This is a genomic window from Trichodesmium erythraeum IMS101 (assembly GCF_000014265.1).
In the GTDB taxonomy this organism is placed as follows: domain Bacteria; phylum Cyanobacteriota; class Cyanobacteriia; order Cyanobacteriales; family Microcoleaceae; genus Trichodesmium; species Trichodesmium erythraeum.
On sequence record NC_008312.1, the window covers coordinates 7,195,219 to 7,310,561 of the forward strand.

A 115,343-nucleotide genomic window follows, 5' to 3' on the forward strand; every position below is an offset into this window, starting at 1 on the left:
TGAAGCCATTCCAGAATTAAAAGCTTTGGGGTGGTTAGTGCCCAATATACTTTCAGAACCATAATTTGCTTGGAGTCAAATCATTTACTTGTGGATAGGTTCTGAGGTAGTTCGTCAGTATAACTACCTTCTTGAATAAAATTCAGTTCTTATCGCAAAGTATCACCAAATTCTTGAGCTACAGAAAGAATATCATAACTTTTTTCAAATTTTGTAAATGAGACTAACTCACCTAGACCTTTGAGCAAAGCAATATCTTTATCAACTATTTTATCAATGCCTGGACGTTTAACTTTGAGAGCTACTTCCCTGCAGTCTTTTAAAGTGGCTTTATAAGATTGAGCAATAGAACCTCCTGCTACACATTAAGTATTAATGTAGCTAAATATTTCTTCTAGAGTTTGGGAGAGTTATTGACGAATTAAGGTTTCGACTTCAGACCAAGATATTGGTGGTACATCTGCCTGTAAACTTGACAATGTATTGATGTACTTTGTTGGCAATAGGCCTGGACAGGTGCTCAGTAGCTGACCAAGTTTTACATGTATTGGGCCTAAATCTACAAATATATTGCGCAGAACTGCTAGTGTTGGTAAGTCTGGTTGACCAGTTTGGCCTCCTGTAACGAGAGTTTTTATGTAGTCCCAACCATTGCGGAGGAAATTTTCCACTATTTCTGCTTGACTAGAGCTATGCAAGGCTAGGTAATACTTGGCCTCCCTCTAGTGGTGTTGATATTTAATTCAGGTTTAAAGAAAATTTAATTATTTTTATATGTATAGGATAGTTTTGACAAAAAAACTGATATTTTTTTAATTTTTAAGATATGTATTATACCACTTTTTTTATGATTTGTCAATGATTTTTGATATTTTTGATAGTAGTTATAGGTTTAACTATGTGGGATGGGAAGCTGGAACTATAAAGGTTATGTGGTGCTAGGGAACACTCAGATGTATGAAGTTAAAAGGGTAGTCTTCCTCGTGTCAGGGTAGATGTATGTAAACAATGCTACTTCGGGTATATACCTTTTCTCCTTGACCAAAATAATTACAATAGACTACCATGAAAATTAACTACCACCACCCATAAGGTTTGAGGGTAGTCTGTACTAATTGATTAATAACTGAGATGACTTTTAACTTGATGAATAGTATTCATTGTCACAAAAATCAAATTAGAAATTAAGAATCTAGACAGATTTATCCTTTACATAATACTCAAAGTTTTTTACATTAACTTTAGAATCAGTTTAAGATTAAAATGAATAACATAGAATCTATAGTAATTGAGCGGTTTCAATCTTTAAGTCCTATTAACTTAGACAGTTGTCAAGTAAAGCGGGAGTTAGTTGGCTCCAGAGTAGCAATGGTAATTGACTGCCCATCCACAGAAAAGTGTCATGAATTGTGGCGCGATCGCTACTTATTAATGCGTCGTTGTTTAGATCTATGGTTAGCTAATCAAATTGTAATTAGTTATAAAGGTCATCCTTACGGTCGTACTCCAATACAACATCCTTTGGTATAGAATAAATTTTGATTTTTGGCACGATAATTCTATTTAATTAGCAAAACTTAAGTTTTATAGTGCTACGCGCAAGTTAAAAGTCAACTCCCCCAAGGGGGTAAGTCAAAAGTAAAGGATAATCTTTAGGTGAGTTTTCCCATCTGATAAAAAGTTAAAAGTTAGAATTTAAAAGTTGTCTTGGAGCCAAAAAAAATTAGCTCTCCAGTCTCTTTTAAGGAGATAAAAAAAATATTCGTATCAGTATTTTAATCCTTTGACTTTAGGAGTTTGTACTAAAAAGTATTTTTTATAACAAAATTGATGGGTTAGATAATATGTTAGATATTACGATAAATTAAAAATATTAGCACTTATCTCCCGTCTGAGTAAGTCTGAAATTATAGACTATTGTAAAATTCATCGCTATTTAGATTTCGGGAAAAGTATATTGGGGATGAATATATTTTATTTAGGTAAACTTATTATCCATCAATTATTGATACTTTACGGGATACTTTAGAAATAATTGATAAATATACGGTTTTAAAAGATATAGATTATTTATATTTTTATTGTGCAATTGATAATTTTTTATTTGGAGAATTAGATAACACAAAAGATGGCAAAATTGGGAATTTAATAATTTTCATAGTGTTTGGGAGAGAACATGTTTAACTGATTTACTCAAGCACACAGATTTATGTTTTGTTTCTTATCTAAATAGTAAGTATATTGCCTCATAAATAATTGCTAATTTGAAATACAAACACACAATAATCGATCTGAGGAATATTTTTCATGTCAATGGTAAAGATATTTTTCCTGATGCTGTAATTATTTTATTTAAGGTTAAATATAACTTCTTAAACTCGCGGCTTTCAGATTTAGTTTTACCTAAAACTTTATATCAAATTGAAAAGTTAAAAAATGATGACTTAGTCGACTAAACTAGCTTCAAATATAATAAATATAAATTAAAAATTGCTGTTATTAACCAAGAACATAAACTAGACCAAGAGGATAGGCTGGTAAATAATACTTTTATGAGTTAGCTAAATCATCGAAAATTGAGGGAGATATACTAAGAGTTTGTTATTTACTAGAGTGATTTTATTCTTACTGGGAAATATTGGATGATTTTAATACTGAAGAATTACAAATGATGAAAAATTTTAATTATTGATTTTATCTAGACGTGAAGTTTGGTCTCTTGTTATCGGACAGTTTTTTTCAACGTTTCATTCATTATGTATTGGGGTCAGAATCTCTAGTGAAAGATAATATATTTTATTTGTCATTATTTTGGGTTTAAGATAGACTCTGCTCTCTTAAAAAAATTAATCAAAGCTTTAATAATTTCCTCAAAAAAATTATGGGCAAAATTTATATCCAAATTATTAATATTAAATCTGCAAATTTTGACTATGATCTGAACCCAGGAAACAGAGAGGAAAATAAGAATAGAAGTATTAGAAAACAGTTTTTCTATGAATATCTGATTCAAAATTATCTGGTAAATTTTCAAAATATTGTCAGAAGTTGAAGTATTAATAGTGAGTTTTGGTTACCTATTTATATAAAAAATTTGCTACTGTTTACTTCTGGTGCTAAATATATAGATAATTATGTGAAGTTAACAGGAGTTAATATTATGAAAGTTATTGATAGTTATATTGATGGTTAAAAACTTCATAAATTCAAAGTTAGAGTTACAGCAATTTCGATTTTTATAAGGCAGAGCTACGGGGAAAAATGCTTGCACTAAATAATTTTCATTATTTACTTTGTACCTCATTTGCCCGAAATCTGCTGTATTCTTTTCAGGCAAATAAATAATTTTAATATAACTTACACAAGGGAATTAATTATAGTATTTGTAGGTTGGGTTGAGGCAAATAAACGAAAGATATTTAGTATTTATTGAGGGATCTTGTGAATTTCCTTAAAGGTAATTGTATTTTACTTGTATAAAAAACTGAGATTTTGATTATTAATAATGAATATCTTTACACAAATATTCTTTTTAAGAGACTAAATTAACTGAGTTAAGGGAATAGCGATCGCTTAAATAAATAATAACTCGACAATATGTTTAACCATGATAATTTTCTAATCATTCAACCTATTGTTTGAAACTGTTAGTCTTATAAAGATTTAGCTTTGATAAATTTTGGGCTGAAATTATCTAAAAAAAAAGACTGTTAACTGGATAAAATTCTCTATAGCTTCTTAAGTTAAAAGATATCCTAAAAATTAATCAAAACATTAGTTATATTTCTCAAGCAAGGTTAGGAAATCACATTAAAGATAGCATTCGTAAGTTGGGTTGAGGTAACGAAACCCAACATAAGACTGATTTCGGGCAAATGATGTACGGCTGTATTTAGTAATAATTATTTAATGCGAAGAATTTAGTTTTTTAAGTATACTTTATAAATCTAAAAGATGCTGTATATATCACTACGGATAAAAGTTAAAACATCCTAATGTTAATACTCAGATATAGCAGTCCTAAATTATATTTAAAGAAAGTATGATATGTAGTCAAATCAGCTATGCTAAACAATTGTACTTTTTCACGATATCTCATTTATATTCAAAATCATTGAGGATTAGTATATTTTTTCTTTTCAAATTTATTATATTACAGCGCTTTTAAAATTCATGACTTTACATCAAAAGCAAAATCTGGTATCGAAATTGCATAGAATGCTTTGATTACTGTGGCCAATGAGTATGAAAACTGCTGTCGCTAAAAAATGTACTCCAAAATTTTTATTGGGTTCCCCTATCTCTCAACCAAAGCTACAGCTAAAAAACGGACTCTAAAATTTTTGTTGAGTTGCCCTATCCCTTAGCCAAAGTTACAACTGTTCCCTATTCCTTAGTCTTGAAAAACATGAGCGATAAAAAACCAAACCTAGAAAAAGACATTTTCAAATATCTCAAAAAAAAAGGTACAAAATTTGTTCGTATCCTCTTTTGTGACAATGCTAACATTATCCGCTCCAAAGCATTCCATATTGACCAATTACCAGAACACTTCGATACAGGAGTTAGCATTACAGTCGCTCAACAAGCATTTACAGTTATGTCTGATGTGGTAATACCTGAAACAGGTCTGGCTCCGGTGGGAGAAGCTTGGTTAGTTCCTGACTGGTCTACCCTCCATATATTACCCTATGCTCCTACTCATGCTAGTGTAGTTAGTGATATGTTTAAAGATGGCTCCCCTTGGTCTTTGTGTCCTCGTAGATTTCTCAAACAAGCGATCGCTACTGCGGAAAAAGTAGGTTTACAAATAAAAGCTGCTTTTGAAAATGAATTCTATCTGTTGAAATCTACTTCTGATGGTATTGCCCCCACAGATAATACAGTTTTTGCCTCTACCTTCGGAATGGATATTAACCGTCTAGTCATTGATGACATTGCTGAGTCTCTCATTGCTCAAAAAATTCAAGTGGAAAAGTATTATCCAGAGTCAGGTCCTGGTCAACAGGAAATTTCTATCCGCTATACCGATGCTTTACAAGCTGCTGATAGACAAATAAGTTTTCGGGAAACAGTGCGAGGAGTAGCTCTCAAATATGGACTTACTGCTTCTTTTCTGCCGAAAATTTTTGCTAACAAAGCAGGTAGCGGTTGCCACTTACATCTAAGTCTCTGGGAAGGAGAGCAAAATATTGTTCCTGACTCAGATGAAATAGGGAAAATTTCCAAAACTGCTCGTTGTTTCATTGCTGGTATTCTCAAACATTTACCTGCTTTAATGGCACTGACAACTCCGAGTGTTAATTCTTATCGTCGCATTCGCCCTCATTTTTGGAGTGGTGCTTTTCGTACTTGGGGGTTGGATAACCGGGAAGCTGCTGTGAGGGTGCCGAGTAATTTTGCTCCCCCTTCTCCTACTCATTTTGAATTGAAAACTGTTGATGCTTCTGCTAATCCTTATTTGGCTTTGGGTAGTGTTATTGTAGCTGGTTTGGATGGTATTAACTGTGGTCTTGATGTGGGAGAACCTGTGTCGGTTGACCCTGGTAATATGATGCAGGCAGAAAGGGAGGCGCGGGGAATAGATGCTTTGCCTAGTTCGTTGGCAGAGGCGATCGCTCATCTGAATAATAATGATGTGCTGAAAAATGCTTTGGGGTCTGAGTTGGCTCAAGCGTTTATTGCTGTTCGGCAAGCTGAGTGGGAGGAAATGAAGAATATGGAAATAGAAGAGGAGGTTAAAATTTTGTTGTCTAGATATTGAGTTTTTGTCGGGGAAGATCCCTGATCACAGAAGTTTTATTATCAGTGCTTTTGAGATCATAGACCTCTGGGACTAAATCTTAATTCTGAACCTCTTGAGCGATCGCTCTACTTAATTTATTGCTGTGGATGTCTATAGTTATTTTAAATAAGAATGAGACACTATTTGGCATAATAATTACGCATAATTTCCAAATCAAGAGGTATTGATAGGTGAATACATTCTAGCTCTTTTTAATACACTAAAATCATGTTCTATATCATTTAAATCAGGAGAGTATTTTCGCAAAAATAGTAATTGATGACCCCCTGCTTCTACTAATTCTCTAATAACCTTTTTTCTATGAATTGGTTAATTCTCCATAATTAGTACACTGGGAATTTTTAATCATGGTAATAAATGTTGAGCTAACCATTGTTCAAATACCACGGCATTTAGGGTTCCTTTAAATATAATTGGTGCTATTAAATTTTTATTCCTTGTTTATGATAATATTTTTTCTTTCTTCTCTATTTCTTTCCCTATAACGAAGTTTTTTTTCAAGGAAATTTCATTTTTTTCAAAGCATAAAATATAGCTGGTTGATTAACTCCAAATTTTTTAGCTCTGTCTGCTAATTTAAACTCTGGATTTGGTTTTACATCTTTTTCTAATTCTTTCCAATCTAATTTTATTCGACGACGTTTTACCTTAGTTGCTTCCAATTTTGTGCGAGATAACCATCTATATATCGAAGCTATTCCTATCCGAAATACATGAGCTGCTTCGGTAAGCCTACCACCATTTTCTACAAAATTTATGACTTTTTATCTGAAGTATAAACTGTAAGGTATGGTTAAAAATAGTTTCTAGTTGACTTAAAATTATTCTACTCAATTTTTTTATCAATCTTAATTTAAACAACTATAACTCGAAAATAGACGAAAATAAAGCTCAATTTTCTAGTTAATTTAGAGTCTAAAAATTAGTTGAATCTAATTTTTATTTATAATTAAATACTTGTGTATTTGTGTCTCATTCTATATGAGTAAGTTTTGTTTTATTTAACCTATTTGGGATTGCTATATTTTCTGATAATAAGCATTTCAAAAAACAATGTCAGTATTATTTATCTGCCAAAAACTCAACTTTTGATTTTTCTCTGCTACTACTACGGCAGCTATATAATTGGGTTGAGGAATAAATTGATATAAATACCAATGAGATGCTGCCTCAATATCTCCATTAATACTAAAAAATTCTACTGGTTTTTCTGGGGTTAAACAAATTTCTACTTTTTCTAGATGACCTGCTAGTCCATCTCCTGTTGCTTTTAAATAAGCTTCTTTGCAAGTCCATATTTTAAAAAATGTTTCTTGTTGTTTTTGAGGAGGAAGTTGACTAATAAGCTTGTATTCTTGAAGAGAAAAAAAACGTTTTGCTAAATTTACAGCATCATTCATTGGGCGGATATATTCTAAGTCAATTCCTATTAAGTTAATTTTGGTAATGCCATATAAGGCTAAGTCTTGAGAGTGGGATAGGTTAAATAATATTGAAGTATTTTTTAAGTAGGGTTTGCCGCGATCGCTATAAGTAAATTGTAGTTTTTTTGGTTCAATGTTTAAGTAACGGCTGAGAATTGTTCTGAGTGTTCCTCTGGCAATTATAAAGCGATTTTTGTCTTTTTCAAAATAAAATTTGTTGGCTCTATTTTTTTCATCTGGCGATAATATTGTTGATAATTCCTCAATTTTATCAGATGATAATTTTAGGTTTGTACTCCATATATGAACGTTATTTTCTGATAGCTCGAATTTTTTTTCTGCCTGATCAAGTAACATTTATTTTTGGAATGTATTTTTTTTAGTTGAATAAAAAATCATGTATATAGACGAACGCCCCCTTATATCTAGACTACTACAACTGATTGCTAAATGCAACCCTCTTTTTTGATTCGGCACGGGGAGCTTCATAGAATGTTGAGGCAAATTCTGCATTGAGTGCAACTGCGAAAATACTTTTTACTTGTTCTGTCAAGTTTTCTGTGGCGACTATTTTTCTGGAGCTTAAGAAAATGGTATTTAGCTTTTTCTCAGTAATTTCTGGGTTTATGGTGAATTAGAAAAAAAAAGCGCTTAAATCTTAGCCAGATCGGGAATTCTAGAAAAAAATCTCACCGACAGCTTTAGCTGTATCAAACTATTAGAGTTACTTTTTTGGCGTTGAATAAAAAATCATACATATGTACAATAAGCCTCTACAACTAATAATACTACAAGTGATTGCTAAATGCAACCCTCTTTTTTTGATTCGGCACTGGGAGCTTCATAGAATGTTAAAGCAAATTCTGCATTGAGTGCAACTGCGAAAATAATTTTTACTTATTCTGTTAAGTTTTCTGCTGCGGCTATATCTTTTAGAGCTTAAGAAAATGATGGATAACTTTTTTTTCAGTGATTCAGCCTAGAGCCAAGATTTTTTTAAGTTGAACAATAAGTCATACAAATTGGCGAGAAAACCCTGATGTATTTTTACAATACTACAGGCGATCACCAAATGCAACCCCATTTTTCGGCGCAACTATTTTGTTGTGGTGCTTGATAAAATGTTAAAGATTTTGCTTTGAGAATAGTTGAGAGCAAAAAAATATCAGTAGTTAGCAAACCTTCTGCTTCCCTACCTACCTTCCTAGTTCTTGCTTATTCCGGCACTGCCTTCATTCTTCAAAAATCTACTCCAGGTTTTAATTCCACTCCATGATTAGCATAATGCTTATGGCAAAAGACTTCTGAATGAACACTAGCTAAATCAAAATAATCAGGCGGGTTAAGACAACGACCAGTAATAATGACCTCTGTATCTTTTGGTTTGCGTAATAAAGCTTCAACTATTGGCTTGACAGGCAATAACTCTAAATCTACAGTAGGATTAAGCTCATCTAAAATAATAGTCTTATACAAACCAGATGCAATAGCAGCCCTAGCTATTTCCCAACCTCTTTCTGCTTCAACAAAATCTATTTCTTTTTGTTGCCCACGCCAAACAATGGCATCTCCACCACAACGTTGATGATCTACTAAATTCGGATAACTTTGGCGCAAAGCAGCGATCGCTGCATCTTCTGTATAACCAATACCTCCTTTAAGCCATTGTATAATTAAGACCCTATGAGACTGGTCTTGACTAATACCCCGACCTATTGCCTGTAATGCTTTTCCCAAAGCACTAGTAGATTTGCCCTTACCAGCACCAGTATAAATCTCAATCCCAGTTATACCATGACTTTGAGCAGTGGAATTTTGATGGGGTTTCATTTCTGAATGTAAGTCAGCTATGTCCAACAAACCTTGAGGAGCTGCACGACCTGTAGCGATAATTTCTAATTGTTCTGGTTTGTTCTTGATAGTATTAATTACTTCATCCACTGGTAATAAACCTAAGTCCAAAACAGGGTTTAATTCATCTAATACGACCACTGAGTAGAGGTCAGAAGCGATCGCTCCTTTAACCACATCCCAACCACGTTGTGCTTCTTGATGGTCAAATTGAGTGATTTGTTCAGGCCCAAAGTACTCAGAACGACCTGTGCGTACTTGGTCTATCAGATGAGGAAAGCCTTTTTGTAGTGCTTCTATCGCAGCATCTTCATCATAGGAGCGGTCAGGACCTTTGAGAAATCTCAGTAATAATACTCTAGTAGGAGAGTCAGAATGTATGCCAAGGCCAATAGAACGTAAAACTACTCCCAAAGCTGCCTGAGATTTACCTTTACTTGCTCCATCGTAAACATGAATTTGCCCCACAATTCTTTCTGACATGAGTTGTGCAGTGCGTATACCAATGCCGTTTCTTCTCATAAGGGTTATTTGAGGTTTGTGATTTTTGATTTTGGTTATCTAGTTAATATAGCGCTTCTCAATGGGAATGAGCTAGAAAGGAAGGAGGATGAATGAATGAAAAATGAGTAAACTTTGAAAAAAGGGAAAAATTATTAAGATGTACCTTGTAGCATCTGACTAGATAGTTTTTACTTAATTCTAACATTTTTATTTAACAATGGCCTTAATAATTTTTACTCATATCTTATTATAAATGTTTTATAAAGTTAAAGATTCACCTGTAGAAGTAATCTATCATGGCTTGAAAGCTAAGATTTAAAGTTATATGCAGTCTGACTTGAAGAAATTGGTATTAAACTTTTTATCAGCAGTTATGCAAAATTAATTAAACACTTATACATATAAATATAGCGGTGTAAAAATTAATCAAGTACAGTCATATAATGTTCTAAAAGTACTCTGAATGCGGCTGCTCATGAACTTTACTCATGATTATCTACCTCAGCACATGGTCAACATTTATAAACAGGGAGATACTTGCTTGTGCTGATTACCTACATATGTAAAAATCACAGGGAAGCAATAATGGTAATTAAATTTGCCTAGACAAAATTTAAGTTTAACTTCATGGATAAATAGTATCATCAGTATAATAATTATTATATCTAATATGAAATACCCCACTATGTTTGCTACCAAAAATTGATAAAAACATACAGAGGATGGGGAAATTGTTTGCTCATCAGTAAAATTATTATAAATAATGTTTAAAAATAGATAATTATATGGACATATATAACAGATGAGCAAGCAAATAATTTACAGGGTAAATGGTGAAAATATTTTATTGCAGGGCATCATACTCTCAATTAAAGTAACTCATAGGTAACACCAAGCCTCTGTATCTGTAATAAACATTTAGCCTTGGAAAGAATAAAGCATAAATTAATTTATATAATTTAATTTATAATTTTCAATTCTTCTGAAGACTAGTTCCTCCTGAAATGTGAGAATAAGTTAATAACTGATAGCTAAACTACTATCTGTTCTTTTTTATTACTTAATGCTAATTTCTGAAATATTAGATTTACTAAATAGGTGGTAACAAGAATTATTAACTATATTCAATTTTGTCAAGTAACTTCTAGCTTAAGACGAAAATTGATTTAAAATAAAACTGACATTTTGTTACATAGCTGCAAATTTAAACACTTACTTAATTCAAGTAAATTTTAGTTCCTTGATCTAGGAAAATTAACTATGAGCTTAACTATTTTGCCTTTAAGGGCAATTCTTTCTGAATCTTTAATATTATTAGTAGCAATTGCCATTGAATCATGGTTTTTTCAACTAAAACTTAATTTTACACCAAAAGCTAGTGTTGAATATGCAACTGTAATGAATTTAATTTCTAGTTGTATAAAATGGGTTTTATTTTTTTCTGCTGTAAGTATGCTAACAAATACCTTAGAACAAAAAATAGTGGCTTATATTTTATTTGGTAAGATTGGTCCTATTTATCCTATATTTATACTTTTTATATTTTTGTTTTTTTTAATTTCTCTAATTATCAAGTTAGTCAGCTTTAATTTGTGTGATTCATTATGGGGTGCTGGTATGAAAATATCTCAAGCTTGGAGAAAGTTAAGAACACCAAATTCTATTGTAATTATAGTAGCTCACATTTGTAGCTATTTAGTAATATGTTTAATTTTACTTTTACAGAGGTATGAACTAACATGAAAGAAATTTGGAAAAGTATGACTGGTTTGTTTGGGGGCATTTTTGGTTTTCTGAAGGATGCACTAAATTTAATTTTACCACCTAAGTTTTGGCACTGGCAGACATTTTCTGTATTGACGATAATTTTATGGTTACTGTCAATGATTATTAGCGAAGTTGATAGTGACAAGCAAGAAGAAATTAATTTTATTTCTAGTTTAAGTTGGCTATCTTTAACGATTGCTGTGGGATGGCGTACTAATCAAAAACCATTTGTTTTTGGTGAATTAAGTTTGTCTCCTTGGATGACTGGAGGATTAATTTGCTTTCTTTTATCTGAAAATTTGGCAACTAATATTCAGCATATTGCTATTGTTATTTGGCCAATAATTTCTATATGTATAGCAGGGGTAATTTTAGTATTAACTTCTTCTGAAGCAGAAAAAACAGCTAAGTTTTCTCAATTATTAAAGCCAAATTTTGTAATTTTAATTTTGGTAAACTTTTTGCTTAGTTGTTGGTTAGGATTACATTTTATGATTCAGATGATGGTGGAACAATACCCAACAATGGGAGAAAAAAATTTAAGTAAAAGTACTTTTGTTTATAGATTAAAAAACCCTTCAATAAATGATTATCGAGGTGCAAAAATTTTGAACTTAATGGAGCAAAAGTTAAAAAATGATTTGGGTAGTCAAAAGTTGGGGTTATCAGTACCTAAGATGAAGTTGAGATTGGAAAATATTAAAGATGAAGTGACTAAGGAAATATCTGTAGTTAAAGAAGATGATTTATGGAAGTTACAAACACCAATAGTTGCTAACCAGTCTGGATATCAGTTGGAGTTACAATTATTTTGGATAGGACCTACAGTAAAAGATGAAAGTTATTATCTGAGTAAAAGTTGTAAAATAGGGGAAAAAGTTACTCAAAGAAATTCTGGTTCTACAACACAAAATGAGGCTGTACCAATTAGGGTTGGTAATGTTGAATGTGGTGTTGTAGAGAAAAAAAATGTTACATTAGAAAGCCAACAAGAAAATATGAAAAAGATTTAAATCTGAATGAAAAAAAAATGAAGTGAGAGGTGAGAAAATATTCTATGAATATGGGGAGAATTGTTAAAATTGCGAAGAATGTATTTGGGGAAGCAATTCGCGATCGAATTCTTTATATAATCGGTTTATTTGCTTTATTAATGGTAGCTGCTGTGAGGTTAATTCCAGAATTATCTGTAGGTACAGATGATAAAATAATTTTAGACTTTGGGTTGGCAGCTATTAGTATTTTAGGTTTAATTGTGACAGTTTTTATTGGCACAAATTTAGTAAATAAGGAAATTGAAAAACGTACTGTTTATATTTTGGTTGCTAAACCTTTGAGTCGTTCAGAATTAATTGTTGGTAAACATATTGGTTTATCGGCAGTTTTAGCTGTTTTATTGATAGTTATGACTGTAATATATGGATTGATTCTTAGTTTAAGTGGAATTTCTTATCCTATAGGTAGCATTTTAGTAACTGTAATATTTATATTTATTCAGTTGTCATTACTTACGGCGGTGGCAATTTTATTTGGTGTATTTACCAGTTCTTTATTAGCAACATTATTTACATTTGGTATCTATTTGATGGGAAATTTAAGTAGAGATTTGGTGAAGTTGGGCGATTTAAGTGATAACCCTGGAATTAAAAAGTTAATGATGGGATTATATGTTATATTGCCAGATTTAAGCAGATTAAATTTGAAAAATGATGCAGTTTATGGTTTACTGCCAAGTATGGCTAATTTAGTTAGTAATTTTGGTTATGCTTTGCTCTATATAATATTGCTTTTATCAATTACTATTGCTATATTTGCTAGGCGAGAATTTTGATATAGTAATTCCATTTTTTTTAGGGATTAGGGATTAGAAGAGATGGTGGTTTAGTAAGACTTTTGAGAAAAAACTTTTCTAAATTTATCAAGAGTGGGAGGGTAGGGATGTTCCATATAATATCCGTAATTTTAGAACAACAATTAATCTGCTAATAGCTATTGATTATCAAAAAGTTATTAGGATTATATTTATCATAAATAAGGAGTATAATATTAACATGTAATAATTAATATAAATTGGTAAAGAGGATAGAGATAAACTAGAAAAAAAATTATTACTTAGTAATTTTAAAAATGCTATTTATTTGATAATAAAAAAGATAATGTTAACAAAAAAATTAGAAGAGCTGAAAAATATATTTGCTGAAATGGAGAAAGCTTTAATTGCTTACTCTGGTGGAATAGATAGCACTTTAGTGGCAAAAGTTGCTTATGATATTTTGGGAGATAAGGCTTTAGCTATCACTGCTGTTTCTCCTTCCTTATTACCTGAAGATTTGGAAGATGCTCGCATTCAAGCAGCAGTTATTGGTATTTCTCATGAAGAGGTAAAAACTAATGAAATGGAGAATAAAAATTATACTTCTAATCCCATAAACCGTTGCTATTTTTGCAAAAGTGAATTGCATGATACTCTCAAACCTTTGGCTTTAAAAAGAGGTTATTTTTATGTATTAGATGGAGTTAATGCTGACGATCTACGAGATTACCGTCCTGGCATTCAAGCAGCAAAAGAAAGAGGTGCAAGATCGCCTTTAGCAGAAGTAGGAATTAGTAAGTTTGAAGTTAGACAACTTGCGAAAGATTTAGATTTACCTTGGTGGGATAAACCTTCTCAACCTTGTTTAAGTTCCCGGTTTCCTTATGGAGAAGAAATTACTTTAGAAAAGTTACAAAGGGTGGGGCGCGGAGAAAGATATTTGCGAAATTTGGGATTAAAAAGTTTACGGGTACGTTCAGAAAAAGATACTGCTCGAATTGAAATTTTGCCAGAAAAAATTAAGGAATTCGTGTTGACAATAGATTTGCCTAAATTAGTAAAAAAGTTTCAAGAGTTTGGCTTTATTTATGTGACTTTAGATTTAGAAGGATATCGGAGTGGAAAGTTAAATCAGGTTTTGTCGCCGGAGGTATTGGGAGCAGGGTTGTTTCAAAGTATTAGAAGTTAACTAACTAATAGTCAGTTAAGCAAATGCTTACTTCATTGATGAAAAATATAAGAGCTGATGGCTAATAGCTGAAAGCTACAAAAAGGAAATAAAAAACTTGTCTCTATAATCAACTATTCTCCAATACCAAATATTATTTATATTTTTTTATTCTTCTTTATGAAAAGTAGCGATCGCTCTGATATAACTATGACAATTAAACTCAAAAAAAGTAATTCCTTGGGGTAGGAATATTAAGGAATATATTTTCAGATATATTCTATCTATTACCTGTTAATACTGACTTTTTAGATAACTGCATAATTAGCTTTTAATAACTGAGTTTGGTATTATTTATTGTAGTTTAATTTTCTGAATAATCCCGTAAAGTCTATAGTAAATGATATACTCTAATTAACCAGCAGAAATTATTTAATTAAACTATGTTTACTTTTATTCGTTCAAACCTTAATAACCTTAAAGCTTATACTCCTCATTCTGCTGGTAGTTCAGAAATACTTCTGGATAGATTAGATACGAATGAATGTCCTTATGATTTGCCAGATAATTTGAAACAAAAGTTAGCAGAAAATTATCAACAGTTAATTGAAACAAACCGTTATCCTGATGGGAGTCATTTAAAACTTAAGGAAGCAATAGCCAAATATGTCAATGAGGTAACTCCCTCAGCTAATATTTCTGCTAATAATATTTCTGTTGGTAACGGTTCAGATGAATTAATTCGCTCTCTATTAATTGTTACCTGTGTAGGTGGCGAGGGTTCTATTTTGACAGCAACTCCTACTTTCTCTATGTATTCTATTCTGGCTCAAACTTTAGGTATTCCTGTGGTAAATGTGGGGAGAAAAGAATCGAATTTTGAAATAGATATTACTGCTGCTGAAGATGCTATTAATCACACAAAAAATCCCTCTATTAAAGCGATATTTGTTGTTCATCCAAATTCTCCAACTGCCAATGCTTTAAATTCTCAAGAATTAGTATGGCTACGAAGTTTGCCTGATGATATTTTAGTAGTAATTGATGAGGCTTATTTTGAGTTTAGTCAGACTTCTTTGGCTGAAGAATTAAATCAACATCCTAATTGGGTAATTTTAAGAACTTTTTCTAAAGCTTTTAGGTTGGCTTCATTACGGGTAGGATATGCGATCGCTCACCCAGAAATTATTATTAATTTGGAAAAAGTTCGCCTTCCTTATAACTTACCAAGTTTTTCTCAAGCTGCTGCTCAATTAGTACTTAATCATAGTCAACATTTACTATCTTTTATCCCAGAAATTTTGAGGGAAAGAAGTAAATTATTTGCTACTTTTGGGGAAATTCCTGCTTTAAAAGTTTGGAAAAGTGCGGCTAATTTTTTATATATGAGACTGACAGATGAAGGATTAAAGTTAATGGGTAAAAGTTCCCAAGATCAGAGTTTAAGTAGTTTAATGCAACGACTTAAAACTCAGGGAACTCTAATTCGTCATACTGGTGGAGGATTAAGAATTACCATAGGAACTTCTGAAGAAAATCAACGGACAGTTGAAAGAATTAAAGGAATTTTCTGAAATTTCAGTAGTCGGGTAAAACTAGTATAAATTTTATTTATAAATACGAGGTTTTTACTATGATTTTTTTTTATTTGTTTCATAAATATATGACAAAATTCAAGAAAAATTTTCCCAACTTTCTCAGGAAATTTCAATATTTTTGGAATTTTGCCTCACTTATATGATATTATTAAGAGTAGTATGATTTATGCTACTAATATTCCCGAAAAAAAATTTGAACCTAAAAATGCTTATAATTTAGTTATTTTGAGAGGCGATCGCTTTTAACTTGCTTTTAGATGAACAACTAATTGTTCTATTCTCATTTTTCATAATTGTGGATAAATTGACTATTTTGTGGTAAGCAAATTTTTAAATTCAAATATGTCAAAAGCTCCAGTATTTATTTATGTCTCTCTAAACTATCTAAATGTTCAACTTATTAAGCAAAAAATAGAGTAATTTTTTTGATATTTTACTCTTCTTGATTTTGATAAAAAAATTGTTTAATCACAAAAAAACTTTCAGGATTTAAACTAATCCAGAGCTTAAAAAACATCTATAGTTATAAACAAAAAATAATGCGTTGTAGTAGTTTTAAAAATACAAAAGAGCCCCAATATAATTCTCGAATTTTTTAGAAAACTAACAGATTTTTTTTCAAAAAAAATAACATATTTATTGAAATAATTAACGAAAAAATTACCCAATTATGCATGGGAAATACTTTAAACCCAATTGTTCTGTTAGATAATTTTGTGGTGAGGAAAATTTAAGTGCAAGTTCAACAAGTTATTGAGAGACTAAAATTAGATTTACCAACTTTGTTTGAAAAAGATATTTCTTACGATATTTATACTAAAGATATTTTCTTTAAAGACCCAGTAAATACTTTTAAATGGAAGTTTAATTACCGAATAATTTTTTGGACTTTGCGCTTTCATGGAAAGCTATTTTTTACGGAACTTTATTTTGATTTACATGATCTTCAGCAAACAGCAGAAGATATAATTGTGGCAAATTGGACTGTGCGTGGTATCTTAAGAGTTCCTTGGAAAGCTAAGATTTTTTTTAATGGTTATTCCACTTATAAGTTGAATCAAGATGGATTAATTTATGAGCATATTGATACATGGGATAGGAAACCAAGTGAAATACTAAAGCAGTTTTTTCAGCAGAAGTAATATACTCAAATACAAAGTTAAAAATTAAAAGTTTAAAATTAAAAGTTTAAAATTAAAAGTTTAAAAGTCATCGTATAAATTTTAGTAGTGGGAGAGCAGTCTGTTTTGAGGACTAAGAGAAAACGATATGATGAGCTTTAATTAATAGTTAGTTTGAAATTATCAGAAATTATCGTTGTAATTATATTATGAGCCCAAAAACTAATTATGTATCTTACTCAAAAGAACAAAAAATTTAACTTCACAAAGAGAAGGTATCTATAAAAATAAATCTTACACCACTTTTATTTAAGTAGATCACAAAAGTAGGGACGTTCCACCCCAAGTCCCTACAAAGTTATTATTTTTTTATTTAGTCTCTAATTGGAAATTGGAGAAATTTCAGCCATATCTAATATTTGGGGAATTAAGTCTTCTCTCTTGACTGCCATAAGATGAACTCCATGACAAATTTTGCTTGAAATTTTAACTTGTTCGGCAGCAATTTTTATTCCTTCTTGTAAAGGTTTTTCTGCATTTGCTAAACGATTAATAATATGTTCTGGTATATCAATTCCGGGTACATATTTATTAATAAATGCAGCATTTTTGGCAGATTTTAGCAAAAATATTCCAGCTAAAATTGGCTTATTACTATCAACTGCAATTTGATTCATAAATTTTTCTAGTTTATCAAAATCAGAAATTAATTGACTTTGAAAAAATTGAGATCCTGCTAATAATTTAAGTTCAAACCGTCTTTTTAATCCTGACCAACTAGGAGACTGAGGGTCTACCGCAGCACCTACAAATAAATCTGTTGATCCATCTGGTAAAGCTTTTTCATTCCAGTCTATGCCTTGGTTTAACTTAGCAATCATTTGTAATAGACGAATGGACTCCATGTCAAATACACTTCTGGCTTTTTCATGGTCTCCTACTTTGACAGGGTCTCCAGTCAAGGCCAAAATATTGTGAAGTCCTAAAGCTGAAGCTCCCATGAGGTCAGCTTGTAAAGCTATACGGTTACGATCGCGACAAGCTACTTGACATATTGGTTCTATGCCCACATTCTTCAAAATCATAGAAGCTGCTAATGAGGACATTCTTAATACGGCACGACTACCATCAGTAATATTAACTGCATGAACTCTACCTTTGAGAGTTTCAGCCATTTGAATCATGTGAGTTGGGTCAGCTCCTTTGGGTGGTGCTACTTCAGCAGTGATTAAAAATTCTCCTGATTTAACCGCATTGCGAAATCTATTCATATATTCGTATTTATTTATTTAGTTATGGTTAAGTTGGTAATTTTTGTTATGACTATTGGATAAATTAACTCTGATAAAAATTGCTGTTAGTTATTAATCAATAGTAAGCATTTAGCCTTAAGTTATCAGCCATGAATTATTAACAAATAATTTTTTTTATATGCCCTATTCCTTATTGCCTATTAACACAGAATAACCTAAAGCTTTTTTAACTTTTTCTAGAGTTTGATTAGCGATCGCTTCTGCTTTTTGTTTTCCTTGAGCTAAAACAGATTTGAGATAACCTTGATCATCCATTACTGCTTTATATTTTGTTTGAATTGGTGTTAAAGCTTCAATAGTTGCCTCAGTTAATAAAGGCTTAAACTTACCCCATCCTAGGTCTTGACATTCTGTGATTACCTCTTCCTTTGTTTTAGCTGAAAATAATTCATAAAGAGTCAATAAATTATTACATTCAGGTCGTTCAGGATTATCAAATTCCAGGCCTTTAATTACATCTGTTTTGCAACGTTTAATTTTTTTAGTAATTACATCTGGAGGGTCTAATAGATTAATTCTACTCAATTCTGAAGGGTCAGATTTAGACATTTTGCTAGTACCATCTGTCAAACTCATTACCCGCGCACCCTCTTTTCTAATCAAAGGATCTGGTAATTTTAATATAGTTCTTCCCTGACCAAATTGATGATTAAACCTAACTGCTATATCGCGGGTAAGTTCTAAATGTTGTTTTTGGTCTTCTCCAACAGGAACTTTATCTGCATCATAAAGTAGAATATCTGCAGCCATTAAAACTGGATAATCTAATAAACCTGTACCTACATTCTCTCCTTGTTTAATTGCTTTTTCCTTAAATTGAATCATATCTGTCAACCAATTTAGGGGAGTAATACAGTTGAGAAACCATGTTAATTCACTATGAGCAGGAATATGAGATTGAACGAATATGGTAGAATAGTTCAGGTCTATACCGCAGGCCAGATATAAAGCGGCAATAGTATAGGTATCTGTAGCTAGAGTAACAGGATTATGGGGTACTGTGATAGCGTGCAAATCTACTACACAGAAAAAATTATCGTATTCTTTTTGCCCTTCTACCCAGTTGCGAATTGCACCTAAATAGTTACCAATATGAAGGTTTCCAGTTGGTTGAACTCCAGAGAGTACTCGCTGTTTACCCATTATTTTTTTAACTTTAAATTGTTCAAAATTAATTAATAATTAACAATAACATATTTAGTACCTCATTAAATATTCTCTGCACTGAAGTCAAAAAACAAAAGCCAAAAGTTATTTAACTTATCAGTTATTAGTACCTCCGGCTTCACTGGAAGGCAAGAAATGCTGATAAAATCAAATTTTTATGGTAATTATTTGGATGAGAGTAGATTCTGTGGATATGAGGTAAAAATATTAACCTTAAAGTTTTCATAGGGTGTGCTTCGTGCCATCTTTAGAATCTACCTGACGCTAGATAAGATTCTCTATAACAGTTAATAATTAAATAAAAAATTAGGTCAATAGACCTCTCTTTTAAGGTTTGGTAAAAAATCTTCGCCATTACTATTTCAGTTCCGGATAAATATGCTTTATTTTTAAATCAAAATACTGCCTTAAATTTACTATAAATTGCAAATAATTATTTCCAAATTAAGATCAGAATATTTATAAATAAAAAAAATGAGGCCAAAAATTAATAATATTATAGCCTGGGAACAAGCAGAACTACTAATGCAGCCTGCTTTTATTAGAATACTAGATCATATTCGGAAAAAACTCGAAAATTCTACTTGGAAAGGTACTTATGAAGAAGTAAAAACACCAATTCCAGGTTATAGATTAGATTTAGAACATCAAGACCAAAAAATTAGTATTAATCTCTGGGAACTTTGCTATCAAGTTTGTTTTAGTAACTATTTTTCTACTCATTCTGCTGATGAAATAGTAGAAGTTGATATTGACATTAACCTACTTAATCAAGAAGGAAATGTTAATTGGGAGCTTCTTGATGAAAAGGCTCTGAAAGTAGTAGAAAATATGATAGCAGATTTACCGTCATAAGTCATAATTTATAAGTTAATAGTTATAGTATGATAAAAATATGTAAGAGACAATTTTTAAATACTGCATCTATTTTTATCTCACTGTTTCAAACTCTGAAAATCTTGGTTTAATCGATATTTTTTATGGCTGCCCACTAATTTTCTATTTTATTATTTTCAGGTGAATAGGGAGGTAAATAATATATAGAATATTCTCCTAATTCCACCACTTATTCTATGCTTTTACCATGATAAAAATGTATCCGCTTAGTAAATCGGGGTAAGAAAATAAAAGGTACAGCTAGCATTATAAAATATGATATATGAAACAAAAACTATTATCAGATAAATTAGTGGAATATGATACAATTAATTGACCTAGAACAGATTGCAGATGAAAAAGTGCGTCAAATAGTAGAACTATTACTCCAACTATAAAAAGAAAACCAAAAGCTACGGGGAGAATTATTTACTTTTGAAGTGTTTAGAAGTAAATAATTCTGGCAGTATTATTAATCGTAACAAGAAAAGCGCTAGACAAAAAATATAAGACTTGGGCAATGGAATTAAATTGGCAATGATTTATATTCCTGGGGGAAGCTTCATTATGGGATTACCTCAAAATGAAGCATTCGAAGGGGATAGGAAAGCTCTGCAACATGAAGTAACTCTCCCACCTTTTTATATGAGTAAATACCCTATAACTCAAGACCAATATCAAGCAATTACAGGTAGTAATCCTTCACATTTTAGAGGAAGAAACCGTCCTGTAGAATTTCAGATTTCTACATCTTTCCCATTTAATAAAATAATTCGGGATAATGCCACAAAATTTTGTCAAAAGTTATCTGTAAAAACAGGTAAAAAATATAGTTTACCTAGTGAGAGTCAGTGGGAATATGCTTGTCGCGCAGGAACAACTACACCTTTCTATTTTGGAGAAACTATAATATCTGAATTAGTTAACTTTGATGGCTACGGGTGTCCTTACGGCAATGCTCCTAAAGAAAAATATAGAAGAGAAACAACAGATGTGGGTATTTTTCCAGCCAATGCCTTTGGTCTATATGATATGCACGGTAATATCTGGGACTCGCAATTTAATTATCAAAAAAGTTATTTAGCCCATGTTCATTATTTAATAAGGTAATATACTTAAGTATAATATTAATTTAAAATAAAAGGTATAACTAAATATCCAACAAAAATTCTCTCTGAGCCACTCTTAGCCTCCAAGATTGGAAGTCATGTATTAAGACTTTAAAAATTCAAAAATTTGACCTGCTTAGTAATTTCAGAAAATTATTTCACATTTCAATATAAGATAAGTAGCATAGTTCAAGTTAATAACATTGGTATAACTTAGCTAAATTTATTTGATTTCTAGAGAAATTATTTGAGAAAAAACAAATATTTGTACAAAAAAAATCCAGATTAAATTAAAACGATGAACCAGAAATTACAAAATATTCAAATATCTCATGGAGCAACTTTGGAAAACTCCATTCCCATTAGTTTTGGTAACGATACTCAAGCAATAAAAGCGACAAAAGAGGGAGTAGCTCTATGCGATCGCTCACATTGGGGACTAATACAAATTTCTGACGATGAGCGTCTACGGTTTCTCCATAACCAAAGCACCAATAACTTCAATATTTTGCAACCAGGACAAAGTTGTGAGACAGTTTTTGTCACACCTACTGCTCGCACCATTGACTTGGCAACAGCTTACGTTACCGAAAGTTTGGTTTTTTTGCTGGTTTCTCCCAGCCGTTGTCAAAAGTTAGTCGAATGGTTTGACCGTTATCTCTTTCCAATGGATAAGGTAGAAGTCAAAGATGTCAGCAGTGAATATGCCATATTTAGTCTTATCGGAATAGAAGGCAAAAACTTGATAGCAAAATTAGGAGCTACAACTCCCTCAGATATAACCCATGCTAGTCATCAGTTAATAAGTCTGAAAAATTTAGAAGTTAGAGTCGCTGTTGGTAGTGGGTTAACAAAAGAGGGGTACACCTTGATAGTACCTGTAAATAATGCTGCTGAAGTTTGGCAAATGTTGGTAGAAGCAGGAGCAACACCAATGGGCGATCGCCTTTGGCAACAACTGAGAATAGAACAAGGTCGTCCCGCACCAGACTATGAACTTACAGATGACTACAACCCTCTCGAAGCAGGTTTATGGAATACTATTTCTTTTGAAAAAGGTTGTTATATTGGTCAAGAAACCATTGCGCGTTTAAACACATATAAAGGTGTTAAACAAAGACTTTGGGGAGTGCGTTTAAATGGAAAAGTAGAATTAGGAAATGTTGTACAAATTGGGGATAAAAAAGTAGGAAAACTCACAAGTTTTACGGAAACTAATGAAGGTTATTTTGGTTTAGCTTATATTAAAACAAAAGCGGGTGGAGTTGGTTTAAAAGTACAAGTAGGAGACGTAGAAGGGGAAATAGTTGAAGTGCCTTTTCTAACACATCAATATCTTGATAGTTAGGAAATTTTTGGCACAAATTAATATTATTTATTACTTTTTAGGAGGTACAGGATCATAACCACCTGGGTGAAAGGGATGACAACGTAAAATTCGCATAACTGCCATTGCAGTACCTTTAAAAATGCCAAATCTTTCTATCGCTTCCATCGCATATTCTGAACAAGTTGGTTGAAAACGACATGATGGGGGTAATATTGGCGAAATAAAAATTTTGTAACCTTTAATTAATCTAACTAATAATACTTTCATATTCACATAAAAAGTCAAAAATCTTTGTTAATTATCTATGATATCAAATTTCAAAAGTCTTGCTAGATTTTGTTGATAATTATGTAGAGAGGTTGTCTGCAACGTTCGTAAGGCCTAGGATTATTAGAAATAAGTTATCTCTACTTAGTCGCCAGAATCATTAAAAAAATTACTCTTACTTAGTAACTGAAACCTTAAGGAACTATACCATGATTTTGAGGAATAATAAAAGATAGCATTTTTTTGAGAAAATTGCTATAATTTAAGACTAATTATTTAAACTCTGATGCTCTCTTTTTTCGTCAAACACATAGCAATTCCTTTTTCATAATAAGCTGCCTCATTAATAAAAACTGGCCAGACAGGACTTTCTTCTTGATAATAAATTGTTTGATTATCAAAAGTCAAAAACATGGGCTCACCTGGACTTAATTTTTGATAATCTCTTCCTTGTAATTGAGGATGAATCATTGCTACTATTTCTCCATCCTTAGTTTTAGGATAATCCACAACTTTTAAATGTTTATAAATAACAATATCCCTATTGATATGATCTAGCTTACCTTCATTAAAATGTTCAATAAAATCTAAACTTATCTGAACTAATTTTTCAGTTTTATAAAATAAATCTGCCTGCAAAATACCTTGAGCGATCGGACCAACCTCAATCGCGAAACCACGCTCACAAATAGAATTTATAAAAGTATTTTCTACTTCTGGATTAAAACAAGTATAAATTTTCAAATTCGGCTCAACTGAACTTAAATAAGTAGCAATTTTTAAGTTAAAGGGATGATAATTTACCAAAATAATTGTTAACCCCATATTAGCAGTAGTAGTATGCAAATCCAAGATAAAATCGAATTTAGGGTTACCTTTTGGTCCAAGCATTTGATTAATAAATTTTGCTCTACTTTCTTCGTAGTTAAGGCTTGTATTATTTTCTAAATCCTCAACTTTAAAACAACGATTTAAATCTGTATCAATGTATCTTTTAACTAATTCAAATCCTTGAGGATTAGCTAATAATGTTTGAGTATCAAAATTTCTTCTGCTAATCAATTCTGGAAACTCTTCAAACTTTTTTACAAGGTATATGCCTGTAAATTCATTTCCATGTGTTCCCCCGACAATTGCTAACTTATTAATTTTTTTCATTCTCTTAAATTATAATTATTTACCCCTATTTAATCAGGAATTTTATCGCACTAAACTCTAATTATTTAGAGATGTATTAGGTAGATTTTTATAAAAAGTTTCTAAACTATCGCGATTGCCTACATAACGCCAATGCCAAGGTTCATAACCAACATCTTTTTCATAATCAACAGGCATCATTTCAAAACTAAAGTAAGCAGCATTATTTTTTAGCCACTGAAAAGCTCCTGTCTTTTCAAAAGCTAAATTTTGGTGAGTTTCAGGTGCATTTTTATCCCCAATATCAACAGCATAACCTGTTATATATTCTCCAGAACTTAGAGGTGAAAATTTGTCCGTATAATTTTCCTGAATAGTATTAATATTGCTGATCAAAGCTTCTAAATCTGATTTAGACTGAAATCCTTTCAAAGCCACTAAATTAATACCATCATTTCTAGCAGCATAAAGCATTTCTTGAAACTTTTTTGCTGCATTAAATTGCAATCTAACATCACTATCAACAGCTATATATGCTAATTCTGTTTCTACTATTTGTGAATAAGGCAAATCTGCAAAAGGACTTTTCTCTATTTCAATTATAGGAGATTCTTCCATAGAAGAATTAGGCGCCTTAATACTATCAGTTTCAGTTTGAAGTAATGAAGCATTGACTTGCTTAAGATTAGATTGAATTCGTAACCCTAGATTAACTACTCCCACCAAAAAAATCACTCCCACCCAACTCCAAATCCATTTTTTGTTGTTAGTTTGATTTGGGATAATTTCTTCATCCTTTTGAGGATCTCGCACTGCTTCTGGAACTTCATCCGTAACAGTTTCCTGAACTAATAATAAATTTTTTGACAGACCTTTATTTTTCAAAGCTTCACTCCTGCTTCAGATTTTGTCATTATTTTTTTGACAAACTATTGATGTTATGAAGATTTTTTATCCAGCTTTAAAGTTACTGATAATCCTGCTAAATCTCCTGTAATTAAATTCGCTTATTCCAAGAATAATTTAGGTAAATATTCACATGCTATTAATAGCTTTTTCATTCGGTTTAAGTTGAATATATTTACCTTGCTTTAACCAAAACCAATCAAATTATCCATCATAAACTCCCTAAACTAAATATTCTTAAGCTTGATTACTTCGATCAGCTTTTAACTTATCATGTATATCAAATTAGGCGGTACTAGCTAACATTTCTACAATTAACTCTGGGGTATCTTATACATAGCCATCTTTGCTAATTTATAGATTATCCATTCTTAGTGATTTTCAATAAAGCATTAAGTTTAGGTTTATTGTCAGCATTAAGACACACTGTACAATTATCTACTACTTTAACTCCAAGTGTAGCTAACCAATATTTACTATACCTCGCCATAATTTAGATCATGAGGTTCTCTATCTTGGCTAAATCTTAAAGATAATGCCATATAAACAATTCATTCAATTAATTCAATTGATTTGGCTTTTTTAACATAAAACATTTGCTCATAACAGACTGTTTGTCAAAAAAAGCTAAAGATGGCCATGAAGAAGTATTGAAGTTAGGAAAAATGGAAACAATGAGCACTATCAAATAAATGTCCCGAAAATTTTTAGTTAGGGCTCTAAACTCTCACCAGTGGTAACTACTCCAACCTCTGCTACCAAAACCTCTCTCAACGAAGGCCAAAACCAAATGCTAATCTCAAAAAAGTAGTAAATGGTATATTCTATATCCTTTAGCCTGCTTGTTATTGGTGTTCTTTGCCCCAGGAGCTACCTCTTTGGTAAACTGTGTCAAATTACTTTCGTAGATGGTGGTAAAAAAGTAAAAAGTCCTAAGGGTAATATCTTGGTTGATACTCAAGGAAGACTACTAGAAGTAGTAATAAGTGAGGCAAATATAGGAGACCATTAGGGTCTACAGCCCTGGTCTAGGAACAGGGTGTAAATATTCCAGAAGGACGAATTAGTCTAGACTGAGTCTGGTTATAGAGTACCAAAATTTGCTATGGCGATCGCAGACCTGATTTTAGAAGAGTGGAAATACTCAAGGTTAATACTCAAGAATTTGAAGTCTTAGCTAGACGATGGGTAGTAGAGAAAACTTTTCCATAGCTCGTTCAGAACCGACCTTTAGCTATGAGCTATGAACAATTATCTAAGATTAGTAAAGCTATTATTTAGACTGCAATGATTACATTGATGTTAGGAAAGCTTGGTACTAAAAACTCAGGCCGTTCTTAATATTTGTTTTACAACCAGTCTCTAACGCTGTTAAAATTCAAAAGTCATTAGTTATTCTCAGTTGTCTTGAGTTGGAATTGTTTTTTAAGTTTTAATATAGTTTTAAACATAATAATTACCTTTTAATTAAATGTGCCTTTCAAAAATATATATTCATAGGTTTTATTGCTGCATTAGCTATAATAAAATTTTTGTTTTTTTACCTATTTTTTTTGAGTTTCCTAACGTCAATAAAACCGACCATTGTTAATTATTTATAATCACCATAAAAAAAAACATAATCTTTGATATTACTCATAACAAAAAAATAAAGTCTCAAATCTATCCTTTTCAAGGGATGAATAAAATGCCATACATATTTCAATTCTTTGCTGAGTTCCCTTAGTACTAATAACTAATAACTGAAAGAGCTTATTTCTTCAAATGACTCCTAATATTAATGTGCAATACTAATACCACTAGAATTAAACTGTGCTATCCAAAATTCTAAATCTGGGTCAGCCATTTTCTCTTTTACCGCTGCCCTCACTTCTTCTGCTTGAGATTGAGATTCTGTTAAAGCAAACATAGTTGGTCCTGAACCAGACATCATAGTTCCTAATACATTTTCCGAGGCAAAAGCCTCCCTTAATTTTAATAATTGGGGATATTCTGACAAAGCCACCTTTTCTAGATCATTATGCAATAGTTCACCAACTTCCTTATAGTTGTGCTCAACGATCGCCGATACCATCGGTCCAGAATGTACTCTTTGCCTACTACTTTTCTGACTTTCTGTATCGCTAATATAAGTATGGCCAAACTTTTGACGATAAGTTTTATATGCCCAAGGTGTAGAAATAGAGAGATTTTTGTATTTAGCTAAAACCACATAAATATGGTCTAAATTTGGCAGTGGAGAAAGTATTTCACCTCGCCTCGTTCCCAATGCAGTTCCCCCACCAATACAGAAAGGAACGTCTGAACCCAACCGTGCTCCCAACTCTTGTAATTCCCTGTGAGTTAAACCCAGTTCCCACATTAAGTCTAGACCAACTAATACTGCCGCTGCATTTGTCGAACCTCCTGCTAACCCGGCTGCCATAGGAATATACTTATTGATAGTAATTTCAACACCTCCGTATCGAGCAAATACTTCTGGAAATTCTTTGCTCATCAGGGAAGCTGCTCGGTAAGCAATATTGTCTACATCTTGAGGCACTAAAGGATGGTCGCATCGCACTACAATAGTCTCAATGCCAATCGAACGAATATGTATTTTGTCTGCTAGACTAATGCTTTGCAAGACCATTGCTAATTCGTGATAACCGTCTGGGCGATCGCCGATAATTTCCAGATACAGATTAATTTTGCCAGGAGCAATTAATGAGTAGGAACGCATTTTAAGTGGTTTAGTTTAGATAGTTTTATTATTTTAATTTATATTAGTATGGAGCTTTGTTGTACAAAAAAGAGAAATTAGAGTAATATTACAGCAGTAAGTTGCACAATAAAATAAGGCCAAAGTCCAGAGAAAATTACATGGTCAGGGAAAATGGAAAACCATGGTTTATTGTCTAGGTAAGCGCCTGACTCTACTTAAGTTGCATTTGGGAGTAGATTAGGCAATAGGAGAAATTGTTATGTGTCACAGCTGTGGTAACAACTAATTATGTTAATGATGACGAAGTTTTTTGAGACTTACATATCCGAAGCTGAAGGTAAGATTTTCCAAGTTTGATAGGGATAGTGCTGATGATAAGTACAAATTTTAAAAAGTAGCTAGCTAGCGGAGAGGCAAACCAACCATTTCACCTCACAAAAATGCCGTAATTAGGCAACGCCCGAAATTGTAATGCTCCACCTCAGCTGAGATACGAGATGCAAGAGAGATATCCCTCGGGTAGGAGGTAAAAAATGGAAACTTGAGAGCGAATACTATCGGCACTCCTTATGGTTTTGTGTAGTATTTGGTAAGGAAAACAACAACAATAAGAATGAAATCGGATGAAAGATTTAGACGATCGCTTTATGTTAGCTGCTGTAGGACTCTGAAATTTCTACTTGATAGTAGCCTAGGTTAGTGGGTACAGCGGAAAATTTGACAATATTATTTTCCTAGTTTTAAGATCTTATTTAGCGACAAGTCTAATGTTGATATATATTCAAGGGTATTTGCTGCTCCTATTTTTAACCAATATAATGCTTGTGCTTTTTGCTTGAACAATAATTGCTATCTGTTAAGATAATATTTTTTAAGTTCTGCGACTGATTCAAGAATATCTAGTTTAATAAGACATACCATTGATAGATCTCAGAAACCTGATTTTTCTTAACGAAACAGGGTAAAATTAGGTAATTAATAGAATATATGCCAGAAGCCTTGCATGAGAAAGGATCAATAATAAACGCCGACCGAAATCAAAGAAAAAATGTGACAATGGTTGGGGCTATAAATGATTCAGGTTTCATTGCTACAATGACTTGACCAAGCGGATTAAAAACAGCCAAGTAAGTTGGTCTTGAAATTGATTGCTATGTAACAACATGTAAATTCACCTCTAATCAACTCTGTAGATGAGCTTGAAGTCAGTATACAAATCTTAATATGGCCAAGCTTTTTCATGCCTAGCTACTTAATTTTTGAGTTGATCTGACGTATAGTGCCTTTGGGTATGTCGTGACCAATCTTAAAAAATAGCCATAAAAAAAATAGCCAGAGAATATCATCCCTGGCCAAAAACTTACGTATCAGAAAATTAAATTACATTTGGTTAACAGATATTATGAGTGCTAACACTTTTCTATTAGTAATGTATGTACAGTAGAACTTTATCTACTGAGGGGAGAGATCCTAATGTTAACAAAGTTTTCTTATTTGAGCTTTTACTACATATTTCATCTTGGTTGTGGGCTCTCATAGAAGTTGATTGCTTGACTAGACTAGCAGTTATTTATCAAAATAGGGGAAAACTCATCGTTAACTAGAGACAGAACCTCTAACTACTCTGGCGTATTAGACTATAGTATGGTTACTAACTTTGGCTACAAAACTATAAACCTTATCAGCCAGATGCTTAACACTCACTGCTAAGGTAGTATCAGTACTTTATATTCACAGAATAAATGGCTTAATATCTTCCACCGGCACCGGGATCCCTTCGATTGCTTGGTTTACGTTCTTCACGAGGCTTAGCCTTATTAACCTTTATATCACGACCCATCCATTCAGCACTATCAAGTGCATCAATAGCTTTCTGTTCTTCTTCTTCACTGCTCATTTCTACAAATCCAAAGCCACGGGGACGTCCTGTTTCTCGATCAGTTGGTAACTGAACCCTCTTGACAGTACCATATTCTGCAAAAACCTCAGATAAGTCCTCTTGTGTGACATCGTAGGATAAGTTACCTACATAAATTGACATAGATTTTCTCCCAAATTTAGAGATGTGTAGAGATTTAGACTTCGGAGAGAAGCTTGTCAATAACGACAGGACAGTAACCCTCAATATGAACAAACATTATAACCGATCTTTTTCTCATTGTCATCCCATATCTTAACACAAGAGATACTAAACATTCAGAAATTTCTGTGAAAATATATAAACTACAAGATGGTCGGGGGTTATCTCTCAATGTTTACAAGAAAATCTTGTAAACACTTTTACTACATATGTCGCCTTGGCTTTTGGCAGTCATAGAAGTTAATTGCTTGACCAGGATAGCGGTGTGAGTTATCATGAGAGGGGCTACAAGCGTGGCCTGGCGCCGGCACTCCTAACTACTTTATTTGTTAGAGCGTAGCATGATTAGTAGTTTCATATCTCGGCGTTGCTGATGGGTGGGTATGATTTGTATTTTTTGGCAGTTACTAAACTATTGAATAACAAGTATTTGAAATTATTCAGTTTTGATTTTCATACCTTGAAGAAGCAACGCCTTTCATATCTCAAACTATAAACATCAGGACTCATATCCCTATCACTGCTGCTGACTACCACGGTCTCGGTCTTCTCGTGAAGAATTATTGAAATTTACCTCCTCGTGAATAATTAGGACTATTGCGCCGATTACCACCAGAACCACGATCTTCACGAGGCTTAGCCTTATTAACCTTTATATCACGACCCATCCATTCAGCACCATCAAGTGCTTCAATAGCTTTCTGTTCTTCATTTTCACTGCTCATTTCTACAAATCCAAAGCCACGGGGACGCCCTGTCTCTCGGTCAGTTGGTAACTGAACCCGCTTGACAGTACCATATTCTGCAAAAACCTCGCTTAAGTCATCTTGTGTGACATCGTAGGATAAGTTACCTACATAAATTGACATAGATTTTCTCCCAAATTTAGAGATGTGTAGAGATTTAGACTTCGGAGAGAAGCTTGCCAATAACGACAGGACAGTAACCCTCAATATGAACAAACATTACAACCGATCTCTTTCTCATTATCACTATATATTCTAACACAAGATATACTAAATATTCAAATATTTTTGTGAAGATACATGAACTCCTATAACATTGAAACATTTTATGAAGCTCTAAGATTGATAAAAAAAGGTTATCACATCATTATATATAATATGATAACCATTAAAAACTGAACAATAGCTTGCTGAGTAACACTTGCAGAAGCATTCAGCATTGTTCATTAAATATAGATAGGGCAGGATTAATAGAATAAGTTATTCTAAATATTAAAGTTGTTTGACCTCAGAAACCAACTTAGCAACCATATCCTTAGCACTGCCAAACAGCATCATAGTCTTGTCCTTGTAGAACAAATCATTGTCCACTCCAGCAAAACCAGTGCTGAGGCCGCGTTTAATCACAATAGTATGCTTAGCCTTATCTACATCTAGAATTGGCATTCCATATATAGGACTATTCTGGTCCGCACGAGCTGCCGGATTTACCACATCATTAGCCCCAATCACTAAGGCCACATCTGCCTGGTCAAAATGAGGATTGATGTCATCCATATCGTATAATTGAGGATAAGGGACATTTGCTTCTGCTAATAATACATTCATGTGTCCAGGCATCCGGCCAGCAACTGGGTGAATAGCATATTTAACCTCAACCCCTAATCCTTCCAACTGGTCTGATAATTCCCGGACAGAATGTTGAGCTTGAGCAACGGCCATACCATAACCAGGCACAATTACTACAGAGCGAGCATAACCCAACATCATTGCACCCTCTTCTGGGTCAATACTACGAACCGTATTATCAGTCTTGCCACCTGTACCGGCAGCAACGCTACCACCTTCACCAGTACCAAATGCAGCAAATAGTACATTAGTTAAGGAACGGTTCATACCCTTACACATGATAACTGTAAGAATAATACCAGAAGCACCAACTAATGCACCAGCGATGATTAACATATTGTTCATCACCACAAAACCAGCAGCACTAGCAGCTAATCCAGAGAATGAGTTCAACAAAGAAATTACCACTGGCATATCACCGCCACCAATGGGAACCACAAACATTATACCTAATACCAAAGACACACCTAGCAATGCCAAAAATACGGGTACATTAAATGGTGTGACACACATATAAACACTGGCAACAATAAACCCACCAAATAATAGAGCATTAACAGGTTGTTGCAATGGGAAAGTAATCGGAGAACCACTTATAATTCCCTGTAGTTTGGCAAAAGCAATTAAGGAGCCGGTAAAAGTTACCCCACCAATTAATACCCCTAGTAATGCCGTAATAGTAGTGGGTAATGGGGGTGAGCTCCCAACAGCTAGAAACCTCCAAAATTCACCGACTGCAACCATTGCAGAAGCAGCACCACCCAAACCGTTGAATAAACCAACCATTTGAGGCATGGCAGTCATTTCTACTTTCACTGCAGCGATCGCTCCAATAATTGAACCGATGACAATACCCAATAAAATCATCTCATAGTTCAAAACTTCTTTTTCTAGTAGGGTTGCTACAATAGCAATCAACATTCCTACTGATGCTAACAAATTACCATTCCGGGCCGTAGCTGGAGAACCCAGCTTTTTCAGGCCTACAAAAAATAGAGATACCGCTACCAGATAGCTTAACTGAATTCCAGTTGGTATAAAGTCAGTCATGATGTAGCCTCCTTCTTCTTAAACATTTGCAACATTCTATCCGTTACCAAAAAGCCACCAACTACATTAATGGTGGCAAAGACTACAGCAATTAAACCTAAAATTACAGTGACATTCCAATCTTTGTCACCAGCAATAATTAATGCCCCTAAAACTGCAATTCCTGAAATAGCATTAGCTCCAGACATCAGGGGTGTGTGCAGAGTTGGCGGTACTTTGTTAATAACCTCAAATCCGGCAAATGAAGCCAAGACGAATACAAATAAAGCTGCAATTAATGTTTCACTCATTGTTTTTTTTAAAGTTAATTATTGATTTTTTTGTTATTGGGAAAGCTTTATAGCAGTTTTCATTATTTAAAAATACAGATATTTTAATTGAAAAAGACATAAAGTAAAAGGTAGAGTGCAGAAGTTTTTTGTAGTCTACCTTTGTGAAAATCTCCTTCTTAACAATAAAAAACCCTCCTGCTGAATGCCGATCACTTAATACTTTTTTGATCAACCACCAATAGTAACTCTTAGAGCATCTTTGACTTTTTGATTGCGAATTTCACCTCCATGGGTAACACAAGCACCAGCAATGATATCATCTTCAAAGTCAAGATTGAGTTCTCCATCTTTAATCATCAACTTGAGTAAAGCAGAAATATTTTTAGCATATAATTCACTAGCGTGAACTGGCATAGTTGCTGGTAAATTTAAAGGACCAATAATAGTCACGCCATTCCACTGTACATCTTTACCTGGTTGAGTACATTCACAATTACCTCCTTGTCCAGCTGCCATATCAACTATTACTGTTCCTGGTTTCATTTGCTCTACCATTTCCTTAGTTACTAGCAATGGTGCTTTTTTACCAGGAACTTGAGCAGTGGTAATGACAATGTCTGAAACAGCAACATGCTGTGTCAGAACTTCACGAGTATGCTGTTTAGCTTGCTCGGAAAGTTCTTTTGCGTATCCTCCCTCAGCAACAGTATCTTCTTTGAGGCTCACATCTACAAATTTTGCTCCCAAACTTTGTACTTGTTCTTTAACTTCTGGACGGATATCAAATGCTTCTACTACAGCACCAAGACGACGAGCAGTAGCGATCGCCTGTAAACCAGCAACTCCTGCCCCCATCACTAATACTTTAGCAGGTTTAATAGTACCTGCTGCGGTAGTTAACATTGGGAAAAACTTAGGTAAAGCAGCAGACGCCAGCAAAACCGCCTTATATCCACCAATATTAGCTTGGGAAGATAAAGCATCCATAACTTGTGCTCTACTAGTACGAGGAATTAGCTCCATACTAAATGCAGTTACTTTCCTTTCAGCTAAACGCTTTACAATAGTTGGGTTTCCTAGGGGGTTGAGGAAACTAATAACAATGCTGCCCTCCCGTAATTTGTCCACTTCTGATTCCTCTAGTACTCCAATTTTTAGGAGCACCTTAGTTTTACCCCACAGAGCATTACTATCAGAAATGATTTTTGCTCCAGCTTGTTCATAAGCTCTATCAAAGAAAAAAGATTTTTCTCCTGCACCTGCTTCTACTTGTATTTCTAGCCCTTGTTTAACTAATTTGGCTATAACATCAGGAACTAAGGCCACACGACATTCATTGACCAAAATTTCCTTAGCTACCGATATTTTCATAAATTCTCCCTTAAAGCAGTCTTTAGATTATAGTTTTTTACTATTTGCTTATTATCTAAAATTATCAGGCTTATATTTCGTTGCTCATTGCTATCTTTAACTTATCTTATGAATTCAAAGTGGCCAGCTAAAAAAAATGGTTACTTTATAATTCCCAAAATCATTATTACAGCACTTTTCAAATTGATGAATTACATAGCCATAACCAAAAGCTTCTAGGTATGCCCTAATACAAGGTTTCTACTGTGGTCTACCTATATAAAAACTGCTGTAAAATATTTAACAAATTTCCATTCAATTAATTTCAAGGGGGTATTAGGTATGAGATTTTTGTTGATAGGTGTCAAAATCAAGATTTTGACACCCTAAGTCATATTCATGATTTCATACCAAATATCCAACTAACTTTGTGAGAGGGTATTTTTTTTAGTTACATAAGATAGGTAGGTGTTAGAATTTATTGTTATTTAACAAGATATAAATTTACTCTCAAATCAAATTTCTAGATAGGCTTCAAGTTACTTGATAAAATTTGATAGAGTTGTTTGGTGTGGGAAAAATTAAAATTATCAAAAGCTTAATCTAGAAAGGTTTGATAATTTTAGATCGATCAGATTACTATAAACCTCATAAGGGTTAGGGTTTTAGCCATTTTTTTTCCTTAATTCCCATTCCCAACAACTCTAATATGGTTAAGCAATTTCCTTGTATACCTATTTATTTATTAAATCTTGTTTATTTATCAAATCTTGATAAAGTCTTAATAAGGAGATTTTCAAGTAAAAAAAAATCTATGAAACGTATACTTTCTACATTGATGGTTAGCAGTTGCTTATTAACAGGCTTCTCAATGGCAAGTTTAGCTCAGGGAATGCCAGGCTTTACACTCTTTGGTGGGCCAGAACAGAAAAATCAGTTAAACTTCCGTTTAGATTCTGGTAAATCTGGGAGTTGGGATCGTTATCGACTAAGAATACCAGCCAAAAAATTAAATTTAGCTGTTGCTCAGTTATCAATTTCTTATCCTAATTATTATAAAGGTATATTTGATACTGATAAAATAGAAATTCGTGTTGGGACAGGAAACTCTAAAAAACCAGAGTCAATACCTATAGATGATGTAGTATGGAACCAAGAAGATAATTTTATAGAAATTTATCCTTCTGAACCAATTCCGGCTGGTAATAAAATCGAAGTAGTTCTCCACAATGTCAAAAACCCCAGATTTGGGGGAATGTATCACTTTAATGCTAATATTAGGACTCCTGGAGATGTACCTTTACTACGTTATATTGGCACATGGCTTTTGAGTATAGAGTAAATAAATACTTCAGCAATAGAAGTTATGGTTAAGAATTAACTTGATCTAGATATTTATGCTATGATTAGGGATCGTGAATTTGAAATTATTATATTGATGGTTAAGGAGTAGAGAAAAATGACTCAGCGGACTTTACATGGTACCTGTAGAAAGAGGAGAAGAGTATCTGGTTTTAGGGTAAGGATGCGTACGAGAAATGGCCGAGCAGTAATTAGAGCTCGTCGGAAAAAAGGGCGTGAGCGTCTGGCAGTATATTAGAAATTTACAGAAAATTCTGATTGGTGGAAAAATATTAGAAAATCTTACCATGTTGCCAGATGAAAGTAGGCTTCGTCATCATAAAGACTTTAGTGCTGTATATCAGAAAGGAATTCGTAAGAATACTTCTCATCTAAGTTTAAGGGCTCTGCGTCATATGCAACAGCCTCAATTAATTGAACACTCAGATCAATTATATCCTGACAGACCTACCCGCATAGGAATTTCTATTAGCAAAAAGGTGAATAAAGGAGCAGTAGTCAGAAATCGAATTAAACGCCAAATTAGGGCAGCTTTACGACAAATGTTGCCGTATATATCAAAAGGATGGGATCTAGTAATAGTAGTAAAACCAACAGCCAAACAGTGCAATTATTATGAATTTCTGCAACAATTAGAGAAGTTATTGGCACAAGTGGAGGTGTTGCATGGGTATTCGAGAGGAAGCCTTCTATGAGGGCGGCCCCCATATAGGAGATTTAATCTTTAATTTATTAATTGGCCTGACAATCATTGGCCTTCCTCTAACGGTTGCGGCTGTTGTTCGGGCCTTATGGTTAAGATATCGGATTACTAATCGCCGAGTTTCAGTCACAGGTGGCTGGATGGGACAAGATCGTACAGATATTATTTACTCAGAAATTATAAAAGTTGCAAAAGTACCTAGAGGATTAGGTGCTTGGGGTGATTTAGCAATTACTCTGAGAAATGGTACTCGCTTAGAATTAAGGGCAATACCAAGATTTAGAGAAATTGAAGATTACATAACTGAAAAAATAGTGGCCAAAACTCAAAAAGCGGATAGTACTACTAATTGATAGGAATTTAACTAATTATTAGTAGATAAATTTTTCAATTAGCTACTATAATATTAATCCAGATAAAATACTGATAAATTATTGGATTTACAGATAGTTAACTAGATATTGGGATTAGTAGTAGTAAATAATTTAAAATCGTCAAAATTAGAAATATAACCAGCCCCAAGGTAAACATAAAATAATGGATTTTGGTATAGGATTTATTTCCAACAACATAATGCTACCGATCTTAGACTTTTTCTATGGGATCGTACCAAGCTATGGTTTAGCAATTGTAGCCTTAACTCTTGTAATTCGTGCAAGTCTCTACCCATTAAATGCTGGGTCAATTCGGAATATGCGTAAGATGAAAGTTACGCAACCTTTGATGAAGAAAAGACAAGAGGAGATTCAAAAACGTTATAAAGATGATCCCCAAAAACAGCAGGAAGAAATGGGTAAACTGATGAAAGAGTTTAATCCATTAGCAGGATGTTTACCTCTGCTATTTCAAATGCCTATACTTTTTGCTTTATTTGCTACTCTGCGTGGCTCACCTTTTACTAATATTAATTATACTGTAGATTTACAAATATTTCCTCAAGAACAGTTAGAACGAATTCAACCACAAGCTTATACAACTTCACCTCAAAATATATATATTAATGATGGTGTTCACTACCAAATTTTGGCTTTGAGTCCTAATGGGGATAAGTTAATTGTTGGAGATAAAACTAAAGTTGAATTTCAAACAGTAGAGGGTAAGTCTTTAAATACTCTCATGGAGGAATATAATCAATCTGAAATTAAGCCTTTATGGACTGTAACCAAAGGTGCTGAAAGAGTTCAAATAGATCAAGATGGTAGTTTAGTAGCTTTAGAACCAGGGGAAGCTACAATTCAAGGTACAATACCAGGAATTGCATCAAATAAAGGATTTCTATTTATTAAAGCTTTGGGTCGTGTGGGCGCCTTTGATGAGAATGGGAACATTCATTGGGATATATTAATTATGGTGATTGGTTTTGGAGTTAGTATATATGCTAGCCAAACAATATCAGGTAAAGGACCTGGAGCTAACAATGCTAATCCAAATCAAGACTCTATAAACAAAATTACTCCAATTTTATTTTCAGGAATATTTCTGTTTACTCCTCTTCCTGCAGGTGTCTTACTTTATATGCTGATAGCTAACATATTTCAAACTATTCAGGCATATATCTTATCCAAAGAACCATTACCTGAAAATCTTCAGAAATTAGTAGAAGAGTCACAACCAAAAACAACAAAAATAGGAAAGGGAAGACAAGCACTGCCCTTTGAACCAGGACGTTCTAAGAAGAAAGCTTAATGCTAGTAATGAGCGATATTTATAATTATCAAGGGTTAGATGAAGGACAGCAATGGCTAGAGAAACTGCTAAATTTAGCAAAAATTCCCGCAAAAGTCATAGCTCAACAACAAGAAGATTCTTATTGGCTGACTATAGATCAAACTAACCTGACACAAGAACAAGTTTCTGTTTTAGTTGGAGTTGATGGTAAAGTAATCGATGCTATCCAGTACCTCACCAATACAATTCTGAATATAAATAATGATAATTCAGAACAACATTTGGCTTATACTGTTGAAATAGCAGGCTATCGAGCTCGTCGCCAAGAAGAACTATTATTAATGGCTGAGTATGCAGCTAAAAAAGTACGTTTGACTGGTCAGGAGTATGAATTAACATCTCTATCTTCTACGGAACGTCGTCAAATACATACTATGCTTAAGGACTGTGAAGACCTAGAAACTTACAGCCATGGACAGGAACCGGACCGTCGTTTAGTAGTGAAAATTAGAAACTAGTAAAAAATTATAATAATTGGGAAAAAAATATGATTTGTAAAGATTAAAATTATTAATTTGAGTACAGAAAATTCAGAATTCTGTATTAAGAATTCTGAATTTCTGGTTATGAATTGAGTGAGGTGAAGCTAAATGGAATTAATATCTATTCCCAGTCTATTGAAAAAAAACAATCAGACTGAATTTATCAGGTTTGAAGAGTTTATATTAGATTTGGAAACACTGAGTCCAGTTAGGGGTTATTTACAAGTAACTCATTGTGGAAATTATCTGGAAGTTAAAGGAAAATCAGAAACAATTATTACCCTCACTTGTGATAGATGTTTAAAACAGTATAACTATAAATTAGTGATTAATCCAAAGGAGTTAATTTGGTTAAATAAAGTTACAACTCAAAAAGAGTTATTCCACATAGAGGCGGAAAATTCTGTGGAACATTTAGTAGAAACTTTGCCTCCAGAGGGAAATTTTAACCCCAAAAAATGGGTATATGAACAGGTTTGTTTAGAAGTTCCTTCAAGAAAGTTATGTAAGAATAATTGCCAAGGGATAAAATTATCTGGTACGAATACTTCATCATCGGTTTTAGATAGTCGATGGGCAGCTTTAGAGGCGGTAAAAAAACAACTGAATAATAGTTGATAGTTTAATATTAAAGTTGCTTGTTAATTATGAAATTAAAAGGAAGGCAGGAAACAGAAAAAAAAGGTGAGAAGGGAGATTTTTTTGATAACTAATTATTGGGATATCAGATTAGTTAGTATTGTAGAAAACAGGCTGTACAAATGTTTTGTGAACTCCCAACAAGCTAAATTTATCTGAGTATTTGTTTCATATAGTATGAGCTCAACCGATGGTGAGCAATATCTTAATAAATTAAAGACTTTATTATTAATATTTACTGCAACTTACCTGCAACTTACCTGCAACTTGCTGTAAATAGCGACTGAAAAAAATATTATGAATTTTCAAGCAGAGTTTGAACTACTATTACGTTCGTGCTATTCAATAATTTATGTCCAGACAAGGGAGGAAGAACGAGTAGAAAAGACAATTGCTGAATTAGCGAAAAAACAAGGTAACAGAGCAGTATATATTTGGGATTTTGTAGAAGGATATGAAAATAATCCTAATGATATAGGTTGGGGAAAAAGAAATCCTCTTCAAGGTTTAGAACTTGTGGAAAAGTTGCCGGAGTCAGCTCCGGCAATATTTATATTGCGAGATTTTCAAAGATTTTTGGAGGATATTTCTATTTCAAGGAAGCTGAGGAATTTGGCAAAAAAGTTAAAGTCTCAACCTAAAAATTTGGTAATCTTAGCTCCTAAAATATCTATTCCAGAGGATTTAAATGAAGTTATTACAATTATAGAATTCCCACTACCAAATAGTCAAGAAATTTCCCAAGAGGTAGAACGTCTTTTAGTGGCTATGGGTCAATATGTGGAAAAACGTTTATTAGATGAAGTAGTTCGGGCTTCTCTTGGATTATCTCTAGAACGAGTTAGAAGAGTTTTGGCTAGGGCGATCGCTACTCACGGAAAATTAGAGCTTGATGATGTTGATTTAATTTTAGAAGAAAAACGCCAAACTATTCGTCAAACTCAAATATTGGACTTTTATCCTGCTCATGAAAATATTTCTGATATTGGGGGTTTGGATAACCTCAAAGATTGGTTATTGCGACGGGGAGGGGCGTTTTCTGAACGAGCTAGGCAATATGGTTTGCCTCATCCTAGGGGTTTACTTTTGGTAGGAATACAGGGTACTGGTAAATCTCTTACTGCTAAGGCGATCGCTCATCATTGGCATTTACCTTTATTACGTTTGGATGTGGGCCGTTTATTTGGAGGTTTGGTGGGAGAGTCGGAGTCTCGTACCCGACAGATGATTTCTATTGCTGAAGCTTTGGCGCCTTGTGTTCTCTGGATAGATGAAATTGATAAGGGTTTTGCTGGGTTTAAAAGTCAAGGGGATGCAGGTACTACGAGTCGAGTTTTTGGTACTTTTATTACTTGGTTAGCTGAAAAAATATCTCCTGTTTTTGTGGTAGCTACTGCTAATAATATTCAATCTTTACCGCCAGAAATATTACGAAAGGGTAGGTTTGATGAAATATTTTTTGTGGGTTTACCTAATCAGAAGGAAAGAAAATCTATTTTTGAAGTACATTTATCTCGGTTACGACCTTATAATATTAAGAGTTATGATATGGAGCGGCTAGCTTATGAAACTCCAGATTTTTCTGGTGCAGAAATAGAACAGTCTTTAATAGAAGCTATGCATATTGGGTTTAGTCAAAATCGTGAGTTTACTACTGAGGATATTTTGGAGTCTGCTAGTCAAATTATTCCTTTAGCTAGAACTGCTGAAGAACAAATTAAGTTTTTACAAGATTGGGCTGCGGCTGGTAAGGCCCGTCTTGCTTCTAGATATGATGGCTTTAAAGGTAAGTTTTAATAGAAAGACACTGAAAAATTATGAATTTGTATGCATTTTTTAAGTTTTTAGTAGGCTTTATTTTAGCAATACTTTTACTAGCTGGAGCTAGTGCAACAGCAGTTCTCTATTTTGCGGCTAAACTCACAAAAATACCTGAAAAACCAATCTTTGAAAATGAAAAACCTGTAGTGGAAAATGTTGCTAAGTCTTCTCAACCAATTTTAGCTACTAGCAATGAAAAATCAGAAAATCAAAATGAGTTAGAGACTGGAACTTATAGAGCTGTTGTAGTAGAACCTATTGGTTTAATTCTTCGCGATACTCCTAGTAGAAATGCTATTCGTATTGGAGGTATTTCTTATAAGGAGAAAGTTATAGTTCTTGAAGAGAGTTCTGATAAGAGATGGCAAAAAGTTCGGGTAGATGATGGGAGCGATCGTATAGGTTGGGTTTCAGGAGGTAATACTAAAAAGTTGGATTAGATTATTAATAAATTGCTCTATAAATAATGATTTTGAAAGATTTATTTAAGGATTTTAATAATTTTTTCGACAAACTTCTCTTGATATTTTCTCAAAAAATTAGATTGAATAATTAATCACTATATTAATCAGATTTTGATATTTATGAGATTAAATAAGGCAGAATATCCCCTGTAAGACTAATTTGTAGCTTTCAGTAATGATAATTTATACTCAAGTTACTTTTAGTCATTTCCTAATTTCCATTGCTCAAAAATTTTTTTTACTTTTGGCTTCTGACTTTATTATTAAGAAACCATATCTTCTTGATAAAGTTTATCTTTTTGGTGGATTATTTTGATGATTCCATCATTTTTTAAATCTTCAATATATTCTAACAAATCATTTTTGAACACCTCGGGATCGACTTCTTCTAATTCTAAAATATCTTCATAAGCTTCTTGAATAGAATCAGATCCTACTAAGGCAAATAACATTTGAGCTGCTACATCATCTAACAGAAAATCTTGACCTTCCTGTTGAGCATTAACTATAAAAATTCCTCCTTCATCTTCTGCTAGAAAAAAATTATCTGTTAATACTACTTTTTGAGTGAATGAAATGTTCACAACTTACCTCGAATACCAATTAAATTAATTTAAATAATACTATTTTACCTTTAAAAAATTATATCATACAATAGTTAAATAATTATTTTCTATTAGGTAATAGTTAAGAATATGAACGTTCGTATAGGTAATGGCTACGATATTCATAAATTAGGGCCAGAAAGACCATTGATTTTGGGAGGAATTAAAATTGACCATGAAATGGGGCTGATTGGCCATAGTGATGCGGATGTTCTGACTCATGCTATTATGGATGCAATGTTAGGGGCTCTAAGTTTGGGAGATATTGGCCATTATTTCCCTCCCAGCGATCCACAATGGGCTGGGGCTGATAGTATAGATTTATTGAAGCGTGTTAATGATTTAGTTAGGGGTGTTTGCTGGCGAATTAGTAATATTGACTCGGTAGTGGTGGCAGAGCGTCCTAAGTTGAAACCACATATAGAGAAAATGCGATCGCGCTTGGCTACTACTTTAGAGCTAGAAGCAGATCAGGTTAGTATTAAAGCTACTACTAATGAAAAATTAGGTCCTGTGGGCAGAGAAGAAGGTATTGCTGCTTATGCGGTGGTTTTGCTACAGAAATATACTGAGATCAGAAAAGCATAATAATGAAAATACTAGAATGATCTGGAGTTCTTTCGTCAAATTTTAAAGTTAAAACATAATGGAATATCTAAGAAATCCTTTCACTGTAGGTCAGCCAGTTGCTCCAGAACATTTTGTGGGGCGCAAGAGTTTAATCGCGATCGCATTTGACTAAATATATCGTCGCAGTAATTTGGCTGTTTGGGGCGGTCCTGGTATGGGAAAAACTTCTTTCCTTCAGCTTCTGACGTCTGAAGAAGTCTGGCTTTCAAAAAATATAAATCCATCTGAAGCGGTAATTATTTATCTAAATTGCCAAGAAATTAATCCTTTCACGCCTGCTAGTTTCTGGCGCAGGATTATTAATTTAATTAGAGAAAAAACTAAAGATAATTCTATCCTACAACCTATAATTCAAGATTTACTAAAAAAGCCAAAAATAACTAAAGATTACCTACGTTTTGTGTTGAAAAAATTAGGTGAGCAAAATAAATTTTTAGTGCTACTTTTAGATGATTATGATGCGACTTTTCGTTTCCATTCTCAGTATAGTGAAACTGAGGTAGAAATATTTTTAAGTGAGTGTCGGAATTTGGCATATCATTGCTCAGAGAGAAAGTATCTATCAATGATTGTGACTTCATTGCGACGCCTAAGTGAAACTGGTCCTGGTCTGACACCAGAGAAATCTCCTTGGCATAATCATTATGCATTTCAACCATTAAAACCATTGAATCAAAAGGAGGTCGAGATTTTGCTTAGTAAAATGGACATGCCACCTGGACTATGTGATGGGATTCAAGAAATTGCTGGCGGAAATCCACTATTACTACAAAATGCTGGATTTCTTTATTATGATAAAGTGCGGTCTGAAGAAACACTTAGTGCTGAGAAATTTACCAGGGATTTGATAACAGCAACAGACCATATTTTTCAAGGCACATGGCAACTTGCTAATGAGTTAGAACAGACTTTATTAATGTTAGTTTCTTTATCTAATTTAGAAGGTCGCGTACAAAATAAACGCTATAATTTAGGTGATATTAATGTTATTTTTAGTCAGAAATCTCGAGAATTAATAGATTTAGAGGAAAGGGGAGTTATTAAAGGAAATAGAGAACAAGAAAATACAGGTTATTTATTTTCTTCAACAATTATGGAGTGGTGGGTAATTAAAGAAGTTGAAAATACTAATGTAGAAACACTTAAAGAGAGAGAGAAAGTATTTCTCAATTTGATGAGTCATAAACAAGTAAAAAAAGTAACAAGTGTGATTAAGTATTTGTCAGAAAACAAAGAAGCTATAAAATCTGTTGTGAAATGGGTAAGTAAGCTAGCAACGTACTGCGCAAAGTTTTTATAATTACTTAATTTATATATTGTTAGATGTTGAAAAAAAAATTATGTTAATTGGTAATGGTAAAAATATAATCGGGATAAAAATTAATAATGAATATGACATCTACAGAAAATTGGCGAAATCCTTATAATATTGGTGGTTCTATTGATGAACCAAAATTGTTTTTTGGTCGAGAAAGTTTGTTTCGTGTTATTGAAGATAATTTGAATAATAATCAACGAATTATTCTTCTACATGGTCAAAGACGTATAGGTAAATCTTCTGTATTAAAGCAAATTCCTAAACAGGTACGTTTGGATAATCAATTTGTTTTTATTCTGTTAGATTTTCAAGATAAATTCCAATGGTCTCTCGATCAAATTTTCCATTATATTATCCAAAAAGTTGCTCAAGAAATTTTTGAGAATTCGGAAGATACCACACATAGTATTGATTTAGTTTCACTTGAAGGCTTAGAAAAAGATCCCAATGAATTCAGAGAATTATTGCATTCGATAGTCCAAAAATTGGGGAGTAAAAATTTAGTATTATTACTGGATGAGTTTGATGTATTTGCAGGCAACAATAATGACTCAACATTTGAAGATTTCTTTGGATACTTAAAGACAATTGTGTCTGAGGAAAAGCAACTTTTTATTATTCCTGTTGTGGGAAGGCGACTAGATGATATGCCGAAACTTCTAAGATTGTTTAAGGGTGCGCCTAAGCAGGAAATAGGATTACTAGAAAGAGTAAGTACGAAAAGGTTGATTACACAACCTGCTAGAAAATTTCTGCAATACAATGAGGGAGCAATAAACGAAATTTTTCGACTTTCAGCGGGCCATCCTTACTTTACACAAGCTATATGTTACGCTGTGTTTGTACAAGCACGGGAAGAGGAAAAAAGTGAGATTTTGGAGAGTGATGTAGGCAGGGCGATCGAGAAGGCTATGGAGTTAAGCGAAGGAGGGTTGGATTGGTTTCGGGGAGGTTTGCTGAGACTAGAAAGAGTTTTATTTTCAGCAGTAGCAGCAGCTCAAGAGAGTGTTAAGCAAATTCAGTCACCTCCGGAAAACTTCTTCAATTTGCTTGAAAGATATGGAGTTCAAATAAAACAACTACTTCGTGAGCAACTACTTCAGGCACAACAAGCTTTGAGTGAAAATGATTTTTTAGATCCATCTGGGTACAAAGTTACAGTTGAGTTTGTTCGTCTTTGGTTAATCAAATATTATCCACTACGCTCAGAAATATGGGAATTGGAGAAGCTTGATGATGAAGCTAATAATTATTACGAAGGAGCTGATAAATGGCGGATACGAGGGGATATAGATCGTGAGTTAGAGCATTATAATATGGCTTTAGAACTTAATCCTAACCACTTTAGTGCTTTATTCCGGTTGGCTGCACGATACAAAAAAAAGCAAAGATTTCAGGCAGCATTAGAACTATACGAGAGAGTTTATAAAATTCATTCACAACGTGGGAAAGAGGAATACATAGAGTTATTGTTTGGTTATGGTGATCATTTAATTCAAGAAAATGGTTCTATAGAGACAAAGTTAAGTGCAGTTAAAAAGCTATACGAAACGGTCCTAAAAATCGAACCATACAATATGGAAGCTCAAGAGAAACTTAAAGATATTAAAGACAAGGAAAATGCTCTATTTTCTGTCAGTAAGAAGTCTAAAACAATTCCAATTCGTAATGTATTTTTGACAGCAGCTTTAGCAGCTCCTCTGCTGATTGGAATAGGAATATTTTGGGGATTAAAAACTAAACAAGATCCAGATTTTATACTCGGAAAATCAGAGCTGGATCAGCTAGAAATAGAAAGATTTAGCAGTGGCGAAAAAAGAATGTTTGATTGGTATAACAACACAGATGATAATATTAAGTTTATAAGTTGTAATGTAAAATTTAAAGTTTCTAATTACAAAGAAGCAGTTAGTTGTTTTCAAGAATTTGTAAATTCTAATCGCAACGACCCAGAGCCATTGATTTACTATAACAATTCTCTAGCTCGCGAGAATAATAATAATCCTTTAAAAATAGCTGTAGTTGTACCAGCAGATAAGAACAGTCAAAGAGCTAAAGCAATTTTGCGAGGTGTTGCTCAGGCACAAAATGAATACAATAAAAACTACTATTTCTCAGGAAATAGTAGATTACTGGAAATTATTATTGTCAATGACAGTAATGATGATGAAATATCTCCAAAAGTAGCTCAAGGAATAGTCAGAGATAAAGAAATTTTAGGGGTAATAGGACATAATTATAGTGATGCTACTAAGGCAGCATTAGAAGTATATCAAAAAGAAAAATTGGCAGTTATTTCTTCTACTAGCACAAGTATAGAATTAAAAGGTGATACTTTTTTTAGAACGGTGATTGATGACTCTGTAGCAAGTAAAAAGCTAGCTGAATATGTCAAATTTCGATCTATAGAAAAGATTGTGATTTTTTATAACAAAGAAAGTTCATTTAGTAAAAGTATCAATGGTTTTTTTGATTTTTACTTAACAACTTTGAAGCCTGACATAAAGGTTAAAAGTATAGATTTGAAACAATCGTCTTTTGATCTCAATAAGGAAGTTCGGGTGGCAGCCAATAACCAAGTTGAAGCTGGAGCGCTATTTGCAAACATAGGAACAATTGACTTAGCAATAGAGGTTGCTAAAGCTAATTTTAAATTGCCAGAAAGCCAAAGATTAAAATTAATTGCTGGTGATAGTTTTTATAATTGTGATATCTTAGACAAAGGTGGGGAACCACTTAAAGGTTTGATTTTATCAATACCGTGGCATAAACAATTAGATACAGCAAAAGAGTTTGTAGCTAGAGCAAAAGAGCAGTGGGGAGAGGAGGAGGAGGTTGGCTGGCGCACTGCTACTAGTTATGATGCAACTAAGGCTTTTATTTCTGCGTTATCTAATTCTGGCGATGATCCCACCAGGTCTAAAGTGTTGGAAAAACTTAAAGAGGTAAATGTTCCAGCTAATGAAACCTCTGGAGAACATCTTAAATTTAATCCAGAAGGAGAAATTGCTGGTCAAGCAGTTCTTGTGGAAGTTGTGGAGTCTCAAAACCCAGCTTGCTCTAGTTTAGATTTTAGTTTAATAAAAGAGTAGAGTGCACCTGTTTAATTTTCAGCCTCAAACTTAGCTAAGATAATACGAATTCCTAATAGCTTTAAAGACGTTTTCAAAATCGGTAAAAGTGATGCTTTAACAACAGTAAAAAAAATTAATAATCTCCGCATCACAATTTTAATTGACTAATTATCTCCTGGAGAACTTGCCCTTGGGTTAAATAATTTCATTAGTGGCATTCTTCACCTGAGCAACAATATCAACGAATTCAGGATCACAGCTATCTGCCATACTAACTATTATCCAATTTTTATTATGGTCATTGTTGGCTACATTGAGAAATTCATGAGTACAAAAGATTAATTTCGAGTCATTATACCGAAGGGCTGATAGAGCAACATCGTTGGTGAAAGACATCAACTCTAAAGAAAATAATTATCTCTTCATTTTTTTCAGTTTCAAATAAATTATTCTGCCTAATATTATTTCTGTAAACTTGAACTAATAAAAAAAATAATTGTAATTCTTATTAAGAAAACAGCTATATTTGCTAGTAGTTTCACCATACTAAATGCAGTTTTGAGAGTATATTTATATCGATGAAAAGATTGGCTATACTATAAATATGAGATAGGCTTAGAGAGAATAAAAGATAGCTTTAAGTCACCATACTTGGTATTACTTATTATCAAGAGTGACAAAATAGTGCTAGAATATGAATTTAGGAAGTAAGCCTTAGAAAATTTCATATTATAAACTTGTTTCCAAATGATATTATGATAAATAAAAAAATCAAATGCGCAATTAAAACAGACTTTAGCTATAAGTAAATTAATAAATAAACTGACAGTTACTTAAAGATGATTCAACTTAATATTAAACAAAACTATTTTCGTAAATTAGCAATTTTATTCACAGTTATTTTAATATTTTTCCTGAGTTCTTGTAGGCAAGCAACATCAAATTATCAATCTCGTTTTGTTGTTTCTACTCCAAGTGATACTTCTACTTTTAACTATCCATTAAATCAGTCAGCATATAGTGTTTTTGGTTATATTTATGAGGGCTTAATTATTGAAAATGGTGTGACAGGAGAATTAGAACCAGCCTTAGCTGAATCTTGGGAAGTTTCCGAAGATGAACAAACAATAGTTATCACTTTAAAAAAAGATTTAAAGTGGTCAGATGGAGAACCTTTAACTGTTGATGATGTGGTATTTTCCTATAACAAAATATATCTGAATGATAAAATTCCTAGTAGCGTTAAAGACATTCTTAGAATTGGTAAAAGTGGTGCTTTACCAACAGTAAAAAAAATTGATAATCTCCGTGTAGAATTTTCTACGCCCGAACCTTTTGCTCCTTTTCTCAGATATGCAGGAGGGTTAAATATTTTACCTGCTCATGTTTTAAAAGAATCAGTTAGTACTACTAACTCGGAAGGAGAATTAAACTATCTAACAAAATGGGGAACTGATACCCCAGTCACAGAAATTGTTGGTAATGGTATGTATCGCCTCAAAAGTTATGCTCCAAATCAACGAATTATTTTAGAAAAAAATCCTTTTTATTGGCGCGAAGATGACCAGGGAAATAATCTGCCTTATATTGAAAATATTGTTTGGCAAGTAATCGAAAATACAGATAATCAACTATTAAATTTTCGTTCTGGAAAACTAGATACAATTAAGGTAGCAGCAGAAATGTTTCCTCTGTTAAAACGAGAAGAAAATCGAGGCAAATATACTATATATAATGGTGGTCCGACATCTACTTCTAGCTTTATTTGTTTTAATATAAATCAAGGGAAAAATGCTCAAGGAAAACCATTGGTAGACCCGATTAAATCTCGATGGTTTAATAATAAAGCCTTTCGACAAGCGATGGCCTATGGTATTAATAGAGAGGCTATGACAAATAATATATATCGTGGATTAGGTGCGCCCCAGTATTCTCCAATTCCTGTTACAAGTCCTTTTTATTTATCTCCAGAAGAGGGTTTAAAAATTTATAATTACGACCCGGAAAAAGCTAAAAAACTTTTGCTTAGTGCTGGTTTTAAATATAATCAAAATGGTGAGTTATTAGATAGTGAAGGTAACCAAGTAGAATTTACTTTACTCTCAAGTGCAGGGAGGAAAGTCAGGGAACAAATGGCAACACAAATTAATCAAGATTTGGCAAAATTAGGTATTAAAATAAATATGCAGTTTTTAAGTTTTAATACTTATGTAAGAAAGCTCACATTATCCAAAGATTGGGATGCTTATCTCGGAGGTTTTACAGGAGGAAGTATCGAACCTCATGGTGGTTATAATATTTGGTCTGTAAATGGTAGATTACATACTTTTAATCAAGGACCTCAACCGGGAGATGAAAAAATAGAAGGTTGGAAAGTAAATGACTGGGAACAACAAATAGATGATCTTTATATTCAAGCATCTCAAGTTTTTGATGAAGATAAACGAAAGGAATTTTATGGTCAAGCACAACAGATTATTGCTGAGGAATTACCTTTTATATATATGGTAAATCCTCTGGAATTTGATGCTATAAGAAATAGAATTAAAGGTATTAATTATACTGAGCTAAGTGGAGGATTTTGGAATTTATATGAGTTGCAAATTTCTGATTAAGTAACTATAAAAATGAAAAAGATGTGGAAATTAATTGATAATTTATTTTTTCCTTTGACTACTTAAAACTAAATATAGTATTTCTCTGTTTAATGAGGGTAAGCATTTAGCAATGCTGCAGTCAGCTCGAGCGCTTTTCCTAGATCATGCTGTGCAAAAATATCCATGAAAGTAATAAATTATAAAGGAATTGCTGATCATCTTTTTCGTGTGGGACTTTTAATTCTTCTTGGAGGTTAAATTTTCCAACTAGGCTGATAGCTGACAGCTAAATGCTTACTAATGAGGCATATTTTATCCTCCTAGACTTAAATTACACAGCCACCAACATATATAGTAGGGATTTTCATGTTGTGGAGCACTCCGGTGGTTAACCCCTAATTTTGGTATATAACTTTATCTTTTGTGTAAGTCCTGTGCTTCTTAAAAAAGGGGAGTTTGAAGGCTCTCCTCTTTTTAAGCCATGGTTTATAAAGATATTTATTAACATAAAATGTGAAAAAAGAGAGAAGTTATAATTAGGCAATTTAATAAATATTTCGGAAGAGTAGATGTATTGTAAAAATAGGTTTTTTGATAATTTCGTAATTTAGCGCTTATTCTCTCCTCAAAGGATAGCTTTTTAAGGGGGGCGAGGAAGACATAAAAATGTACTTCATATATTTAAAGAAATGCTATATAAGAGTATCTGATGGTCAAGAAATAAAGTTAAGATTATCAACTACTCACTAAATATTGACTACCCTATAGCAATAATCTTAAGTTACAATTATTGTGGTAATTATACTTAAAAGATTTCAACGAATACCATCAAATTATCAATCTTTTCTATTTATATCTATACATAGTAATACTTCTAATTTTAACTATCCATTAAATCCTTCAGTATATAAATTTTTTAGCTATATTTATGAACCATTAATTATTGAAAATGTTGTCACAGGAGAATTAGAAGCAGATTTAGCTTAATCTTGGGAATTTTCTAGAGACGGACAACAAATAATTATTAAATTAAAAGCATGATTAAAATAATAAAATGGAGAAACTGTAACTTCTAATGATGTGGTATTTTCCTATAATAAAATCTATCTAAGTTAGCAAATTATTGCCAGATTTCAAGATTCTATTAAAATTGGTCAAAGTTGTGCTTTACTAAATGTCAAAAAAATCGATAATTACCGTATAAAATTTTATACAGTAGAACCTTTTTCTCCTTTGATTAGATATGCTGGAAGACTACCAATTTTACCTGCACGTGCCCTACAAGAATCAGTTCGTACTATTAACTCTAAAGAAGAATTAAACTATCTAAGAAAATGGTTAACTGATACCCCGGTAAAAGAAATTATTATTAATGGTATGTATAGACTCAAAAGTTATACTCTACATCAACGAATTATCTTAGAAAATAACCCTTTTTACTGTCGTAAGAATGAGCAAGGAAATACTCAGCCTTATATTGAGAATATTGTCTGGCAAGTTATCTCAAATAGAGATAATCAAATCTTAAATTTTTGCTCTGGGGAGCTAGATACAATTAAAGTATAACCAGAAATTTTTAATTTATTAAAAAGAGAAGAAAAACGAGGTAAGTATATTATTTATAATGGTTGGTTTTCATCAGTTTTATCTCTTTTAATCTGAATCAGGGTCGTAATGCTCAAGGTAAGTCATTTATAAATTCGATTAAGTCTAAATGGTTTAATAAAAAATTTTTAGACAAGGGATAGCTTATGCTATTAACAGGAAAACAATAGTAAACAATATATATCGTGAATTAGGTGCCCTTTTATTCACTAATTCCTGTTAAAAGTAATTTTTATCTATCCCCGAAAGTAGGTCTGAAAGTCTATAAATATAATCTATAAAAAGCAAATGCACTATTAGTTAGTGCTGGTTTTAAATATAACTAAAATGGTGAATTATTAGACAGTCAAGATAATAGAGTATAATTTACATTGCTATTAACTGCTGGTAGAAAATTCGCAGAAAAAATGGCAATACAAATCAATCAAGATTTAGCAACAATAGGAATTAAAATAAATCTACATTTTCTTAGTTTGAATACCAAAGTGAAACGACTAAATTTGTCTAGAAACTGGGAAGCTTATCTAGGTGTTTTTGTAGGAGGAGGTGTAGAACTTCATGGTGATTATATGATCCGGTCTGTAAATGGCAGACTACACACTTTTAATCAAGGAAGCCAACCTGGAGAAAAAGTAATAGAAGGTAGAAAGGTAACAGAATAGGAACAATAAATAGATGATTTATATGTCAGAGCATCTCAAGTCCTAGATAAAAAAAACGGAAACAACTTTATACTAAAGCAGAGCAAATTATTACAGAATAGTTACCTTTTATCTATATGGTAATTCCTTTATAATTTGAGGCGATAAGAAATAGAGTTAAAGATATTAAGTCTGGTAAATATGGTAGGGGATTCGGGAATTTATATGAATTGCAAATCTCTGATTAACTCTAATTTTTATATCTAAGAAGTTAGCTATTATTTTTGTCCGAAAATACTTATAATTATAATTATCAACTTATAATCAAACTTTTTCCATGGAATCTAAAGCATTAAAAAAACTATTAGAGGCAATTGCTCTAGGTGATGTAACTCCAGAGGCAGCTTTTGAAAAATTCAAGAATTTTGATTTTGAAAAGGTCGAAGATTTTGCCAAAATTGATCACCATAGAAATATTAGAACAGGTTTTCCAGAAGTTATTTGGGGGCCAGGCAAAAAAACAGAACAAATAGTTAAAATTATGGAGGTTATGAGACAACATAATCCCGTAGTCATGGCAACTAGAATTGAACCAGAAATATATGAACAATTGCAAGATAAAGTTTCTAATCTTTATTATTATCAGGATGCCAAAATATGTGTAGTTATGTCAGATTTTCCTAGGCAAAAATATGAAGGTATAATTACAATTTTAAGTGCTGGTACTGCTGATTTACCAGTGGCAGAAGAAGCAGCAGTTACGGCGACTCTTTGTGGTTTTCAGGTTAAGCGTCTTTGGGATGTTGGGGTAGCAGGAATTCATCGGTTATTGAGCCATCAACATTTAATTGCGGAAGCTGATGTATTAATTGTAGTAGCAGGAATGGAAGGTGCTTTACCCAGTGTAGTGGCAGGTTTAGCAGATTCTCCTGTTATTGCAGTACCTACAAGTGTAGGTTATGGTGCTAACTTTAATGGTTTGGCTTCCCTATTGACAATGTTAAATTCTTGTGCACCGGGAATAGGTGTTGTGAATATTGATAATGGTTTTGGGGCAGCTATTTTGGCAGGACAAATTATTAGAACGGCTGAGAAGTTAGCTAATAGAAATTTAGCAGAATAATAAGTTGTAATTCTCATTTTTGCTCCTGACTCTATAGTGGGGGCATCTTACCTAGTAATATAGAACGCGTGTTAATTGATAGCTTTTATAACAGTTAATTTGAAGGGAAAACACCTTGAAAATTGTTAAAATTATGACTACTTACTCTTGAGTTCTAACTATCACAAAAATATTACAATTTTAAGATTGCTATAGTGTGCTTGAGTGATATTAAATTCTCTATATTTATTAATTTTAAGGCTGGCTGAACTTTAGCTGTATCGCAGGTAGACGACTAATTGGTTACAATATAGCTCGACTATACTCAAGGGTAACACTTAATTTGACTAGAAGTAAGCTTTCTTGAAATATTCTTTATGGATCAGCTGTGAAGATAGGTGACAGCCATGGGATAGTGGTATTCAACAAAAATAGGAAGCTTGTATTAAGGGCTAAAATATCGTTTTGGGTAGGTTCAGCAGAGCGGTATAATTCTGGTTTCCTACTCCTAGGGAGGAAGAAATAATAAATGCTATAATTATATGTTTTAGCTATGTTGCTAAAAATTATTAAAACTATAATAGTGCTATTATAATGGAATATATAGACTAAAACAAATTGTCAGGTTTTAATTATGTCATTATCTTTCAAAAAAGTCGCTGCTGCTCAAAAAAATCTGGAAAGAGGCAAAGAGCTTAAAAAAAAGGGTTCGTTTCAAGAAGCGATCGCCAAATACAATATGGCTCTTAAACTGATACCGGACAATATACCGGCTTTGATCCAGTTGGCTTCAGCTTATGAAGCTCAAAAAAACTGGAAAGAAGTGGTTAAATGTTGCAGAAAAATTGTGGCTTTCCAGCCCAATAATGCTAGAGCTTATCTACAACAGGCCAGAGCTCTGAAGCAACAAAATAAACTATATGGGGCAATAGCTGCATTTCAAGAAGCTATTGAAATAAATAAAAATGTACTGAGAGCTCGAAATTACAAAGAATTAGGAGATTTGTTTATTCAACTAAAAAGCTCCAAAAACCAAAAAGCTCGGACTAATGATGCGATCGCAGCTTATCAAAAAGCTGTGGAACTGAGACCTAATTTCCCCCCCCAGGTTCATATTAGACTGGCTGACACTCTGCAAAAACAGAAACGCTTTGAAGAAGCTATTGTTTCATATCAAAAAGCGTTAGAAGTAAAACCAAATTTGGGTGCAGGAATTTATGTGAAGTTAGGGAAAGCTCAACTCAAACAGGGGCAACTAGAGGAAGCGATCGCTACTTATGGAAAAGCCGTTGAATTAGATCCGAATTCTGTAGCTGCCCACAAAAATATGGGGGATGCTTTAAAACAAAAAAGATTATTCAATGATGCAATAAATTGTTATAACAAGGTGATAGAAATTAATCCAAATTCTCCCAGTTTATATCGTTTAATAGGTGATATTTTAACAGAACAAAATCGGACTACGGAAGCTGCTCAATATTACCAAAAAGCTGCTTTAATTTAGAATATCGCTTTGATTTCCCTCTAAAGAATACCGTTTTACAGGAGTTATACATTCATGCATTTATACATTAATATTTTAATTTTTTAAAACTTTGAAGCCCTCATTAATTTGAGGAAATTATTTCACGTCTAAAGTTTTAAACTGTTTGTAAAAATTTTCAAGTGAATTGATAAACCATATAAAGGTTCAATAAATTTTTGCTGTAACTCTCATTTTTCCTACTTAGTTTTTAACAAAAATTAGGAGGTTAAAAACGAGAGTTTTCTTTATTTATAATTGTCTTTATTCTAATTAATCTCAAAACTTTAATAATTCAGATGTAACTTGCTGAAACTTACTTAGAATATGCTAAAAACTATTCTGATAAAAGAAAATGGGAAAAGGTTATATCCTATTATAAAAAATTGGCTAAACTGCAACCTAATAACTGGGAAGTTTACCAAAATTTAGGAAATGCTTTGTTTGAGATCAAAAGTTGGTAAAATGCAGTTACTTCTTACCGTCATGCTATTTAACTTAACCCAAATTTCGATTGGTTTCATTATCAGTTAGGGGAAACATTGATTAAATTAGGACAGTGGCAATAGGCGATCACTACTTACCAACGCGCTTTAGAACTTAACCCAAATTTACCTAATATCTATCAAAAACTAGGTGATGCATTTCATCAAAAATTTACCGCATATCCGGTAGTAATGCTAAATACTTATAGACAAGAAACTCAAGAAAACCCTGACAATATTCATATTTATAATCTAGCTTGAGAAATTCAACCTAATGATGTCAAATTATGTTTTAGTTTGGCTAATACTCTAGAGAAAAAGGGAGAAATTCATCAGGGAATTAACACCGACAAAAAAGTACTTTGAATAAAACCCACTCACTCTGAAGTAGCTTTAAAATTAGAAACCCTATTAAACATACAAAAAAATATCTATCATCTTCAAGTTAACCAACTATTTCCACTATAATAATCTAAAAAATATCTAGATAAATTTAGTTAAATAGCCTTAGAAGCATGTTTAAATACAGATTAAAAAATTACTTTTACTGAAATATATAATCCAGTAGTTAGTATTATTCTGATTTTACATAATCGTGCAGAGTTAACCTGAAGCTGTTTAAATTCAATTCTGACAAATAGTTTTAGCTCCTTTGAAGTAGTTATTTTTGATAACTGTTCTACAGATAGAACTCAGCAACTACTGTCACAAATTAAAGGAGTAAATATTATCTTTAATCCTGAAAATTATCATTATATTCTAGCCTGTAATCAGGCAGCTAAGTTAGCGAAAGGTAATTTTCTCTTATTTTTAAATAACGATGATCAGATTTTAGGAAATAGTATTACTGCGGCAGTTGAAACCATAAAATCTTCAGACAATATTGGTGCTGTCGGTGGCAGAATTATTTTCCCCAATGGCACTCTTCAGGAAGCAGGAAGTATTATCTGGCAAGATGGTTCTTGTTATTGTTATGGAAGAGGTGACTATCCAATAGTACCACAATATATGTTTAGGCGATCGGTTGATTATTGGGTAGTGCACCAGTAAAGTGTGGGATAAGTATAATAGTCGTTCCAACTCCAAGGAGCGATCGCCAACTCAGCTCCTTGTGCAGCAGTATTTTCTTTGCGACTATGAACCCAAATTCAATTGAAATAGGCGATCGCTAACCTCACTGTTATCTCACCGAGTGTGCCCAGACCTTACCAAATTTATTCTATCGCTAACCTCACTGTTATCTCACCGAGTGTGCCCAGACCTTACCAAATTTATTCTGTCGGCGGTGCCATCTACCTATCTGCTGTCTGAGAATACCGTTAATTCGCTCCTTATGCTGCGTCTGGTATGCCCCAATGATGTGCTTGACTTCAGGAGGGAGCACTCCCTCGTACCCACCCCAATCATCAGTATACCAATGTTTACAGTTAGTTTTCCCTTCTGTGTTGGCAATTAATTCTGCGATGAACTGGTCAGTGTGTTTGCCGACACGAGTGGCCAAAATCAATCCACTTGATGATGCTTGAGTCATCCCAATCCAATAATCACCTTCTGTCAATTCATTCATCTGACAGTGTTTTTGTTTTTTTGGACGAATGACCAAAATTGGTCACTACTGATTTGTGAGGTTTCTATGTTTTGTACATGGGCATTATGAATTATTTGCCCTTTTTGAGAGGCTGCTCTACTCCAAACTAACTACTGTATTATAAGCCTTGTTAAATGTGGGACTAATTCCTCTCAAGGTAGCTGCCCTCAACATGAGCTTGTAGCAACCTAGGGCATTTTTTCTGGTTCAATTTGCCGACGATACTATAGAGTGTCAAAAGTAGAGCTTGAAAGTTTGTCCACATTCGGGACAATAGTATGGTTGAGTTCCTTTACTGGTTTTTCCGTGCTTATGGGGTTTATGATGACCACACAGAGGAAATTCCATAATTATTTCCACAATAATGGGACTATATTCATCAAATCATTCCCACACTTTCTTGATGGACTACCAACACATCAACAAAAAACTAAAATTATAAAGATAGGGTATTCCCTACGGAACCCTACGGGAACGACAGTCAAGAAAAAAGATTAATTAACGGAGTAGTCGGGAAAAAAAAGGTTAAAAGTCAAATAAAAATCATCTTAACTTTATTTTATTCACCTCATATGCTCACATTTGCTCATACTAGGAATATCTTTTGGTATCAGTGAGTCAACAGCAAATAATATCTTTCATTATTGGATAGATATATTACAATATTTATTACCTTGTAGTTTATTCAAACAATACCGAGAAAAAAAATGTGTGAAATCTATTGAATATTTAAATTATTTTTTCTTCTGATTAAGGTATTTTGATACTGTACATCATTGATTTTTCAATTCCTATATTGCTATTGATAAATTAGAAAACAAACTGACTAATCTAAATTTAGTATTTGTTGAAAGTAGCAGTTATCTCCTAGCAGTAACTTTTAGCCCTGAGTTAGTATATTTAACCATTGATATTATTGATGTAGCTGCTTGGTATAAAATACCTATAAAAGGAGAATTTAGAGATTACTAAATCTTGCCTACTTGTGATTAACAGGATTAACTTAGATTCTTATATAGGAGCTAACCTTGATATTATGGAAAAAGATGCTAGAAAAACTCTCGGCGATCGCCCTTTTGTTTTTATATTTCTTGAGTACAAAAGTCGGTTTATATCCAAGGTTATATTGTATCCAAAAGTATCTAATTTCAGATAAACTTTATTTTCTTAATCATACAAATCTAAAACCAATGAATAATATTTGGCAACATTTGAAAAAATTACCTTGGCCAGAACTATTTTTAGTTAGTTTTATTGCTACTTTAACAGTCTTAGCTTCAGAAGTATTATTAATTCTCAGCTATACTTATTTTTTGGTGATTATTAAACCATTAAATATGTTACTTTTATCTCCTATTTTTGGACTATTAATACCAATAGTAGTAGGAGTGGGAATGGGAGCATTAGCAGTTTATTTATTGGAATGGTGGCAGAAAAAATGGTTACTAAACAATTCTAGTCTTTGGGCCCTAGTTTTATGTTTATTTATCGGTTTATTATTAAAATCTTTATTTCCTTTGCCTAGTATATTAGTAGCTGCGTCTAAAGCTTCATTAATAAGTTTAGCTATAGGGGTTTTTTGGAAAGGACGACCTTATTGGTAAGGTTGAAATATTCCTAGCCGTTAACCCTCAAGGATGATGAATTTTGACACAAAAAAATCAACCATGATTAAGTGAGGGAGACAATATTATCAACTATCAGAATTAAAAGTAAATGTCGGTGAAGCCCAACTATTATTGAATCAAAAAATCATCTGTAATAGAGAGCATATAATTTACTCGTATATAAAAAGCAGAAATATTGTCAAAAATATTCAGAAAAATTTTTGTGGCATAAATCAATAATAAGTTAAACATCGCGTAAAAATCATATTTTTGATCTCCAAAGTCCTAGGATAGCTATATTAAATTCGCACAAGTAATTTAATCCACTTTACTAATAGTAGATAATCCTTCTACAATTACATGAGGAGTGTAACAAGATCCATTCCATTCCCCATCATTTCCTAACTCTACTAATTGCTTTAATGCTGTATAAACATTACCCGTAATCATAGTATTTTTTACTCTACCAACTATTTCACCTTTTCTAACACGATACCCAAGTTCAACACTAATAGAAAATTCACCAGAAATACCGGCACCACTACCTAGAATTTGATCCACTATAATTCCATCATCTAACATCCCTATTAGTTCATGTAGCGATCGCTTCCCTGGCTTAACTATAAAATTAAATAATTCTGGTGTAGGATATCTACCTAAGTCCGGGCGAAACCCATTACCAGTAGTCCCACTACCTAATAATCTCCCAGTAGTTGTGTCTGTATAAAACAGTTGTAAAACACCCTTTTGAATAAATTCTATAGAGCGGGTTGGAGTACCTTCATCATCAAAAGGACAACTAAATGGTCCTTTGTCTGGTTGTTGAGAAATAGTAATTTGCTGATTAGTGACAAGTTTCCCAAGGTGTTTGCTCCAAGGAGAAGCACCTTCTAGTACCTGTTTGCCATTCAAAGCTCCAGATATAGTATTCCATAATAAATCTGCGGCTTTAGCTGTAAATAAAATAGGTAACCTACCACTAGGGGACGTTACATTCTTATGTGCCCAATTTAATCGTTGTAAGATTCGGTTAGCGACCTTCTTAGGATCGAGGCTATTTCTTTGGATTTGACCATCAGATATATTTAATAAATCATCACCCCTTACCCAATTAGCCTCTACATAACCACTTAAAGTTGTATCTATATGATTACAATCTAGTCCTAATGAGTTAATCAAACGGGTAGATTCAATTTCATAATCCCATTCTCCATTACAAATCACATCTGGATAAAATTCTCGAATTAATGCAATTGCCTCTTTCCCCCACTTGATCAGTTGTTCTATGGGTACATATATACCTTGGCTAGGATAATGACGATTTTTGGCTTTTGAGACTAATTCAATATATTCTGGTTCATTCAAATTACTTATAGACATAGCTCGTTCTACTAAAGCTGTTGTTTCCACGGGTCCATAAGCTACAGCTAGTCCTGGACGTCCATTTCGCCAAAGTCTCAGTGCTATTCCTTCTGACTGGATACTTTCTAGTTGCTTGAGTCTATTACTCTCAAAAAATATGGGCCGGGAGTATAATCGCGCTTGAAATACTTCTGCTGCCTCAGCCCCTCCTTTAGCCGCTAGTTCTAGCAGTTGTTCTGCTAATTCGGTCATAACATTCTGTTTGGAATTTTTGATTTTAAAAAATCGAATTACTAGTAGGATTGTATCAGTGTCCAATACCCAAAGCTTAACTAAACATTAATTTCTTGTAATAACCAAAAACCAGCAAATGATTCTGATTCTGGATTTGACTGTACTGCCAGAAAATGAACTTCTTTGGCCTTTGACTTGGCTTCGGAAAATCTTTTAGCTTCGGCAATAGTAGATGGATTACTCAGATTAGCTAAAATCCAACAATCATTACCTCCAGTATTTAATAGTAACCTAGCTGGAGAGGCAGGTGAAAATTTGATAAAAGCTAACTCTAATCCTGACATCCAAGCTGCTAAAGCTTGTGCCCTAGATGAATAGATTATTAAACCAGGAATAGCAGATAATGGTGCTAGATTCATCATACTGAGGGGAAAAGCTTCCCCAAAATCAATATCCCACTCTGACATTTCCGTAAAGGCCCCTGCTTCTAAACTAACAAATGTCCACCTCTCTCCAATTAATGCATCTGGTAAAGGTTGTGGTGCAGAATTCATATATTGACCTGAAGGATTTGTTCCTGGTTGATAACCGGGGTAAGTTGGATAAACTTCTTCCATTCTTTGTTCTAGCCACTGATTAAGTAAATAAGTGCGACGACTTAAGGCTATCGGTATGGCCAGTTCTCCACAAGCTTTGGTAATCATGTTATTCATTTGGCGACGGAAGAACCGTATTCTTTCAGGGGGTTCGGGAGCTTGAGCGATCGCTTTTTCAATAGCACTCCGTAGCCAAATGGAGTTGACTTCTTGGCTATTTGTAAACTCTGAATAACGATATAAAGAGTCTGTAGTGTCATTAATACCTATGGGACTTTGGCAAATTAATAGTTCCCAAAGTTTTTTTTGTCTCTCATCAAGTATTGGACGACTGTAAAAGTCTAGTTCCCAAATAGTTGTCATGCCTTAATCTTAGAATATATTATGCTAAATCTAGTTAGTTATTATTCTCAAACTACCAGAGTTTGTGAAGAGTTTGGAGGGAGAAGATATTTTTACAATGAATTGAAAAAAGAAGTAAGTGAGTAGAGGAGTTTATATCATATTTCTTTAAATACCCACTTTGGGAAAATTTTAGGGAATTGGGAATTGGGAGCAATTGATGTGAGAAATGTATTTTTATTATGGCTAATTAATGAGACTTAATATTACAAAAGTATGTTTTTTACTTTTCTTCTAAAATTTTATCAAAAAATCTTGAATATATTAATTTTTGCATTAATTTCCACACATCTATTATCTTAAAAATCAGGCTTTTTTTTGATATTTTATACTAAATAAAAATGATTCCTCTCCCCTTTGTTCAAAACTTATCTCTGTAAGGAGTGGGATAGGGGTCAAGAAGTAAACATAAGAATAATTAATATATTACTAGCTCGTAATTATCAAGAAAATTATTTGTACCGTCTTAATTACTTATAATACTTTTGAGGATGGTTAGGTGTAGTTTAATACTTATCTTTATTCTCTATTCCCTAAATTCTTAAAACCTTTGTACCTGATTAACTCTGCTCTAAACTAATGAAGTAAGTTAGTGTTGAAATTAGTGTTGAAATTGGTTACTATGTAACAAAATATAAATTTATCTCAAATCAAATCTGTAGAAGAGAATATCTTAAACTCAGTCTACAAATCTTAATAGCTAATTTTTTTCATGGCTATTTACTTAACTCCAGAACTACTATAAGAATTAAAGCATCATATCAGTATACATTTTTTTGGGGAATTACTATTAGTTTAGTATTTAAGTAATTTTTCTAGGCTAGATATAATTGTTGATTACAAATAAAATATTCAAAGTCAAGTAATGCGACTATAGAAGCTTTTAATTTTAATATTTACGATGATACTATAAAATCTCAAATATCTAAATAAGTAATTAATATAAGCACTTAAAAAAAATTGTTTACCTACCTAATTTCATGTGAGATATGTAGTATAAGAGACTCCCTTTGATAAAATGTGTAATTAATTGTGTCTACCTACTCAGATATTAGATGTAAATTTCAGATTTATTCAACAAGACCCATATCCCAACTATGAAAGATAAATTAACTCAAACAAATGTCGCAAAAGTTCTAAGGATAGCTTTTCAGAGGGTTCATACTCTCAGAAAAATTTTTTTACCTTAACAAAAAGGCTTGACTAACATAACAATAATATTTTCAGACATATATTAATCAGAGAGGAAAAAAGAGTAGCACTCAGTATTCAAAATAGAGTTATATATAGAAATTTATTGAAGGGGTGACAAGCTAGTTGAAAGTTATATGTAGAGAATGATTTGCCTGTTGAAAGCAAGGAACACTTAAACAGAAAGGGAACGCTTATTGAGAATATATGTGAGTGTAGTGCGGTTGGACAGCGTTGCATTACCAGCATCATATCACACCTACTGCTTGTATTAAATAAATTTTCAAGTATAATCGCCAACAATATTAGAAAAAAAGTTACTTTTATTAATTTTAATTAATCCTAAAAAGTCAACAATTGTACAGCTTTTTAATCTTTGACATAGCTTTAATTCTTGTTCAATATTTTGTATATATTTTCCCTTACTTTCAGATTTGATTGGTAGCTGAAAGTAATTAGTTAACTTTGAAATTTGTATAGTTTTAGATCGGGAAATTAAATATAATAATAATTGTAATCTTATCAAAAGCTCGACTAAACCAAAAAGTGCTTGAGGAGATAATCAAAGAGATTGACTTCAAGATCAATGATGAAATTTAAGCTAAGAAATGAGAACAAAATAAAGCCATAAAAATTAATTAAGCTCAAGAAATTTCCCAGGCAAAAACTACAAATTTCCGGTATTATTTAATTTACGTTCCTAACCTAAAAATAAAATAGGAAGAAGAAAAACTCTGTGATATTAGTCTGGCTGTGAAAAATATAAATATTTAGTTGAATATAATCAAAATCATTTTAGCAATAGTCAATTATATGATTGGTATGTTAACAATATTAGAAATATTTACCGTTCCTCCTAATTGACTGAAATAGGGAAAATGGTGCATTAATGGTGCATTATAATAGTAAGTCATAGACCTCTCTAAAAGAAAAATCAAGGTAAAATTATAGTTGCTAATCATAAAGCGAAGTGATAATCTTTAGAGATTTTAATCATTAGAAGAGTTCGGGGTATTGAAGGTATCTCTGAAGATAGAACCAAAAGATAATCTAGAAAAAATTACTCCTTAAATAGTTTAAGTTAGATGCATAGTATACTATAATTATTTATTTGATGACAAAAAATTATAACTAATATATACTTTTAATGACTATTAATGATTAACTAGTATAAATTTGTAGTAAAAGTTACAAAACTTAGTATAAGCGATCGCTCCTCAACTGATGAAGATAAGCGATCGCTAATTTTAAAATTCCTAATTAAATAGGAAGTAATGGGTAAAGTTAATCTACCCTTTCTAATTGCCAGAGAAGTTAAACTAAGCAATTCTATCACCAGAACTGCTCGTCTTCAGAACCGGACGTGAGACTTTCACCTCATCCGGCTCCTCAGTGATTAGGCCCTGATTAAAAGAGTACCTCCACTGTCATAATAAACAGTTTTTACATCGTAGTAATGTCCATAAATTGCAGTTAGCACTTTGTCTTTTTATAGCAGTCATCAGGGAACTTAGGAAATTCTCACACTCTCAAATTTATTCACAGTAAGAATTTTATTTCTGACTTCTGCTATGCCAATTCTATGCTCCAATAAATCAAGTTTGCGTGCCTCAATAATCTAACTTGACTGCCATTCTTGTCACTACCAAAAAATTCTCTCTTGTTTTCCCCAATACTTTGCCAATATTTTTGATAAATCCAATGATTATTTTGATTAGGGTGTCTTCTTTTTGCCCAACCCCAGAGTTTTTGGAATATTAAATTATCCAAATCCTGGAAAATTTTCTTACTCACAAATAATTTCGAGTAATAGTTTACCCAACTTTTAACAATAGGGTTGAGTTTTCTGATTAAGACAGCTTGTGATGCAGACTTATATTTATCTATCACCTCAGCAATGTGACAATAATGACTTCTGATCATCCCCGTACTTGGTTTGATTTTGGTTTTAAAACCCAGCTTACTTTGGTTTTTACTAACCTTATGTTGTCTAATATTAAACCCCAAGAAATCAAATCCAGGTTCTTCTTCACCACACCTATATAGTGTGTGATAAATAATAATTTGACTAGGTTTTAATTCCAAACATAAGTCAGATAAGCACTCTCTAATTATATATTGGCATTTTTGAACTACCTCAATATTTTTGTGAGCGATCACCAAGTTACCTCCATAACGAATCAAACTTAAACCTTCACATTGATCACTCAGTGCTTTAGTGTAATGTTTGATTTTTTCTTCTGTATCATGGAAAGCTATATTTGCCAGTAGTGGAGAAATGACTTCCTCCCATTTAAACAAGTCTTTACCATTGATCAAACCATCTTTTAACCAAACTCGAATTTGTTTGCGTAAAGTGGGATAGGTATCTAATTTTTTTAATAGTTGTTCATGATCAAAACACTTAAAGCATTGACTTATATCAGCTTTCAGTAAATATTTCGGATGAAACTTAACACAATTAACAATTGCTTTCATAGCGTCCTGACATGACTTCGGTAGCTTAAACCCATAAGAAGAAAGTTCAAACTTTGCTTCCCATTGGTTCTCTAGAGACATCTTGACAAGTATTTGCAAGGGTTGGTCCTTAACAGTACTTATCATTGGTTTAACTTTGCTATTTAGTTTTAATCTTTTAGCCAAGGCAAAACATTTGTCTGGAGACAATAATTGAACACCACCAACTTCTATTATTTTCTCACCCTGGTTAATTTGACTAAACCTACGCACCGCCAACAACCTCCCATACCAAGATTTTATCAGCATTTTTTGGAGCTTACGAACTGCAATAACATCACCACGTTGAGAGGCTCTGTAGATTCTTTTCTGTAACTTGAAGACCCGACGCTCAACTTTTGTCCAATTAATCTCACGCCACTCTTTCCATTCCCCCGTAGTCTTTAAACTCGTATTAGACATTTATATTACTTACTCAAACTCTACATTCCAAATCACCGTGTGTCCGTCTGCATATCCCATTAAATTAACAAAGGGCTTTTGCTTGTGACACAATCCCTCCCAATCAAACATACGGTTAGCACCTACTTGAATTTACTATCTCAGTTATCAGTTATCAGTACCTCAGTTGATTTTTGTTATTCCCTTAAAATGCTTTATTATATAAACATCTTTCTTAAAAAAACTTGGGCAAAATAGACAAGTTATCTTTAAGTCTTTGAGAGACTTTTTCAGGAGAACAAAGTGCATTGAAAAATACATTTTTTTGATAAATTAAGTAGTTTTGCAGCAACCTGCCAACCTACTATACTCTTTCTCCCTTTTGCGCTGCTCCCTTTTGCATTGCTCCCCACAATATTTTCAGAAGTTTCTGATAACAGATAACTTCAAATAGGAAGCTTAAAAGCTTATTTTTTACTCAAGTATTGCACTAAAAAAAAGAATTATAGCACTTCCCAGAGTAATTGAGATTCTCGCGCCTCTCAAATATTGTCATAACAAGAATGTACGGGGTAATGGCCAGAAAGCCCCTACTTTTTAATTGTGACTTCTGTGGCTGAGTGTTAATAAATAGCTATTCAAGAGTTTTTCATGGGTTACTTCGTTCCAAATGACCTTATCTATATACCTTTAGGATGATGCTTTGCGCCGGGTTTAGGGGAAGTGCTTGTTAGTCGAACCAAATCTCGCTAACTCCCTATCCTTTGCCTTTTGGCTCCAGTGTCACAGCTTATTTCACTGGTTGAACGTAACGACGCTTCACTCACATCTTCGCACTATAGCTATCCAATGGGTATTTTGCTCGATGGGAACCAACCTAAGCTGTCAGTTGTACCACCTTTTCACCCCGCTTTACGGATTGGTTGGGTAGGAGAAAGTACGTCGCCGTATCTCTCCCCCCTAAGAACCGGACTTGACAGTTGTCCCATCATCCGGCTCAAGCCTCTTGCCTTACAGAACATTTGCCTGTGTATATATATTTGTGACAACATTTATACAAGTGGACTAGGCCATAAATTTTGTCCATGCCACCGTCTTTCACCCTTATTTTTTTGATGGGTGTGCAGTTTCTCTCAGTTAAATAAGTGTTCACCACTCATAGGAACATTTCCAGCTCTGAGCTTAGGTAATTTTGTAGTATTTTGAACCTTGACCCGATGAGCTTTGTCATATTTTGTATAACGTTATTTCAAATATTTGGTTAAAGAGGGGTTCTCCGGCTATGCCGTGCCTTTAATTTTTACATGACGTTGAATGGGAACTTTTCCTAGTCGGCAGATGGCTATTGTTTCCTTCTTGCCATACCTATTGCTTATGTTTGTTGCGAAAGTCCACTTGTTTCCGTTGACGGTTTTGAAGTATTTCTTTCGCACCCATTCCTTACCTTTTCCTTTTTGTTTCCCCACTCGCTTCGAGTGTCTTCTTAATGACCATTGCCAGAGTGATTTCCAAATTTCGTGGTCAACATAGGAAAATATTCGTTGACTTACACCATGTCTGTAGTAGTTCCCCCATCCTCTAATAATTGAATTAAGGTTTGCAATTACTGCTTCTTGTGTACTGGTCGGGTGTGCTTTGAGCCACCCCCGAATTAGTGTGAGAAATTCCTTAACTTTCTCTTTTTGTGGAACTATGAAGCAGCTACCGTTGAACTGGCGGACATTGAACCCTAAAAAGTTGAATCCTTGTTCAATATGAACTAAGTTGGTTTTGTCCTTATTAAGTTCTAATCCTCTTTCTGATAGCCATTTTTCAATAGTGGGGATTATCGCTTTGATGTCTTCCTCACTTCGAGCGGTGATTATGAAGTCATCAGCGTATCGGATAAATCCGTATTTATCTAACTTCTTTTTCTTGGTGTATTCCTCATCCGTTGTCGGCCTTGTACATTGATAGGTTTTCACTGTTTTGTACCTAGCTAACAATCTTTCCATCCCATCAAAGGCTATGTTGGCAAGTAAGGGGCTAATTATGCCTCTTGAAGAAGTCCCCCCCTCTGTCTTGTGGAAAACTTCGGCTTCTAAATACCCTGCTTTTAGCCATTGCTTGATTAACTCTCTACCAGGGATTTCTCCGATAGCTTTGAGGATGTATTCATGGGTAATATTGTCAAAATCTTGTTTAATATCGACATCTAGTATCCATGTATCCTTTCCTTTTTGGAGTCTAATCCAGAATTGTTCAAGAGGATCATGGCAACTTCTACCTGGGTGGAATCCGTAGGAATTTGTCTCGAATTCTGCGTCCCAAATTGGTTCTAACCCATTCTTAACAACTGCCTGAGCAACTCGGTTTTTGACTGTGGGGATGCCTAGTGGACCTTGTTGACGGTTTGCCTTGGGGATGTATACCCTTTTAGCTGGTTTGGCTTGCCACAGCCTATATGTCAGCATTTCTTTGACAAGTTTGACTTTTTCTACAGAAGTCTTTGCCGTCTGAGCGTCTCTCCCCATCCTTCGTATCCCTTGGTTTTCTTGAGTCACCCTTCGCACTGACAGTAGTAGGTTGGAGTAACTGCGTAGCATCAGTTTCATTAGGCTGCGAACCTTATTCCACTGACTGTTCTGTTTAGCACGATAAATTCTCCGTCTTAGGTTCCTAACACACTTTTTAATGGTCTTCCAATTAATGTCCAACCACTCTTTTAATGGTTCCTTAGCTCCGATTTCATTACTGAATCTATCTTTCACTTCGGCTCAGTTCCTTCTTTGAAGTTTTATCGTTTGAGACCTGGTGGAAGTCTGCCATCTTTCAATGTAGGGCAAATATTTTAGCCCTCAGGCTTCTTGAAGGGTACCCCTATCTCCTGTATTACACAGAAGCATTTGCTTTCTCCACCTTCCTTTACCCTCTAGATAATTCCGTCTTCTTTACAGTTGACCTACTCAAGTTTTGGACCTTCACCTGAGAACCTATAGGGCTTACTGTGTCCCGTACATCTGAACTTCAATTGAGTTAGGATTCCATCTCTATCCCGGCAGGAGTTTAGTTCTCTCATTATGACCAGCCATACTGTCATAACCAACCTGCTTACCTTTTGGTCAGAGTGTATCAACCTGGTTTCACTCTTAGAGCGAATTACGGGACTATCAATAATGGTTTACTTTCGTTAATCCTTCTCAATCTTCCCCTTGTCTTCCTTACAATTCAGGTTTTGTAGCTTGGACTTTTGTGCCTTGCATTCCGTCAGTTTCATTACTTACTGTTGACGTAGGCAGAGTCAGTGACTCCTTTACATGGGGACAAGGGGAGAGAATCCCTTGGAGGAGACAGCTCCTCATTCTTAGCGTGTTGTACACGTTGGATATACGATTTTCACATCGCACATGGCTAGTCGCTACCGTAGGGGTGATGCTGTCAACCCTGCACCTGGGCAGGAGGAATCACACCTCCAAGGTCATTTAGTTATAAGGCTAATGGCCTTACTCTGCTCACATCTTGGTACTATGACCCTAACTTTTAGCAGAAACGAATCGCACTTTGGTTCCCTTCACGACGGACTCTAGATACAACCCAGTTCCGCCATACCCAATGATCTCCACGACTAGTAACTGCACTGGCATTGATATCCATTAAATCTGCCAGTTCAGAGCTAGTGATTAGATAGCCTTTATTGGCCACTTCATCGGCTATATGTAGGGTTTCAATTAAGTTACGCAGTTGCCCAACCCTCTGCTCCCTAGGCATATTTTCGACTAATTCGTTAGTTGTTTCATTCATAGTAAGTTTCAGATTATATTGCCAGATACTACGGCTTATAATTCTATCGTTTTATCACAAATTTTGCTTAGTTGCTTAATTACTTTTGTATATTCTGGACTAACTCTGGTTGAGAATTGCCGTTAGAAGTGAAAGATTGTTTTATCCTCAGACATTTTTTTAAGCTTAAGAGTTCTGTAGATAAACTATAAAATTATGTCTATAAGTGCAAAATGATTGTTCCTTCAAATTTGTAAATATTGAGGTGAGTGCTATAGATTTTTCTTTCTATATATCCTATAGAAATTTCGGTACTGCATCAAGAAAGTTTAGGAATAATAGTATGAGTATTATCCCTAAATACTTTCAAGAAATACTCTCAATTATTATGAAATGTCCTTTTTGTGGCCATCAGGAAAATCATAAACATGGAAAGACTAGTAATGTTCTCAACGATATTATTGTCCTGAATGCCTACAAACTTTCACCGATACTTTTGACGCTCTTTACTACTGGCGAAAAGTTGGACATGAAAAAATCCCTATGGTTCTACAGGCTCATGTTGAGGTTAGTAGTTTAAGAGGAACTAGTTGAACAGTAAACCTGGCCTATAAGACGGTAGTCAGTTTGGTGAGGACGACCTTTTAAAAGGGAGAAATGATTCATAATGGCCATGTAGAAAATCTGAAAACCTCACAGGTTAGCAGTGATAAATTTTGGTCATTTGTTCAAAAAAACAAAAACATGGTCACATGAATAAATTGACAGAAGGTGACTGTGGGATAGGCATCACTCAAGCTTCATCCAGCCTATTAAATTTAAGTGAAGCGAGTAAATAAACATACTGACCAGTTTATTGAACAATTAATTGTCAACACAGAAGGGAAAACTAACTGTAAACAATGGGTGCGACTCGTTGGTCACTAAACCAGGAAACTGGGTATAAATGACCGTCCTAAATCAATACATGGGATACCCCGATTTAGAACAACTCTTATTACCTTGATGGTGAAATTCCATCCACCTTGTTGTTAGGTTGACAGCATAAACCACAGGGTAGCGACTGAACATCAATCCCTGAAGCTGGTTTAAAAGCGGGAAAATACCAGTTACCGAGAAACGATACCGCGAGCAAAGGTTGACAAGTGGACGAACAGGAAGGTAATCAAACTCCCGTCATACAGGACCATTCCAAAGGTAGCTGTGGAATGTAGGACGAAAGTCAGAGGAATAATGGGCATAAATATCCATTGGTTTATGTCAACAACCATTCAAGGCCTCCGGGAGAGTTTACCCCACTAAATCAATCGTAATAAAGGAATAAGGGAACGAGGAAACCTCTTTAAGACACCTAAGTAAATAGGTCGAAAACTTAGGAAGCCATTCAAGGTCAATCTACACAAAAGTTGTAGGTCTTAAAGGGAATAGGATTGAGTAAGAAGCATTGCAGATGCAGACGTACTCACTGTTGAACGTAATATAGAGTAATGATTAGTCATGAACAAAGCTGAAATACTAAAAAGAAAATTGGACAACCCAAGGCCCTTTTCAAGTGTGGCATGGGACGCTTACGATATACCTAGCCAAGCGTGTGTTAATCCAAACCTAAAATGGAAAGACATTAACTGGAAAAAGGTAGAAAAGTATGTGTTTAAGTTACAAAAGTTAATCTATAGAGCATCCAGCCGTGGCGAAATCCGCAAAATGCGTAAATATCAAAAACTTCTGACCAAAAGTTATTATGCAAGGTTGCTAGCTGTCAGGCGCGTTACCCAGGACAACCAGGGAAAGAAAACTGCTGGTATAGATGGCATAAAAAGCCTTCCCCCAATGCAAAGATTTAATACCAATTTCCTAAAGTCCGACTACACATAATGCTTCAAGAATAAAATCATATCCTGTACAAGAAGCAATATCTTTTTGACTAAATCCAGTTAATATATTTCTCAGGATTCTGCGTCAGAAATCTAAGGAATCGAAAACTCGATTTTTCAAGAATTTTTTCACCTCTTTCCACAGTCTTTCAATGGGATTAACTTCGGGACAATAAGGAGGTTGAAATAATAAAATGATGTGATCAGGGATAGATAAATCATTCCCTAGATGCCCTCGCCCGTTATCTAGTTGAATAATATGAATCTCTTCAGGATATGTTTGAGAAAAAAGCTCTAAAAATCTTTCAAAGCAAGGAGTATCTAGATGACTAAATTCATAAAAAAAGGAATCTCCTGTTTTTGGTTCTACTAAACCATAAAGCCATAGATATTTAAATAGCCATTGATATAAACCAATGGGCTTAACACCGCAAGCAGTAATGACTTTACCTGTTATAGTTTTTAATCCAATTCTAGTCTCGTCTTGACACCAATAGCGAATTGGCAGTTGATTTTCCGAATATTTATTAATTAACTTAATTTTCTCTTCTAGTTGAGATGAGAGTTTTTTTTAAAGTTTTCTTGAGCTTCTTTATTTTGTTTTATGTGATTTGGACGTGGAACTTTTAATTTACTTTTTAATTTAAATCTGACTAATTGATGAACTGTTCGATAAGACAGCTCGATGTCAAAACAAGTCGTTAACCACTGTTGAATTTCACCATAGCTTTGGAAACCTTCCGGGTTTTGCAATTCTGCTTCTAATTTCTCGATTACATTTGGTGGAATTGAACTTGGCCTCCCTCCTAGATTTTTCTTTGGTTCTAGTAAAAGATTCAGTCCACCTGTACGATATTTCCCTAACCATTTTTGTACTGTGACTCGATTGCGTCCTAACATTATCGCAATTTCTTTTACTGTTTCTACTGTTTGAGTTTTCAACCAGTAAATAGTTTGAAGTCTTTCCTTTTCTTGAGCTGTACTCGCACTTTTTAAAAGTTTTTTGAGAGTTTCTACCGATTCATTTATCTCAATTTTTACTACTCCTGACATGGGGACATTTTCTATAATAGGTTACTTCTAAAAGTGTAGCTTAAGTTTATGAAATTAGTATAACTTGGTAGAAATGTTAAGGTCACGACATCTTAAAGCAAGCCCAACCCGTAGAGTCTGGATACCAAAACCAGGGAGAGAAGAAAAACGCCCATTAGGCATACCAACTATGTACGACAGGGCACTTCAAGCACTGGTAAAGCTAGGTAGGTCACCAGAATGGGAGGCGCTTTTCGAACCTAATAGTTATGGTCTTTTCCGGAGGTCAACACATGATGCTATCGCAGCAATCTATGTCAGTATTAACCACAAACCAAAATATGTTTTAGATGCTGACATATCCAAGTGTTTTGACCGAATTAATCATGATGCACTGTTGAGAAAAATAGGTCGAACACCTTACAGACGATTAATCAAGCAATGGTTAAAATCTGGAGTATTCGACAACAAACAATTCTCAAACACTGTGGAAGGTACACCACAGGGAGGGGTAATATCACCCTTAAAGAGCAAACATCGCCCTACACGGGGAAAGAAAAATGCCTAAAAAATTACGCAGAAACTCTTCGAGGGAACAAACGTAATAATAAACATGCATTATCCTTAATACGATATGCTGATGACTTTGTAATCCTACACAAAGACATCAAAGTATTGTTACAAGCAAAAACCGTAATACAGGAATGGTTAAATCATGTAGGATTAGAACTAAAACCAGAAAAAACTAAAATTGCCCACACCTTGGAAGAATATGACGGCAACAAACCCGGATTTGACTTCCTAGGATTCACAATAAGGCAATGGAAAGTTAAGACAACCAAACAAGGATTCAAAACACTGATTAAACCGTCTTCCAAGAGCATAAAAACTCATTATCGGAAGCTGGCGGATATATGTGATAAACACAAAAACGCCCCTACAAAAGCTTTAATAGCTAAACTTAATCCGGTGATTAGAGGATGGGCCAACTACTTCTCCACTATAATCAGTAAAGAAACCTTTTCAAAGCTAGATTACCTACTCTGGAGAAGGTTAGGTCGATGGACAAGTAGGAGGCATCCAAAATAAGTCAGCCAAATGGGTCAAGAAGAAGTACTTCCCTCGCTGCAAAGTCACCAGAAACTGGATACTTAACGACGGCGAGTATATACTTAACCAACACTCAGACGTTGCTATAGTAAGACACGTCAAGGTTAAAGGTAATAAATCCCCATTAGACGGTGATTGGACTTATTGGAGCAGTAGAATAGGAAAACATCCAGGCATAAGGAAAGAAGTTACAACGCTGTTAAAACGGCAAAAGAATAAATGCGCATTTTGTGGACTAACCTTTAGATTAACCGACCTTATGGAAATCGACCATATAAAACCAAGGTCTGAAGGCGGTGATAACACAACTAAAAACAAACAACTGTTACACCGACATTGTCACGATACTAAAACTGCTTGATTATAATAAAACATACACAAAACCTAAGTTACAGGACTTACCTGATGAATACCTATGGGTAGATGATATGTTAATTCTAACACAGGGATGTACCTATGAAAAAGGACGTTTAGGAGAGGAGCCGGATGAGGTGAAAGTCTCACGTCCGGTTTTGAAGACGAGTCGGGTAAGGTAACTTACCTGGCGAATGTTTAACTATACAGATGATTGGGGAGGGCCTAAACGAGCCCTACCCCCAACAGTAGAGGATATTATTGGTGAAAACCAAACCCACCATAAGGATGGAACTAACGGAATTGTTGGGTAACTTCTAGGTCTCAAGAAAAGGAAATACTTCAAGTTATTTACTGGTTAAAAACTAAAGTAGTAGAAACAGTCAAAGAAATTTTGATTATGTTATACTAATTTCATAAACTTAAGCTACACTTTTAGAAGTAACCTATTATAGAAAATGTCCCCATGTCAGGAGTAGTAAAAATTGAGATAAATGAATCGGTAGAAACTCTCAAAAAACTTTTAAAAAGTGCGAGTACAGCTCAAGAAAAGGAAAGACTTCAAACTATTTACTGGTTGAAAACTCAAACAGTAGAAACAGTAAAAGAAATTGCGATAATGTTAGGACGCAATCGAGTCACAGTACAAAAATGGTTAGGGAAATATCGTACAGGTGGACTGAATCTTTTACTAGAACCAAAGAAAAATCTAGGAGGGAGGCCAAGTTCAATTCCACCAAATGTAATCGAGAAATTAGAAGCAGAATTGCAAAACCCGGAAGGTTTCCAAAGCTATGGTGAAATTCAACAGTGGTTAACGACTTGTTTTGACATCGAGCTGTCTTATCGAACAGTTCATCAATTAGTCAGATTTAAATTAAAAAGTAAATTAAAAGTTCCACGTCCAAATCACATAAAACAAAATAAAGAAGCTCAAGAAAACTTTAAAAAAAACTCTCATCTCAACTAGAAGAGAAAATTAAGTTAATTAATAAATATTCGGAAAATCAACTGCCAATTCGCTATTGGTGTCAAGACGAGACTAGAATTGGATTAAAAACTATAACAGGTAAAGTCATTACTGCTTGCGGTGTTAAGCCCATTGGTTTATATCAATGGCTATTTAAATATCTATGGCTTTATGGTTTAGTAGAACCAAAAACAGGAGATTCCTTTTTTTATGAATTTAGTCATCTAGATACTCCTTGCTTTGAAAGATTTTTAGAGCTTTTTTCTCAAACATATCCTGAAGAGATTCATATTATTCAACTAGATAACGGGCGAGGGCATCTAGGGAATGATTTATCTATCCCTGATCACATCATTTTATTATTTCAACCTCCTTATTGTCCCGAAGTTAATCCCATTGAAAGACTGTGGAAAGAGGTGAAAAAATTCTTGAAAAATCGAGTTTTCGATTCCTTAGATTTCTGACGCAGAATCCTGAGAAATATATTAACTGGATTTAGTCAAAAAGATATTGCTTCTTGTACAGGATATGATTTTATTCTTGAAGCATTATGTGTAGTCGGACTTTAGGAAATTGGTATTAGGACACAATGGGGTCACAGTACAAAAATGGTTAAGTATATAATATAGTGATTTACTAAAGTAAATTAAAATCCTGCGTCCAAAGCCTCACGGGATGAAAAGGGAGTTAAAAGCCATATTTAGAAGGGAATTTGCCTTCGGGGACTGAAGAATATTTCAATAAAAAAAACGCTTATTGAGAAATATTGGGGTGTAGTGCGTTCAAAGAGCGAACCAACTACATCCCCTAATTGTATTTAATTATTATTCAAGCTGTATCAGAGAATAATATTATGAAAAAATTCACATTAATTAATTGATTTTTAATTAAAAATTACTGTCTAATTAACCACTGTATTTATCCCTTTGACTCCCCTTCAATAATATAGTAATTAATGAGGATTAAGGCTCGTAAAATTTTCTACTAATTTTCAGATAAAATAATCATTTCTTGCCCAATAAATCCTAGATAATCCTACAAAAAAAAACTACTGTATCTTCTTTCTTTTCTACTTTTTTCATTAGTTTAGGAATTTTTGTACCTAAAAGCCAGAGAGGATTTAAAATAGATATACTTACTCAAGATAAGCAAGAAACAAAATAAATATAGCCAATCAGTAAATATATAAATTATTTTGTCCATACAGATATAATAAATTGATATATATTATTGAACCCCTTTATTTTTATTTTTTTGGACTTGAAATGATCTAAGTGTGTATGAAATAGCTATTAATAAAATTAAATTATTCAATCTCGTTTCATTGGCCTTGAGTGATTCTAAATTGTAACCACCAGTTTTATAGTCTTTAAACATTGTTTTAATTTCCATTCTCTGACTATATATTTTTTTTAATCTTTCCGGTAGATGATAAATTGGTAAGAATATACCATTTTTATGATAAATTGGTAAGAATATACCATTTTTATACAACAGATTTTTGACGATATTTCTGTTTTTTATACACGAGTAAATTATATGTTCCTACCTTCAAAATTTTGGGGAATATATAGTTCAATAACAGTTTAGTTTCACCGACATTTACTTTTAATTCTGAGAGTTGACAATATTTTGTACCTGGTTTAATCATCGTCGATTTTTTTTTTCTCAAAACAAAATATATATCTTGCTTCTGATATTGTTTAAACCAGTGAGATAGAAAATACTATGGAACTCTCTATCTGCTATCAGAATAATTGTCTGGCCTTTTAATAATCTTATAACTGGACAAATTACTGCTTTTTGTTAGGTTAAATTACTAGCTCATTTATGAGTTAAAATTTTCTAATGTATAGGTAAAGCCCTCTTTTTCCAAGCTAAAGTAATCATTAATATATTAGTATTTTGCCACTGAGTTATATCTAAAATTAATACTAATTCTGAGGGAAAAATAAATAAATTTTCTCTTGTTTTTTTTACTAAAGGAAAACAAAATAAAGCCAGGATAAACTATTTTAAATTTAAAAATATTTGTCTATTTTTTTTCGTTTATTTTCTAATTTTATTAGTAGTAGAAAATAATTACTTAATTTTGATATTTGTACATTTTTATGTACTGGCATTAAATATAATAATATTTGTAATGTTACTACTTGAGATGGACTCATTCTTGGCTTAATATAGTATCTATAAAAGCCTAATATATTCACTTTTATTGATTTTTATTTGTAATTACTAAACCTTTTTTATCATATTTTTAACTATTTCCAAAACTTTTTAAATGAATAAATTATAAACTCAAAGTGGGAGGTGTAGTGCGAGGGCAGAACCCTGGCGCTAAACCCCAACATTTCTCAATAATAGTTTTCTTTTAATTAAATTATTCCTCAGTCCCCGAAGGCAAATCTATTTCTATATATAGCTTTCAACTAGCTTGTCGCCCCGTGAGGTCCAAAGCATATAAAACAAGATAAAGGAGCTAAAGAAAACTTAAAAAAAACTGTCATCTCAAATAGAAGAGAAAATTAATTTAATTAATTAATTAATATTATTTTCCAATAATGTTCCAGAAAAATTAAAACAGAAGCGACCCATTCCCTATTGGTGTGAAGATTAAACTAGAATTGGATTAAAACTATAACAGTTAATAAAATCATAAAGCCCTTATGGAGTAAAACCAATAGGACTCTATCAATGGTTATTTTACCCATCCCTAATGCTCCTTTCCTACCGAGGCGATAGGGGTAGATGTAGTGTAGTTGAACCCAAAATAGGATACTCCTTTTTTGATGAATTTAGTCATATAGATAACCCTTGATTTGAAATATTTTTGAGAGCTTTTTGCAGAGAAATATCCTCTATAAAATCATATAATTTAGTTAGATAATTGATCAGTAGCACATCAAGGTTAAATTTCCTCTATTTGTGAGCAAATAATTTTATTATTTCAACTTCCTTATTGTTCTCAATTTAATCAAGCATAAAAGTTGTGAAAAGAAGTGAAAAATGGGAGGGAAAATCACATTTTTGATTCATTTTATTTCTTAAGAATAATCGTAACAAATATATTAGGTAGATTTAGTTAAAAAGATATCGCTTCTGTAACCAGGTATAATTTTCGACACATAGCATTATGTGTAGTTAGATTTTAGGAAATTGGTATAAAATATCTGCTAAGGTAGCAGCACAAATGTGAAAATTTATTCCACCAAGGAACTAAGGTTCGGTAGGAATTTTTGTACCTAAAAGCCAGAGAGGATTTCAAATAGATATACTTACTCAAGATAAGCAAGAAACAAAACAAATATAGCCAATCAGTAAATATATAAATTATTTTGTCCATACAGATATAATAATAAGAATAATATATCCAATCAAAATACCAAAAAATGAATATTCTAGACGGACTAGACGATTTTATAAATCAAACATGCATAGTCAAAATAAATAAAAAGATCCAAGACATGTCAAAATGATTTTGTCGGGAAAATCCTACTATCGAGTTAAAGAATTATTAAATGTTTCTCACATATATAGCGAATATAGCGAATCAGTAAATATACAAGTTATTTTGTCTATCTCAGTAGATGAGTCGAGTTATTCGTAAAATAGTAAGGTCGATTTGCGCACTGTGAGAACCAGTTGATAGCTTGCTTCTGGGTTTTTTTTAAGATTTTTTATCAAAAATTTATTTATACTTACTTAATACTTATTTAAACAGTTAACTAGCTATCAGTTTTTAGTATTCAATTATTATCTTAGTGGCTCTGGGTTAAAATCTCCAGTTTTTATTTATAAACTGGATGCTTTAGGAGGAGTTTAAATCCTCTTAGTTTATTTTAAATCATAAAACATCCTTTACCTGATTGCTTATAGTTTCTTTTAAAACTTTAATATTTTATAATGATTTAGGATTGCTATATAAGCTAAAATAACAAAAATATAGCTTACTAAGCAGGAATTTAATAGCAATTATTAGCAATAATAATTGCTGATACATATTTTACTAATAAATTATGGAAACAATGGTTAAATTCTAAGGCTGTGTGGCAACTGTAAACCAATCAAAATAGCAAAATAAAAAATGAATAACTACTTATTAATTAAAATAAATTGATGAGCCAGAATACCTAATTATTAGTTGTAAACCCTAATTTCCTGCCTGACAAGGGAAAAGTATAATTAATGCAATATTCAAATCAAAACCCCAAAATAAAAACACAAAAAATACTAACTTCAACAATAGAAAAAAGTCATTTATATACAGAAGAAAAATTAGAATCATTACCTTTACAAAGACCTTTGTTATTGATAGGTCATGGCACAAGAGATTCTCAAGGAAAAGAAACTTTCTTAGACTTTGTTGCAGCTTATCAAAATTTAGATAAATCTCGACCTGTAATACCTTGTTTTTTGGAATTAACAAAACCTACTATTCAAGAGGGAGTAGATAAATGTGTAGAACAAGGTTACACAGAATTATCTGCTCTACCAATTTTGTTATTTGCAGCTCGCCACAATAAATTTGATATTACTAATGAACTAGACCGAGCAAGGCAAAGACATCCTCAAGTAAAATTCTATTATGGGCGACATTTTGGCATTACTCCAAAGATTATAGAATTGTGGCGATCGCGTCTCAAAGAATTAGATAAAACTAACTTTAACTCTTCTGAAACTGTTTTATTATTTGTTGGGCGAGGTTCCAGTGACCCTGATGCTAATGGAGATGTTTATAAATTAGCTCGAATGTTATGGGAAGGCAGTGGTTATCTAACAGTTGAAACCTGTTTTATTGGCATTACTCATCCCCGTTTAGAAGAAGGTTTTCGGCGAGCAAGATTATATCAACCGAAGCGAATTATGGTTTTACCATACTTTTTATTTACTGGAGTTTTGGTTAAGAAAATATTTGATATTACCGCTCAACAGCAAGAACAATATCCAGATATTTCTATGACTTGTTTACCAGAAATAGGAGCCCATCCAACATTATTAGAATTATTGCGAGAACGGGAAATAGAGACACAATTAGGAGAAGTAAAAATGAATTGTGAAATGTGTAAGTTTAGGTTAGTTACTGTTACTAATAGGGAACATTCTCACGGTCATTCTCACCATTATCATGACCATTCTCACTCACTCAATATTCCCGAACATAGTCATTCTGTGGTTGACCCATACGCTGAACCAGAAAAATATCACCAACGTATTTGGCAAGTTCCTTAAAAAACATAGGGCATTTAATATTAGTAAGCTACATTTATAGCAGACAATATGTTTGTAATATAAAGACTTTGTTACTAATATTTGGACTCTAAATACCTTGCAAACTCTTATATTTAGGGTTTGCTTTCTAAGTATTTTTCAGGAGTAGAAAAGAAGGGCAATGGGGGAATAGTGCTCTTTCAATCTTTAATTGAGGATAAAATAAATTCTCAAAGCACTAATTAACTAGGTTTTCAAATTTTATTAACCTGTCATTTTTTTTTATTTACAGACCAGTAAGTAGAAAGGTTATATGCAATTTCCCTAAAGACTAAAGTCGAATTATAGAGGAGATAGTCGAATGTATTTGTTCCTTAGTATCTTCCGAAATTATTCTGCTCAAAATGCTAACCTATGTGAGGGTTTTGGAGTTAATACCAGGGACTTTTTAAACGCTTAAAAAGCCTAAGCATTAATATTAGTCAATGCTTTGATATTTAATCAGCAAGCCCCCCAGTAGTATTTGCAAAAAAAATTGGAGAGGGTTAGGGTTAAGAGTAATTTTTCTATAGGTAATAATTACAAATATCAGGATAAAGTAGAGGGTAAGCTCATCTAAAATTTTATTGACAAATCAATATTTTTATGACCTGCTTGCAATACAAGCTTTTAAATGCAATACAAGCTTTTAAAGGAATTATAAATATAACATAATTTTCATATCATTGGTTTTCGTGGCTTAACAATTAGAATATATTTTTGTTACTAAGTTCATCTAAAAATCTTTCAGGAAAAAATTATCAGAAAAGATACTATTTTTCAATGGTTGTTAAGATGATCTGACTCTATGTAAAATAGATCGTTATCAACTAAAAACAAAAGTTAAAGTACTACTTCCAGTTAACATTACAAAACTTCTGCTTTTTACCTCCAATATAAGTGCTTAAGAGCTAAAAATATTTGTATTTTTGATCATGAAAACTGCTATATCATTTCATTTGAGCTCTACTTAAGTAGTATCACTGAGGTTAATAAAGTTGCTGTAATAAAGAAAGTACATTTAGGTCAGTTTTTAGTGTTGGACTATCCGCATGCTACAATTTAATTATAATATATATTTTAGAAAAAATAACTAAAAATTTACTCGCTTATGGGCGATGTTTTAGACTAACTTTTTTGGTAAAATGTATTGTTGTTAATACTAAATAGTAGATTAGTAAAAAAATGGATATTAAACCAGGCTTTATTGGTACAGTTGGTAATACACCATTAATTAGATTAAATAGTTTCAGTGAAGAAACTGGATGTGAAATTTTAGGCAAAGCAGAATTTCTTAATCCAGGGGGTTCGGTAAAAGATAGAGCAGCACTTTATATTATTAAAGATGCAGAAGAAAAAGGTTTATTAAAACCTGGTGGAACAGTTGTCGAAGGAACTGCTGGTAATACAGGAATAGGTTTGGCGCATATTTGTAATGCGAAAGGTTATAAGTGTTTAATTGTTATTCCCGAAACTCAATCTGTTGAAAAAATGGATGCTTTGAGAACTTTAGGTGCAGAAGTTAAACCTGTTCCAGCAGTTCCCTATAAAAACCCAAATAACTATGTAAAAATGTCAGGTAAATTAGCATCAACAATAGAAAATGCTATTTGGGCAAATCAGTTTGATAATTTGGCAAATAGAATCGCTCATTATGAAACAACCGGACCGGAAATTTGGGAACAAACTGATGGAAAAGTAGATGCTTGGGTGGCTGCTACTGGTACGGGTGGAACTTTTGCTGGTGTGTCATTATTTTTAAAAGAAAAAAATCCGCAAATTAAAACTGTTTTAGCAGACCCCATGGGAAGTGGTCTTTATAGTTATGTGAAAACTGGAGAAATTTCTAGTGAGGGTAATTCTATTACTGAGGGTATTGGTAATAGTCGAATAACTAAAAATATGGAAAATGTTATGATTGATGATGCGATTCGAGTTGATGATAAAGAGGCGGTAAGAGTAGTTTATCAACTATTAAGAAAAGACGGTTTATTTATGGGTGGTTCTGTAGGAATTAATGTTGGTGCAGCAGTAGCTTTAGCAAAACAAATGGGTCCTGGTCATACTATTGTTACTGTGTTATGTGATAGTGGAACTCGTTATCAATCAAAATTATTTAATCGTGAGTGGTTAGCTACTAAAAATTTATTGCCAGATGAAAGATAATTTTGAGAATTTATGATGGAAAATAGTCAGGTCAAGAGACTTTTATTAGTCTGTCAAAGTCGTACTTGTCGTAAGCAAGGTTCAGCAAAAGTATTAGCTAATTTTCAGAAATTTGATATGCCTAATATTACTATTAAGAAAAGTGGATGTTTGGGAAAATGTGGCAATGGTCCAATGATTTTAGTTTTGCCAGAAGAAGTTTGGTATAGTCATGTTGAACTTCAAAATATTTCAGTAATTATGGAAAAACATTTGCTTGATTGATTCCAGGTTAAAGAAATACTTGATTATGAGTTAAACTGGGTTAAGTAGTAATTAAATTATAGATAAATAGTACTTTAAAAAGGAGGGTTAGACAAGTACTTTAAATTCTGTATTAACACCTGGATGAAATTCTTTTCTCTATTTTTAATAGTATTAGTTTGGGGATGGCGATCGCTTCTACAAAAAAATTATAGTTAAATAAATTAGGGTAATAAATTAACAATCTCAATAATTTAATAAACAGTGTATTCTCTCTCATTAAAATCTGAATGAAACTTTTGAAAAAACCATAGAAATGGTTAAACAAAGAATAATTGAAACTTGAGATAAACCCTATGTTACTGTTGCCAGATAATTAGAAGTTATTAATGAATTAGCAGATTTTCTTTTCGGGAAATTTTTATTACAAAATCGTGGTTTAAATGGCTATTGGACAGATTATGTAATGGAACATTAGTATCAAGGAATAGTTACTGGTATAGATACAGAGGGTATTAGTTTAACGAAACTTGAAAAGTTTGTTTTGGATAAAAATTCTATGGCTCTTGTGACACAAAAAAAATATTTCAATTTCGGTAAAGTTATTCATAATTATTTGTAAGAAGATATAATTTTTGCTTCCTTACCTTGTGATGTAATGAGAGATTTGTTGAAGTTGAATTTTACGGGAATAGAAAATTTTCGCTTAGTAGGAATTGATATTGACTCTGAAAGTTTAGAATTGGTAAAAAAATTAGCTGAGGAATATGGGTTATCTGAAAAAATATAATTTCATCAGAAAGATGCTTTTAAGTTGACTTTTAAAGATGAATTTACACTATTAACTAGCAATGGTTTAAATGTTTATGAACCAGATGATGAAAAAATAAGGGAGTTATATCAGCAGTTTTTTAAAGTATTAATTCCAGGAGGTATATTGGTTACTAGCTTTTTCACCCCATACCCAAATATTGACCCCAATTCCGAATGGGATATGAGTCAGATTAATTCAAAAGGTTTATTACTTTCAAAGATTATAATGTTTGATATATTAGATATTAAATTTGTGGCATTTAGAAGTTCATTAATTACAAAATTACAACTAAAAACTGCTGGTTTTAATGAGATAATTTTTTTTTATAATGCCAAAGTTTACCCAACAGTAGTGGCGGGTAAACCTAAATAGGCTATGGTGAAGCTATTAATTAATTTGATATATATTCATTAGTTAATAAATAACATTCAGCCTTCAGCTATCAGCTATTGCTTTATTTGATTTTCAGAACTTAGCCCTCAGCTATTAACTAACCTCTGGCTGAGAAAGTACCCAATTCAGCATTCTAAATTATCAGTTATCAATTCTAAATTATTATTTATCAATTCTAAATTCTCATTATTGTTATCTGCAACTATGGATAAAAAAACTTCTAAATTATTATTTATCAATTCTAAATTCTCATTATTATTGTCTGCAACTATGGATTAAAAAAACTTCTAAATTATTAATTCTAAATTATTAATTCTAACTTTGCTACCTCATTCCTAGATATTCACCCCAATTATGAATGAGATATGAGTCAGATTAATTCAGAATATTTATTACTTTCAAAAATTATATTTCTTGATATATTAAGAGTTAAATTTACAGAGTTTAGGAGTTCATTAATAACAAAATTACAACTACAAACTGTTGGTTTTAATGAAATATAATTTATTTGGGACAATGCTAGAATATACCCAAAAATAGTAGGGGTAAACCTAGATAAGCCGTGGATAAGTTTCTTATTTGAAAAAAAAATTTAGCTGGTATTTCAATTGGAGAAATCAATTTGGTTTAACAAAACTTCCTACCTAAAAAAAATTTTTGCCCAAGTAGAACCTCAATAGTTAAAACTGTTTACAAAATGTGATAATTTAAGCAAAATAAGTAAATAAACACAAAGATTTATTGTCATTATTATTGATATTGGAGGAAGGAGGAAACAAAGTGTTTGGGCAACATGACCTAGAAAAGCAATCACAAACTCTCGCTCTTAACTGAAAAAGTGGGTTTCACGCCTTGCCCTTATAGGGCGACTTTAATTATTTGATAAACATTTTTTCTTGTTCAGTTGCTTCAACAACAACTTCTGGCAAACTATCAATAACTTCTTCAATTACTTGAGTCATTGTTTTACCTTGTAGTCGTAGATATAATCTTAACTTATTCATACTTTTATCATTCATCCGCAATCTTAATTGATTATTTTTCACATTTATCCCCAATGTGTAACTAATTATACTACCTACATTCGGCTATTTTGCTCCACAACATTTGCTATTGCAATGATATGATTTAATTAATTCTGTCCAACGAGTTATATATAGCAATCAAAGGGTATTAAATTATGGCATACGATTATGATTTATTTGTAATAGGCGCAGGGTCAGGAGGGTTAGCGTCTTCAAAAAGAGCAGCATCTTATGGAGCAAAAGTAGCGATCGCTGAAAATGATCTAGTCGGAGGCACCTGCGTCATTAGAGGATGTGTACCAAAAAAACTTATGGTTTATGGTTCGAGATTTTCTCATTTCTATAAAGATGCGGTAGGCTACGGTTGGAGTGAAGTAGAACCCAGTTTTGATTGGCATAAATTAATAGATGCTGTGAATACAGAAGTCTTACGTCTGAATAAACTACATATCAGTTTCCTTGAAAAAGCAGGAGTAGAAATAATAGAAGAATATGCTAAATTTATTGATCCCCATACAATAGAAGTAGGCGATCGCAAAGTTACAGCAGACAAAATTTTAATAGCTGTTGGAGGTAAACCAGAGAAAATAGACATTCCCGGAATAGAATATAGTATTACTTCCCGTGAAATTTTCCACCTCAAGGAACAACCAAAAAGAATGGCAGTCTGGGGAGGAGGTTATATTGGTGTTGAATTTGCCGGAATTTTAAATGGAGTAGGCACCGAAGTGACTCAAATTATTCGTAGAGATTCAATTTTGCGAGGTTTTGATACGGATATCTCCAGCAATATTCAAGAAGGAATGGTAAAGCATGGGATTAATTTCCGGGAAAATACAAATGTGGAAAAAATTGAGAAAGTACCAGAAGGGTTAAAAGTTCACTTGAGTGGAGAAAACGCTGAACCTTTAATAGTTGATACATTCCTCTGTGCAACTGGTCGTAAACCAAACTTAGCAGGCTTAAATTTAGAAAACGCTGGAGTCGAAACACTTAGAGGTGCAGTTGCTGTGAGTAACAACTGTCGCACAACTCAAGCAAATATTTATGCTATTGGAGATTGTATAGATAAAGTAAATTTAACCCCTATTGCTATTGCTCAAGGTCGCGCTTTTGCTGATACGGAATTTGGCAATATTCCTAGATCAATTTCTCTAGAAAATATTCCTACTGCAGTATTCTCAGAACCTGAAGGAGGAACAGTAGGTCTGACAGAAGCAGCAGCAAGAGAAAAATTTGGTGACTCTATCAAATGTTATCGCTCTAAGTTTCGTCCCATGTTCCACAGTTTCACAGGTGCAGACGAGAAAGTCATGGTAAAATTGGTAGTTGAGACTAATACTGACAGAATTTTAGGAGTACACATGGTGGGTAAGGATGCTGGTGAAATTATTCAGGGTATGGCGATCGCTGTTAATATGGGCGCAACCAAAGCAGACTTTGACCGTACTATTGGTATTCATCCTTCTACTGCAGAAGAGTTGGTGACTTTAAATTAATTAGCTTAGAAGGCCTGAAATCAAATTATGACTTTATGATCGTGATTAGACCAAAAAAGAGATTTAACTAATAACTGATTTCAGTACAACTATTTTTGTTGGTAAATTTATAGAATACTTTTGCTAAAGCGTTCTAATTTAAAAGAGGCGCTTTAGCATTGTTTATGAGTGACTAGTTGATTAATTATCCATTCCTTCAGTTGCTCACGCACCCGCAGAATCATTCTCTACCCCCAATTATTGAGGGGATACACAAATATCCACCCTTGAATTCTACAGAGAAAAGGCAGTTAACGTAAAATACCTCTTTTCTTCAATCCTTCATCTAGATTTCTCAAAAACTTTAAATCTGTCTCTGGTAAATACCCTCCACTATCCTTTTCTAAAAAACTAAACCCTTGCCTAAACTCAGACCCACTTGCCTGAATAGGTGCATCAAAGTGACAGGGAATAACTTGCCGAAAATTCCAAGTTGCCACCTTTTCAACCCACTCCATCACCTGCTGTGGATCGCGATTTAAAATCAGAGTTTGTAATATAGGCGCTACTAACAACCGCCCATCTTGTCGTAATTGTGTAAAAGAATTCTGCCAGTCAGACTTCCAGCGCCACGGTAAAAGACCAAAATATGCACGCTTCGAGCGATCGCTTGCTTTCCAAACATTCTTTAACATTTCCTCAGCTGGAACTACATCTAAAGCATCCACCTGAAAATATAATCCAAATAAACATATTTTTTGCCACCCTATACATCTATTTGTGGGAGTATCTTCTACCACATCAAATACATCATCCTTAGCATGAAACAATAAAGGATATGGGTCTAAATTCAAAATTTCTGGCGGTTCAGCCGGTACAGATAAAATGGTGTCAACCGCCAGTAAAGTTTGGGATGGACTATGGCAGAATACTACTTCTGCAAAAGGTTTGATACCAATATCAAGGGGTCCGAGAGTCGCATATTCAAACTCTGCTGCAAAAGGTGTATCTTTACTATTAACAGGGAGCAGATATGTACGGTTTCTTGGCAAACCCAACCAACTTAGAGGTAAATTTAAAGGAAAGCTCCATTGGTTGGGCGTGACAAAAACTTCCGCCGTGGGAAATTTTCTGGCAAATGGCCCCACATATACCTTATGTTCTAAGCCAGAAATAGTTGGTAAAATAATGTAGCGAACTTCTCCATATTTTTCTACTAATTCATTGACAAAGCGCATACATTCCCGCGTTGGCGCTATTGGGGCATAGATAAATAAACCGCCTCCGTTCATTCTGACCACTGTCATCCTAATTGGCACAGTAACATAGAAGATACCCTGAAGTTGGTCAAAAGTCCATATTGTATCTTTAACTATTTCTTTTCTTAATGTCCGCCGTTGTCCATAGGGATATAGGGGTAAAATTGGCCATAGTGGCCATGACCAATCCCTAAAATTAGAATTTTGCTGTTGTATTTGTTTGCCTAAACGCACCTTTAATGCAGCTATTTACTACAATAGAGTTGTTGGGATGGGGATAATTTTCATCCTCCCCGGCTGTTAGGAACGAGAATTCCTATCGAGCCATATTTCAATGACGGTTTGACTTTTCCCAGACTGTTGCTACCTTTGGGGTAGTCTTAGACTGGCCGACCCGTCCATTTAAAGTCTCGGAATGCCTGAGGGCGACTTACCAAAAAATATTGTTGGTCTTTATTAGTGCTTTCAAGTGTGAAGTTCTCATTGACCTGAAAGCTTACCTTGCTTTACTCTCAACTGAAGGAGTTTCGACCTAATCTTATTTTCTACAGTATTTGTGACACAAGGCGGATATTCAAATCATTATTAATTATAGCATGGAAAGTTGTCCGATGGGCGGGCAAGGCTTTAAACCCAATTTTTCGGTAAAAATATTCAAAATCTTACTATATAAAATTTTCAGCATGGGAAGTGAAAAACACTATAAACTAATTGCGTGAATTAGAGTTTTAGCGTTTTTTTTGTTTAATTCTTAACAACCTTAATTACTAATTTATAGTATTGAGAAAAAATAAGAGAATGGCTGACTCAAATAAAATGATGCAAAAATGTAATTGTAGATTTAGAGACTCTTACAGGTGCCTGTTTTGTGACATTAGGTAATGGGTAATAATATTGCTGGTTTCTGGAGTCCTAATAAAAACTAAAAGATAGTTACCCCAACTACAGGGTCTCAAGTTACTTTGATCAATGGCCTACCCATATTCCTGACGAAGACCTTAGCCCATTCACTAGGGGTTACAGTAGTAGGGTGGACTTTTGGCCACTGACTTAATCACAAAAGGAAAAACAACACCCTAATCGTTTCTTCAGTTACTGGCTATTCTTTAGAGGCCTATATCGAAAATTGCAGATCGTGATTACTATTTTTAACCAAGTATTAGTCGACTCAGCTCAACATTTTTGTAACAGAAAAAATAACCACATCCTTCTTTCTAAATTTTCTATATTATTAACGCAAAGCATTATTAATAGCCTTGAGAATCTCATTATCTGAATCAAGGTTAAAGATGTCACCTTTTTGAATATATGTTACAAAAATATTAGCATCAAAGTATTCTGTAACATAACCTAAATTGCCTTGAAAAAGTATGTTATTGTTATAATCATCAAATCCTATTAATTTAAAAATAATACTACTCCATTCTTTCTTTTGTTTAATTCTAACTTTGATATTATGACCACTTAGACCCTAATTTTTTTACCTATATTCTTTGGTTCTGTCTCTCCACAACTGGATAACCGGGGATGTTCTCCTAAACTTTCAAAATATAAAGGTTCTCCATTAATTTTTTGAGCAGCAGTTATTAAATCTTTTAATAAGGGATGATTTTTATATTGCTTTAATTTTCCTATCTGTTTGCCATTAAAGTTTATCAAACTTTTACCAGATATTTTATAATATTTTTAGAGCAATAATTTTCTAAACATCTAATAATACTGAGGCAGCAAAACGAGGAACAATAAAATCTAAGTGCTTAACTAAACTAAGAATTACTCATAACTAAAATAAGGTTTTTTTCCTGATTTTTTTGAGATTAATAGATATATTTTTAATTATTTTTTTGATTGTATATAAAATATTTACTTTCTTATAATTAGCTTATATTCTGAATAAAAAATATAACAGAAAAACAAATCAAAATAATATTGTTAATCCTATAACAAAAATGCATATTACTACCATTATTAGGGCAAGATCATCTAAAATTTTATTGACAAATCAATATTTTTATTACCTGCTTGCAATAGAAAATTTTGCAGGAATTATAAATATCAAATAATTTTTATATTATCAGTTTTCTTCCTTAATAATTGGAATGTACTTTTATAACTAAATTAATCTCAAAACCTTTCATAAGAATTGAAAATTAGGATAATACAAAATACTATTTGTCAATAATTTTTAAGATAAACTGACCCTGCTACGATGATTAATTGATAATATAATATGTATAAAAAATCAAAAAATTACTAACTAAAAGAAAATTATGGCTAAGCATAAACTAGGTTAATTCACGAAATTTTATGATTTTAAAAGACAATAATTAGATCATCAAAAGCCTGTTTATTATTGTGGTGTATAAATCCTGTAAATATGAGAAATCATAATTTGATGAATTCCTAACTCGGTAATTCCACTGTAAAAGTTGTCCAACCATTACTACTTTTAACAATTATATTACCATTTAACTGTTCTACTAATTTTTTTACTAGAGCTAAACCTAAACCTGTTCCGCCTTGTTTCCAAGGATCTGCATTAGGTACTCGATAAAATTTATTGAATATTTTAGGTAATTCTGATTCAGGAATTTCTGATGGATTACTAACTATAAATTTGATGCTATAAAGTGTTTCTGAGAGACTCTTGTTGCTACTTTTTTGCTGGTTGATTTCTATTGAAAATTTAATTACACCACCATTTTGGGTATACTTACAAGCATTATTTAGAATTTCTGCTAAAATCCTCCCTAAACTATTATTATTAGAACGGATATTAGGTAATTGTTGAGGATATTTACTATTGATAATTTGTTGCCGTTCTTTTGCTCGGGATTTAAAAGGATCTACAATAGTAGGAAGCCAAGTTGTTAAATCTATTATATCTAAAGCAATAGATTTTTTACTCACTTCTAAATGTTGTAAATCTAATAAATCAGTAATTAATTCAATTTCTCTTTTGCACTCTGTATCTAAAATATTCAAATATTTTTGACCCTTTTCTGAAATAGGAAATACTTTCAGCATATGAATAGCCATTTTCATATTTGATAGAGGTGTTCTTAATTCATGGGAAACAGTACTTAAAAAATCATCTTTGAGAATATTAAGTTGTTCTAATTCTTTGACTTTTTCTTCCAATTCTATAGTGCGCTCTTGTACTTGTCTTTCTAGGTCTGTGTTGAGAATTCGTACTTGTTGATAAAGTTGAGCTTGTTGAATAGCGATCGCTAACTGAGTTCCTAATTGCTTTAATAGATCAATTTCAGATGCTTGCCACTGTCGCGTGCCTGAGCATTCTTGGGTACACATAATTCCCCATAGTGGCCCATCTAGACAAATGGGTACTATCAAGAAAGCTTTTACCTGTTTTTCCTTCAAACTCCTAATTTCTTCTATAGGTAAATCTGTTTGATCGATATCAGCAACTGCATAAGTCTTATTTTTCTTTACTTTTAAATTTGATATTAAGTAATCATCTATAGCTTGATTATCCATCCAAGAACTGCAATTATGAACTACTGATTCAGCAACTATCTTTGTTACTTTTGAAGATTTTACTTGAAATAAAACTACTCGATCGGCTGTCAATAATTGTTGCACTTCTGACACTGCTGCATTTATTATTTCGTTGAGATTAAGAGATTGATGAATCCTGAGAGCAATTTTTGCCAGAAGTCGATCACGCTCTAACTGCTCCTGTATTTCTGCCGTTCGTGCCTGCACTTCTTTTTCTAATTCTGCATTCCGACTGCGTAACAACTCCAATTTTTCTGCTTGTAGTTGATTCACATCAGCTCGTAATTTTTTGACCAACCCAAACATTACCGTAGGGTCTACAACTTGTAGTAAGTTTGCCTGATTCACTGTTCCTAGTAATTCTCCTTGTTGACTACATACTAACAATACTTGTACTTGTTCCTGCAACATTTTTTTCTGAGCATCCCATAGAGAATTTGTTGATTTCACAAAATTCAGTTCAGTATCCATAATTGTTTTGACAGGTATTTTTGCTAAATCCATATTCAGAAAATAAGCTTGTAGAATGTCATCTTGAGTAACTATACCAATAGGTTCTTCAATTTTTTTATTTTGTGTTTTCAGTTTTTTCTTCTGTGTAATAATCACATTATTCACTTTGTATTCTGACATCAGTTTACTAACTTGCAATAGTGATTCTGTTGCAGAAATTGTAACTGTTACACAATCATTTTTGATTTCATTTACCCGTCTTAATCTAAGAATATTAGAAGGTTGGAGCACTTGACGAATTTTTTCTGGTGTCACAACACCAACGATTTGGTTTTTCCTATCTAGTACTGGTATATGACTAATTTTATATTTTCGGAACAAAGACAAGGCTGTAAATAAATCTTGGTCTTCTGATTCTTTGAGAGTAATAATATTGGATTTCATGACCTCTCCAAGATATATTTTTTTTGATAAACTTTCTAAGTTATTAACTTTACCAGCGGAAATTAATTTGACAATATCAGTAGTAGTCAATATTCCTAATAAAGATACTTGTATATTCTGCTTTGGAGTCTCTTGAACAGGTTTATTCTCAACTACTAAAACACATTTTGTATTTATTGGGTTTAATAATATTGATGGATAGACTTGATTTTTAGATATACTCAAATTAGGCAAAAGACAACTATTCTGTAACTGACTTATTACTTGTAAGACATCAAACAGAAGAGTATCTGGAGTCATAGTTAATGGATGACGGTCAATTGCTTTTTGTAGAGGTGATGAATAGATAGTAGCTTCAGCAAACATAATTATATTTCCTGATTTTATAAAATAAGAACAATTATACATATCATATCAAACAAGAGTAAAAAACATGGCAGTCTGATGATCCTGAGAAAGTTACCAATTGAAAACAAATTCGTAAAAAAATTCCCAAAGAAGCCCTAAGTCTTTATCCAGCACTACGTCTTTTTTATTAGGACCGGGGAATTTGGGTTATAAGGGAATAGGTTTGGAGTAGTTGCAACAATAAGGAAATGTCAACGTAAAGGTATGCCTAAGACACTGACTCTGGTACTTATAATTACTTCAGTGATGTTATTGCAACAGAAGGCAAAAGCTGATGTAGGACTTGAAAAAGTGCAAAGGTGATAATGAATTAATGAAGTACAGGACCAAAAGCTTGACTTTCAGAATAGGAAAAGGTTTCATAGAACTTATAGCAGTTTTCACAAAGATAGACTACAGTAACTACAGTGAGTAAACCAATTGCGTAACATTTTAGGAGTAACTAAATCGATCAAAGTAGCGATAGCCTATTCTAATTGTTCACGAGCTGTGGCCATTTTTTAATGGGCTTTAAGACTTTAGCACCATTGTTCAATGGGGTTAAATTGAGGAGAGTAAGGAGATAGATAAATTAATCTCGTACCCACAGCCTCAATAGCTTCAGAGATGCCCTTAACCTTATGAGCTGGCAAATTATTTCAACCACAACTGCTCAAGGCCATAGTTCAGAGACCAGTAGTTCTTCCAAAAAAGTTTGAAATACCTTGCCACTGGTTCGGTGTATTGATGGTCATAGTGTTGAGGAGTTGTTTGAAACTGATTGCTTCGATGAGGGTAATCATTTGATCATGAGGATAGAATGCTACACTATACTACCATTATTGATAACTTGCTTACCCAGCCGGAGTAGACCAATTAAATTTGTTAATTATACCTACTTTTTCTAAAGCCTTAATGACAAACTGCTACCCTGTTAATGAAGCTACAAAATCTGGTTAATATTTAGGATAATTTCCTTAAATATTTTCTCAAAAAGTCTGATAAATCTCCAAATATTATCTACTTATTTTTTTGTTTTATTGCTAATTATAACCTCTATGTTTGGTTACATTTTCGACAATATATTTGTCAATATATGAGAATAATATTATCAGTAATTGTTAATTTTAATGGTTGATAAAATCTAGCATTATTTACTTAAATTATATGTAAATTATTAGGATAATTGTGGGGAAATACTTGCGAAAATATTCCCCAAAAAAAATTATCTAAATTACTAAAATTATATAAAAAACTTTCTCCTACATTTGGTTCTATCTAACCCATATAAACACAAATATTTATACTCCCATTGTTTAGTTCCCTTACCCTTGATTCCTTTAATATTTATTACTTTTCCCGTAATAGTTTTTAATCCCATTCTAGTTTTATAGTCATTTAACTTAAGAATAAAACATTAAGCGATACAATAATCATGGATGACTTTAAGGCTGTATTTGAAGGAATATAAATTCTGGCTCTCTTTAAGGCACTAAAATTATGTTCAATATCCTTCAAATCAGGAGAAGAATTAGGGAGGAATATGACCTGATGACATTCACTTAAACTATTTGTTTAATCAATGTTTTTTGATGAATTAGTGCATTATTTATAATCCAAACTAATGTGATGGTTAATGATAGTAATAAATATCTTTATATAACCAGCCTTCAAAACCTTCTGCATTCAAACTTCCCGTGAATATCATTGGTGGGATTAAATCTTTATTTTATTTTTCTTCTACCAGGGACTAAATTTTCTCTTTTTCCCCTCTTTCCTTGCCTATCTCCAGAAATTTTTTTCCCTCTTTTTGACCACACATCAACTTTTGATCACACATAAATACAATTTAGAAATCATTCAAATCCTGACTCCAAAACAAATACTAAACTTTTACTTCCATATATTTTGATTAATTTCAGTAAATTCTGATAATATTTTATCCATTATTATCTACTACTTTGCGCGATAACGTACTTCTTTTTTTCTGGTTATTTTCATTTTTTTTGATAGCCTTAAAAATTGAAGTTGTACTGACGCCGAATTTTTCAGCTGCGTGTTTTCATCTAGCTTCTGGATTTTCTTATTAATCTGTTAGAATTGTTGGGAAATAATAGACATCTCCAAAAATTATCACTTCCCTTACTGTAACTATCTTCTCCAGAGCGATCGCCAGCTCCTCCAGATAGTCATTTTTTATGATATTTATAGTATTACAGATAGTTATTGTTAATTATTTAGCATTTTTATGTAATTATTTCTTGCTTTTTACTAGACCTAAAGTTAGAATTTATGTTAACATTAGTGCTTAATCTCTTAATCTCACTAAACCACATATTGTTAAAATTACTTTTTCATAATTACTCTCTTTTAATCTGAATCTTTCTCGTGCCACTTTCAATATTTTTATCAGTCTTATTACATGTTCTACAAATATTCTTTTTTGAGCTTTTTTTTGATTCTCTTTCTTTACTTTGTATGACATTTTATGGTTTCTTTTTTTTCTTTGGCGTGTCAATTTTTTTCCCACCTTGATCACCTGTATCTCCTTGAAATCTTTGTTATTCATCAAACTTTTTTTGTGGTTTTTTGAATAAAATTATATCACTCTTTGGACCTCTTTCTCCTACTATTACATCAACTATTTCTTTTCCATTATCTGTGATTATTATTTGATTTTTTAACCTATGACTTTTTTGCTTTCCTGAGTAATATTTTTTCTGCTTTTCATCATTTTTTGGCCTGAATATATCCTGTTCTGTACTATCAACTATCAATTCTATTTCTGTTAAAGCTTCTTTTATCCATAAATATTCGTTTTCTTTTCCCGAGAATTCCTCTAGTAAACTAGATGGTAATAATTCCCTCAAAATATTGATCCAAAGCCTGAAAAATATTATTTGCTGTTGATTCACTAACTCCAAATATTGCTCCTAACAGTTGAAATGTTGGTACATGATGCAAATAATATAATGTCAAAATTATCTCTTCCGCCTTGCCTAAATACTTTTTTCTGACTCCTCCTGCCTTAATTAATCTTTTTTCTTCTTTCTTCGATCGCCTGTCTTTTTTTGTCTTCAACTTTTTGAGCATTTTCTATTAATTTTATTAGTTGTTTATCTGTAATACCAATAATCCTTTTTGTATATGGATGGATGATTATAAATATATTCTAATACATTATTCATTTGGGGACAGCATATATATAATTGGGCACTACAATTTTACCTTAATTTCTATTTTGGAGAGGTCTAATATAAAGAAAACAAGCTCAACCTTCAATCATCTGCCATAATATTGTCAAGGTCACAGCCCAGCGATCGCCTATAACAAACTTAATAATTCCTGACATTTGACTATTTACGACTGTCCAGACCCAAATTTTTTTTGAGGCTTTGAGCTATTTCAGGAGTTTCTAAGTTCTCTTCAGGCATTTGTGCTGCAGTAATTCCTACCCAGTTAAGCACTGTCCAACAGAGAAATACGAGTCACTCTCTCAATAGCTCGGAATCCCATGCTGTCAAGGGATATTTTGAAGCACAACTCTTTAATGTCATAATTATTAATAATACTTCATGATTTTAGTAACATTTTACTTTTTCTACTATTTCATACTGTTTGTACTAATAAAAACAATTTTGATGAAACTCTTGACTATTGCTATTTCATTTTGATTTAATAAATCAGGAAAAGTTTAATTCCTAAGCACTTATTTCAATTGTGAAGTTAAGTGGGAAATTTTAAGGTTATATTTTTTTCAAAAAACAACAAATTTTGTTTTCAAGTAAAGTTATGAATAAGCAACCGTCTCTAACTGTATGGGATAAAAGCATTACTTCCTTCTGCTCATACTCCTCAAAAGAAGTTAGTTATGCTGAGGCATTGATATCTAATGCTCGTGAACTTGTAGTAATAGATAAGGGTGTTGATGACTATCAACAGTTACTTCATAGTATTAAACCTGGTATTTATGGGGTAGTTTTAAACCCAGATAGGGATGGTGTTCAACAAATTACTCAGGTTTTACGGAACTATCGAGGGGTTGAAACTCTACACATTTTGTCCCATGGTTCCCCTGGATGTTTATACTTAGGAAATACTCAACTAAGCTTAGAAACTCTAGATAAATATGGTGAAGACCTACAAAAGTGGTTTATCGAAGTTCCCTCAGCAAATTTACTGATCTATGGTTGTCAAGTAGCTGCAGAAAATACAGGAACAGAATTTCTGTCAAAAGTACAAAGTTTAACCAAAGCTAATATTGCTGCCTCTGCCAACTTGACAGGAAATGCTATCTTGGGTGGTGACTGGGAACTAGAAATTACTTTGGGTCAAGGAGAATTTGTTCGCGCTTTTACATCAGAAAGTTTAGCAGATTATGCTTCAGTATTAGATACTGGTAACTTTTTAGTATCTGGACTTCCCCCATTCGCTCAAATATGGATCGATAAGAATAACCCTTTCCCTAATGTGTCACTTACGGAAACGGAAGATAAAATCACCGCATCCTACAATGGGACACTAGATATTACTACTCAGATAAACGAAATTCTCACGAGACTTAACTTAACCCCCATTACTCAACAGATTAGTGCTACAAATCCTACTTTAATCATTGAAGGAACGGCTCAGAATCCTACGGGTTATAAATTTTCAGGGGAATTTTCTCCCACAGAAGCTATAGAATTTCTGGGTGATACCTTGGGAGTTGAATTACCCAATAACATCCAAGAGCAGCTCAACAAAGTGGGTAAGGTTAATATACAGGCATCCAACCAAGGATTTGGGATTACCTATCTAGATAATGTCGTCTTAGATGTCAACAACATAGTTGGTATGATTAGCGACAATGATTTCCTTAAAGATGCCGCTAATACAGTAACTGAAACATTCTTAGGAGATGGTGACCCAGCTACTGAAGGGACTCAGCTAGTGCTGGCTCAACCGGGAATAGAATTTGAGAAGAAAAATAATACCAAAAAATTAAGCTTTGCTGGTGATTTTAACGGGGAAGTTTTTGACCTCAGTTTTGATGTGAGTGAGATTGGCTCCAAAGTGAGTGGCGCTCAGAAGAAAATTCCCAAACTGAGTGGATTTAAGTTCGGTTTGCCAGAGCTTGATGCCACGAAGATGACAAATGCCTTCAAGACTATTGCGGGAACAGAACTACCAGGATTTGCACAAGATTTGCTAACGACTTTGGGTGGTTTGGCAAACTTAAATATTGAATTGAATGATAATGGATTTGGTGTCACTTATGTAGGTGGACTCAATATTTCCAGTACTATTAATAGCCTTCTTTCTACCTTAGGCTTGGGTGAGAATGTCTTGTCTGATTCCCTAAGTGTAACAAATCCTGGTTTACGAGTTACTAAAGACGATACAGGGAAGAAAATTTATGCAGCCTCCATTGGTGAATTTTCTCCCACAGAAGCTATAGAATTTCTGGGTGATACCTTGGGAGTTGAATTACCCAATAACATCCAAGAGCAGCTCAACAAAGTGGGTAAGGTTAATATACAGGCATCCAACCAAGGATTTGGGATTACCTATCTAGATAATGTCGTCTTAGATGTCAACAACATAGTTGGTATGATTAGCGACAATGATTTCCTTAAAGATGCCGCTAATACAGTAACTGAAACATTCTTAGGAGATGGTGACCCAGCTACTGAAGGGACTCAGCTAGTGCTGGCTCAACCGGGAATAGAATTTGAGAAGAAAAATAATACCAAAAAATTAAGCTTTGCTGGTGATTTTAACGGGGAAGTTTTTGACCTCAGTTTTGATGTCAGTGAGATTGGCTCCAAAGTGAGTGGCGCTCAGAAGAAAATTCCCAAACTGAGTGGATTTAAGTTCGGTTTGCCAGAGCTTGATGCCACGAAGATGACAAATGCCTTCAAGACTATTGCGGGAACAGAACTACCAGGATTTGCACAAGATTTGCTAACGACTTTGGGTGGTTTGGCAAACTTAAATATTGAATTAAATGATAATGGATTTGGTGTCACTTATGTAGGTGAACTCAATATTTCCAGTACTATTAATAGCCTTCTTTCTACGTTAGGCTTGGGTGAGAATGTTATGTCTCAATCTCTAACGGTCAGTCATCCCGGTTTACGATATGCCACAGATGAGACAGGGAATAGAAATTATGAACTATCTGTTAGCGAATTTTCTCCCAAACAACTGATTAATCTATTGGTCGGTTTACTGCCAAGTTCTGTTTCTTTACCCTCCAATATTCGTGATACGATCAACAGCATTGGGAATGCAAGTTTATCTTTATCAAGTCAAGGGATTTCTATTACCTATCTGGACAATGTTACCTTCGATTTGAATGGTTTAATTGGCGATAGTTTTAATTCTCTTAGTTTCGTTGAGGACGCAGTTAATAAGATTGCCGAGATAGTTTTGGGTGATGGGGACAAGAATAAACCTGGAACTCAGCTTGTTCTAGCAAAACCTGAGTTCGAGTTGACAACAGAGTCATTAGGCATTGGTGGGTTGTTGAATGATAAGAACTTTGATATTGATTTTAAAGACGGACTTGAGTTTGAATATGAGTTTGGTCCTCTAAATTTGAATTCCATCTTAGGGGATATTCCAGGTCTAGATGGATTCCAGTTAGATGAGACTAGTTTATCTTTCTCCGATGGGTTTAGCTTGGAAGGCAATGTCAATTTTGCAAACAAGAACGATGACGTTTCTAAATTTATCAATGATTATTTAGGAGTAGATAATGTCGGTGTAGCACTAGAAATTGGCAAGGAAGATCTCTCTTTAGCAGGGATTTTAGCAGGGGATGTTCCCTTGATTTCTATAGGAGATTTTAAGGCCACACTGAAAGATGTTGCATTGGGATTAGAAATGAGTGCAACAAATCCTATTCCTAATTTCGGAATTGATGGCGGAATGACCTTAGAAGGCTATGATCCAGTTCAAAAGAACGAACCTCCATTAACACTTATTGGTGGATTGGAAATTGATCCCAAATCCCTCACTGGGCAATTTAATATTGATGCAGATGGAGTTTGGAAAAATCCCTTTGGTCTACCGGATAGTGAATTAAGGGAACTAGGCGTTCAAATTGGGGCGACTTATATTCCACCATTTATTGACAATGTTGGATTTGTTGGAGACTTACAGTTTGGCAACTATGATTTTGACGCTGCTTTCTTAGTTGATATTACAGATCCTCAGAAATTTGCTATAGAGTTAACTCTCAACGAGCCACTTGGCTTAGTTGATATGATAACAGGGCCAATAAATTCTTATCTGATAAACCAATTGGATAATGTACCCATTCTTGACGAAGTGACAGGGTTGTTTAATAGCTTTAGTGATCTTGTTCCGATTTCAGTTGTTTCCATTGATGGTCCTGATGACGATGAAGAACTCGATCCGTTGATTAAAATTGTCCCTGTTGAGACAGAAGTTCTTGAAAGGACTTTAGAACAGGGGATTGGATTTAATGCTGCAGTGAGGGTTGGGAGCAAGGAAGGAACCTTCAATTTTAACATGAATCCATTCTCGGGTAATCCAAGTTTAGAAGGTTCTCTGAAAATACCTGAGATTGATATCTTGGGAGTTGTTAAGATATCTGGCGTTCCCAATGGGAAAGATACTGACTTGAATTTAGACCTGAAAGTTAGTCCAAGTGAGGCATATTTCCGAGGTGATGGTCAGCTTGAATTTTTCGGAATTAACTTGGCTAAAGCTGATTTCGACTTTTCTACGTCTGGTATTAAAGTTAAGGAATTAAGCTTGCTAAATGGCACCCTCAAACTTTCGGATGTGGAAATTGGCAAACTAAACAATGTCGCCACAGCAAAGGGTGAGCTCGAATTCTTGGGTCAAAAATTAAAGGCTGAAATAACTCAAGATGGTCAGGGGTTTAAATTGACAACTGGTTTAGTACTGGATTTCCCGGATTGGACTTTTCTATCTGATACATATGCCAATCTGACAATTCGTTCAAACGGGACATTGGAAGGTTCACAGTTGGAACTTGATAGCCCACTGTTTAATTTTGAAGTATCACTAGGTGAGATAAAGAATGGAATTGGGGATTTAGTTAACTTTGCAATAAATGAAGTAAATAAGCTAGGGGAACAGGTAGCCGATTTTATTGCACAAGAATGGAATAATACTGTCGAATATGTGTCAGATACCTTCAAGTCACTAGGAAACGCCTGGAATCAAGGCATTAGCCTAGTCAGCAATATTTTTGAGACTGGTGTTCGGCAGGTCGTGGATTGGGTCGACAAACAAGTACAAGACGGGTGGTTGCCTTGGCCTCTAGATCACATAGTAAAATGGGTTACTAAGACAGTCAGACAAGTGACTAATATAGAATACACAAAAAATGATCCCAATTTACCTCAGAATGTATCGCTTGGTGACGGCAACCAAGAATATGATGGCCAGGGTGGAAATGATACTATTGATGGTGGCAACGGTAAGGATCATCTAATGGGAGGTGTCGGCAACGACTCTCTTAAAGGCGGAAATGATGAAGACAAACTTGAAGGGGGTGCCGGCCACGACTACCTTCATGGCCAAAGGGATAACGACTTCCTCTATGGTAATGATCATGATGACCGCCTATATGGTGAAGATGGAAACGATATGCTTGATGGTGGAAGTGGTAACGACCAACTTTATGGGGGTAACGGGCGAGATCAACTCAAAGGTGGAAGTGGTAACGACAAACTTTATGGTGAAGATAAAAGCGATGTCCTTGAAGGTGGAATGGGAAATGACGAACTTCATGGTGGTAATGATAATGATGTACTCAAAGGTGAGTCTGGCAAAGATACCTTAAGGGGAGGAAGTGGGAGTGACAAGCTTGAAGGTGGTGAAGATCATGACCATCTCTATGGGGAATCGGATAGTGACAAGCTCGAAGGTGGTCAAGGTGATGACTATCTAAATGGGGGTGATGGAAACGATGAAATAGATGGAGGTAAGGGTAACGATTCTTTAGTAGGTGATCAGGGTGATGATATCCTCTATGGTAGAGAAGGTAACGACACCTTAAAAGGTGATTCTGGCAACGATCTTATTTTTGGTGGTGTCGGCAATGATATTCTCTATGGCGGCACAGGGGACGATTATCTTGATGGTGGAGAAGGCAACGATACCATTTACCCAGGTAGCGGCAATGATACCATTAACGGTGGTGAAGGCAATGATCTCTTAGTCTTGTCCGGGGCTAAGAGTGATTATATTATTACTGATACCTCAACTGGTAAGGAGATTACGAACAAACGTGACAATAGCAAAAAAATTGTCTTTGGAATAGAGAATATTTCATACGAACAAATACAGCAAGGCAATGCCTCCAACGGACCGTTAGCAAATGCGACAGTCTTTATTGATACTAACAGCAACTTCCAACTGGATAAGGGAGAAACTCAAACCAACACTGACAGCAATGGAGAATATAGTTTACCCTTTGACTTGGAAGAGTTAGATCGTAATGGAGACGGAGAAGTTGACGCTCAAGAAGCTCAAGTCGTTGTTATTGGTGGTATTGATACCAACACCGGACTACCTGGGGAAATACCTTTAATTTCTCAGATAAGTGCCACAGGAGAATATACCAGCACTACTCCACTCACAACCCTCAAAGCAGTCTTATCCAGTCAGGGAATAAAGGAAAAACAAGTAGAAAGGCTACTCAACAAAATATCCGGATTTTCCCTAGAGTCTCTATCCCAACCATTAGAGAAATTCGATCCTTATAGTGCCATTGGAGAAGGGGACGATAGCGGAATAGAGATTACCTCTGGTCACATCAAAATAATGAACCTGCTACTCAACGGCACCACCTTCCTAGAAGCAGCATATTATACAGAATCAGATGGTCAAATTCAGGTCATTAATGCTCTAGGTAAGGTCTTAAAAACAGTCGAAAGTTTCGACTTGAGTAAAAAACAAGACCTACAGAAATTCTACAACCAATTAACCGAGGAATTAGATCTTTCAGTTAATAACAAAACCATCGCTGCCCTAAGTACCTTAGTCACTCAAAGCAATAACCTCATTGATAAGTTAGTAGAACAAGCATTATCAAGCTCGGTTGACGATGTATTGCCAAGTATCAACCCAATCAAAAAACAGGTTTACAGCATCTTACCGGACTTAACCCAACAACTGGTCGAGGGTAAAATTACAGCGGGAGAAGCTCAAACCGAACTCAAGGAAATACTAAATGCCGACACCTTCTTAGTTGAACACGCTCTCAACGAAGACCGCATAGTGAAAGTCGTTGCTAGCGATACAGTCAAGGAAGGAAAAGACAAGAACGGGCAATTTATTATTACCCTGGGCGAAGCAGCTCCACCCCAAGGATTAAAAATCCTCTACACTATCTCCGGTACTGCCACTCTAGGACAAGATTATCAGAACAAAGATGGCTTGTTTGGAGAAATAAACTTTGAACCTGGAGAAACGGAAGCAGTTATAGACTTAAAGGTATTAGACGATAAGATTTCTGAAAATTCAGAAAGCGTCACTATTAACCTGAAATATGTAGGGAATGGTTATGCATTAGACCCCATGGCGAAAACAGCATTTCTAGAAATTACCGATAATGACAAAGGTAACAACAATGCCACCAAGAATGGCATTGAAGAAACCGGAAGTTTTGGCGATGATGAGATTGCTGGTCAAGAAAAGAATGACAAACTCTTGGGTAGTTACGGTGACGATATGCTCAAGGGAAAGGGAGGAGACGATAAGCTCATGGGTGGTCAGGGCAAGGATACCATTCAAGGAGGAAAGGGTAACGACGAGATAGAAGGGAACTTTGGCGAGGATGTTTTAGAAGGCAACGCTGGCGATGATGTCATTGCTGGGGGTTCAGAAGACGACCTTATTAAAGGTGGTCCAGGTAACGACTTCCTGGATGGGAATACAGGAGACGACCAACTAGAAGGGAATAGTGGAAATGACCAACTAGAAGGTGGTAAGGGTAATGACATTCTGAAAGGGAACCGAGACAACGACTGGTTAGTAGGTGAAGCGGGAGAGGATATCCTTAATGGCGGTCCTGGAGTTGACCTACTTAGAGGCGGTGAAGGTGCAGACGTCTTTTACTTCCAAAAACCCAGCGACAAAGGTGATCTGATTATAGATTTTGACCCCACTCAAGGGGATAAAATCCAAATATCCCGCAGTGGGTTTAAAACAAATTCCCTCGAAGACTTTAAGGTTGTTGTAGGTACTCTTGAATTTAAGGGAGAAGAAATTGCCCTAATTCAAAACAATGGAAAAACTTACAATAACTTTGCCGAATTAGCAGATATCGTCGAACTCGTAGACGAACCTAAAGTCAAAACTACCCCAGAAAAGAGTAAGGCATCTATTGAAATTAAGCCTCAGGAAGCGAAATTAAACAGCGTGGCAAACCCCGAAACAACTATCCTGGATGACATTATCAAACGAGGTCAGATTAAAGTTGCAATTTCGGGTTCGGGAAATGAATTTGACCTAGAGTTTGCTGAGGTTATAGCTGCAGCTGTATTTGGGGATGCTAGCAAAGTTAAGTCTATTACCAGTAAATTCTCTAAATCTTTTGAACTGGTAGCAGACGGCAAGGCGGACTTGGCAGCGCAACGTATTACTGCAACATTGGGACGGGATGGAGAATTAAATGTGGATTTTGCACCGACCTACTTGTTTGACTATCAAACTGTTATCGTTCCTAATGACAGCGATATTACAAATGTTTCACACCTTAACGAGCAAACAATAGGAGTGATAGAAGGTACAACGGCATTAATCAATTTACAAAATCAACTAGAGGTTGAGGGCATCAAGTTTACACCTAAACTATTTGAAACTGCAGAGGAAATGATAGCAGCTTATGATGCCGGTGAAGTAGATGCCTATTCTCACGATCGCTCCTTAATATTAGAGAACTTAGACCAACTATCCCAGCCAGAAAATCACCGTCTATTAGATGTAGAACTATCTAAAGAACCTATTTCTCTAGCTTTACCAGAAAATGACTCCCAGTGGGCAGATGTAGTCCGGTGGGCAGGTTATGTTCCCATTCAAGCAGAAGAGTTTGGCATCAGCTCACAAAATATCGCTGAATTTATTGCCCTGAATACAGATGATAATCCCACTAATGACTCTAGTTTAGGAATTCGTCGGTTCCTGGGTATAGAAGGAAATTTGGGTGAAACCCTGGGACTGCCTAATGATTTTGCAGTTAATATCATTAATCAAGTAGGTAACTACAGCGAAATTTACGATCGCCACTTTTCGGGAATAGAAGGTGATCGCAATTCACTATGGAGTGATGGTGGTTTTCTCTATTCTCCTCCATTCTCTGGCAGCGAGATTGATATCGTTATTAAAGACAATGATGATCGCGACTTGCTAGCAAAAATCAAGGAGCGTGGAGTCTTAAAACTAGGACTTCCAGACAATGAGCCAGGTTTTGCGGTAAAAATGAGCAATGGAGAGTATGAGGGCTTTGATGTTGACTTAGGTAAAGCCATTGCGGCTGCTATATTTGGAGATCCTGAAAAGCTAGAAGTCAAGACTCAGTCATTTAAAGACAGCTTTGCTAACACTGCCAATGGTGTTGTCGATATCTCAGCAATGGGTATCACCCATAACCTAGTCCGGGATGCTAGTTTGGGCATTGACTTTGGTCCAATTTATCTCTATACCGGGCAGGGAGTATTAGTTCGCAATGATAGCGGTATTACTGTGTTACCTGCTCTCAACGGTCGTCGCGTTGGAGTTTTAGAAGGAGCTACTAGTTTACAAAATATTCAGGATACGATAACTGAGTTAGGTGGGGATATTATACCAGCAGAATTTACTACCAACGATGAAATGTTTGCTGCCTATGATGATGGTGATATAGATGCCGTTATCACAGATATGACCATTCTCAACGGGCGCGTTCAGAATTTATCTAATCCTAAGGAGCATAAAATTCTCGATGATATTCTTTCCAAAGAACCCTTAGGATTGATTATAGATGAAAATCAGTCAGAGTGGTCAGATGTAGTTCGTTGGGTAACTAATGCTTTAGTTCAAGCAGAAGAATATGATATTACTTCTAAGAACATCAAGCGCTTAATGGCCAATAATCTGGATGATGATCCTAATAATGATTCTGACCCAGTGGTCCGTCAGTTTTTAGGTATCGAAGGAAATATCGGTAAAGTGCTGGGACTGCCGAATGATTTTGTTCCCAACGTGATTAAAGCTGTTGGTAACTACGGCGAAATCTATGAACGCTATTTTGATTCAAACTTGCTACCTCGGGAACAGAACGAGCTATTCAGCAATTTTGGTTTGCAGTATGCTCTACCTTTAGGATCTGAAGTTTCTCCTACAGAACAAGAAGAATTAGGTAGTGAGGATGACGTTTACGAAATCCAACCAAGTACCCTGGAAGACTATCCTGATGGTTTCCAAGCTAAGGGAGGTAATGACCGAGTTACTGGTTCCATGCGTTCAGATTTAATATCTGGCGGCCAGGGTCAAGACACTATCAGTGGAAATGATGGAGATGATAGGATTATTGGTGGCCCTGGTGTTGATTATCTCTATGGTAAAGATGGTAATGACCTTCTAGAAGGTCGTACTGAAAATGATTATCTCTTTGGTGGTCCTGGAAACGATGCATTAATTGGCGGTCAAGGTCGCGATAAACTTAACGGTGGTCAAGGTTCCGACTTTTTGATTGGTGGGGCAAGTAAAGACAAGTTCATCTTTGCCACCAACGAGGAGTTTGATGTTGAGGCAATAGGTAGCGATACCATTGATGACTTTAATCCTGATGACGATATTATTTTGTTAGATAAGAAGACATTTACTGCTCTTGAGAGCAAGTCGGGAGAAGGTTTCAGTCTAGAAACTGAGTTTGCTAGCGTTACCAAGAATGTTGCGACTTCCGAGGCGTTAATTGTTTATAATAGCAATAACGGTAAATTATTCTACAATGAGAATGGTAACGAACCAGGTTTTGGCGAAGGGGGTGAGTTTGCCTTGCTGACTGACCAACCTGCTATTGGTGCTGATGATTTCTTGATCCGATAGAATAGTTAGGGTTTGCTGCAAAAAGCAGAGGGTGAGGAGTGTTGGTAGAGGGAAATCTTATCTACTTATGCGCACCAGCTTTTTGCAGCTCCAGGGACTGAAAAGCTTACAATTTTTTAAAGCTCCAATAAGGCACTTTTCTTTAAAATTTTTTGAAAAACAATGCTGCAAAAAGTTTGAAAAAGTCTCCTTTAAAACTCTGGTAGTCATGCATATTAATGGTCAAGTACAAATTGTGGCATTGTAATGATGCATGAAGTTCTATATAGATCCAATGTGATTACTTAACTTTTTAGAAAAGGATAATGTTTTTCTTACTAACCTTAACTCCCGCTGTCGCGTTGTATTGTTAAACCTTTCTATTAAGCTTGTTTGATCTGTATCCTTGCGGACAGTTTGATGTCGCTTTCAAGGTAGAACTTCCTCTTAGTTTCAGAAGTGAGAGCGTTGATGCTAGGCACTTTCAAGTTTTCATTAATACTTGTCAGACTTGTCTTATCTGTCTTACAGCGTTTTGAGATTGATAAACTACATTGTCACAACCCAAACTTTGTAGGGAGGTTCCATGGAACCTCCCTACTTTTTATTAGTAAAACGTATATGACCAGAGTCGAAAGAGAAAATAGAAGAGTTAGGCAGTATTTAGCTAGGCTACACCGAAAAAGCTTGTGTAAGTCAAAAGTCGGTGGAAATGTTGAAGTATTCTGTCGGTTTACTGATTCATTATCTTGATTGGAAAGATATTCCTCTTCTTTATCGTTCATAGCTCAACTCACCAACACCAAAGAATTAATCGTTAACACAGAAGGAAAAACCGACTGCAAACAAAGTAGTTCGATGATTGGGATAGCTGTGAGCGAGTTTGACCCTAAAGTTGTCAAAAATATTATTGGTGGCATAGCAAACTCAATAACTAGAACCAACTAATAGCATAGTCCGATAACAGAGGGGTCTCGGGCATCAACGACAGAATAAATGTCCCAAGGTCTGGGAACAAACTGAAGCTATAGTTAGCTTGGTGGTTAGCTATTTCAATTGAATTTGGGTTCATAGGTACAAAGGTAACACAGCAGCACAAAGATATGGTTTAGTGATCGCTCCCAGTCGTTGGCATGACTTGATAAATTTTCCCACGCTTTCTTGATGCATTACCGCGGTTTTCATGATTAGTAGATCACAGTAGGGGAGATATCTTAATGAATACTCGGCAAACGCCAATTATTCCCTACAAGATTTTGTTTTTGAAGTGAAGTCATATTTTAGCAAAAGCGCTGTAAGTTCTTGATGAATTATGTAGCTTTGTTACATGAAAGTATACGATCGCCAACCTCAAGCAAGAATTAAATGCTGTCATTCTAGCTCACTATTATTAAGAACCCGATATTCAATATCTTACAGACTACATTAGTGAATCTCTCAGTATTTCCCAACAAGCTGCCGAAACTGATGTAGATGCGATAGTTTTTGCCATAGTTCATTTTATAGGGGAAACTGGAAAAATGCTTAACCCTCATAAATTCATTTTACCCAATTTAGATGCAGGTTCCTCCTTCGCTAATAGTTGCCCACCAGAATAACTTCGCAAATTTAAAACTGCTTATTGATGTGCAATATCTGAAAAAGAACCTAGAAGCAAGTTATCAGTAAGTTTTCACCATTTTGAATATCTACTACTCTTCTACAGATAATTAAACTTACCTACTTAATTAAAATAACTTGCTCTAAAAATTCTCTATCTGACCTTGAATTTATTTTATTAAAGGTTCAACTATAGCTGAAAAATAGGGAACTAATTCTTCATTTCCTACAACCAAAGTCGGAAAAGGATGACTCAAATAATCTTTGCCTATTTTTAAAGGAAAAATATCTTCTGATCGTAATGGTATCCAAATTGCTCCTGCTGCCTTTGCAATTACCCAAGATGCAGCAATGTCCCAAATTCTTGGTGTAGCTTCAACACCACCAATAGACGCCCCAGAAGCTACAAGTAAAAAGTTATAACTTGCCACTCCTAACATTCTAATTTTTGTTGGCAGTTGGGGTAAAATTTTTGTACTTCGAGAGCAAATATTAAATAAATGATTACCAGTAATCACATCTTTAATTGGCTGAATTTGTCGATTATTTAAAAATGCCCTAGTGATAGGTCGATTAGTTAAATAGGTTTGATTTTCCTGGCAATAAAAAGCATAATAAGATTGAGATAATGGTGGCATATTTACATAACCAAATATAGGAATACCTTGATACAATAATCCCATACAAATTCCCCAAATTGGCACACCTTTAGCAAAGTTTGTTGTCCCATCTAAAGGATCAATAATCCAACACCATTCATTACTGGGAAATATCTGTTGACTTTCTTCTGTTAATATTCCGTGAGTGGGAAAACTAGAGGCGATCGCTTCTCTAATTACCCTATCTGCCCATTTATCAGCTTTAGTAACTAAGCTACCATCAGCTTTTTTGTCTGCTTTGACATTTCCAAAATCTTTTAAAAGTTGATTTCCTACTATAAAGGTAGTTTTTTCTGCAAAGTTTAAAATTTGGTTCCATAAGTCTGCCATTTAAATTTTTTCTCCTACTGAGTTTTGGTGGAAAAATTCTTAATTAACCTGCCAGTAAGTCTAAAGAATTACCTTAATTATAAATCTTGAACGGAAATATAACTTAATTAATATCCTTTTTTCCTGAATTTTTTTAGCAGTCTTTTGAGGAAGCTGATTTAGAGTGAAATAGGGAACACCTGAACAAAAACTAGAAAACTGATCCAATTCACTTCTTTCAAATGAGATTTTCTTGAGAAGATTAATACTTGTAAATCACTACCATTTATTTAAGAATTCGTCCTTTGAAAACTAAATTATCTGTATATCCATATTATCTTTGCTGCAAAATTAATTAATAACTTCGATTAATTATTTATTGTGCCTATTCAAGCAAAGTATCTGGCATATTTTAAAATAAAGCTTCTTGATAATTCAATCTAAAAGTCACTCTACCATCCCTTAAAATTATATTTTTTAGCAGAATTAATATCTCTATTTTATCTCCACAATTAAGAATTTATTCTAGCTGAATTTTGTGTAACTTTAAATATTTTTTATATATCTATATTTACCAAAAAAATTAACGCCTGAAACCATAAAACTCAAAATTAATAAATCACTATATTTTCTTGAGTATTAGAAGTAATCAGACTAATTACAAATCATGAATTCTATACTTAAAGCCTGCTGATTAATTCTCAAAGCATTGACAAAAATTATACTCATAGCCTTATTTAGATAGCAAAAATTACCAGAAGTACAGTGGCTCAAGCTCATGTATTGATCAGATGAGTGGGCATATCGGCAGCAGAAAAATGAGGGGACAATTCTTACTATACCGGACGTGGTGACCAAGCCATTTAACTGAGCACATCCTAATAGCTGGTAGTGCATCAAGAAAGTTTGGGAATGGTAATATAATCCTTGTCCTTAAATACTTTCTATTATCATAGAATGTCCTCTATGTGGCCATCAGAAAACTCGTAAACAGGGAAAGACCAGTAATGTTGTCAACGATATTATTCTCCTGAATGCCTACAAACTTTCACCGATACTTTTAACACTCTCTACTATTGTAGAACAATTTAACCTGAACAAACGCCCATGGTTCTGGAGGCTCAAGTTGAGGGCAGTAGTTTAAGAGGGATTAGTCGAACAGTGAATTTGGCCGGATAATACGGTAGTTACTTTGGTTAGAGCTGCCTCTGAAAAAGGACAAATGATTCATAATGCTCATGTCCAGAATATCAAGACCTCGCAAATGAGCAGTGATGAGTTTTGGTCATTCGTCCAAAAAAAACGAAAACAGTGCCAGTATCAGGAATTGGCAGAAGGGAATTCTTGGGTTGGGAAGCCCCTGGAACGCACAAATAGAATTATCAGAAAGCAGCTCGGTTGATGGCATTGCCGACAGAATAAATTTGGCAAGGTCTGGCAGCAAACTGAGGTAAAAGTAAGGTTGGCAAGGGCCTACTTTAATTGGATTTGAGTTCATAGTCCCAAAGAAAATACTGCTGCACAAAGAGCTGAGGAACGCGATCGCTACTTGGAGTTGGAACGAGTTAATTACTTATCCCACACTTTACTGACGCACTACCGAAGTATTGAAGTACAGGTAAAAGCAAACAGAAGAATAATTAGCATTGGTGGATGGCAGGATGAATTAGCAAAAAAAATAGCTTGTTGGTTTATAGAGCTGCCCATTCCAGCTTAATTCATCCCTTAATTTACCAATGCTTTTTTTGTGTTTAGGAAAGACTTTTATTTTCTAATATTCCCTATTAACTCCTCTCCAAAAAATGTAGCAAGACTTTTGAGATTTGGTAAACGTGATATTAGCCCTTATGGAAAACCACAGATAAATTATTTGCTGGCATTTGCACCTGCTCTTGAAATTTTAACCCCTCCTTCTCTGCTGCCGCTACCACATCTTCTAAGTTTCTTACTCCCCACTCAGGATTTTGAAATTGTAGAGACTGATCAAATGCTAGATTACTTGGTGCTGTATGTTCCCCTCTCAGTTTGTATGGACCGTATAAATATAGTACCCCATTCTGAGGTAACAAACGTCCCGCACCCGCCATTAGTCCCAGGCAAGTAGACCAAGGACTAATATGAATCATATTAATATTGACAATAGCTTTAATCTGAATGTCTTCTTTCTCCACCGCCCAAGCTGACTCCCGTGCATCAATATTAAGAGGTAGATGCAGGTTATCTGACGGACTATGTTTTTGCCATGCTGCTATACTCTCACGCAAGATGGGATCAGGATCAGAAGGAAACCACTGACGTGGTTTTAGACGGGGAGAAAAGAAAATAGCGTGTTCTCCTGTACCACTGGCAATTTCTAAAATGTTGCCCGTTGGAGGTAAAAGTCGTTGTAAGACTTCTAAGATAAATTCCCGATTGCGTTCAGTTGCAGGAGCATATTGTCGAGCATCATTAAAAGAGGTCATTTCAGTTTTCAGTTATTAGTTAAGTATTTAAACTATATATCCAATTTTGATCAAAGGCAAGAGGTAACAAACAGCAAAAAATATAAAATTTAATAAGTTTTAGTTTATAAATTAAGCAAATTTATATGTATTAATATTATGTTTAGGTGAAATTTAAGTTATTAAATAATTAATACAAAAATAATAATCTTATTACAGGATTAGCACTCTATAATTGTATTAATTATTTTTATGTTATACAGAGGTTTTCTGCAAGGTCCTTAACTACTCCCGCGCCATAAACAAACTTTATACTAAAAAGTATAGAGATTGCTATAGTAATTAATAATTAAAATAGAAACTAGGAAATTTAGAAATTACTAAACTCAGTCATAGATTATTTTTTACTGTTTTCTTTGCCTTAGTGCTATATTAGGGAAAAAAATTATCTCACTGATATCAGGAAAAAACTATAGTAAAAAGTAAACAAATTCTTAAATACTCCCTTTTCTAAAGAATTTAACAACAACTTATAATTGGGAAAAATACCAATAGTTGAATATTTTTTCGGAAAAAATAAATGATATAACTCTAAAAATATAATTGGCAAACTTTGTTTATAACCCCTGATATATATAACCCAGCAAAAAACTTATTTATCTCTTTTAAATAGACTTTTTATTTAAGCATTCAGCACTTTAAGAGTCAGCTCAATTGCTTTTGAATAACTATCAACTACTAAAGTTACCTGATTGCCAATTACACTTTCTAATATTTTTCTAACATACGGAATCCAGAGCCAAGGGAATGCCGTACAAACATAACTTTTTAATTCTCCTTGGAGACTAATTCATCCTTCCAATATAATGAGTTAATAACTTATAGCTGATAGCTGATAGCTGAAAATTTACCTTTTTATTAGCAAAAAACAGAGCGATCGCTTAGTTTAATGTCGGAGAAAAATCTCCCTCAACTATATTTTTTAAAAATTCCATTTTCAGCTTCCCTTAACATCCTCAACCTAGATAAAAACAATTATTTTTACCATAAAATTTATAGCTATTTACCACCTATCAGGCAGAATTAAAATCATGTTTATTAAGCTTAGTAAGTATAAAAAAATATGGATATTATACTTGAGCAATAACTGTGCTTCAGCCGAAGAATATCATCACTAATCAAACTCCCATAATGAGATTATTTTATCCTCAGTTTTGTCAACTTAGATATTTAATCCACACACCTTTACCTTTAGAGTTATTGGCAGGAAAGTCAGGAACAGAGTTAATTTATCTTGGCATCTTGAAGTTAAAAAAAAGTTAACTTTCCAGATATGATTCAGCACTTGGTAGCTTTATCCCCTCCAGCACAGATAATACAACGTTAGGCGTTAACGAAGCTCTGGAAGATGCTGCTTTGATCACAATCAGTAACTGAGATTAACAAGCAAAATCAGTGGAACGCTCTGGTGGCTATAGAAAAAGCTTTCCGTAAATATGATGCTTTGCGTTCCCAATTTATGGAGCGCTTTCAACAAGCAACTTTGACAAGGCTACCTGTTTCTTCAGAGCAGCATGACCAAGAGTACGCTCAACCAGTCTATCCTCGCAATATTTAAGAAATTATGCAAACATTATTATTATGCATACCATTACAATTCTTGTATAATGTACAATAATTATAGGATAATCAAAATCAGTATATGACTGAAGAAAACTCCATTCCCAAAATTGATTATGATGTAGTGATCGTTGGTGCCGGCCCAGTGGGGTTAGCAACTGCCCTCGGTTTATATCAACGTGGAATTGAAAATATTATCGTCCTCGACCAAACTCGAGCCTTTCGCCAGGTAGGTCAGACTATAAGCATTTTCCCAAATGGTTTAAAAGCGCTTAAATACATTGATACAGAAGCTTACAAGAATATCAAAGCTACTATTGACCAACCCCATAATTCACTACAAGTAAGTCAGAAAACTGAGGTAGAAAAAAAACAGCCTTCGCCCTATTGGAATCTCATAAATGTGAACGGGCAAAAAATTCGTTCTTTTCTCGTGGGATACAATGAATATTTTGAAAAGTACGGAGAGGGTAAAGTCTCAATTTCTTGGTACAATTTACAAACTCAACTGAGAAAACTATTACCCGTTGAGTGCGTCAAAGCTAATCATTGTTGTATTAATGTAGTTACTGAGCCAGAATTTCAATGTGTTCGAGCAGATTTTGTCTCTAATCAGGAAGTAGAAATTCACCCCTATGTTTATTGGGATGATCAGCAACAAAAGAATAAAAGCAGCAGTCTGAACTCCTCCCAATTTTCTGAATCGAAAATCACATCAATTCGTGCTAAACTATTGATAGGAGTAGATGGAATTAATTCTAGAGTCCGTCAAGTAATCTATCAAAATACTCTATACAGTGAATACAGCAAACCAAAATATTGTGGTGTTGGCGCCATATGCACTGGTAATTTTTTTGACAGTAGAGCAGTTCAGATAGCAGAAACACTTTCAGAAAAAATCAAGGAAAAATTTTTTCATGGTTCTCCTAGAGTAATAACAATAAAAAATCATCAAATATTGGAAAGTGATCTTCCCAGAATTATGTTATTTTCTCCTCAACCTTGTCAGTTTGGATATGTCTTCCATGGAGCTTTCCCATTAGATTTATTGCTAGAAAAATCGGGAGAAGAGTTAATTAATATTGCCATAAAAGAGTTAAAAAAAGCAGACTTTCCAGAGATAATTCAGCAGTTGGTAGCTTTATCTGACCCAGATAAGATGATACAACGTCTGTATTATACTCATCATGCTACTGTTTCTGCTCCAGAGCAACCCAAATGGAACATAGGGCGGGTTGTATTGGCGGGAGATGCTGCCCACGGTATGCCACCATTTCTTGGTCAAGGAGTTAATCAGGGACTAGAAGATGCAGCAGCGATCGCTACTTTAGTAAATCAAATTAACAAACAAAATCAGTGGGATGATATGGCAGCTATACAATTAGCTTTTAGCAAATACGAGGCTTTGCGTCGTCCATTTATGACCTACATTCAACAAGAAACTTTGATAGGTAGACCTTTTTCTTCATATGAGAAGTTACAAAAGTATAATCAAGTAGTTTTATCTCGTAATATTGAGGAAGTTATGCAAACATTATTGTAGGAAAAGGCTTTGTTGCATTAAGGTGGCGATATAGCTCCCGCCACTATGCTCCGCCAACGCAAACCACTCCCCTATTAGAAGTAACTAGATCTCAACTCATGTAACTCTTAGGTTTACCTATTTAAATCATTCGGTTTAATATTGCACATTATACAAATAATTCTACTGCTTGAGTATCTCTTTTGTCGTGATCGTAACTTCCCTCCAAATACGTTTCTAGTCTAAACATAGTCGTTAACTCAAAGTTACTATTAATTCAATTATCAAATCACTTGTATTATTAGATCCTCCTCTAAGTCTAGTCTTTTCTAGTGCTACTTTGGTAGAACGTTTGAACACACACTCTAGTAAACAAAAAAAATTTCAAGATGGGCGAGTCATTCATGAAGCGTATCTAGAAACTAAGTTTTTACCCAAGTATTCCAAAGGTTTGAGATTAACGATCCCAGAAGTCTATTAGAAAGCTGTACATTATGATTAGTTGCCATTTAGCGACAATGTCCCCATTTATTTCTTCCTTTAACTTTGGTCTTCCTTCTTCAAAGAGAGTACCATTATTAATATTCAAAAATAATGCTATACTCCCAGGACTTAACCATCCAAACAAGAAACCAGGTTTATTGCCCTCATGAAACTTTGGTATTTCTGATTTGGCTAAAGTCTTTTAGCCAAAGGTGACATTTAGGTCATGCACCGAGAGCAATGAGCCCTAGATCAAATTACCTGATCTACAAAGTTACTTCCTAACCAAGAAGAAAGGAATTTAACCTCCAAGAAATTGGGAGTTATCATCTCATATCATCCTTGTCATTTAGTAACTTATTTAACCAGGGAACACTACCGCCCAAAAACAGATAGCTAGTTGTAAGTTAAGCCACCTTCAAAAATAGACATCAGTGTTATTAGAGTGCTCTTGAGAGCAGGCAATATGCTCCAAACATTTCAATACTATGAGTAAAGTTGTCAAACAGCAAAACAATGCCCGCAACAGCAGTCACTTGGGATACGGTGTATACAGATTTAAGGTGCAAGTTTTGAACCGATTAAATTTTGCACAGACTACCATGAAAGAATTTTGTAGTAGGGGTAAAATCAATTATTCTTACTTCTTATTCCTTATTCGTTATTGCCTTTTTAAATGAAAATAGTTGATTATCCTCATCTGGAAAACGAATAATATCATCTTCCCCAAGATATTCCCCATTTTGAATTTCAATCATTATTAAGGGAATTATACCAGGATTTTCTACACGATGAGCTGTATTTGCAGGAACATAAGTTGATTGTTTTTGAAAGAGTAATTTTTCCTGATCATTAAAGGTAACTTTAGCAGTACCAGAAACCACAATCCAATGTTCGCTACGATGATAGTGCATCTGGGTACTAATATAATGTTTTGGTTTTACCTCAATACGACTAATTTTGTAACGAAGACCTTCTTCCAGAATTGTAACTGTGCCCCAAGGTGGTGTTCTGGTGGGGTATTTCTGTTCATTATTAGCTTCTGAATCTAAGAAAGGGGTTGAAGGCTGTTGATGATTTTCTATTTCACTCATAATATATTTTTTTTGGATGAAATTTTAGAATAACCTACTTTTACATTGTACCAAAGGTTAGATAAAATTTATTCTTACTATTAGTTCAAATTTTCGAGATTGTTTATCAACAAAATATTAAAACTTCAACATGGTTTTGAAATTTACATTCATAATTCATCAGAAAATTT

General features: G+C 33.8%; 84 protein-coding genes and 12 pseudogenes (1 of these 96 running past the window's edge). 55 read left to right on the forward strand and 41 right to left on the reverse strand.

Annotated features, from left to right (window positions below):
* Together TERY_RS22610 and TERY_RS37725 are read right to left on the reverse strand one after the other, a co-directional pair.
* A pseudogene (locus TERY_RS22610) lies at nt 1-347 on the reverse strand (ABC1 kinase family protein) (it extends 751 nt beyond the left edge of the window).
* Between the two features lie 63 nt (nt 348-410).
* The gene (locus tag TERY_RS37725) at nt 411-698 is read right to left on the reverse strand and encodes a hypothetical protein (RefSeq protein WP_370496146.1); all 288 of its coding nucleotides are present in this window, start codon (nt 696-698) and stop codon (nt 411-413) included.
* A gap of 565 nt (nt 699-1,263) precedes the next feature.
* On the opposite strand from TERY_RS37725, the gene TERY_RS22615 reads away from it, so the two are divergent.
* Entirely contained in the window at nt 1,264-1,530 is a 267-nt protein-coding gene (locus tag TERY_RS22615) for a hypothetical protein (protein ID WP_011613962.1), read from the forward strand.
* A gap of 2,878 nt (nt 1,531-4,408) precedes the next feature.
* Nucleotides 4,409-5,764, forward strand: a complete 1,356-nt coding sequence (locus TERY_RS22620; RefSeq protein ID WP_011613963.1) for a glutamine synthetase family protein — start codon at nt 4,409-4,411, stop codon at nt 5,762-5,764.
* 195 nt (nt 5,765-5,959) lie between these two features.
* Here the strand turns inward: TERY_RS22620 and TERY_RS31445 are convergent.
* The 3 genes and pseudogenes from TERY_RS31445 to TERY_RS22635 form a co-directional block, all read right to left on the reverse strand.
* Nucleotides 5,960-6,564: pseudogene (locus TERY_RS31445) on the reverse strand (IS630 transposase-related protein).
* A gap of 285 nt (nt 6,565-6,849) precedes the next feature.
* The gene (locus TERY_RS22630; protein ID WP_011613965.1) at nt 6,850-7,587 is read right to left on the reverse strand and encodes a 4'-phosphopantetheinyl transferase superfamily protein; all 738 of its coding nucleotides are present in this window, start codon (nt 7,585-7,587) and stop codon (nt 6,850-6,852) included.
* A gap of 882 nt (nt 7,588-8,469) precedes the next feature.
* On the reverse strand, nt 8,470-9,603 hold the full coding sequence (locus TERY_RS22635; RefSeq protein ID WP_011613966.1) for a cob(I)yrinic acid a,c-diamide adenosyltransferase: 1,134 nt from the start codon (nt 9,601-9,603) through the stop codon (nt 8,470-8,472).
* A 1,242-nt stretch (nt 9,604-10,845) separates the two neighbouring features.
* On the opposite strand from TERY_RS22635, the gene fraC reads away from it, so the two are divergent.
* From fraC to TERY_RS22665, 6 genes are all read left to right on the forward strand, one after another.
* Complete coding sequence (fraC, locus tag TERY_RS25895) at nt 10,846-11,328, forward strand: filament integrity protein FraC (protein ID WP_011613967.1); 483 nt, start codon at nt 10,846-10,848, stop codon at nt 11,326-11,328.
* The gene (locus TERY_RS22645; protein ID WP_011613968.1) at nt 11,325-12,365 is read left to right on the forward strand and encodes a DUF5357 family protein; all 1,041 of its coding nucleotides are present in this window, start codon (nt 11,325-11,327) and stop codon (nt 12,363-12,365) included. The genes fraC and TERY_RS22645 overlap by 4 nt, the downstream gene beginning before the upstream one ends.
* Nucleotides 12,366-12,409: 44 nt before the next feature.
* Nucleotides 12,410-13,183 (forward strand): ABC transporter permease subunit, encoded by a 774-nt coding sequence (locus tag TERY_RS22650; RefSeq protein ID WP_011613969.1) that lies wholly within the window; start codon nt 12,410-12,412, stop codon nt 13,181-13,183.
* Nucleotides 13,184-13,508: 325 nt separating this feature from the next.
* Nucleotides 13,509-14,354, forward strand: coding sequence for an ATP-dependent sacrificial sulfur transferase LarE (gene larE / locus TERY_RS22655; RefSeq protein WP_011613970.1), 846 nt, complete (start codon nt 13,509-13,511; stop codon nt 14,352-14,354).
* A 422-nt stretch (nt 14,355-14,776) separates the two neighbouring features.
* On the forward strand, nt 14,777-15,907 hold the full coding sequence (locus TERY_RS22660) for a histidinol-phosphate transaminase (RefSeq protein WP_011613971.1): 1,131 nt from the start codon (nt 14,777-14,779) through the stop codon (nt 15,905-15,907).
* A gap of 758 nt (nt 15,908-16,665) precedes the next feature.
* Nucleotides 16,666-17,073, forward strand: coding sequence for a DUF2358 domain-containing protein (locus tag TERY_RS22665; RefSeq protein WP_011613972.1), 408 nt, complete (start codon nt 16,666-16,668; stop codon nt 17,071-17,073).
* A gap of 359 nt (nt 17,074-17,432) precedes the next feature.
* Here TERY_RS22665 and TERY_RS22670 read toward each other — a convergent pair whose 3' ends face one another.
* Both TERY_RS22670 and trpS read right to left on the reverse strand, forming a co-directional pair.
* Nucleotides 17,433-18,323: a methylenetetrahydrofolate reductase gene (locus TERY_RS22670; protein ID WP_011613973.1), complete on the reverse strand. Its 891-nt coding sequence runs from the start codon at nt 18,321-18,323 to the stop codon at nt 17,433-17,435.
* A 165-nt stretch (nt 18,324-18,488) separates the two neighbouring features.
* Entirely contained in the window at nt 18,489-19,508 is a 1,020-nt protein-coding gene (gene trpS, locus TERY_RS22675) for a tryptophan--tRNA ligase (protein WP_011613974.1), read from the reverse strand.
* Between the two features lie 498 nt (nt 19,509-20,006).
* Between trpS and TERY_RS22680 the strand changes: the two genes are divergently transcribed.
* The 3 genes from TERY_RS22680 (at nt 20,007) to TERY_RS22690 (ending at nt 22,865) form a co-directional block, all read left to right on the forward strand.
* A complete protein-coding gene (locus tag TERY_RS22680) occupies nt 20,007-20,387 on the forward strand; it encodes a hypothetical protein (protein ID WP_011613975.1) in 381 nt (126 codons plus the stop codon).
* A gap of 588 nt (nt 20,388-20,975) precedes the next feature.
* The gene (locus TERY_RS22685) at nt 20,976-21,518 is read left to right on the forward strand and encodes a formylglycine-generating enzyme family protein (RefSeq protein ID WP_370496152.1); all 543 of its coding nucleotides are present in this window, start codon (nt 20,976-20,978) and stop codon (nt 21,516-21,518) included.
* A 297-nt stretch (nt 21,519-21,815) separates the two neighbouring features.
* The gene (locus tag TERY_RS22690) at nt 21,816-22,865 is read left to right on the forward strand and encodes a folate-binding protein YgfZ (protein ID WP_011613976.1); all 1,050 of its coding nucleotides are present in this window, start codon (nt 21,816-21,818) and stop codon (nt 22,863-22,865) included.
* 30 nt (nt 22,866-22,895) lie between these two features.
* On the opposite strand, the gene yidD is transcribed toward TERY_RS22690, so the two are convergent.
* The 9 genes from yidD to TERY_RS22750 all read right to left on the reverse strand — a co-directional run bounded on the left by yidD (nt 22,896) and on the right by TERY_RS22750 (nt 34,229).
* Entirely contained in the window at nt 22,896-23,114 is a 219-nt protein-coding gene (gene yidD / locus TERY_RS22695; RefSeq protein ID WP_011613977.1) for a membrane protein insertion efficiency factor YidD, read from the reverse strand.
* A 276-nt stretch (nt 23,115-23,390) separates the two neighbouring features.
* A complete protein-coding gene (locus TERY_RS22700; protein WP_011613978.1) occupies nt 23,391-24,272 on the reverse strand; it encodes an aspartoacylase in 882 nt (293 codons plus the stop codon).
* Between the two features lie 57 nt (nt 24,273-24,329).
* Nucleotides 24,330-25,136 carry a D-alanyl-D-alanine carboxypeptidase family protein gene (locus tag TERY_RS22705; RefSeq protein ID WP_011613979.1) on the reverse strand — a complete coding sequence of 269 codons (807 nt, stop codon included), beginning with the start codon at nt 25,134-25,136 and terminating at the stop codon, nt 24,330-24,332.
* 1,798 nt (nt 25,137-26,934) lie between these two features.
* On the reverse strand, nt 26,935-27,879 hold the full coding sequence (gene ispE / locus TERY_RS22720; RefSeq protein WP_011613980.1) for a 4-(cytidine 5'-diphospho)-2-C-methyl-D-erythritol kinase: 945 nt from the start codon (nt 27,877-27,879) through the stop codon (nt 26,935-26,937).
* 1,729 nt (nt 27,880-29,608) lie between these two features.
* Nucleotides 29,609-29,902 carry an RNA-binding protein gene (locus tag TERY_RS22725; protein WP_011613981.1) on the reverse strand — a complete coding sequence of 98 codons (294 nt, stop codon included), beginning with the start codon at nt 29,900-29,902 and terminating at the stop codon, nt 29,609-29,611.
* A 599-nt stretch (nt 29,903-30,501) separates the two neighbouring features.
* Nucleotides 30,502-30,810 (reverse strand): RNA-binding protein, encoded by a 309-nt coding sequence (locus TERY_RS22730; RefSeq protein ID WP_011613982.1) that lies wholly within the window; start codon nt 30,808-30,810, stop codon nt 30,502-30,504.
* A gap of 369 nt (nt 30,811-31,179) precedes the next feature.
* Nucleotides 31,180-32,586 (reverse strand): NAD(P)(+) transhydrogenase (Re/Si-specific) subunit beta, encoded by a 1,407-nt coding sequence (locus TERY_RS22735; protein ID WP_011613983.1) that lies wholly within the window; start codon nt 32,584-32,586, stop codon nt 31,180-31,182.
* Nucleotides 32,583-32,876: a proton-translocating transhydrogenase family protein gene (locus tag TERY_RS22740; protein ID WP_011613984.1), complete on the reverse strand. Its 294-nt coding sequence runs from the start codon at nt 32,874-32,876 to the stop codon at nt 32,583-32,585. Before TERY_RS22740 ends, TERY_RS22735 begins: the two co-directional genes overlap by 4 nt.
* Nucleotides 32,877-33,086: 210 nt before the next feature.
* Entirely contained in the window at nt 33,087-34,229 is a 1,143-nt protein-coding gene (locus TERY_RS22750; RefSeq protein WP_011613985.1) for a Re/Si-specific NAD(P)(+) transhydrogenase subunit alpha, read from the reverse strand.
* Nucleotides 34,230-35,022: 793 nt separating this feature from the next.
* On the opposite strand from TERY_RS22750, the gene TERY_RS22755 reads away from it, so the two are divergent.
* From TERY_RS22755 to TERY_RS22790, 9 genes are all read left to right on the forward strand, one after another.
* Nucleotides 35,023-35,550 carry a DUF2808 domain-containing protein gene (locus TERY_RS22755; protein WP_044137023.1) on the forward strand — a complete coding sequence of 176 codons (528 nt, stop codon included), beginning with the start codon at nt 35,023-35,025 and terminating at the stop codon, nt 35,548-35,550.
* Between the two features lie 117 nt (nt 35,551-35,667).
* Nucleotides 35,668-35,808: a 50S ribosomal protein L34 gene (gene rpmH, locus TERY_RS29020; protein WP_011613987.1), complete on the forward strand. Its 141-nt coding sequence runs from the start codon at nt 35,668-35,670 to the stop codon at nt 35,806-35,808.
* A gap of 49 nt (nt 35,809-35,857) precedes the next feature.
* The gene (gene rnpA, locus TERY_RS22760) at nt 35,858-36,265 is read left to right on the forward strand and encodes a ribonuclease P protein component (protein ID WP_044137024.1); all 408 of its coding nucleotides are present in this window, start codon (nt 35,858-35,860) and stop codon (nt 36,263-36,265) included.
* Nucleotides 36,237-36,626, forward strand: a complete 390-nt coding sequence (locus tag TERY_RS22765; RefSeq protein WP_011613989.1) for a PH domain-containing protein — start codon at nt 36,237-36,239, stop codon at nt 36,624-36,626. Before rnpA ends, TERY_RS22765 begins: the two co-directional genes overlap by 29 nt.
* A 184-nt stretch (nt 36,627-36,810) precedes the next feature.
* The gene (yidC, locus tag TERY_RS22770; protein WP_011613990.1) at nt 36,811-37,959 is read left to right on the forward strand and encodes a membrane protein insertase YidC; all 1,149 of its coding nucleotides are present in this window, start codon (nt 36,811-36,813) and stop codon (nt 37,957-37,959) included.
* Nucleotides 37,959-38,459: a R3H domain-containing nucleic acid-binding protein gene (locus TERY_RS22775; RefSeq protein WP_011613991.1), complete on the forward strand. Its 501-nt coding sequence runs from the start codon at nt 37,959-37,961 to the stop codon at nt 38,457-38,459. Before yidC ends, TERY_RS22775 begins: the two co-directional genes overlap by 1 nt.
* Before the next feature lie 132 nt (nt 38,460-38,591).
* Nucleotides 38,592-39,101, forward strand: a complete 510-nt coding sequence (locus tag TERY_RS22780) for a YceD family protein (protein ID WP_011613992.1) — start codon at nt 38,592-38,594, stop codon at nt 39,099-39,101.
* A gap of 318 nt (nt 39,102-39,419) precedes the next feature.
* Nucleotides 39,420-40,919: an AAA family ATPase gene (locus TERY_RS22785; RefSeq protein ID WP_011613993.1), complete on the forward strand. Its 1,500-nt coding sequence runs from the start codon at nt 39,420-39,422 to the stop codon at nt 40,917-40,919.
* A 20-nt stretch (nt 40,920-40,939) separates the two neighbouring features.
* On the forward strand, nt 40,940-41,383 hold the full coding sequence (locus tag TERY_RS22790) for an SH3 domain-containing protein (protein ID WP_011613994.1): 444 nt from the start codon (nt 40,940-40,942) through the stop codon (nt 41,381-41,383).
* A 287-nt stretch (nt 41,384-41,670) separates the two neighbouring features.
* Here the strand turns inward: TERY_RS22790 and TERY_RS22795 are convergent, their stop codons facing one another.
* Entirely contained in the window at nt 41,671-41,991 is a 321-nt protein-coding gene (locus TERY_RS22795) for a PqqD family peptide modification chaperone (RefSeq protein WP_011613995.1), read from the reverse strand.
* Between the two features lie 111 nt (nt 41,992-42,102).
* Between TERY_RS22795 and ispF the strand changes: the two genes are divergently transcribed.
* From ispF to TERY_RS22810, 3 genes are all read left to right on the forward strand, one after another.
* The gene (ispF, locus tag TERY_RS22800) at nt 42,103-42,600 is read left to right on the forward strand and encodes a 2-C-methyl-D-erythritol 2,4-cyclodiphosphate synthase (RefSeq protein WP_011613996.1); all 498 of its coding nucleotides are present in this window, start codon (nt 42,103-42,105) and stop codon (nt 42,598-42,600) included.
* A gap of 172 nt (nt 42,601-42,772) precedes the next feature.
* Entirely contained in the window at nt 42,773-43,942 is a 1,170-nt protein-coding gene (locus TERY_RS22805) for an NACHT domain-containing protein (protein WP_370496163.1), read from the forward strand.
* 86 nt (nt 43,943-44,028) lie between these two features.
* Nucleotides 44,029-47,052 carry an ABC transporter substrate-binding protein gene (locus TERY_RS22810; RefSeq protein ID WP_011613998.1) on the forward strand — a complete coding sequence of 1,008 codons (3,024 nt, stop codon included), beginning with the start codon at nt 44,029-44,031 and terminating at the stop codon, nt 47,050-47,052.
* Between the two features lie 177 nt (nt 47,053-47,229).
* Here the strand turns inward: TERY_RS22810 and TERY_RS22815 are convergent, their stop codons facing one another.
* Nucleotides 47,230-47,430, reverse strand: coding sequence for a hypothetical protein (locus tag TERY_RS22815; protein WP_044137026.1), 201 nt, complete (start codon nt 47,428-47,430; stop codon nt 47,230-47,232).
* 443 nt (nt 47,431-47,873) lie between these two features.
* On the opposite strand from TERY_RS22815, the gene TERY_RS22820 reads away from it, so the two are divergent.
* The 9 genes from TERY_RS22820 to TERY_RS29035 all read left to right on the forward strand — a co-directional run bounded on the left by TERY_RS22820 (nt 47,874) and on the right by TERY_RS29035 (nt 56,036).
* Nucleotides 47,874-49,649: an ABC transporter substrate-binding protein gene (locus TERY_RS22820; RefSeq protein WP_011613999.1), complete on the forward strand. Its 1,776-nt coding sequence runs from the start codon at nt 47,874-47,876 to the stop codon at nt 49,647-49,649.
* 774 nt (nt 49,650-50,423) lie between these two features.
* Nucleotides 50,424-50,618 carry a hypothetical protein gene (locus tag TERY_RS33945; protein WP_155994589.1) on the forward strand — a complete coding sequence of 65 codons (195 nt, stop codon included), beginning with the start codon at nt 50,424-50,426 and terminating at the stop codon, nt 50,616-50,618.
* Nucleotides 50,619-50,831: 213 nt separating this feature from the next.
* Nucleotides 50,832-51,197, forward strand: coding sequence for an ABC transporter substrate-binding protein (locus TERY_RS33950; protein ID WP_370497315.1), 366 nt, complete (start codon nt 50,832-50,834; stop codon nt 51,195-51,197).
* A 446-nt stretch (nt 51,198-51,643) separates the two neighbouring features.
* A complete protein-coding gene (locus TERY_RS33955; RefSeq protein ID WP_155994591.1) occupies nt 51,644-51,898 on the forward strand; it encodes a hypothetical protein in 255 nt (84 codons plus the stop codon).
* 316 nt (nt 51,899-52,214) lie between these two features.
* Nucleotides 52,215-53,000 carry a nickel pincer cofactor biosynthesis protein LarB gene (gene larB / locus TERY_RS22830; RefSeq protein WP_011614001.1) on the forward strand — a complete coding sequence of 262 codons (786 nt, stop codon included), beginning with the start codon at nt 52,215-52,217 and terminating at the stop codon, nt 52,998-53,000.
* A gap of 613 nt (nt 53,001-53,613) precedes the next feature.
* Nucleotides 53,614-54,483 (forward strand): tetratricopeptide repeat protein, encoded by an 870-nt coding sequence (locus tag TERY_RS22835; protein ID WP_011614002.1) that lies wholly within the window; start codon nt 53,614-53,616, stop codon nt 54,481-54,483.
* A gap of 386 nt (nt 54,484-54,869) precedes the next feature.
* A complete protein-coding gene (locus tag TERY_RS29025) occupies nt 54,870-54,965 on the forward strand; it encodes a tetratricopeptide repeat protein (RefSeq protein WP_071820772.1) in 96 nt (31 codons plus the stop codon).
* A gap of 108 nt (nt 54,966-55,073) precedes the next feature.
* Nucleotides 55,074-55,247, forward strand: a complete 174-nt coding sequence (locus tag TERY_RS31450) for a tetratricopeptide repeat protein (protein ID WP_081432569.1) — start codon at nt 55,074-55,076, stop codon at nt 55,245-55,247.
* 366 nt (nt 55,248-55,613) lie between these two features.
* Nucleotides 55,614-56,036 (forward strand): glycosyltransferase, encoded by a 423-nt coding sequence (locus TERY_RS29035; protein ID WP_081432570.1) that lies wholly within the window; start codon nt 55,614-55,616, stop codon nt 56,034-56,036.
* Here TERY_RS29035 and TERY_RS31455 read toward each other — a convergent pair.
* Nucleotides 56,015-56,922, reverse strand: a pseudogene (locus TERY_RS31455) (IS1 family transposase). The gene TERY_RS29035 and the pseudogene TERY_RS31455 sit on opposite strands and share 22 nt — an antisense overlap.
* 234 nt (nt 56,923-57,156) lie before the next feature.
* Between TERY_RS31455 and TERY_RS31460 the strand changes: the two are divergent.
* Nucleotides 57,157-57,324, forward strand: coding sequence for a transposase family protein (locus TERY_RS31460; RefSeq protein ID WP_196797143.1), 168 nt, complete (start codon nt 57,157-57,159; stop codon nt 57,322-57,324).
* Nucleotides 57,325-57,602: 278 nt separating this feature from the next.
* Complete coding sequence (locus tag TERY_RS22845) at nt 57,603-58,178, forward strand: peptide chain release factor 1 (RefSeq protein ID WP_196797144.1); 576 nt, start codon at nt 57,603-57,605, stop codon at nt 58,176-58,178.
* A 321-nt stretch (nt 58,179-58,499) separates the two neighbouring features.
* Here the strand turns inward: TERY_RS22845 and TERY_RS22850 are convergent, their stop codons facing one another.
* The 6 genes from TERY_RS22850 to TERY_RS22870 all read right to left on the reverse strand — a co-directional run bounded on the left by TERY_RS22850 (nt 58,500) and on the right by TERY_RS22870 (nt 68,611).
* A complete protein-coding gene (locus TERY_RS22850) occupies nt 58,500-59,795 on the reverse strand; it encodes a metallopeptidase TldD-related protein (RefSeq protein ID WP_011614005.1) in 1,296 nt (431 codons plus the stop codon).
* An 80-nt stretch (nt 59,796-59,875) separates the two neighbouring features.
* On the reverse strand, nt 59,876-60,736 hold the full coding sequence (locus tag TERY_RS22855; protein ID WP_011614006.1) for a Tab2 family RNA-binding protein: 861 nt from the start codon (nt 60,734-60,736) through the stop codon (nt 59,876-59,878).
* 2,395 nt (nt 60,737-63,131) lie between these two features.
* Nucleotides 63,132-63,302: a hypothetical protein gene (locus TERY_RS33960; RefSeq protein WP_155994592.1), complete on the reverse strand. Its 171-nt coding sequence runs from the start codon at nt 63,300-63,302 to the stop codon at nt 63,132-63,134.
* A 233-nt stretch (nt 63,303-63,535) separates the two neighbouring features.
* On the reverse strand, nt 63,536-64,885 hold the full coding sequence (locus TERY_RS22860; protein ID WP_011614008.1) for a reverse transcriptase N-terminal domain-containing protein: 1,350 nt from the start codon (nt 64,883-64,885) through the stop codon (nt 63,536-63,538).
* Nucleotides 64,886-66,144: 1,259 nt separating this feature from the next.
* The gene (gene ltrA, locus TERY_RS22865; RefSeq protein ID WP_044137028.1) at nt 66,145-67,614 is read right to left on the reverse strand and encodes a group II intron reverse transcriptase/maturase; all 1,470 of its coding nucleotides are present in this window, start codon (nt 67,612-67,614) and stop codon (nt 66,145-66,147) included.
* 769 nt (nt 67,615-68,383) lie between these two features.
* Entirely contained in the window at nt 68,384-68,611 is a 228-nt protein-coding gene (locus tag TERY_RS22870; RefSeq protein WP_293064531.1) for a hypothetical protein, read from the reverse strand.
* Between the two features lie 400 nt (nt 68,612-69,011).
* Between TERY_RS22870 and TERY_RS35490 the strand changes: the two genes are divergently transcribed.
* Nucleotides 69,012-69,203 (forward strand): hypothetical protein, encoded by a 192-nt coding sequence (locus TERY_RS35490; protein ID WP_196797145.1) that lies wholly within the window; start codon nt 69,012-69,014, stop codon nt 69,201-69,203.
* A gap of 917 nt (nt 69,204-70,120) precedes the next feature.
* Nucleotides 70,121-70,468 (forward strand): annotated as a pseudogene (locus TERY_RS22880) (reverse transcriptase N-terminal domain-containing protein); the annotation flags it as partial.
* Nucleotides 70,469-70,582: 114 nt separating this feature from the next.
* On the opposite strand, the gene TERY_RS29050 reads toward TERY_RS22880, so the two are convergent.
* Together TERY_RS29050 and TERY_RS22885 are read right to left on the reverse strand one after the other, a co-directional pair.
* Nucleotides 70,583-71,038: an IS630 family transposase gene (locus TERY_RS29050; RefSeq protein ID WP_081432519.1), complete on the reverse strand. Its 456-nt coding sequence runs from the start codon at nt 71,036-71,038 to the stop codon at nt 70,583-70,585.
* 8 nt (nt 71,039-71,046) lie between these two features.
* The gene (locus tag TERY_RS22885; RefSeq protein WP_011611074.1) at nt 71,047-71,550 is read right to left on the reverse strand and encodes a helix-turn-helix domain-containing protein; all 504 of its coding nucleotides are present in this window, start codon (nt 71,548-71,550) and stop codon (nt 71,047-71,049) included.
* 73 nt (nt 71,551-71,623) lie between these two features.
* Between TERY_RS22885 and TERY_RS37730 the strand changes: the two genes are divergently transcribed.
* From TERY_RS37730 to TERY_RS31490, 10 genes and pseudogenes are all read left to right on the forward strand, one after another.
* Complete coding sequence (locus tag TERY_RS37730; RefSeq protein WP_052845859.1) at nt 71,624-72,097, forward strand: reverse transcriptase domain-containing protein; 474 nt, start codon at nt 71,624-71,626, stop codon at nt 72,095-72,097.
* A 98-nt stretch (nt 72,098-72,195) separates the two neighbouring features.
* Nucleotides 72,196-72,618 (forward strand): group II intron maturase-specific domain-containing protein, encoded by a 423-nt coding sequence (locus TERY_RS37735; RefSeq protein WP_370497317.1) that lies wholly within the window; start codon nt 72,196-72,198, stop codon nt 72,616-72,618.
* Nucleotides 72,619-72,935: 317 nt separating this feature from the next.
* Nucleotides 72,936-73,175 (forward strand): hypothetical protein, encoded by a 240-nt coding sequence (locus TERY_RS37740; protein ID WP_052845861.1) that lies wholly within the window; start codon nt 72,936-72,938, stop codon nt 73,173-73,175.
* A gap of 284 nt (nt 73,176-73,459) precedes the next feature.
* On the forward strand, nt 73,460-73,963 hold the full coding sequence (locus TERY_RS22895; protein ID WP_011611074.1) for a helix-turn-helix domain-containing protein: 504 nt from the start codon (nt 73,460-73,462) through the stop codon (nt 73,961-73,963).
* Nucleotides 73,964-73,971: 8 nt separating this feature from the next.
* Nucleotides 73,972-74,427: an IS630 family transposase gene (locus TERY_RS29065; protein ID WP_081432519.1), complete on the forward strand. Its 456-nt coding sequence runs from the start codon at nt 73,972-73,974 to the stop codon at nt 74,425-74,427.
* Between the two features lie 2,925 nt (nt 74,428-77,352).
* Nucleotides 77,353-77,498: pseudogene (locus TERY_RS37745) on the forward strand (IS630 family transposase); the annotation flags it as partial.
* Between the two features lie 650 nt (nt 77,499-78,148).
* Entirely contained in the window at nt 78,149-79,192 is a 1,044-nt protein-coding gene (locus TERY_RS22905) for a CbiX/SirB N-terminal domain-containing protein (protein ID WP_011614013.1), read from the forward strand.
* Nucleotides 79,193-80,395: 1,203 nt separating this feature from the next.
* Nucleotides 80,396-81,376 (forward strand): cysteine synthase A, encoded by a 981-nt coding sequence (locus TERY_RS22910; RefSeq protein ID WP_011614014.1) that lies wholly within the window; start codon nt 80,396-80,398, stop codon nt 81,374-81,376.
* 12 nt (nt 81,377-81,388) lie between these two features.
* Complete coding sequence (locus TERY_RS22915) at nt 81,389-81,640, forward strand: NAD(P)H-dependent oxidoreductase subunit E (protein WP_011614015.1); 252 nt, start codon at nt 81,389-81,391, stop codon at nt 81,638-81,640.
* A gap of 793 nt (nt 81,641-82,433) precedes the next feature.
* Nucleotides 82,434-82,805 (forward strand): hypothetical protein, encoded by a 372-nt coding sequence (locus tag TERY_RS31490; protein WP_011614016.1) that lies wholly within the window; start codon nt 82,434-82,436, stop codon nt 82,803-82,805.
* Between the two features lie 896 nt (nt 82,806-83,701).
* Here the strand turns inward: TERY_RS31490 and TERY_RS33965 are convergent.
* Nucleotides 83,702-83,872, reverse strand: coding sequence for a hypothetical protein (locus TERY_RS33965; RefSeq protein WP_011614017.1), 171 nt, complete (start codon nt 83,870-83,872; stop codon nt 83,702-83,704).
* A 134-nt stretch (nt 83,873-84,006) separates the two neighbouring features.
* On the opposite strand from TERY_RS33965, the gene gor reads away from it, so the two are divergent.
* Nucleotides 84,007-85,350 carry a glutathione-disulfide reductase gene (gene gor, locus TERY_RS22925; RefSeq protein ID WP_011614018.1) on the forward strand — a complete coding sequence of 448 codons (1,344 nt, stop codon included), beginning with the start codon at nt 84,007-84,009 and terminating at the stop codon, nt 85,348-85,350.
* A gap of 290 nt (nt 85,351-85,640) precedes the next feature.
* On the opposite strand, the gene TERY_RS22930 is transcribed toward gor, so the two are convergent.
* The 9 genes and pseudogenes from TERY_RS22930 to TERY_RS37765 all read right to left on the reverse strand — a co-directional run.
* A complete protein-coding gene (locus TERY_RS22930; protein ID WP_011614019.1) occupies nt 85,641-86,822 on the reverse strand; it encodes a DUF4336 domain-containing protein in 1,182 nt (393 codons plus the stop codon).
* A gap of 1,230 nt (nt 86,823-88,052) precedes the next feature.
* Nucleotides 88,053-88,247, reverse strand: coding sequence for a hypothetical protein (locus TERY_RS22935; protein ID WP_044137032.1), 195 nt, complete (start codon nt 88,245-88,247; stop codon nt 88,053-88,055).
* A 744-nt stretch (nt 88,248-88,991) separates the two neighbouring features.
* Nucleotides 88,992-91,370, reverse strand: coding sequence for a CBS domain-containing protein (locus TERY_RS22940; protein ID WP_011614020.1), 2,379 nt, complete (start codon nt 91,368-91,370; stop codon nt 88,992-88,994).
* A gap of 569 nt (nt 91,371-91,939) precedes the next feature.
* Nucleotides 91,940-92,050: pseudogene (locus TERY_RS29070) on the reverse strand (transposase); the annotation flags it as partial.
* Between the two features lie 758 nt (nt 92,051-92,808).
* Nucleotides 92,809-93,474: pseudogene (locus TERY_RS37750) on the reverse strand (transposase); the annotation flags it as partial.
* A 225-nt stretch (nt 93,475-93,699) separates the two neighbouring features.
* Complete coding sequence (locus tag TERY_RS31495; RefSeq protein WP_081432505.1) at nt 93,700-93,960, reverse strand: transposase family protein; 261 nt, start codon at nt 93,958-93,960, stop codon at nt 93,700-93,702.
* Nucleotides 93,953-94,261 (reverse strand): transposase family protein, encoded by a 309-nt coding sequence (locus TERY_RS37755; RefSeq protein ID WP_052845862.1) that lies wholly within the window; start codon nt 94,259-94,261, stop codon nt 93,953-93,955. Before TERY_RS37755 ends, TERY_RS31495 begins: the two co-directional genes overlap by 8 nt.
* Nucleotides 94,239-94,484, reverse strand: a complete 246-nt coding sequence (locus TERY_RS37760) for a transposase family protein (RefSeq protein WP_011614023.1) — start codon at nt 94,482-94,484, stop codon at nt 94,239-94,241. Before TERY_RS37760 ends, TERY_RS37755 begins: the two co-directional genes overlap by 23 nt.
* A 181-nt stretch (nt 94,485-94,665) precedes the next feature.
* Nucleotides 94,666-94,946: pseudogene (locus TERY_RS37765) on the reverse strand (IS1 family transposase); the annotation flags it as partial.
* Between the two features lie 237 nt (nt 94,947-95,183).
* Here TERY_RS37765 and TERY_RS22955 point away from each other — a divergent pair.
* Nucleotides 95,184-105,467, forward strand: coding sequence for a DUF4347 domain-containing protein (locus TERY_RS22955; RefSeq protein ID WP_011614024.1), 10,284 nt, complete (start codon nt 95,184-95,186; stop codon nt 105,465-105,467).
* A 261-nt stretch (nt 105,468-105,728) separates the two neighbouring features.
* Here the strand turns inward: TERY_RS22955 and TERY_RS33970 are convergent.
* Nucleotides 105,729-105,872: pseudogene (locus TERY_RS33970) on the reverse strand (IS1 family transposase); the annotation flags it as partial.
* Nucleotides 105,873-105,917: 45 nt separating this feature from the next.
* On the opposite strand from TERY_RS33970, the pseudogene TERY_RS35495 reads away from it, so the two are divergent.
* The 3 genes and pseudogenes from TERY_RS35495 to nadA all read left to right on the forward strand — a co-directional run.
* Nucleotides 105,918-106,233: pseudogene (locus TERY_RS35495) on the forward strand (IS1 family transposase).
* Entirely contained in the window at nt 106,200-106,394 is a 195-nt protein-coding gene (locus TERY_RS35500) for a hypothetical protein (protein WP_196797146.1), read from the forward strand. Before TERY_RS35495 ends, TERY_RS35500 begins: the two are co-directional and overlap by 34 nt.
* A gap of 392 nt (nt 106,395-106,786) precedes the next feature.
* Nucleotides 106,787-107,038: pseudogene (nadA, locus tag TERY_RS29090) on the forward strand (quinolinate synthase NadA); the annotation flags it as partial.
* A 177-nt stretch (nt 107,039-107,215) separates the two neighbouring features.
* Here nadA and TERY_RS22960 read toward each other — a convergent pair.
* Nucleotides 107,216-108,034, reverse strand: coding sequence for an inositol monophosphatase family protein (locus TERY_RS22960; RefSeq protein ID WP_011614025.1), 819 nt, complete (start codon nt 108,032-108,034; stop codon nt 107,216-107,218).
* Between the two features lie 916 nt (nt 108,035-108,950).
* Between TERY_RS22960 and TERY_RS31505 the strand changes: the two are divergent.
* A pseudogene (locus TERY_RS31505) lies at nt 108,951-109,605 on the forward strand (IS1 family transposase).
* A 246-nt stretch (nt 109,606-109,851) separates the two neighbouring features.
* Here the strand turns inward: TERY_RS31505 and TERY_RS22970 are convergent.
* A complete protein-coding gene (locus TERY_RS22970) occupies nt 109,852-110,475 on the reverse strand; it encodes a DUF938 domain-containing protein (protein WP_011614026.1) in 624 nt (207 codons plus the stop codon).
* Nucleotides 110,476-111,603: 1,128 nt separating this feature from the next.
* On the opposite strand from TERY_RS22970, the gene TERY_RS35505 reads away from it, so the two are divergent.
* The 3 genes from TERY_RS35505 (at nt 111,604) to TERY_RS22975 (ending at nt 113,617) form a co-directional block, all read left to right on the forward strand.
* Nucleotides 111,604-111,777, forward strand: coding sequence for a hypothetical protein (locus TERY_RS35505; protein ID WP_196797147.1), 174 nt, complete (start codon nt 111,604-111,606; stop codon nt 111,775-111,777).
* Between the two features lie 145 nt (nt 111,778-111,922).
* Nucleotides 111,923-112,072, forward strand: a complete 150-nt coding sequence (locus TERY_RS33980) for a hypothetical protein (RefSeq protein ID WP_011614027.1) — start codon at nt 111,923-111,925, stop codon at nt 112,070-112,072.
* A gap of 84 nt (nt 112,073-112,156) precedes the next feature.
* Nucleotides 112,157-113,617, forward strand: coding sequence for an FAD-dependent monooxygenase (locus TERY_RS22975; protein ID WP_011614028.1), 1,461 nt, complete (start codon nt 112,157-112,159; stop codon nt 113,615-113,617).
* Nucleotides 113,618-114,726: 1,109 nt separating this feature from the next.
* Here TERY_RS22975 and TERY_RS22980 read toward each other — a convergent pair.
* Nucleotides 114,727-115,173: a cupin domain-containing protein gene (locus TERY_RS22980; protein ID WP_011614029.1), complete on the reverse strand. Its 447-nt coding sequence runs from the start codon at nt 115,171-115,173 to the stop codon at nt 114,727-114,729.
* Nucleotides 115,174-115,343 lie beyond the last annotated feature (170 nt).

What these genes read in the sequence shown, in the direction of transcription:
- TERY_RS22615 (WP_011613962.1), top strand. Translation starts at nt 1,264, where the DNA reads ATGAATAACATAGAATCTATAGTAATTGAGCGGTTTCAATCTTTAAGT.
- TERY_RS22620 (WP_011613963.1), top strand. Translation starts at nt 4,409, where the DNA reads ATGAGCGATAAAAAACCAAACCTAGAAAAAGACATTTTCAAATATCTC.
- TERY_RS22630 (WP_011613965.1), bottom strand. Translation starts at nt 7,587, where the DNA reads ATGTTACTTGATCAGGCAGAAAAAAAATTCGAGCTATCAGAAAATAAC.
- TERY_RS22635 (WP_011613966.1), bottom strand. Translation starts at nt 9,603, where the DNA reads ATGAGAAGAAACGGCATTGGTATACGCACTGCACAACTCATGTCAGAA.
- fraC (WP_011613967.1), top strand. Translation starts at nt 10,846, where the DNA reads ATGAGCTTAACTATTTTGCCTTTAAGGGCAATTCTTTCTGAATCTTTA.
- TERY_RS22645 (WP_011613968.1), top strand. Translation starts at nt 11,325, where the DNA reads ATGAAAGAAATTTGGAAAAGTATGACTGGTTTGTTTGGGGGCATTTTT.
- TERY_RS22650 (WP_011613969.1), top strand. Translation starts at nt 12,410, where the DNA reads ATGAATATGGGGAGAATTGTTAAAATTGCGAAGAATGTATTTGGGGAA.
- larE (WP_011613970.1), top strand. Translation starts at nt 13,509, where the DNA reads ATGTTAACAAAAAAATTAGAAGAGCTGAAAAATATATTTGCTGAAATG.
- TERY_RS22660 (WP_011613971.1), top strand. Translation starts at nt 14,777, where the DNA reads ATGTTTACTTTTATTCGTTCAAACCTTAATAACCTTAAAGCTTATACT.
- TERY_RS22670 (WP_011613973.1), bottom strand. Translation starts at nt 18,323, where the DNA reads ATGAATAGATTTCGCAATGCGGTTAAATCAGGAGAATTTTTAATCACT.
- trpS (WP_011613974.1), bottom strand. Translation starts at nt 19,508, where the DNA reads ATGGGTAAACAGCGAGTACTCTCTGGAGTTCAACCAACTGGAAACCTT.
- TERY_RS22680 (WP_011613975.1), top strand. Translation starts at nt 20,007, where the DNA reads ATGAGGCCAAAAATTAATAATATTATAGCCTGGGAACAAGCAGAACTA.
- TERY_RS22685 (WP_370496152.1), top strand. Translation starts at nt 20,976, where the DNA reads ATGGGATTACCTCAAAATGAAGCATTCGAAGGGGATAGGAAAGCTCTG.
- TERY_RS22690 (WP_011613976.1), top strand. Translation starts at nt 21,816, where the DNA reads ATGAACCAGAAATTACAAAATATTCAAATATCTCATGGAGCAACTTTG.
- yidD (WP_011613977.1), bottom strand. Translation starts at nt 23,114, where the DNA reads ATGAAAGTATTATTAGTTAGATTAATTAAAGGTTACAAAATTTTTATT.
- TERY_RS22700 (WP_011613978.1), bottom strand. Translation starts at nt 24,272, where the DNA reads ATGAAAAAAATTAATAAGTTAGCAATTGTCGGGGGAACACATGGAAAT.
- ispE (WP_011613980.1), bottom strand. Translation starts at nt 27,879, where the DNA reads ATGCGTTCCTACTCATTAATTGCTCCTGGCAAAATTAATCTGTATCTG.
- TERY_RS22725 (WP_011613981.1), bottom strand. Translation starts at nt 29,902, where the DNA reads ATGTCAATTTATGTAGGTAACTTATCCTACGATGTCACACAAGAGGAC.
- TERY_RS22730 (WP_011613982.1), bottom strand. Translation starts at nt 30,810, where the DNA reads ATGTCAATTTATGTAGGTAACTTATCCTACGATGTCACACAAGATGAC.
- TERY_RS22735 (WP_011613983.1), bottom strand. Translation starts at nt 32,586, where the DNA reads ATGACTGACTTTATACCAACTGGAATTCAGTTAAGCTATCTGGTAGCG.
- TERY_RS22740 (WP_011613984.1), bottom strand. Translation starts at nt 32,876, where the DNA reads ATGAGTGAAACATTAATTGCAGCTTTATTTGTATTCGTCTTGGCTTCA.
- TERY_RS22750 (WP_011613985.1), bottom strand. Translation starts at nt 34,229, where the DNA reads ATGAAAATATCGGTAGCTAAGGAAATTTTGGTCAATGAATGTCGTGTG.
- TERY_RS22755 (WP_044137023.1), top strand. Translation starts at nt 35,023, where the DNA reads ATGAAACGTATACTTTCTACATTGATGGTTAGCAGTTGCTTATTAACA.
- rpmH (WP_011613987.1), top strand. Translation starts at nt 35,668, where the DNA reads ATGACTCAGCGGACTTTACATGGTACCTGTAGAAAGAGGAGAAGAGTA.
- rnpA (WP_044137024.1), top strand. Translation starts at nt 35,858, where the DNA reads ATGTTGCCAGATGAAAGTAGGCTTCGTCATCATAAAGACTTTAGTGCT.
- TERY_RS22765 (WP_011613989.1), top strand. Translation starts at nt 36,237, where the DNA reads ATGGGTATTCGAGAGGAAGCCTTCTATGAGGGCGGCCCCCATATAGGA.
- yidC (WP_011613990.1), top strand. Translation starts at nt 36,811, where the DNA reads ATGGATTTTGGTATAGGATTTATTTCCAACAACATAATGCTACCGATC.
- TERY_RS22775 (WP_011613991.1), top strand. Translation starts at nt 37,959, where the DNA reads ATGCTAGTAATGAGCGATATTTATAATTATCAAGGGTTAGATGAAGGA.
- TERY_RS22780 (WP_011613992.1), top strand. Translation starts at nt 38,592, where the DNA reads ATGGAATTAATATCTATTCCCAGTCTATTGAAAAAAAACAATCAGACT.
- TERY_RS22785 (WP_011613993.1), top strand. Translation starts at nt 39,420, where the DNA reads ATGAATTTTCAAGCAGAGTTTGAACTACTATTACGTTCGTGCTATTCA.
- TERY_RS22790 (WP_011613994.1), top strand. Translation starts at nt 40,940, where the DNA reads ATGAATTTGTATGCATTTTTTAAGTTTTTAGTAGGCTTTATTTTAGCA.
- ispF (WP_011613996.1), top strand. Translation starts at nt 42,103, where the DNA reads ATGAACGTTCGTATAGGTAATGGCTACGATATTCATAAATTAGGGCCA.
- TERY_RS22810 (WP_011613998.1), top strand. Translation starts at nt 44,029, where the DNA reads ATGAATATGACATCTACAGAAAATTGGCGAAATCCTTATAATATTGGT.
- TERY_RS22815 (WP_044137026.1), bottom strand. Translation starts at nt 47,430, where the DNA reads ATGTCTTTCACCAACGATGTTGCTCTATCAGCCCTTCGGTATAATGAC.
- TERY_RS22820 (WP_011613999.1), top strand. Translation starts at nt 47,874, where the DNA reads ATGATTCAACTTAATATTAAACAAAACTATTTTCGTAAATTAGCAATT.
- TERY_RS33955 (WP_155994591.1), top strand. Translation starts at nt 51,644, where the DNA reads ATGGCAATACAAATCAATCAAGATTTAGCAACAATAGGAATTAAAATA.
- larB (WP_011614001.1), top strand. Translation starts at nt 52,215, where the DNA reads ATGGAATCTAAAGCATTAAAAAAACTATTAGAGGCAATTGCTCTAGGT.
- TERY_RS22835 (WP_011614002.1), top strand. Translation starts at nt 53,614, where the DNA reads ATGTCATTATCTTTCAAAAAAGTCGCTGCTGCTCAAAAAAATCTGGAA.
- TERY_RS22850 (WP_011614005.1), bottom strand. Translation starts at nt 59,795, where the DNA reads ATGACCGAATTAGCAGAACAACTGCTAGAACTAGCGGCTAAAGGAGGG.
- TERY_RS22855 (WP_011614006.1), bottom strand. Translation starts at nt 60,736, where the DNA reads ATGACAACTATTTGGGAACTAGACTTTTACAGTCGTCCAATACTTGAT.
- TERY_RS22860 (WP_011614008.1), bottom strand. Translation starts at nt 64,885, where the DNA reads ATGTCTAATACGAGTTTAAAGACTACGGGGGAATGGAAAGAGTGGCGT.
- TERY_RS22870 (WP_293064531.1), bottom strand. Translation starts at nt 68,611, where the DNA reads ATGCCTAGGGAGCAGAGGGTTGGGCAACTGCGTAACTTAATTGAAACC.
- TERY_RS35490 (WP_196797145.1), top strand. Translation starts at nt 69,012, where the DNA reads ATGAAATGTCCTTTTTGTGGCCATCAGGAAAATCATAAACATGGAAAG.
- TERY_RS22885 (WP_011611074.1), bottom strand. Translation starts at nt 71,550, where the DNA reads ATGTCAGGAGTAGTAAAAATTGAGATAAATGAATCGGTAGAAACTCTC.
- TERY_RS37730 (WP_052845859.1), top strand. Translation starts at nt 71,624, where the DNA reads ATGTTAAGGTCACGACATCTTAAAGCAAGCCCAACCCGTAGAGTCTGG.
- TERY_RS22895 (WP_011611074.1), top strand. Translation starts at nt 73,460, where the DNA reads ATGTCAGGAGTAGTAAAAATTGAGATAAATGAATCGGTAGAAACTCTC.
- TERY_RS22905 (WP_011614013.1), top strand. Translation starts at nt 78,149, where the DNA reads ATGCAATATTCAAATCAAAACCCCAAAATAAAAACACAAAAAATACTA.
- TERY_RS22910 (WP_011614014.1), top strand. Translation starts at nt 80,396, where the DNA reads ATGGATATTAAACCAGGCTTTATTGGTACAGTTGGTAATACACCATTA.
- TERY_RS22915 (WP_011614015.1), top strand. Translation starts at nt 81,389, where the DNA reads ATGATGGAAAATAGTCAGGTCAAGAGACTTTTATTAGTCTGTCAAAGT.
- gor (WP_011614018.1), top strand. Translation starts at nt 84,007, where the DNA reads ATGGCATACGATTATGATTTATTTGTAATAGGCGCAGGGTCAGGAGGG.
- TERY_RS22940 (WP_011614020.1), bottom strand. Translation starts at nt 91,370, where the DNA reads ATGTTTGCTGAAGCTACTATCTATTCATCACCTCTACAAAAAGCAATT.
- TERY_RS31495 (WP_081432505.1), bottom strand. Translation starts at nt 93,960, where the DNA reads ATGAATAACAAAGATTTCAAGGAGATACAGGTGATCAAGGTGGGAAAA.
- TERY_RS37760 (WP_011614023.1), bottom strand. Translation starts at nt 94,484, where the DNA reads ATGCTCAAAAAGTTGAAGACAAAAAAAGACAGGCGATCGAAGAAAGAA.
- TERY_RS22955 (WP_011614024.1), top strand. Translation starts at nt 95,184, where the DNA reads ATGAATAAGCAACCGTCTCTAACTGTATGGGATAAAAGCATTACTTCC.
- TERY_RS22960 (WP_011614025.1), bottom strand. Translation starts at nt 108,034, where the DNA reads ATGGCAGACTTATGGAACCAAATTTTAAACTTTGCAGAAAAAACTACC.
- TERY_RS22970 (WP_011614026.1), bottom strand. Translation starts at nt 110,475, where the DNA reads ATGACCTCTTTTAATGATGCTCGACAATATGCTCCTGCAACTGAACGC.
- TERY_RS22975 (WP_011614028.1), top strand. Translation starts at nt 112,157, where the DNA reads ATGACTGAAGAAAACTCCATTCCCAAAATTGATTATGATGTAGTGATC.
- TERY_RS22980 (WP_011614029.1), bottom strand. Translation starts at nt 115,173, where the DNA reads ATGAGTGAAATAGAAAATCATCAACAGCCTTCAACCCCTTTCTTAGAT.